The sequence below is a fragment of the Streptomyces sp. NPDC008313 genome (assembly GCF_042956125.1).
Taxonomy (GTDB): domain Bacteria; phylum Actinomycetota; class Actinomycetes; order Streptomycetales; family Streptomycetaceae; genus Streptomyces.
Window position 1 is genome coordinate 1,005 of the sequence record NZ_JBIBFR010000002.1, and the last position, 114,041, is coordinate 115,045.

Sequence of the window (114,041 nt, forward strand, 5' to 3'; positions counted from 1 at the left end):
GGAGTGACCGAGGTGGACGTCCGTCGTTCCCGCGTGACGACCGCTCCGGTGGTCCGCGTCGTGACGATCGCCGGGACGACCGCGGTCGCGGGTTCGGCCGTGACGGAGACCGTCCGCCGTTCCGCCGCGACGACCGTCAGGACACCTACCGTGGCGGCCAGGACCGTCGTGACGACCGGCGCGATGACCGCCGTGACGGCGGCGACCGCGGCGGATTCCGCCATGATGATCGCCGGGACGACCGCCGGGACAGTGGCGATCGTGGCGGCTTCCGCCGTGACGACCGCCGTGACGGCGGCGACCGGGGCGGGTTCCGGCGTGAGGGCGGCGACCGGCCGGCCTTCCGTCGTGACGACCGCTCCGGCGGCCCGCGCCGTGACGACCGCCGTGACGAGCGTCCCGCCGTCCGTCGCGATGATCGCGGTGACGACCGTCCTGCCTTCCGTCGTGACGACCGCGGTGACCGAGGCGGATTCCGGCGGGATGACCGTCCCTCGTTCCGTCGCGACGACCGTCGTGACGAGCGGAGCGATGACCGCCGGGACAGTGGCGACCGAGGTGGCTTCCGCCGCGACGACCGACGGGATGACCGCCGCGACGACCGACGGGATGACCGTCCGTCGTTCCGCCGCGACGACCGTGGCCGTGACGACCGACGCGAGGACACCCGGCGCGATGACAGTCGAGGCGGCGGATTCCGTGGCCGCGACGATCGGGGGCGCGACGATCGGGGGCGCGACGATCGGGGGCGCGACGACCGTGGCCGCGGTCCGCGTCGCGACGACCGAGGTGGCCGCCCGGGCGGCTTCCGCGGCCGGGACGGCCATGACGACCGTCGGGGCGACGACCGCCGTGGCGGAAGCCGTTTCCGTGACGAGCGGGACCGTGACCGCGAGCCGATCAAGAGGCTGCCGATCCCGGACGACGTCACGGGCGAGGAGATCGACGCCGACGTACGGCAGGAGCTGCTGAGCCTGCCCAAGGGACTGGCCGAGGACGTCTCCAGGAACCTGGTGATGGTCGCGCGCCTCATCGACGAGGACCCGGAGGGGGCCTACAACTACTCCCGGGTGGCCCTGCGCCTCGCGTCCCGTGTCGCCGCCGTGCGAGAGGCGGCGGGCTTCGCCGCGTACGCCAACCAGAAGTACAGCGAGGCGCTCGCCGAGTTCCGCGCCGCGCGCCGGATGACCGGCAACGTCGACCTGTGGCCCGTCATGGCGGACTGCGAGCGCGGCCTCGGCCGGCCGGAGAAGGCGCTGGACATGGCCGGTGCGCCCGAGGTGCACAAGCTGGACAAGGCCGGTCAGGTCGAGATGCGGCTCGTCGCGGCGGGCGCCCGGCGTGACATGGACCAGCTCGACGCGGCCATCGTGACCCTGCAGAGCCCGGAGCTGGCATCCCACTCCGTCCAGCCCTGGACGGCGCGACTGCGCTACGCCTACGCCGACGCTCTTCTCGCGGCCGGCCGTGAGGACGAGGCACGCGAGTGGTTCGCGAAGGCCGTCGAGTCCGACAAGGACGGGAGCACGGACGCCTCCGACCGGCTCGCCGAGCTGGACGGCGTCGAGTTCGTCGACGCGCTCGGCGAGGACGAGCCGGAGCACGGGACCACCGAGGCCGGAACCGTACGCGAGCCCGAGGCGCCCCGCGCCGACGCGGGCGACGTGGCCGATGCCGCCGAGGCGACCACGGCCGCCTCCGAGGTGACTGACAAGGACGTCACCGACGACGCCGATGTGACCGACGCGGACGCGGCCGACGCCGACATCACCGACGAGGACGCCGTGACCGACGGGCACGACGGGCACGACGGCCCCGAACACGACGGCCCCGAGGGTGCTGGTGAGGACGAGGGCACGCGTGGCTGACGCCCGGGTGTGAGAGGCCGGCGTCCGTAGGACGCGGGCCGCGAGCGGAGGGCGGGATCCCGGACGGGGTCCCGCCCTCCGGCGTTGCAGGGCCGGAGGCGCCGGCGTCTTCGATCCGCTTTGATGCGCGGACGCCGGTGTCCGCGGGTCAGAGGGCGCGCAGCACCAGGCCGGACGCCGGTTTCGGGCCGAAGGACGTCGACTTGCGGGGCATCGTGACGCCCTGACGGGCGAGGTCGCGAACGACGTCCTCGCGGACCGGGTGCATCAGTACCGCCGTACCGCCGTCGCGTTCCGCCTTCTCGACCGTCGCCGCCGTGTCGTGGATGTAGGCGATCCGGTCCGGGGAGTCCTCCGGGATGCCCCAGACGTGGCCCAGGAGCGCGGCGTGCAGGACGGTCGCGTCCAGGGTGCGCCAGGCCTCGGGGCGGTCGGCGGGGACCGTACGGGCGAGCAGGGCCGGGGACGGGCGGTCGACGAGGTGGAAGGCGCCGTCACCCGCGAGCAGGAAGGCGTTGCCCTCGGCGGCGGCGTCGCCGAGGGCCTCCAGGGCCGCCGGCAGGCCGGTGTCCAGGCGCCGTACCCGGAAGAGGTCCCTGAGCGGGGCCAGCGCGTCGGCCGGTGACAGGCGCGGCAGGTAACGGTGGATGGCGCGGACGCGCAGCGGATGGCGGGCGGTGTCCACCAGGAGGACCAGGCCGTGGTCCCAGGGGCCGGGCGACGGGTGCTCGGCGCGCAGGCGCAGATAGGTCGCCCAGCGGTGGTGGCCGTCCGCGATGAGTGCCTGATGTCGGCCGAGGTCCGTCTGGACGCGGGCGATCTCGGCGGGGTCGGTGACCGCCCACAGGCGGTGGCCGTAGCCGTCCTCCGTGGTCGTCGCGAGCAGCGGGGGATGCCGCACCGTACGGTCGATGACGGCGGCCGTGCCGTCGGCGGCGCCGTCGCGGTACGTCAGCAGCAGTGGCTCCAGATTGGCCGAAGTGGCGCGCATGAGGTCGGCGCGGTCGGCGACGACGTGCGGCATGACGTCCTCATGGGGGAGGACGACTCCCTCCGGGGGTTCCGACAGACGCAGGGCGCCGATGACGCCGCGCTGCAGCAGACCGCCGTCGCGCTGCTCGTACACGTAGAGCGCCGGCTCCGGGTCGGCGGCGAGGACCCCCTCGGCGAGCCAGTGGCGCAGGGTCCGGGCGGCCTGTTCGTTGCGGGCGGCCGGGGTGGTGGCCTGGGGGAGGATCAGCCGGACGATGTTGTGCGGGTCGGCGGACTCCAGGTGGAGCAGTCCGTCGGGGCGGACGACGACGTCGTAGGGAGGGGAGGTGACCGCGGACAGGCTGCCGACCCGGTCGGGGTCGTAGCGCAGGCCACGGAACGGGGTCAGTTCGAGACCGCCGGGTGCCGGCGTCTCGTCCTCGGGACCTGCAGAGTTCATTGAGGCATCGTAAGTGTGCCGGTGCCATGCGCGATGATCGGGGGAAAGGGATCCGATGAGGAGCGATGTGGAATGAGTCAGACCGTCAGGACGCGGCCCGACGACAGCGGCCAGGCCCTGAGCGAGGCCTACGACACGGCGCTGCTCGATCTCGACGGCGTGGTCTACGCGGGAGGTCTCGCGATCGCGCACGCCGTCGAGTCGCTCGGGACCGCCCGTTCCGGTGGGATGCGGCTCGCGTACGTCACGAACAACGCGCTGCGCACGCCCGACGCGGTGGCCGGACACCTCACCGAGCTGGGGATACCGGCCGAGGGCGCGGACGTGATCACCTCGGCGCAGGCCGTGGCCCGGCTGATCGCCGACCAACTGCCCGCCGGGGCCCGTGTGCTGGTGATCGGCGGGGAGGGGCTGCGGGTCGCGCTGCGCGAGCGCGGGCTGGAGCCGGTCGAGTCGGCCGACGACGAGCCGGCCGCGGTCGTCCAGGGGTACGGCGGTCCGGACCTCACCTGGTCGCGGTTCGCCGAGGCGTCGTACGCCGTCGCGCGGGGGCTGCCCTGGTTCGCGTCGAACACGGACCTGACGATCCCCAGCGGGCGCGGGATCGCCCCGGGCAACGGGGCGGCGGTGGAGGTGGTGCGGATCGCCACGGGCGCGGAGCCGCAGGTCGCGGGCAAGCCGCTGCCGCCGATGCACCGGGAGACGATCCTGCGGACCGGAGCCAGGCGTCCGCTCGTCGTGGGGGACCGGCTGGACACCGACATCGAGGGCGCGTTCAACGGGCAGGTCGATTCGCTGCTCGTGCTGACCGGCGTCACCGACGGCGCCCACCTGCTCGCCGCACCGCCGCGGCACCGGCCGACGTACGTGGACGCCGATCTGCGGGGGCTGCTCACCGGGCAGCCCGAGGTCGTCCCGGCGGGCGACGGCTTCCGGTGCGGGGGCTGGACGGCGACGGCCGGGACCGGGGAACTGGAACTCGACGGCGAGGGTGAGGCCCTCGACGGGCTGCGGGCGCTGTGCGCGGCGGCGTGGACGGCCGCCGGCGACGGAACGTGCGGGCTGGACGGGGGGAAGGCGCTGGCGCGGCTCGGGCTGTGACGCGCGGGCTCCGTGACCGGGGCCGGGGCCCGGCCGAGGGACGCGGGATCGTGAGGGGATGGCAGGGTAGGCTAACCTAACCACGTGTTGGTCGACAGTCTCCCCGAACAGCGCGCGGAGACCGCTCCCGCGCCCCCGGCCCGCCGGGCGGTCCGTTCCCTCGGTCTCCTCGCCTCCGTCGCCGTCCTCGCGTGCGTCGCCCTGGCGAGCATCGCGATCGGCGCGAAGGAACTCCCCCTCGGCCAGGTCTGGCACGGGCTCTTCCACGACTCGGGCACCTACGCCGACGTCGTGGTCGGCGAGCGGCTCTCGCGTACCGTGCTCGGGCTGCTCGTCGGCGCCGCCTTCGGGCTCTCCGGTGCCGTCCTCCAGGCGCTCACCCGCAATCCGCTGGCCGACCCCGGCCTCCTCGGCATCAACGCGGGCGCGTCCGCCGCGGTCGTCACCGCCATCACGTACTTCGGTGTCACCACGCTGACCGGCTATGTGTGGTTCGCCTTCTTCGGAGCCGCCGCGGTGGGCGTGCTGGTCTGGTTCCTCGGCGGCAGCCGGGGCGCCACGCCGGTGCGGCTGGCGCTCGCGGGCACCGCGATCAGTGCCGCGCTCTACGGCTATCTGCAGGCCGTGATGATCATGGACAACGCGGCGCTGGGCAAGATGCGCTTCTGGACGGTCGGTTCGCTGGCCTCGGCCACCGACGGGACCATCACCCGGGTACTGCCCTTCCTCGTCGTCGGGACGGTCCTGGCCCTGTCGCTGGCCCGGCCGCTGAACGCGATGGCCATGGGCGACGACACGGCCCGCGCGCTCGGCGCCCACCTGACCCGCACCCGTGCGCTGTCTCTGGCCGCCGCGACCGTGCTGTGCGGCGCCGCGACCGCCGCCTGCGGGCCGATCGTCTTCGTCGGGCTGATGGTGCCGCACGCCGTACGGTCCTTCACCGGACCGGACATGCGCTGGATCCTGCCGTACGCGGCCGTCCTGTCGCCCGTGCTGCTGCTCGGCGCGGACGTCGTCGGGCGTGTCGTCGCGCGGCCCGCGGAGCTGCAGGTAGGCATCGTCACCGCGCTCCTGGGCGGCCCGGTCTTCATCCATCTCGTACGACGGCGGAGGACGGCGCAGCTGTGAGGACCATCCGAAAGCCGGGACCCTCCGCCGAACACGGGCTCCGGGCGGCGCCGTCCGCCAGGACCGTGCGGGTGCCCGGCGGACTCTCGCTCCGGCTCGACGTGCGGGCGTGCGCGGTCGTCGCCCTGCTGCTGGTGCTCACGCTCGCCGCGAGCGTGGTGCTGATCGGCACCGGCGACTACCCGATCCCGGCGGGCGACGTCCTGCGCACCCTGGCCGGCGGCGGGGACGCGGGCCAGGAGTTCGTCGTCGACGAACTGCGGCTGCCCCGCGTCCTGGTCGGCCTGCTGGTGGGCGCCTGTCTCGGGCTCGGCGGCGCGCTCTTCCAGTCCATCTCGCGCAATCCGCTGGGCAGTCCGGACGTGCTGGGCCTCGGCCAGGGGGCGACGGCCGGGGCGCTCGTCGTGATCGTGCTGTTCTCCGGGGACACCGAGCAGGTCGCCCTCGGGGCGCTCGCCGGGGGGCTGGCGACCGGGTTCGCCATCTACCTGCTCGCCTGGAAGCGGGGCGTGCACGGCTACCGGCTCGTGCTCGTCGGCATCGGGATCGCCGCGATGGTCACGGCGGTCAACGGCTATCTGCTGACCAAGGCGGACCTCGTCGACGCCGCCCGCGCCGTCGTCTGGATGACCGGCTCTCTCAACGGGCGTGGCTGGGACCAGGTCCGGCCGCTGGCCGGGCTGTGCGCCGTCGTCGTCCCCGTCGTCCTCGCCAACGGCCGGGGGCTGCGCGCCATGGAGATGGGCGACGACATCTCGTACGCGCTCGGGGTGCGGGTCGAACGGACCCGGCTGCTGCTGTTGGTCTGCGCGGTGCTGCTCACCGCCGGTGCGACGGCCGCCGCCGGCCCGGTCGCGTTCGTGGCGCTCACCGCGCCGCAGCTCGCCCGCCGTCTCACCCGTTCCCCGGGGCCGAACCTGGTCCCCTCGATGTGCATGGGCGCGGCGCTGCTGATCGTCGCGGATCTGGCCTCGCAGCGGGCCTTCGGCGCCGACCAGCTGCCCGTCGGCGTCGTGACCGGCGTCCTGGGCGGGGCGTACCTGCTGTGGCTTCTGGTCACCGAGCGCAGGTCGGGCCGGATATGAGCACCCGAGGTCCCGGACCGGCCCCGGCGGCGCCGCACACGAACACCCGAAGGAGCGACACCACCGTGAACCCCCCGTCCGCGCACCGCGCGTCCGCGAACCGCCTGGCCGCCGAGAACGTGACCCTCGGCTACGACCAGCGCGTCATCGCCGAGCGGCTCTCCGTGGAGATACCCGACAACTCCTTCACGGTGATCGTCGGCCCGAACGCCTGCGGGAAGTCGACACTGCTGCGTGCCCTGTCGCGGATGCTGAAGCCGTCTCAGGGCCGGGTGCTGCTCGACGGGCAGGCGATCCAGTCGATGCCGGCCAAGAAGGTCGCCAGGACGCTCGGACTGCTTCCCCAGTCGTCCATCGCGCCCGACGGCATCACGGTCGGGGACCTGGTGGGCCGCGGCCGCTATCCCCACCAGGGGCTGCTGCGGCAGTGGTCCACGCAGGACGAGCGGGTCGTACGGGAGTCGATGGCCTCGACCGGGGTGAGCGAGCTGGCCGAGCGTTATGTCGACGAGCTCTCCGGCGGCCAGCGGCAGCGCGTCTGGATCGCCATGGCGCTCGCGCAGCAGACGCCGCTGCTGCTGCTCGACGAGCCGACCACGTATCTTGACATCCAGCACCAGATCGACGTGCTGGACCTGTGCGCCGAGCTGCACGAGGAGCAGGGACGCACCCTCGTCGCCGTCCTGCACGACCTCAACCACGCGGCCCGGTACGCGACCCATCTCATCGCGCTGCGCGAGGGAGAGGTCGTCGCCGAGGGGCCGCCCTCCGACGTCGTCACGGCGGAGCTCGTCGAGGAGGTCTTCGGGCTGCGCTGCCAGGTCATCGACGACCCGGAGACGGGGACTCCGCTCGTCGTCCCGGCGGCACGCAGGACACGCGTGGCGGCGGCGACCTAGGCGGCGGCACCGGCACCGGCGGCGTCCTGGTCCGTCCCGCGGTCAGTCGGGGGCCGGTCGCGGGTCAGCCGCGATTCGCGGCGGGCCTCCGGGGCGCGGTGCTCACAGCAGGCTTCTGAGGCGGAACAGGTCGCGCAGGCCCGCCTCCAGCCGGACCCGGCCCGAACCCCAGGCCTTCGCGAAGTTCAGCTCACCGTCCACCAGCGCCACCAGGTCGTCGCCGCTCGTCGCGATCCGGATGTCGGCCCGCACGCGCGGAGGGCCCTGAGCGGTGCCGAGGACCTCGATCCGGCCGTTGTGGAGCCGTCCGGCGAAGGTGGTGTCGAGGTCGGTGACATGGCAGCTCAGCGACCGGTCGAGAGCCGCTGCGCCCCGCACGTCGCCCTCGGCGGCCGCCAGGTTGTCGGAGAGCTTGTCGAGCGCCGCGCGGCACTCCTCGATCGTCGCCATTGTGATCGACGTTACCGCAGGGCTTCGCGGTAGCGTCGGGGCATGAGCGACTCCATGACCGGCCCGGAGCCGGAGCCCGCGGCCGGCACCGGCGCGGACGAGGGCGTGAACCCGGACGCGGCCGCGGGCCCGGACGAGGACACGGACGCCGGGCCCGCCCCCCTCGGCGTCCCCCGGACGCCCACCGGGGACCCCGGGACCGACGCGCTGCTCGAACGGTTGGCCGACGCCGACCACCTCGGCACCGAAGGGCATCTGGCGGTGTACGAGGATGTACACCGGGGGCTGCGCGACGCGCTCACCGCGCTGGACGCCCGGCAAGGATCCCCGGTGCCGTCGGCCCCGACGGCGCCCACCCCTTCGTACGACCGCAGGAGCTGAACGGAACGTGGCAGGAGTGGCACGACGCCGCCTCGACGCCGAGCTGGTGCGCAGGAAGCTCGCCCGCTCGCGCGAGCACGCCAGCCAGCTGATCGCCGCGGGACGGGTCACCGTCGGCAAGACCCCCGCGACCAAGCCCGCCACCCAGGTGGAGACCGCCGCCGCGATCGTGGTCACCCAGGACGACGGCGACCCCGACTACGTCTCGCGCGGCGGGCACAAGCTCGCGGGCGCCCTGGAAGCGTTCACTCCGCGGGGCCTGGAGGTCCGGGGGCGCCGGGCGCTGGACGCCGGCGCGTCCACCGGGGGCTTCACCGACGTACTGCTGCGCGCGGGCGCCGCCCACGTCGTCGCCGTCGACGTCGGATACGGACAACTCGCCTGGTCTCTGCAGAGCGATGAACGCGTCACCGTCAAGGACCGTACGAACGTACGCGAGTTGACGTTGGACGCCATCGATGGAGAGCCCGTGGATCTTGTCGTCGGGGACCTGTCCTTCATCCCGCTCGGTCTGGTGCTGCCCGCTCTGGCGCGCTGCGCGGCCCCGGACGCCGATCTGGTGATGATGGTCAAGCCGCAGTTCGAGGTGGGCAGGGAACGCCTCGGCAGCGGCGGAGTCGTCCGCAGCCCCGAGCTGCGGGCCGAGGCGGTGCGCGGGGTGGCCGAGCGCGCCCGGCAGCTCGGGCTGGGCGTCCGGGGCGTCACCGCCAGTCCGCTGCCCGGACCCTCGGGCAATGTCGAGTACTTTCTGTGGCTGCGAGCCGGGGCACCCGATCTCGACCCGGCCGACGTAGACCGTGCAGTGGCGGAGGGGCCGCGTTGACACAGACCCGAGCTCGTACAGTTTTCCTGCTCGCCCACACCGGGCGGCCCGCTGCCATCCGCAGCGCCGAACTCGTCGTCGAGGGGCTGCTGCGCTCCGGGATCGGCGTGCGGGTCCTGGAGGCGGAGGCGGCCGACCTGCCGCTGCCCGAGACGGTGGAGCTGGTGCGGGAGGCCACGCCGCAGTGCCTCGACGGGTGCGAACTGCTGATCGTGCTCGGCGGCGACGGCACGCTGCTGCGCGGCGCGGAGTTCGCCCGGGCCTCCGGGGTCCCGATGCTCGGCGTCAACCTGGGACGGGTCGGCTTCCTCGCGGAGGCCGAGCGCGACGACCTCGACAAGGTGGTCGACCGGGTCGTGACGAGGGCGTACGAGGTCGAGGAGCGCATGACCGTCGACGTCGTCGTGCACCGCAACGGCGACATCGTGCACACCGACTGGGCGCTGAACGAGGCGGCCGTGCAGAAGGTGTCGGCCGAGAAGCTCCTCGAGGTCGTCCTGGAGATCGACGGCCGGCCGGTGACCGGCTTCGGCTGCGACGGCATCGTCTGCGCGACGCCGACCGGCTCCACGGCGTACGCGTTCTCGGCGGGCGGCCCGGTGGTGTGGCCGGAGGTCGAGGCGCTGCTCATGGTGCCGATCAGCGCACACGCCCTGTTCGCCAAGCCGCTGGTGACCTCGCCGGACTCGGTGCTCGCCGTCGAGGTGCTGCCGCACATCCCTCCCGGGGTGCTGTGGTGCGACGGACGGCGGACCGTGGAGCTGCCGCCGGGCGCGCGCGTCGAGGTGCGCCGGGGAGCGGTGCCCGTACGCCTCGCCCGGCTGCACCACGCGTCGTTCACTGACCGCCTGGTGGCGAAGTTCGCCCTGCCGGTGTCGGGATGGCGCGGCGCGCCCCACTGAGACCGGTACCGCGCCCGGCCGGGACCGACATCGCGCCCGCCCGGGACCGGTACCGCACGCGGCCGGGACCGGCGGCCCCGCCCCGGCGCGCACCCGACAACGAGTGAACCGCCGGTACGTCACGACCCGCCGCGTCCTCGGTCGGGTGGGGGTGGCGTCGCACAGCACGGCCGAAACCTCGTATGGTCGGGGACGTGTTGGAGGAGATGCGGATACGGTCGCTCGGGGTCATCGACGACGCGGTCGTCGAGCTGTCACCAGGCTTCACCGCCGTGACCGGCGAGACCGGCGCGGGCAAGACGATGGTGGTCACCAGCCTCGGGCTGCTGCTCGGCGGGCGCGCGGACCCGGCCCTCGTACGGATCGGCGCGAAGAGCGCCGTCGTCGAGGGGCGGATCGCCCTGCCCGCCGGCGGGACGGCGGTCGTACGGGCCGAGGAGGCGGGCGCCGAGCTCGACGACGGCGCACTGCTGGTCAGCCGTACCGTCTCCGCCGAAGGGCGCTCCCGGGCGCATCTGGGCGGCCGTTCGGTGCCGGTCGGGGTCCTCGCGGAACTCGCCGACGAACTGGTCGCCGTGCACGGCCAGACCGACCAGCAGGGGCTGCTCAAGCTGTCCCGGCAGCGCCAGGCCCTCGACCGGTACGCGGGCGACGCCGTCGCCGGGCCGCTCGACAAGTACGTGGGCGCCTACCGCCGGCTGCGCGCGGTCTCCGCCGAACTGGACGAGATCACCACCCGTGCGCGCGAGCGTGCCCAGGAGGCCGATCTGCTGCGCTTCGGGCTCGACGAGATCGCGGCGGTCGAGCCGCGGGCCGGCGAGGACGCGGAGCTGGCGGCGGAGGCGGAGCGGCTCGGTCACGCGGAGGCGCTCGCGTCGGCCGCCACCGCCGCACACGCCGCCCTGGCGGGCAACCCCGAGGACCCCGAGGGCATCGACGCCACCACGCTCGTCGCGGGCGCCCACCGGGCGCTGGAGGCGGTGCGGTCGCACGACGCGGCGCTCGCCGCCCTGTCCGGCCGGATCGGCGAGATCGGGATCCTGCTGGGTGACGTGGCGGGGGAGCTGGTCGGGTACGCCGACGACCTCGACGCCGACCCGCTGCGGCTCGCCGCGGTGGAGGAGCGGCGCGCCGCGCTCACCCAGCTGACCCGGAAGTACGGCGAGGACATCGGCGCCGTACTGGAGTGGGCCGAGAAGAGTGCCGCGCGCCTCACCGAGCTGGACGGCGACGACGAGCGGATCGGCGAGCTGACGGCCGAGCGGGACGCGCTGCGGACCGAACTGGGTGCCCTCGCGCGGACGCTGACCGACGCCCGTACGGAGGCCGCCGAGCGGTTCGCCGCGGCAGTGACCGCCGAGCTGGCCTCACTGGCCATGCCCCACGCGCGGGTCTCCTTCGACATCCGTCAGACCGACGACCCCGAGGGCGTGGAGCTCGGCGGGCGCACCGTCGCGTACGGCCCCGCGGGCGTCGACGAGGTCGAGCTGCTGCTCGCCCCGCACCCCGGAGCCCCGCCGCGGCCCATCGCCAAGGGCGCGTCGGGCGGTGAGCTGTCACGCGTGATGCTCGCCGTCGAGGTCGTCTTCGCCGGTACGGACCCGGTGCCGACGTATCTCTTCGACGAGGTGGACGCGGGCGTCGGCGGCAAGGCGGCGGTCGAGATCGGCCGCCGGCTCGCCAAACTGGCCAGAACCGCCCAGGTCGTCGTCGTCACCCACCTGCCCCAGGTGGCCGCCTTCGCCGACCGGCAGCTGCTGGTGGAGAAGACCGACGACGGCTCGGTGACCCGCTCCGGCGTCAAGATCCTCGAGGGCGAGGACCGCGTGCGCGAGCTCTCCCGCATGCTCGCGGGCCAGGAGGACTCCGAGACGGCCCGCGCCCACGCGGAGGAACTGCTGGCGACGGCCAGGGGGGACGGCTGAGCGGCGGCGGCCCCCAGGGGGTCCGTGTGATCCCTCGTTCCGCAAGGGCCTCCTCGTTCGCGCTCGCCGCCTCGGTCACCCGCGCCGCGAGCGCCGTGCTGCGGGCCCGTGCGCCGGGCGGGGCCGTCCGCTGGGAGCGGACCAACCACGCGGGCCGGACCGTCGGTCTGTACGCGGGTGCCGCCGCGGCCGCCGGGTCCGCGCTCGCGTCCTTCCGGGTCCACCGCGGCGCCGGGGCCGCCGTGCTGGCGGCCGGACTGTGCGGCGCCTACGACGACGTCGTGGGCGCGGGCGATCCCCGGCGCGGGTTCCGCGCACATCTGGGCGCGCTGCGGCACGGTGAGGTGACCAGCGGGGCCGTGAAGCTCTTCGGGATCACCGCCGCCGGCCTGGCCGCCGGCGCGCTGCTGAAGGAGCGGCCGGTGGACAGGGTGCTCGCCGCGACCGTCGTCGCCGGGACCGCGCACCTCGTCAACCTCGTCGACGTACGCCCCGGGCGGGCCGCCGGTCTGGTGCTCGCGCTCGGCGCCCCCCGCGTGCTGCGGCCGGGAGCCGAGGGGGAGCTGTCCGCCGCCGTGACGGGGGCCGCCGTCACCGTGCTCCCCGGCGACCTGGGGGAGCGGGCCATGCTCGGCGACACCGGCGCCCACGCGCTCGGCGCGGCTCTGGGGGCGGCGGTCGCCGTCGGCAGCGGCCGGGCGGCGCTCGTCCTGCATTCCGCCGGGCTGGTGGCCGCCGCGGTGTACGGGGAGAGGGTGAGCGTGTTCGCCCGTACGTTCGGTGCGGCGGAGCGGTAGGGGCCGGCCAGGGGAACGTTTCGGCGGGGGACGGTGAGGGCCGGGACGGCAGGTGCAGGTGGGGAAAGGGCGTGGCGTGGGGCCGCGGGGGACTACGGTGGGGGTGGGCGCCGCGCGTTGCGCTCGCGCGTGACCGTGCGAGCGGGACCGGGAGGGCGGCGGCCCCCGTGTACGCCCGAGTCTCCGGCCGGTGCCGGGACGACCGGGACCGTCGGCGTCCTCGACGCCGTACGCCGTACAGGCAGCACCCCCGTGCGGTACGGCCTTCCGCCCGGCGACCCCTCTGTACGTTTTCTTGTGACCGTCCCACGCCGAACCCAGGAGCCCCGGCCGCGTGACCCACGTGAGCAGCCACCCACCGCACGGCCGGCCGCCGCTGCGCACCGTGCAGGTGCTCGGCGGCGGCAGCGCGGACAGCAGCGCGCATGTGCGGTCGCTGGCCTCCGGGCTCGTCGCCAGGGGCGTGCGCGTCACGGTGTGCGCCCCCTCGGAGGCCGATCACGCCTACGACTTCACCGGTGCAGGGGCCCAGCACATCCCCGTACCCCGAAGCGGAGATCCCGCTTCCCTCGCGGTGCTGCGGGCCGTGTGCGCCGACGCCGACCTCGTGCACGCGCACGGGCTGCACGCCGCCCTGCGGACCGCCCTCGCGCTCGGCGGCCGGCGCACCCCGCTCGTCGTCACCTGGCACACCCGCGCGGACGCGGAGGGAGCCCGGGCCCGGCTGCAGCGTCTGCTGGAGCGCAGGGTGGCGAAGGCGGCCTCGGTGGTCCTCGGCACCTCGTCCGGCCTCGTGGACCGCGCCCGCGCCAGGGGAGCCCGCGACGCGCGGCTGGCCGCCGTTTCGTTCCCGGCGGCGGCCGGGCCGGCCGAGGACGACGAACCGGACCGGCGGCGCCAGAAGGCCCGGGCCGAACTCGGCGCCACCGACCGGCCGTTGCTCATGGCCGTCGGCTCCCTGGACCGCCACCGCGGCTACGAGACCCTGCTCGACGCCGCCCGGGTCTGGCGCGGCCTCGACCCCGCCCCGCTGGTCGTGATCGCCGGTGAGGGACCGCTGCGGACCGTCCTGAGGCGGCGGATCGAGGACGAGGAACTGCCGGTCCGGCTCGTCGGGCGGCGCGAGGACATCGGAGAACTGCTGACCGCCGCCGACCTCGCGGTGGTGACCAGCACGTGGGAGTCCCGTTCCTTGCTCGCCCAGGAGGCCCTCCACGCGCGCGTGCCACTCGTCGCGACGGCGGTCGGCGGCATCCCCGAGATGGTCGGCGACGCCGCCGAACTCGTCCCGTACGGCGACGCGGACGCCCTCGCCGAGGCCGTCGTCCGGCTCCTCGGCGACGAGGCCCGGTGTGAACTGCTCCGCGACCGGGGCGCCCGGCAGGCCGCCACCTGGCCGACGGAGGACGAGACGGTCGCCCAGGTCCTCAGCGTCTACGACGAGCTGACGGCGCGCCCGGTGCGCTGAACCCCGCAGGCGGAAGATCCTGGACCACGTGCCGGCGGGCCCGCAGGGCCAGGCTCAGGGCCAGGACCGTCTGCGGGTCGTCGAGGTCCGTGCCCAGCAGCTCGCCGATCCGCGCGAGCCGGTTGTAGAGCGTCTGCCGGTTCAGGTGCAGCTCGCGGGCCGTCTCCGCCTTGCGGCCCGCGTGCGCGAGGTACGTCTGCAGGGTGGGCAGCAGCGGCGGCCTGGAACGGCTGTCGTGCTCCAGGAGCGGGCCGATGGCACGGTCCACGAAGGCCGCCAGGTCCGGCTGGTCGCGCAGCCGCCACAGGAGCAGGTCGATGTCCAGGCGCCGGGCGTCGTACCAGGGACGTTCGGGCAGGCCCTGCGCCGCGGTCGCCGCCTCCGCCGCGTGCCGCAGCCCCGCCGACGCGGCCGCCCAGCCCTCCGCCGCCCCGACCACCACCACGGGCGGCCGCGCACCGGGCCGCGGGGTGCCCGCCCGCTCCACACCGGCCCGCAGTGCCGCCGCGACCCGGTCGGCCACGACCGGACGCTCGGACTCCGTGCGCAGCCCCAGCAGCAGCGGCACGCGGCCCTCCACGGGGCGCACGCCGAGCAGGACGGGCGCACCCACCGACGCGAGTTCCTCCGCGACCGCCCGCGCCAGCACCGCCCAGCCGCCCGGGGACAGCCCGTCCGCGAGCCGCATCACCACCGGCAGCAGCGGGCCGTCGCCGGGCTTGAAGCCGAGCACCCGGGCCTGCGCGGGCGCGTCCTCCGCGCCGATCCGCCCCTCGGCCAGATCGGTGAGGAAGTCCCCCCGCCCGCGCGCGGCCAGCTCCTCCTCCTGACGCGCCTGCATCAGGACCACCGCCAGGATGCCCGCGGCCTGTTCCGCCGCGATCCGGTGCACCGGGGCGACGGGCCCGCCGACCGGCAGCAGGACCAGCCGGGCGCGCACCGACCCGGTGGCGGGGCCGCCGCCCGGCACGTCGACGATCGTCGTCCCGGCCAAGGGCTCGTCCCGGTGCTGCCCGCGCAGCCCCTCCCACACCTGGAGCGGATCGGCGGCCGCCGGCCCGGCCCCGGCGGCGTACAGCAGCTGCCCCTGCGCCGTCTCCAGGAAGACGGGGCTGCCGCTGAAGTCGGCCAGGATGGCGAGGACCTGCGGCACCCCGCCCCCGCCGAGCAGCGCCTCCGTACAGCGCCGGTGCACCTCCTCGGCGCGCTGCAGCAGGGCGTAGTGCCCGTTGACGATCTCGGTGTGCACCTCCTCCGTGACCGTCACGAAGGGGACCTCGCGGTGCAGCTGGACCAGGGGGAGTCCCGCCGACCGCGCCGTCTCCACGAGGGCGGCCGGCAACCGGGTGAAGCGCGGCCCGAGTTCCACGACGAGCGCCGCGATCCCGCGCTCCGCCAGGGTGCGGACGAACGCGCGCTGGTCGGCGGGGCGGGTGCCGAGGCCGTAGCCGGTCGTCAGCAGCAGTTCGCCGCCCTTGAGGAGGGAGGCGATGTGGGGCACCTCGCCCGCGTGCACCCAGCGCACGGTGCGGTGCAGCCGGTCGGCGCCCGCGAGGACCTCCGGCAGCCCGCTGCGCAGTCCCGGCAGCTCCAGCGCCCGCTGCACGGTGATCCCGCCCTGAGTGTCCCGGCTGTCCATGACGCGGACGCTACCCGCCGACGGGGCCACGGCGACATTCCGGCCGGGGCCGGAGGCGGTGACGGCACCGCGGCACCGGGATCAGGCCGGGACGATGTTGTGGTTGAAGCGGAAGACGTTGTCAGGGTCGTACCGCGCCTTCACCCTGGCCAGCCGCCGGGTGTTGTCGGCGCCGAGGCCGGCCACCACCCGGTCCGCGCCCTCGTTCCCGATGAAGTTGAGGTAGACCGCACCGGTGCTCCAGGGACGTACGCGGGCGCGTACGTCCCTCACCCACCGCACGCACCGCTCGTCGTCGGCCGGGTCCTCCCAGATCCCGAAGGGGTGCACGGCCCACGGCGCGTCCCGGTAGGGCACCGGGTACGCCGTGGGCCCGGAGGCGATCGCGCCGCCCTGCGGGAACAGCACGTGCTGCGTGCCGGTGGGGACGGGCGTCGCGTCCCCGAGGGCGCAGAAGGTGTCCACGAAATCGTCGGGCGCGTCCGACACGTACTCGGCCGACCAGTGGTTCCGCATCCCGGGCGGGTCGTCGAGCATGCACTGGAAGTCCGCGTACGGGAGGGTGGCGACGACCTCCGACTCGTGCGGCAGCTCCAGCAGCGGCCGGGCGGTCCTGCGGACGTCCTCCTCGCCGCCCGCGTACGTGACGAGCGCGCCGCACAGCAGCGTGCCCACCAGGTGCCCGGGAACGAACGGCTCGGGAGGCCCGGTCAGATAGAGCACGCCGCCGCCCGCCTCGTCGGGCCCGGCCCGGACGATGTCGCGGTAGGCGCGGACGGCGCCGGGCGCGGCGTCCGGCCGGTACAGCACCAGTGCGATGGAGAACGCGGGCAGCTCGTGCACCCGCAGCGTCAGCGAGGTGGCGACGCCGAAGTTCCCGCCGCCGCCGTGCAGCGCCCAGAACAGCTCGGGGTTCTCCTCGGCGCTCGCCCGGACCGCCGTGCCGTCCGCGGTGACCAGGTCGACGGCGAGCAGATTGTCGACGGCGAGACCGAACAGCCGGTCCAGCCAGCCGGTGCCGCCGCCCAGCACGAAACCGCCGACACCGGTGGTCGAGGCCCGGCCGCCGGTGGTGGCCAGGTGGTACGGCTGGGTCGCGCGGTCGAGGTGACTCATCGTCGCCCCGCCCCCGACGCACACCGACCGCGCTCCCGGGTCGACCGTCACCGCGTGCATCCGGCGCAGGTCGACGACGAGACCGCCGTCGCCCAGGGCCATGCCCGCCACGCTGTGGCCGCCGCCGCGCACCGCGACCGGCAGGTCCAGGTCCCGGGCGAAGCGCACCGAGCGGACCACGTCGGCCTCGTCCACACACTGCGCGATCACCGCGGGGCGCCGGTCGATCATCGCGTTGAAGACCGTCCGCGCGTCGTCGTAGCCGGGGTCGCCCGGGGCGAACACGTCGCCGGACAGATCCTCGCGGAGCGCGGCGAGCGCCGCGCCCGCCTTCGAGGAGGGAGCCATGACAGCCGCCCCCTTCCGAGAGGGGACAGGACTACACACCAGCGTAGACGGGGGTGCGGCCACCGTCGCGGCGCCGGGGACGCCCGGACGCCGCGCCTGGCGTGGGCGCCGTGCGGAGCGGCCGCACGGCGCACACGCCGGTGCCTCAGCCCCCGTACGCGCCGGAAGCCGTCAGCCGCAGTGCGGTGTCGATCAGCGGGACGTGGCTGAACGCCTGGGGGAAGTTGCCCACCTGGCGCTGCAGGCGCGGGTCCCATTCCTCGGCGAGCAGTCCGAGGTCGTTGCGCAGGGCGAGCAGCTTCTCGAAGAGCTTGCGGGCCTCGTCGACCCGGCCGATCATCGCGAGGTCGTCCGCCATCCAGAACGAACAGGCCAGGAACGCGCCCTCGTCGCCCGCGAGGCCGTCCACGCCCGCGTCGGCGCCGGCGGTCGGGTAGCGCAGGATGAACCCGTCCGTCGTGGACAGCTCCCGCTGGATCGCCTCGATGGTGCCGATCACGCGCTTGTCGTCCGGCGGCAGGAAACCCATCTGCGGGATCAGCAGCAGCGACGCGTCCAGCTCCTTGGAGCCGTACGACTGCGTGAACGTGTTGCGCTCCTTGTCGTAGCCCTTCTCGCACACGTCCCGGTGGATGGTGTCGCGCAGCTCGCGCCACTTCTCCAGCGGGCCGTCCGCGTCACCGGACTCGATGAGCTTTATGGTGCGGTCGACCGCGACCCAGGCCATCACCTTGGAGTGCACGAAGTGGCGGCGCGGACCGCGCACCTCCCAGATGCCCTCGTCCGGCTGGTCCCAGTGGTCCTCCAGGTAGCGGATCAGCTTCAGCTGGAGCAGCGAGGCGTAGTCGTTGCGGGACAGGCCTGTCATGTGGGCCAGGTGCAGGGCCTCGGTGACCTCGCCGTACACGTCCAGCTGGAGCTGGTGGGCGGCGCCGTTGCCCACACGGACCGGGCCGGAGTTCTCGTACCCGGGCAGCCAGTCGAGCTCGGCCTCGCCGAGCTCCCGCTCGCCCGCGATGCCGTACATGATCTGCAGGTTCTCCGGGTCGCCCGCGACGGCGCGCAGCAGCCACTCGCGCCAGGCGCGCGCCTCCTCGCGGTAGCCGGTGCGCAGCAGCGAGGACAGGGTGATCGCCGCGTCCCGCAGCCAGGTGTAGCGGTAGTCCCAGTTCCGCACGCCGCCGATCTCCTCCGGGAGGGAGGTCGTGGGGGCGGCGACGATGCCGCCGGTCGGCGCGTACGTCAGCGCCTTCAGCGTGATCAGCGAGCGGACGACGGCCTCACGGTAGGGGCCGTGGTACGTACAGTGCTCGACCCACTCGCGCCAGAACTCCCCGGTGGCCTCCAGGGCCTGCTCGGGCTCCGGCAGCGCCGGCGGCTCCTTGTGCGAGGGCTCCCACGAGATGGCGAACGCGATCCGGTCACCCGGGGCGACCGTGAAGTCCGCGTAGGTCGTCAGTCCCTTGCCGTAGGTCTCGCACACCGTGTCGAACCACACGGAGTCGGGGCCCGCGACGGCCACCGTGCGGCCCTCGTGCTTGTGCACCCACGGCACCACGCGTCCGTAGGAGAAACGCATCCGCAGCGCGGAACGCATCGGCACCCGGCCGGACACGCCCTCGACGATCCGGATCAGCTGCGGCGCGCCGTCACGCGGGGGCATGAAATCGGTCACGCGGACCGTGCCGCGCGGCGTGTCCCACTCGGATTCGAGGATCAGCGAGTCGCCGCGGTAGGTGCGCCGGGCCGCGGTCGGCGGTTCGGCGTCGCCCGCGTGGGCGGGACCGAGCCGCCAGAATCCGTGTTCCTCCGTGCCCAGCAGGCCCGCGAAGATCGCGTGGGAGTCGAAGCGGGGCAGGCACAGCCAGTCCACCGTGCCGTCCCGGCAGACCAGCGCGGCTGTCTGCATGTCTCCGATGAGTGCGTAGTCTTCGATGCGCCCGGCCACGTGCAACTCCAGTCGAACGGCCACGTCGCCCCCGCGGGGGCGGTCGCTCTTGCGGTCAAGGGATCGTTGTAAAGCGTCGTTGAACAATGGGGCAAGTCAGTGACGCACACAATCTTTGCTCAACGAACTGACGAGCTCTCGTTGTTCCGGGATGACGGGCGGGGTGGTGCCGTTGTGACCGGTCTGGCTCGGCAGCGAGTGTCCGAGCAGGATACGACGCACGTGGCCGCCGCGGGTGCCGCTCCGGACAACCGGGGTGCGCCGATCGGGTGAGCACCGTGCGGGTCCGTGTCGGCCCGTGCGCGGAGTGTGGCGGCGGGGGCCCCGCACCGCCGCCGGGCGCGGTCCCGTCGCGTCGCTGATACCCTGGTAGCCCGTGGACCGGTGGTCATCCCCGAAGGAAACAGCGACAAAAGGGGACCCCCGAACCGCAGCGACGGCGCAGCACGGAGACCCGGACATCCGGGCCCGGCAGCCGGTACGCACTCCAGACCGCGACCACGGGAGCCCCCTCTTGGCCATGCCGCCCGCTGCTTTCCGAAACAGCACAGCCACGACGACCAAGCACATCTTCGTCACCGGGGGTGTCGCCTCCTCCCTCGGCAAGGGCCTGACCGCCTCCAGCCTGGGCGCGCTGCTCAAGGCGCGGGGTCTGCGGGTCACCATGCAGAAGCTCGACCCCTACCTCAACGTCGACCCGGGCACCATGAACCCGTTCCAGCACGGTGAGGTGTTCGTCACCAACGACGGCGCCGAGACCGACCTGGACATCGGCCACTACGAGCGCTTCCTCGACGTGGACCTGGACGGCTCGGCCAACGTGACCACCGGCCAGGTGTACTCCACGGTCATCGCCAAGGAGCGGCGCGGCGAGTACCTGGGCGACACCGTGCAGGTCATCCCGCACATCACCAACGAGATCAAGCACCGCATCCGCCGGATGGCCACCGACGACGTCGACGTCGTCATCACCGAGGTCGGCGGCACGGTCGGCGACATCGAGTCCCTGCCGTTCCTGGAGACGGTCCGCCAGGTCCGTCACGAGGTGGGCCGCGACAACGTGTTCGTGGTGCACATCTCGCTGCTGCCCTACATCGGCCCGTCCGGTGAGCTGAAGACCAAGCCGACCCAGCACTCGGTGGCCGCGCTGCGCAACATCGGCATCCAGCCCGACGCGATCGTGCTGCGCGCCGACCGCGACGTGCCGACCGCCATCAAGCGCAAGATCTCGCTGATGTGCGACGTCGACGAGGCGGCCGTGGTGGCCTGCGTGGACGCCAAGTCGATCTACGACATCCCGAAGGTCCTGCACACCGAGGGCCTCGACGCGTACGTGGTCCGCAAGCTGGACCTGCCCTTCCGCGACGTGGACTGGACGACCTGGGACGACCTGCTCGACCGGGTCCACAACCCGGAGCACGAGATCAACCTCGCGCTCGTCGGCAAGTACATCGACCTGCCCGACGCCTACCTCTCGGTCACCGAGGCGCTGCGCGCGGGAGGCTTCGCCAACAAGGCCCGCGTCAAGATCAAGTGGGTCACCTCGGACGACTGCAAGACCCCGGCCGGTGCCAAGGAGCAGCTGGGCGACGTCGACGCGATCTGCATCCCGGGCGGCTTCGGCGAGCGCGGTGTGACCGGCAAGGTCGGCGCGATCAAGTACGCCCGCGAGAACAGGATCCCGCTGCTCGGTCTCTGCCTGGGGCTGCAGTGCATCGTGGTCGAGGCCGCGCGCAACCTGGCCGACATCGCGGACGCCAACTCCACCGAGTTCGACCCCGCCACCGCCCACCCGGTCGTCTCCACGATGGCCGAGCAGCTGGACATCGTGGCCGGCGAGGGCGACATGGGCGGCACCATGCGGCTCGGCATGTACCCGGCCAAGCTGGCCGAGGGCTCGATCGTGCGCGAGGTGTACGACGGCAAGGAGTACGTCGAGGAGCGGCACCGCCACCGCTACGAGGTGAACAACGCCTACCGCGCGGAGCTGGAGAAGAAGGCCGGTCTCCTCTTCTCGGGCACCTCCCCGGACGGCAAGCTCGTCGAGTACGTCGAGTACCCGCGCGACGTCCACCCCTACCTGGTCGCCACCCAGGCGCACCCGGAGCTGCGCTCCCGCCCGACCCGCCCCCACCCGCTCTTCGCGGGGCTGGTCAAGGCCGCGGTGGAGCGCAAGACGGGCAAGTAGGACCGGGGTTGTACGGTGGCCGGGGTGCGTGCCTTGCGAGGTACGCACCCCGGTTTCCGTTACCGGCTGCTTGCACCGGCTTCTTCGCTACGGCCGGCTTCTTTCTGTACATGTGGGAGGACAGGGCATGACGATCAAGGACACCGCCGAGGACTGGGAGGTCAGGGCGAGTGAGACCCCCTTCGTCGGCAAGAAGACCTCGGTGCGCACCGACGACGTGGTCATGCCCGACGGTTCGGTCGTCCGACGCGACTACCAGGTCCACCCCGGCTCGGTCGCGGTCCTCGCCCTCGACGACGAGGACCGGGTGCTGGTGCTGCGCCAGTACCGGCATCCGGTGCGCCACCGGCTCTGGGAGATCCCGGCCGGGCTGCTCGACGTGCCGGGGGAGAACCCGCTGCACGCCGCGCAGCGCGAGCTGTACGAGGAGGCGCACGTCAAGGCCGGCGACTGGCGGGTGCTGACCGACGTCTACACGACGCCCGGCGGCTGCGACGAGGCCGTCCGCATCTTCCTCGCCCGCGATCTGTCCGAGGCCGAGGGCCACCGCTTCGAGGTCGAGGACGAGGAGGCCGACATGGAGCTGGCCCGGGTCCCCGCCGACGAGCTGGTCCGTGGTGTCCTCGCCGGTGAGCTGCACAACAACTGCCTGGTGGTGGGCGTCCTCTCCCTGCTCGCGGCCCGCGCCGGCGACGGGTTCGACGCGCTGCGCCCGGCCGGGGCCCCGTGGCCCGCCCGGCCCTTCGAGGCGTGACGAGGCCGCCGGTACCCCCGAAGGGGTGGCCGGTGTGACGATCGCCTGATCCGATCAGGGGATCCGCCCGTCGTGGCCCGCCGTGCTCCGCCCGGTCCGTCGCAGAGCGTGAACTAGGGTCTGTCCGGCGGACCGGGCCGAAGGAGACGAACGGCTCCTTGTGGTCACCAGCGTGCCGGAGCCCGCGTCTCCGGCATGGTCCGCCGGACAGAGCCTAGGCTCGTGGAACGTCCGTCCGGAGTCCCGGCGGGCATGCGCGCGCAGTGGGACGGGAGTGTGGCCCCGTGACGGATCAGGCAGTGGACACCGACGGCACCGGAGTGCCGGCGAACGAGCGGCGTCCGGCCGCCGCGTCCGCTCCTGCGGGGTGTCAGTTCCTGGGCCGCGCACGCGAGTTGAAGGAACTGCGGCTCGACATCGAGCGCGCCGGCCTGGACACCCTCTCCGGCCGGAAGGCGCCACGCGCGCGCGTGCTGCTCATCGCGGGCAAGCCCGGATCGGGCCGCACCGCCCTCGCCGAGGAACTCGCCCGGCAGGTCGCCGAGAGGTACCCCGACGGTCTCCTGCGCGCCCGGCTCACCGAACCCGACGGCACCCCCGTCCCCACCGAGCGCACCGCGTGCGACCTGCTCACCGCGCTGGAGCGGCCGACCCCGCCCGGCGCCTGCGCGGACGACCTCGCCGCGGCGCTGCGCGCGGCCCTCAGCGGCCGGCGCGCCCTGCTCCTGCTCGACGACGCCGCCGACGCCGAGCAGGTCGACGCACTGCTGCCGGACACCCCCGGCTGCCTGGTCGTCGCCGTCTCCCGGGGACCGCTGACCGGGATCGCCGACGTCCGCCCGTGCATCCTGGGCGGTCTGGACACCAAGTCCGCCCTCGACCTGCTCGGCCGCTTCACCGGCTCCGTGCGCATCACCGTCGACCCGCTCGCCGCCGAGGGCCTGGTCGAACTGTGCGAGGGCCAGCCGGCCGCCCTGGTGCTCGCCGGCCGCTGGCTCGCCGCCCGCCCCAAGTCGGCCGTCGCCGACCTCGCCAGACAGCTGCGCACCGACGACGAGGAGGGCTCGGCTCACGTCCGCGTCTTCCGGCTGGTGTACGTCTCGCTGTCCGGCAGCGCCGCGCGGACCCTGCGCCTCCTCTCCCTGGCCCCGGCCGGGTCCGTCGACCCGCAGACGGCCTCCGCGCTCGCGGGCTGCTCGGTCGAGGCCGCCCACCGCGCACTGGACGACTTCGCCGCGCTGGGCCTCGTACGCGCGGTCGGGTCCCCGCTGCCGCAGTACGAGGTGCCCGGCTGGCTGCTGCCGCTGCTGAGCGCGCTCACCGCGTCCCAGGACCGTCCGGCCGAGCTCCAGCTGGCCCGCGCCCGGATGCTGGAGCGGACCGTACGGCTGCTGGTGTCCTGCCGCGCGATCACCGAGACCGACAGCTCACCCGCCCAGGAGAAGCTGGCCGGGATGCCGCGCGCGCTGCGCTTCCCCACCCCCCGGGCCGCCGCCGACTGGCTGCGCGTCCGGCTGCCGGCGCTGCTGGCCGCCGCCCGGCTCGCCGTCGCCGACGGGGAGCTGGACACGCTGGCCCGCCGGCTGATGGCCGCGCTGGCCCGGGCGCTGGCCGCGCACGTCGGGACGCGCGCGGCGGCGCCCGAGCTGTACGGCATCCACCGGCTCGTCCTGGACGTCGCCGAGCGCCGCGGACTGCACCGCGAGAAGGCCGCCGCGCTGCTCAACCTCGCCGACCTGGACGCGCGGACCGGGCGGACGGCCGACGCCCTGGCCCGCTACCGGGCCGCGCTCGACGCCGGACGCGCGGCGAACGACCCGTACGCGACGGGCCGCGCGATGGAATCCGTCGGCGGCGCGTACCAGGAGCTGGAGGACTACGACCGGGCGGCCGACTGGTACGGCAGGGCGCTGGCGCAGCGGCTCGCCCGCGGCGAGCGCGCCGACGCCGCCCGGCTGTACGGCCGCATCGCCACCGCGCACACCTACGCGGGCCGCTACGGGGAGGCGCTGCGCAACTGGAGCTCCGCGGTCACCGGACACCGCAGGAACGGCGACACCGCCGGGCTCGCCCGGGCGCTGAGCGAGCTGGCACGCGTCCAGGAGTACGCCGGGCGGCCCGAGGAGTCCCTGCGCACCTGCCAGGAGGCGGTGGAGTGGGCGCGGCGTGCCGAGGACACGCGGCTGCAGGCCGCGTTGCGGCTCCGGCTGGCCGACACCCTGGAGCGGCTCGGCGACCCGGCCGCCGCCCGGCTGCACCGCGGCACGGCCGAGCGCATGCTGGGAGATGAGGCCGCCGAGGAGGCACCGACCAAGCCATACGACGCGGGAACCTGCGAAATCCGTAGCGTGTCCACGAAAGATTGATGCTTTGAAAGGCTAGACAGAGAGAACCCCTTCATTAAACTGGCTCCGCCGCGTTCTTTCGTGGTGTCTCCGCTATGCACCCGTGCATCCGGATACGACATGCATTGCCCCGGCCCGTGTCGCCCCGGCATGCACAGCCCCAGAACCCTCTGAGTCAAGGACCGTGATCGACGTGAAGGTCGGTATCCCCCGCGAGGTCAAGAACAACGAGTTCCGGGTGGCCATCACCCCCGCCGGCGTGCACGAGCTGGTACGCCACGGCCACCAGGTCTTCGTCGAGCAGAGCGCCGGTGTCGGCTCCTCGATCACGGACGACGAGTTCGTCTCCGCCGGTGCGCGGATCCTGGAGACCGCGGACGAGGTCTGGGCCACCGCCGACCTGCTGCTGAAGGTCAAGGAGCCCGTCGCCGAGGAGTACCACCGCCTCCGCAAGGACCAGACGCTCTTCACCTACCTGCACCTGGCCGCGTCCAAGGAGTGCACCGACGCGCTGATCGAGTCCGGCACCACGGCGATCGCCTACGAGACGGTCGAACTGCCCAGTCGCGCGCTGCCGCTGCTCGCCCCGATGTCCGAGGTCGCGGGCCGGCTGGCCCCCCAGGTGGGCGCCTACCACCTGATGCGCGCCAACGGCGGCCGCGGGGTCCTGCCGGGCGGTGTCCCCGGCGTGCTGGCCGCCAAGGCGGTCGTCATCGGCGGCGGTGTCTCCGGCTGGAACGCCGCGCAGATCGCCATCGGCATGGGCTTCCACGTGACCCTGCTGGACAAGGACATCAACAAGCTCAAGGAAGCCGACAAGATCTTCGGTACGAAGATCCAGACCGTCGTCTCCAACGCCTTCGAACTGGAGAAGGCCTGCCTGGAGGCCGACCTCGTCATCGGCGCCGTCCTCATCCCGGGTGCCAAGGCCCCGAAGCTGGTCACCAACGAGCTGGTGTCCCGGATGAAGCCGGGGAGTGTCCTTGTCGACATCGCCATCGACCAGGGCGGCTGCTTCGAGGACTCCCGTCCCACCACCCACGCCGAACCGACCTTCCCGGTCCACAACTCGGTCTTCTACTGCGTCGCCAACATGCCCGGCGCCGTGCCCAACACCTCGACCTACGCGCTGACCAACGCCACGCTTCCCTACATCGTGGAACTGGCGAACCGCGGCTGGGCCGAGGCGCTGCGCCGCGACGCCGCGCTGGCCAAGGGTCTCAACACCCATGACGGCAAGGTGGTCTACCGCGAGGTCGCCGAGGCGCACGGTCTGGAGCACGCCGACCTGGAGTCGCTGATCGGCTGACCCGCCGAGAAGTCGACTCCCGCCGCGAAAAGGCGATTCGTCAACACGGGTCGTCAACAGCGTTTCCCCGGCCGGGCCTTGTCCGACAAGGCCCGGCCGGTGTGTGTCGGCTCACTTCGCGACACTCGTACAACTCGCCTCGAACGTAACCCTTCAACCGATTCGCACACTGGTGGAACCTGGCGAAGACAGGCCGGAGACCCTTGACAGAGGGGGGTGCGGCCGCCGACACATCGGGCCGGGTCCGGCGGATTGTGTTGCTGCGAACCGGTGACACGCCATAGAGTCGCCAACCGTCGGCATGGTGCCACGCTGACCTATCTAGAAGTTTCCTGGTCACCAAGGAGGTAAGACGACTTGTGAATGAGTCGACATTTACTCCCGGGGGTGGTCAACCAGGAACGCCGACGCGGGGCCACGGCCCCACGGGGCCCGAGGCTGTCGGCTCCGTCGCTGTCCGTACCTTCGCAGCCCACCAGAGTCCCCGGATGACTCAGACAGCACACAAGAGCATGGATGGCCATCACGTGAACGCCATGGCCGGCAACGGAAGTGGCGAGAACCACACCCACTTCGCCGACTACGACGACCTGCCCGAGGGGCACTTCTACGACCCCGACGCCGAGTACGAGCCCGATCCCGAGTACGCGGCCACGCTCGCGCCCGACGCCGCCCGTCAGCGCCGTGAGCGCGTCGGCCCGACCGGCCGCCCGCTGCCGTACTTCCCGATCCCTGGCCCGCTGACCGACCACGGCCCCGCGAAGATCATCGCGATGTGCAACCAGAAGGGCGGCGTCGGCAAGACGACGTCGACCATCAACCTGGGTGCCGCGCTCGCGGAGTACGGACGCCGGGTCCTGCTCGTCGACTTCGACCCGCAGGGCGCGCTGTCCGTGGGTCTCGGCGTCAACCCCATGGAGCTCGACCTCACCGTCTACAACCTGCTCATGGAGCGGGGCATGGCGGCCGACGAGGTCCTCCTGAAGACGGCGGTCCCCAACATGGACCTGCTGCCGAGCAACATCGACCTGTCCGCCGCCGAGGTGCAGCTGGTGAGCGAGGTCGCGCGCGAGTCCACGCTGCAGCGCGCCCTGAAGCCGCTCATGGCCGACTACGACTACATCGTGATCGACTGTCAGCCCTCGCTCGGCCTGCTCACCGTGAACGCCCTCACGGCGGCCCACAAGGTGATCGTGCCGCTCGAGTGCGAGTTCTTCGCGCTGCGCGGTGTCGCGCTGCTCACCGAGACCATCGAGAAGGTCCAGGAGCGGCTCAACCCGGAGCTGGAGCTCGACGGCATCCTCGCCACGATGTACGACTCGCGCACGGTGCACAGCCGTGAGGTGCTCGCGCGCGTGGTCGAGGCCTTCGACGACCACGTCTACCACACGGTCATCGGGCGCACGGTCCGCTTCCCGGAGACCACGGTCGCCGGTGAGCCGATCACCACGTACGCCTCCAACTCCGTCGGTGCCGCCGCCTACCGCCAGCTCGCCAGGGAGGTGCTCGCCCGGTGTCACGCCGAGTGAGTCTGCCGGGGGCCGACGAACTGTTCCGTACGACCGGGGGAATGGCACTCCAGGCGTCCACGCCCTCGCGCCGGGCCAACGGTGAGGCCCGGGTGCCGGCTCCGGCGGGCGAGAGCGACGCCGCCGCCGGCGAGGACGCGCCGCAGTCGGTGCCCGTCCGGGGCGGCGACGGCGAGGGCGACGAGCACGTCGCGACGGAGGCGGAGACGGAGGCGGGCGAGTCCCGTGCCCGCGACGCCGGCCCGGAGAGCGCGGGGCGCCGGCCGCCCGCGCAGGAAGGTTCAGCCGCCGCCCAGCCGCGCAAGCGGGGGCGTGCCTCCGGGCGCCGGCCCAGCGGGCGCGAGCGTCACGACGAGAAGATCACCGTGTACGTGTCCGCCGAGGAACTCATGGACCTCGAACACGCCCGGCTGGTGCTCCGCGGTGAGCACGGGCTCGCGGTGGACCGCGGACGGATCGTCCGGGAGGCGGTAGCCGTGGTGCTCGCCGACCTCGAGTCCCGAGGGGACGCGAGCATTCTCGTACGACGGCTCCGCGGGCGGTAGGCGGTAGCCTGCGAGGGCCATGCCCTCGTACGACTCCTCCGCACCCCCCTCCGGCCCCGGCGGCCGTCGGCGTGCCCTGGGGCGGGGCCCCGGAGCGGGCCCGGCACCGGCGCGGCCCGAGCCCGCCGGACCGCCCGAGCCCGCCGGACCGCCCGAGGCGCCCGCGCCCGTCGAACAGCCCGCCCGGTCCGAGCCCCCGCCGTCCGCAGCGGCGTCCGTGGAGGCCCCCGGTGCCCCCGGGACCTCTGGGCCCCCCGAGCCGTCCGCACCCCCCGCGGAGGCGGCCGAGGAGCCCGGCGACGGGGTCTTCAAGGTGCGGCTGGCGAACTTCGAGGGGCCCTTCGACCTGCTGCTCCAGCTGATCTCCAAGCACAAGCTGGACGTCACCGAGGTCGCCCTGTCGAAGGTGACCGACGAGTTCATGGCGCACATCCGGGCGATGGGCCCGGACTGGGACCTCGACCAGACCACCGAGTTCCTGGTCGTCGCCGCGACGCTGCTCGACCTCAAGGCCGCACGGCTGCTGCCCGCCGCCGAGGTGGAGGACGAGGCCGACCTCGCCCTCCTGGAGGCACGGGACCTGCTCTTCGCCCGGCTGCTGCAGTACCGCGCGTACAAGCGGATCGCGGACATCTTCACCGCCCGGCTCGACGAGGAGGGCCGCCGCCACCCCCGTACCGTGGGCCTCGAACCCCACCACGCCGCGCTGCTGCCCGACGTCGTCATCAGCATCGGTGCGGAGGGCTTCGCCCGGCTCGCCGTCAAGGCGATGCAGCCGAAGCCCAGGCCGCAGGTGTACGTGGACCACATCCACGCCCCGCTGGTGAGCGTGCGGGAGCAGGCGGGGATCGTGGTGGCCCGGCTCAGGGAGGCTGGCGAGGCGACGTTCCAGGCGCTGGTGGCGGACGCGGGGGACACCCTCACCGTCGTCGCCCGGTTCCTCGCCCTGCTGGAGCTGTACCGGGAGAAGGCCGTCGCCCTCGACCAGGAGGACGCCCTGGGCGAGCTGCTGGTCCGCTGGACGGGCGGGGACGGCGCCGGGCAGCCGCGGGTGACCGACGAGTTCGACAGGCCGCCCGAGGAGCCCGCGGAGGCCGGGGCGGAGCGGCCCGGGAAGCCAGACGGTTCCGGCAGGCCCGAGAGGGAGGAGAAGGCGTGAACGACGAGACGACCGGGACACCGGCGGGGACCGGGACGCCGGCGGGGACCGGGACCGTGGCGGACCTCGACCTCGGGCCCGCCCTGGAGGCCGTCCTGATGGTCGTGGACGAGCCCGCGACCGAGGAGCACCTCGCGAAAATCCTGGAGCGGCCCCGCCGGCAGGTCGCGGACGCGCTGCGGGCGCTGGCCGACGAGTACACCGTCCAGGGCCGCGGCTTCGAGCTGCGCCTGATCGCGGGCGGCTGGCGCTTCTACACCCGGCCCGCGTACGCGGCGGCCGTGGAGCGCTTCGTCCTCGACGGCCAGCAGGCCCGGCTGACCCAGGCGGCCCTGGAGACGCTGGCGGTGGTCGCGTACCGTCAGCCGGTCAGCCGTTCACGGGTTTCCGCCGTGCGCGGAGTGAACTGCGACGGTGTGATGCGCACCCTGCTCCAGCGAGGTCTCGTGGAGGAGGCGGGCGCGGAACCCGAAACAGGTGCGATCCTGTACAGGACGACGAACTACTTCCTGGAGCGGATGGGCCTGCGCGGCCTGGACGAGCTCCCGGAGCTCGCGCCCTTCCTCCCCGAGGCGGACGCGATCGAGGCCGAGACGCAGGAAGGTGTCCCGTCGTTCGATCCGGACGCACCGGACACAGATGACCCGACGACGACGGAACTTTGATGCCAAGCAGCGGTAACGGTAGGAACAGCAGCGGACGCGGGAACTACCGGGGGGCGGGAAACAGGCGCGACGACAGCCAGGACAAGCGCGCCGGCAAGCCCCGTCCCGAGGAGCGCCGCTACGACGTGGGCCCCGGCGCGAGCAAGGAGGGCCCCAAGTCCGGACGCGGAAACGCGGCGCGCGGCGGTGCCAAGGGCGGCCCCAAGCAGAGCCGGCAGACCGGCGGCCGTACGGCGCCCGCGCGCTCCCGTGAGTACGAGACGCGGGCCGAGGAGCGCAACCGGGAGCGGTACGCGGGCAAGAAGGACGTCAAGCCGCCGAAGACCTTCCCGGGCGCCGAGCAGGAGGGCGAGCGCCTGCAGAAGGTGCTCGCGCGCGCGGGCTACGGCTCGCGGCGTTCCTGCGAGGAGCTGATCGAGCAGGCCCGCGTCGAGGTCAACGGCGAGATCGTCCTGGAGCAGGGCCTGCGGGTCCAGCCGGAGACGGACGAGATCAAGGTCGACGGACTGACGGTCGCGACCCAGTCGTACCAGTTCTTCTCCCTGAACAAGCCCGCGGGTGTCGTCTCCACCATGGAGGACCCCGAGGGGCGGCAGTGCCTCGGCGACTACGTGACGAACCGCGAGACGCGGCTCTTCCACGTGGGCCGGCTCGACACCGAGACCGAGGGCGTCATCCTGCTCACCAACCACGGCGAGCTGGCGCACCGGCTGACCCACCCCAAGTACGGCGTGAAGAAGACCTACCTGGCGCACATCGTGGGCCCGATCCCGCGTGACCTGGGCAAGCAGCTCAAGGACGGCATCCAGCTGGAGGACGGCTACGCGCGCGCGGACCACTTCCGCGTCGTCGAGCAGACCGGCAAGAACTACCTCGTCGAGGTCACCCTGCACGAGGGCCGCAAGCACATCGTGCGCCGGATGCTCGCCGAGGCGGGCTTCCCCGTGGACAAGCTGGTCCGCGTGGCGTTCGGCCCGATCACCCTCGGTGACCAGAAGTCGGGCTGGCTGCGCCGCCTGTCCAACACCGAGGTCGGCATGCTGATGAACGAGGTCGACCTGTAGGACGTACGGGTGCACGGCACGACGGCCGGTCCAGGACGCTGTCCCGGGCCGGCCGTTCCGTTTGCGCGCGAGGGCTTGCCGCCGCGGACCCCCGCCTTTATAGTCAGAGTGACTATTGGTCGCACTGACTCATAAGCAGTGCCCGTGACCGGACGAGGAGGCGGGCGTGCCCGCACCGCGAGCCCACGACACCGGCGGCACCGCGCCCGAGGGCTACGACAAGTACGCCTTCGAGCCGTTCGCCGTCACCGCCGACCTGGCCGTCCTGACCATCCGGGACGGCGCGCTGCACGTCCTGCTCGTCGAGCGGGGGCAGCAGCCCTACGCGGGCCGCTGGGCGCTGCCGGGCGGGTTCGTCCTGCCCGACGAGTCCGCGGAGGCGGCCGCCCGGCGCGAACTCGCCGAGGAGACCGGCCTGGCCGACGTCTCCGGACTCCACCTGGAACAGCTGCGCACCTACAGCGAGCCGGGCCGCGACCCCCGGATGCGGGTCGTCTCCGTCGCCTTCACCGCACTCCTGCCGAACCCGCCCGAGCCGCGTGGCGGCGGTGACGCGGCCCAGGCCCGCTGGGTGCCGTACGGCGAGACGGGACCGCTCGCCTTCGATCACGACCGCATCCTCGCCGACGCCCACGACCGCGTCGGCGCCCAGCTCGAGTACACCTGTCTCGCCACCGCCTTCTGCCCCGCCGAGTTCACCCTCGGCGAGCTCCGGCAGGTCTACGAGACCGTGTGGGGCACCGCTCCCGACCGGCCCAACTTCCGGCGCAAGGTGCTCGCCACCCCGGGCTTCGTCGAACCGGTGCCCGGCGCCGCACGCCTCACCCGGGGCCGCGGCAAGCCGGCCGCCCTCTACCGCGCGGGCCCCGCCACCGCCCTGCACCCGCCCCTGCTGCGCCCCGCCCCGGAAGGACGGCCCTCATGACCACCACGACCCGCACCAAGCGCGCCGCGACCGGATCCCTGACCGGTCTCGCGCTCGGCGACGCGCTCGGGTTCCCGACCGAGTTCAACGACGTGCCGTCGATCCTCGCCAAATGCGGCCCCTGGCGCGGCATGGAGCTGCCGAGGCCCGCGATCGTCACGGACGACACACAGATGACGCTGGCGCTGGGCCGCGCTCTGCGCACGGCGGCCGACCGCGGCCCCCTCGGACCGGACCGTCTGGAGCGGCCGCTGCGCGAGGAGTTCGTCGCCTGGTACCGCTCGCCCGACAACAACCGGGCCCCCGGCCACACCTGCCTCGTCGCCTGCGGGCTGCTGGCGGACCCGCAGCGGCCCTGGCAGCAGGCCGGCCAGGTGCACTCGAAGGGCTGCGGCGCCAACATGCGGGTGGCGCCGCTCGGGCTCGTCCCCGGGCTGGGCGACGAGCAGCGGGCGGGCGCCGCGCAGATGCAGGCCGCGCTCACCCACGGCCACCCGACGGCGCTCGCCGCCTCCGACCTCACCGCCCACGCCGTCCGGCTCCTCGCGCAGGGCGCCGAACCGACCGGACTGGTCGGCCTGCTGCGCTCCTACGCGTACGACAACCGCCGCCGCTACCACTCCCGCTGGCTCGGCGACCTGTGGACCCTGGCCGGGGACGACACCCCGGAGGACTTCATAGGCCGGGGCTGGGACGAGTGCCTGGACGTCCTGGAGCGCCTGGCCCACGCCGTGCGCACCGTCTCGCCCGAGACGGACCCCTGCCTGGCCACGGGCGGGGGCTGGATCGCCGAGGAGGCGCTCGCCACCGGCCTGCTGTGCTTCCTGCAGTTCGTCGACGAGCCGGTCACGGCGCTGCGCCGGGCCGCCTGCACGTCCGGCGACTCCGACTCCATCGCCTGCCTCGCGGGCGCCTTCGCCGGTGCCCATCACGGAGCGGACGCCTGGCCGGCCGAGTGGGCCGACCGCGTCGAGTACCGGAGCGACCTGCTGGCCCTGGGCACGCTCTGGGACGCCTGACCGGGCCGGGGGCCGTCAGGCGTCCACCGAGGCGCGCCGCACCCGGACGAGGAAGTCCTCCACCCGCGCGCGGTCCGGCTCCGGGGGCAGCGGGCTGCCCGCCACCGCGTCGTCCGCCTCCCGCGCCAGCCGGGTCATCCAGGACTCGACCCGGGGCCAGGACAGCTCCCCGCGCTTCACTGCGAGCAGCGGCTCGCGCTGGTCGCCGACGTCGACGGCCAGGGTCCCGGTGCGCAGCAGGTCGCGGCAGCTCGCCAGGAGGCGGAGCAGGTGCATGGCGTGCTTCCAGCGGGGCGCGCCGTGGGTGCGCACATCGGCGACGAGCTTCCTGCGCTGGCCCATCGCGTAGCGCGTGAACGTCTCGTGGGCCCGGAGGGAGAGGAAGGCGTCACGGAGGCCGAGCAGTTCGCGGCCGGTGGCGTCCACGTGCTCCACCAGGGGGGAGTGCAGGCACTCCAGGACGTTCGGGTTGGCGCGCAGGGCCAGCTCGCAGAAGCGCTCGAGCTCCCAGCTGAACTGCTCCTCGGCCGGTCCCTCGACGTGCGTGGGCGGCTTGTCGAACCGCCAGAAGAGCGGCGCCGGGGCCGCGAAGACTCCGCGCCGGTCGGTGTCGCTGCCCTCCGTGGCCAGGCCGAAGGCGCGCGAACCGATGACGCAGGCGTAGATCGTGTGGTCGCGGACCAGGGCCTCGGGGTGCATGTCCGGGAGCGTACGTCCCCGCTCACGCCAGGCGGATCGAATTTCCGGTGACCGTGATCCTGCGCGGGGGCAGCGGCTTCGTCGCCGGGCCCCGGGCCACCGAGGCGTCCTCGATCCGGTACCTGGAGCCGTGGCAGGGGCAGTCGATCGTGCCGTCCGTGACGCTGCCGACGGTGCAGCCCATGTGGGTGCAGACGGCGGAGAAGGCCTTGAACTCCTTCTCCCGGGGCTGCGTCACCACGACCTTCTCGTCCGGGAAGATCTTTCCGCCGCCCACCGGGATGTCCGCCGTGCTCGCGAGTTCCTTCCCGCCGGCCCCCTTCGACGCCGTGGGTGTGGCCGAGGAGCCCCCGTCGTCCCCGTTCCCGTCACCGGACGAGCCGCAGCCCGCCAGGAGCGTCGCCGCCGAGGTCGCGAGGACGGTGCGCCGTGCCGGGCCGTCGGTCATGTCACCACTCCGTACGTACGGGGATCCGGACGGCGGACTCCGCCCGGCCGCTCCGGGCGGAGCAGGGGGAGTTTGTCACCCGATGTCCCCGGGGCGAAGCACCCCGGCGGTGTGTACGCCGCCGTCCCACCCGTCTCGCCAGTCGGGCGCCGCGCACCACCGGCACCGGGGCTGACTAGGCTGGTGGGTCACGACACGCAGGCAGATCAGCGAGGAGCATCACCGTGGCGGTACGAGCGGTCCGGGGCGCCGTCCAACTGGAGCGGGACGACGCCGGACACATGGACGAGCAGGTCAAGGCACTGCTCACCGCCCTCCTCGAGCGCAACGGCCTCACCGCCGACGACCTGATCAGCGTCTGGTTCACCGCGACGCCCGATCTGCACAGCGACTTCCCGGCGGCCGCCGCCCGCGGCCTCGGCATCGTCGACGTACCGCTGATCTGCGCGCAGGAGCTGGACATCGAGGGCGCGATGCCGCGGGTCGTCCGGATCCTCGCCCACATCGAGTCCGACAAGCCCCGCGCCGACATCGCGCACGTCTACCTGGGCGCCGCGGGCGCGCTGCGCAAGGACATTGCCCAGTGAGAACCGCACTCGTCATCGGGACCGGGCTGATCGGTACGTCCGCGGCCCTGGCGCTGACCCGCCGCGGCGTCGCCGTGCACCTCGCCGACCACGACCCGGAGCAGGCCCGTACGGCCGCCGCCCTCGGGGCCGGCACCGACGCGGCGCCCGAGGGCCCGGTCGACCTGGCGATCGTGGCCGCGCCGCCCGCGCACGTGGCCGCGACCCTCGCGGACGCGATCCGGCGGTCGGCCGCGCGCGGCTACCTCGACGTGGCCAGCGTCAAGGGCGGCCCGCGCCGCGAGCTGGAGGCGCTCGGCCTCGACCTGCGCGCCTACATCGGCTCGCACCCCATGTCGGGCCGCGAGAAATCGGGCCCGCTGGCCGCCACGGCCGACCTCTTCGAGGGCCGTCCCTGGGTGCTCACGCCCACCCGCGACACCGAGACCGAGGTGCTGAACCTCGCACTGGAGCTGGTGTCGCACTGCAGCGCCGTGCCCGTCGTGATGGACGCGGACGCCCACGACCGGGCCGTGGCCCTCGTCTCCCACATGCCGCACCTGGTCTCCAGCATGGTCGCCGCGCGCCTGGAGCACGCGGAGGAGGCGGCCGTACGCCTCTGCGGCCAGGGCATCCGCGATGTGACCAGGATCGCCGCCTCCGACCCCCGGATGTGGATCGACATCCTCTCGGCGAACCCGGGACCGGTGGCCGACCTGCTCGCCGACGTCTCCGCCGACCTCGACGAGACGGTCCGCGCCCTGCGCTCCCTGCAGTCCCGCGACGAGGACGAGCGGCGCGAGGGCGCCACCGGTGTCGAGGCCCTCCTGCGCCGGGGCAACGCCGGCCAGGTCCGCGTCCCCGGCAAGCACGGGGCGGCCCCCGCCGCCTACGAGACCGTGGCCGTCCTCATCGACGACCAGCCGGGCCAGCTGGCCCGCATCTTCGCGGACGCCGGGATGGCCGGCGTCAACATCGAGGACGTACGCATCGAGCACGCCACCGGACAGCAGGCCGGCCTGGTGCAGCTCATGGTCGAACCGAAGGCGGCCCCGGTCCTGAGCGCGGCGCTGCGGGAGCGCGGCTGGGCGCTGCGGCAGTAGGTGCGGCCGCCCGGCCGCTGGGGTCCGGGAAGGGCCCGTCGAACGGGGTCCGGGAAGCCAGTAACCTTGTGCGGGGCGCGTCCGCCGCCCGCACACGCCCAGACCACCCCGTACCAGGAAGGTGTCCGTCACCGTGGAAACCGCCGCCCGGACCGCCCCGGCAGTGATTGTCGCCATCGACGGCCCCTCCGGCACGGGCAAGTCGAGCACCTCGAAGGCCGTCGCCGGACAGCTCGGCCTCAGCTACCTGGACACCGGCGCCCAGTACCGGGCGATCACCTGGTGGATGGTGAACAACGGCATCGACCTCACCGACCCCGGCGCCATCGCCGCCGTGGCCGGGAAGCCGGAGATCCTCTCGGGCACCGACCCGTCCGCGCCGGCGATCACCGTCGACGGGACCGACGTCTCGGGCCCGATCCGCACCCAGGAGGTCACCTCCAAGGTCAGCGCGGTCAGCGCCGTGCCCGAGGTGCGCACCCGCATCACCGAGCTGCAGCGTGCCATCGCCGCGGCCGCCGAGGGCGGCATAGTGGTCGAGGGCCGTGACATCGGCACGACCGTGCTGCCCGACGCCGACCTGAAGATCTTCCTCACCGCCTCCCCGGAGGCCCGCGCGGCCCGCCGCAGCGGTGAGCTGAAGGGCGCCGACGTCCACACGACCCGCGAGGCCCTGCTGAAGCGCGACGCGGCCGACTCCGGCCGCAAGACCTCCCCGCTCGCCAAGGCGGACGACGCCGTCGAGGTGGACACCTCCGACCTCACGCTCCAGCAGGTCATCGAGTGCGTCGTCACCCTGGTCGAGGAGAAGCGGGCGGCCAAGTGACCGACGCGCCTTCCGCACGCGGTGCGGAGATCGGGCGCCGTATCGGCGTCGGCCTGATGTACGGGCTGTTCAAGCCGAGGGTCCTGGGTGCCTGGCGGGTGCCCGCGAGCGGCCCGGTGATCCTCGCGGTGAACCACTCGCACAACATCGACGGCCCGATGGTCATGGGCGTGGCCCCCCGGCCCACCCACTTCCTGATCAAGAAGGAAGCGTTCGTCGGCCCGCTCGACCCCTTCCTGCTGGGCATCGGCCAGGTGAAGGTGGACCGCACGACCGCCGACCGCACGGCGATCACCCAGGCCCTCGCCGTCCTGAAGAACGGCGGCGTGCTCGGCATCTTCCCCGAGGGCACCCGCGGCGAGGGCGACTTCGCCTCGCTGCGCGCGGGACTCGCCTACTTCGCCGTCCGCGGCGGCGCGCCGATCGTCCCGGTCGCCGTGCTGGGAAGCACGGAGCGGCGCGGACGGTTGACCAAGGCGCTGCCTCCGCTGCGCATCCGGGTCGACGTCGTCTTCGGCGACCCGTTCCAGGCGGGCGACGGCAGCGGACGGCGTACGCGCAAGGCGCTCGACGAGGCGACCGTGCGCATCCAGGGCAGGCTCGGCGCCCACCTGGAAAACGCCAGGCGTCTGACCGGACGCTGAGCGACACTCGAGTAGTGGACCGCCCGGTACGGGGGGCCCACCGATCACCACGATGAACGACGAGGTACGGACTTCATGAACGACCACATCCACTCCGAGGGATCGGGCGAGGAGCACGACCACGGGGCGCTCGGCGACGCCGAGTACGCGCAGTTCATGGAGCTGGCCGCCGAAGAGGGCTTCGACATCGAGGACGTCGAGGGCGCGATCGAGGAGGCCGGTCACGGCCCGCTGCCCGTCCTCGCCGTCGTCGGCCGCCCGAATGTCGGCAAGTCGACCCTGGTGAACCGGATCATCGGCCGCCGCGAGGCCGTCGTCGAGGACAAGCCGGGCGTCACCCGTGACCGCGTCACCTACGAGGCCGAGTGGGCGGGCCGCCGCTTCAAGGTCGTCGACACCGGCGGCTGGGAGCAGGACGTCCTCGGGATCGACGCCTCCGTCGCGGCGCAGGCCGAGTACGCGATCGAGGCGGCCGACGCCGTCGTCTTCGTCGTCGACGCCAAGGTGGGCGCCACGGACACCGACGAGGCCGTCGTACGGCTGCTGCGCAAGGCGGGCAAGCCCGTCGTGCTGTGCGCCAACAAGGTCGACGGCCCGAGCGGCGAGGCCGACGCCTCCTACCTGTGGTCCCTGGGCCTCGGCGAGCCGCACCCCGTCTCCGCGCTGCACGGCCGCGGCACCGGCGACATGCTGGACGCCGTCCTGGAGGCGCTGCCCGAGGCTCCCGCGCAGACCTTCGGCGCCGCGGTCGGCGGTCCGCGCCGCATCGCCCTCATCGGCCGTCCGAACGTCGGCAAGTCGTCGCTGCTGAACAAGGTGGCGAACGAGGAGCGCGTCGTCGTCAACGAACTCGCCGGCACCACCCGCGACCCGGTCGACGAGCTCATCGAACTCGGCGGTGTCACCTGGAAGTTCGTCGACACGGCGGGCATCCGCAAGCGCGTCCATCTCCAGCAGGGCGCCGACTACTACGCCTCGCTGCGCACGGCGGCCGCCGTGGAGAAGGCCGAGGTCGCCGTCATCCTGATCGACGCCTCGGAGAGCATCTCCGTGCAGGACCAGCGGATCGTCACCATGGCCGTCGAGGCGGGCCGCGCGATCGTGCTGGCGTTCAACAAGTGGGACACCCTCGACGAGGAGCGCCGCTACTACCTCGAGCGCGAGATCGAGACCGAACTCCTCCAGGTCGCGTGGGCCCCCCGGGTCAACGTCTCGGCGCGCACGGGACGCCACATGGAGAAGCTGGTCCCGGCGATCGAGGCGGCCCTGGCCGGCTGGGAGACCCGCGTCCCGACGGGCCGCCTGAACGCCTTCCTCGGCGAGCTGGTCGCCGCCCACCCGCACCCGATCCGGGGCGGTAAGCAGCCCCGCATCCTCTTCGGCACCCAGGCGGGCACCAAGCCGCCGCGGTTCGTGCTCTTCGCCTCCGGCTTCATCGAGCACGGCTACCGGCGCTTCATCGAGCGCCGGCTGCGCGAGGAGTTCGGCTTCGAGGGCACGCCGCTCCACATCTCCGTACGTGTGCGGGAGAAGCGCGGCGCCAAGAAGAAGTGACAGCGGCGAACGGCCCCTCCGGGACCCCTCACGGGGTTCCTGGAGAGGCCGTTCGCATGAGGTGGCAGCGGGCGTGGGTCACAGACCCCGGCGCGGCCCGGGGGGCAGCGCCGCGGGCACGTGGTGCATCCCGGACGTGTGCAGCCGCGCGATCGGCTGCCAGACGGGGGCCGCCCGGCCGGCGGAGTGGTCCTGCCGCTGTTCGGGGCGGCCGTCCTGGGCGCCCCCGGTCCTGGAGCGGTCGGAGACCGCCGGGAGGGTGGCGAGATGCCCGGTCGCGTGCTGGGGGGCGCCGTGACGGGGCTGATACCCGTCGGAGCCGTACGAGGACGAGCCGTACGAGCCGTACGGGCCGAGCCCGAAGGCCGTGAAGCCGAGGTCCTCCTCGCCGCTGCGGTCTCCCGGGAGGGTCTTGAACCCGCTGCGCCACTCGGAACAGAGGGCGTCGTAGATCGGCGTGGCCGAGCGGCCGCCCGCGGGTTCCGGTGTCAGGGGAGTGTCCCCGGCCCGGCTTCGCTGGAAGGCCGGGGGGCGCATGGCCGGGATCGGCGACGGGTACGGCTGGCGGCGGGGGGCGTCGTATGCGTGCACGTACGTGCCAACGACCCCGCCGCCCATCGGATGCGGTCACGGCGCGCTCTCGGCGGGTCGGCCCGTGACGTCGGGTGTTCCCGCCGGCGGCCGGGCGGCCTCAGGTGCCGGCGAGCGGCAGCGCGGCGGCGACCAGCCGGCCGTTCGCCGCGGCCTTGTCCAGCGCGTCGCGCAGCAGGTCCTCGCGGGGCTGCCGGCCGATCGAGCCGACCGGGGCCGCGAACAGGAGCACCTGCTGGAGCTTGTTGGCCGCGGTCCGCCAGCTCTCGGCGACCTGGAGCGGCTGGTGCGCCTGCCACCAGGCGACGGGGGAGCCGCCGCCGGTGCCGGGCTGCAGCACGGCGTGCAGCTGGCCCATGGCGAGCAGCACGGACCAGCCGGGCAGCACGGACGGCACCGAGGACAGCTGGGTCACGGGCAGGAAGCCCTGCTCGATGAGGAGCGGCAGGAAGTCGTCCCCGGTCCCGGTCGAGCCGGGGCGCGCGATGGGGCCGGTCGGTTCGACGACGAGGGCCGGGTGCAGCTCGCCGTTGATGAGGACGAGCCCGCTGGTGACGCCGAGCACGGCCTGCTCGGGGGCGGCCTGGCCGGGGCCCTCCTCGACGGCGATGGAGCGCACGGCGCCCTGCAACTGCTCCTCGGTGACCTGGACGACCTGGGAGGGCAGGCAGGTGGCGTGGGCGAAGGCGAGGACGGCGGTCTCGTCGCCGATGAACAGGACGGTGCTGGTCCGCTCCTGTTGCGAGTCGCCCGGGGTGCGGCAGGACGTGCAGTCGTAACCGCCCGGGGCGTTGTCTCCGGCGAGCAGCCGGTCGGCTTCTTCGTCGCCGATCTCGGCGCGTACGTCGTCGCTGACGTCGAGCATGCGCGGCACGGGTGGCTCCCTCGGGATGTGGTGCGTGACGATGCCGGGTGGCTCCCGGCCCATGAACGCGGGGGGTCCCCGGCTCATGAAGAAGACAACGGGTGATCTGTGGCCGGAGTCACGCCCGGAAGCGAACGGAATCGAACCATCCGACGCTCCGGGTGAAGCCGCGGGCGGAATGTGCCCTTCCGCGTCAACTCCATCTGACGCGGGAGGAGTTGAGGAGTCGAGGTGTCACAGGAGGTAGCGGACCCTGTGAAGGAGGGGTCGACAAATCAGGAAATCAGGGAATGAAGCGGGTGGCTGGAAATGGTCGTTGCAGGGCGTCCGTGCGGCGGCTTCGCGCCGGACTGCGACGGAGCGCGGCCCCGGCCGGCCGTGAGCCCCCCGCGTCGACCGCGCACCGCTGCGCCGTAGTCGGCGGCCGGGCCAACCCCGGAAGGGCGGCGGGAGTTGTGCCGTGGCGCACACCCTTCGCGGTGAAGCGGCCGTCTCACCTGCCGTGTTGCAGGGCGCGGCGAAATGGTTCCCCGAATCGGCTATCGATGGCGCAACTGTTCGGAAACAGGATGGTGATGACGCCCAACCATTCCCAGGAGTCCCTGGTCTAACCATGCGGTAGGCGGACGAGCCAGGGGATTCGGGGACGCATGCATATTTCTTTCCTCATACACAACGCTTATGGCATCGGGGGGACGATCCGGACGACGTACAACCTGGCCGACACGCTCGCCGAGCAGCACGACGTCGAGATCGTCTCCGTGTACCGGCACCGCGACGAGCCGGTGTTCACGCCGGGGCCGAACGTCCGCGTACGCCACCTCGTCGACCTGCGGGAGAAGAACCCCGGATACGACGGGGACCATCCCGAACACCGGCGCCCGGCCCGGGTCTTCCCGCGCGGCGAGGGCCGCTACGGCCAGTACAGCGCCCTCACCGACCGGCGCATCGCCGAACACCTCGGCTCCGTCGAGGCCGACGTCGTGGTCGGCACCCGGCCGGGACTCAACGTCCATCTGGCCCGCCAGACCCGCCGGGGCCCCCTCCGCGTCGGCCAGGAGCACCTCACGCTCGACAGCCACTCCCCGGCCCTGCGCACCGCGCTGCGCGGCGTCTATCCGAGACTCGACGCGCTCACCACGACCACCGAGGCGGACGCCCGCGCCTACCGCCGCAGGATGCGGCTGCCCGGCGTCCACGTGGAGGCCGTGCCCAACCCCGTGCCGGCACCCGGCATCGAGCCCGCGGACGGCTCCGGCAAATGGGTGGTGGCGGCCGGACGGCTCGCCCCGGTGAAGCGGTACGACCTGCTGATCCGGGCCTTCGACCGGGTGCGCGCCCAGCGGCCGGACTGGCGTCTGCGCATCTACGGCGGCGGCCGGCAGAAGGACAGCCTGCGGGCCCTCATCGACGAACTCGGCCTGTACAACCACGTCTATCTGATGGGCCCCGCCAACCCCATCGAGCCGGAGTGGGCCAAGGGCTCCATCGCCGCCGTCACCTCCAGCCTGGAGTCCTTCGGCATGACCATCGTCGAGGCCATGCGCTGCGGACTGCCCGTGGTCTCCACGGACTGCCCGCACGGACCCGGCGAGATCATCGACAACGGTGTCGACGGCCGCCTCGTCGAGGTCGGCAACGTCGAGGCCATCGCCGCCGGACTCCTGGAACTCATCAACGACGACGCGCTGCGCCTGCGGATGGCGGAGGCCGCCCTCAAGGACTCCGAACGCTTCGACCCGGCCCGCATAGCCGAGCGGTACGAGTCGATCTTCACCGGCCTCGGCGCACACGGCCGTGCCTCGTTCGGCGGCCGGATGCGGGGCTCGCTGCACCGCACCCGTGGAGCGCTGCTCGGCAGCGCGTACGCCGTCAGGGCCGCCGGTCGCACCGCACTCGGAAAGGGGCGCACCGCATGATGACGCTCGCTCCGCAGTCCACGAACGAGCACTCCGGACAGGACACCGCGATGCCGCCTCGCGCCGACTGCGTCGCGGACTCCGCGGGCGGCCTCACCTTCGACGTCACCGAGACGGGCGAGCCCGGATCCGCGACACTGGTCCTGCGCAGCCGGGACGGCCGGGCGGACGTGAACCTGCCGCTGACCCCGGCCGGGGACGGCCGGCTGCGCGCCGCGCTGCCCAGCGGCGTCGCACTGCCCGAGGGCCGCTGGGACGCCTACGCGCGGGTGGCCGACGGCGAGCCGCAGCGCCTGCTGCCGGGCGTCAACGACCTGCGTTCGCTCGTCGACCGCGTGCCCACCGCCTCCCGGGGCCACGTCGCCGTCCGCATCCCGTACGCCACCAAGCACGGGAACCTGTCCGTCCGCAGCTGGCTGCGCGCCCCGCACGCCGAGGCGGGCGAACTGCGCATCTCGGACGGCACCTTGAGTGTGAGCGGACGGGTCTACGGCACCGGGTGCGCCCCCGGCGCCCGCGCCGAGCTCCGCCTCCGGGGCGCCGACGGATCCCGGACCCGGCTGGGCGCCGACGTCACGGCGGACCGGGCGGAGTTCGGGTTCACCGTCGACTACCGGGCCCTGCGGCCCGGCACCTGGGACCTGTGGCTGCACCCGGCCGGCGAGGACGGCCCGGAACTGCGGATCGCGCGGCTGCTCGACGACGTCGCCGACAAGAAACCGATCTTCACGTACCCGAGGACCGCCGTGGATCTCGCGGACGGCGGCCGGGTGGAGGCCGGGCCCTACTACACGAACGACAACGACCTGTCGGTCGCCGTCGCCGCGGCCGAGCGCTCCACCCCGCAGGACACGCAGGCCGCTCAGACGGACTGACGGCCCCGGCGGGGCCGGGCCCCCGCCCCCGCGGAGCACTCCGCCCTCGCGGACCGTGGCTGTCCGCGAGGGCTGGCAGACTCGCGCCCATGATGGAGACCTCGGCACGACTGCTGCGTCTGCTCTCCCTGCTGCAGGCCCACCGCGAATGGTCCGGAGCCGCCCTGGCGGACCGTCTCGGGGTCACACCCCGCACCGTCCGCCGCGACGTCGACCGGCTGCGCGAGCTCGGCTACCCGGTGAACGCCAGCCCCGGCACCGGCGGCGGCTACCACCTCGGCGCGGGCGCCGAACTGCCGCCGCTGCTCCTGGACGACGACGAGGCGGTGGCCGTCGCCGTCGGTCTGCGCACCGCCGCGGGCCAGGGCATCGAAGGCATCGGCGAGAGCTCCGTACGCGCCCTGGCCAAGCTGGAGCAGGTGCTGCCCGGCCGGCTGCGCCGCCGGGTGGGCGCGCTCAACGCCTTCACCGTGCCGATGCTGCGCGGCCCGGGGGCCTCGGCCGTCGACCCGTCCGTGCTCATCGAACTCGCCAACGCCTGCCGGGACTCCGAGCGGCTGCGCTTCGAGTACCGCGCCCACGACGGCTCCCCGGCCCGCCGCACCGTGGAACCGCACCGGCTGGTCTGCACGGAGCGCCGCTGGTACCTGGTCGCCTGGGACGTCGACCGCGACGACTGGCGTACGTTCCGCGTCGACCGGGTCACGCCCAGGCCGCCGCACGGACCGCGCTTCACGCCGCGCACCCCGCCGGCCGACGACCTGGCCGCCTACGTCTCCGAGGGCGTCTCCATACGGGCTTACGCCGAGCACGGCGTGGTCCGGCTTCTGGTGCCCCTGGAGGAGGCCGCCGCGCGGATCTCGCCCTCGGCCGGGACGCTGGAGGCGGAGAGCGAGGACACCTGCCTGCTGCGTACGGGGGCCGCGAGCCTGGACGTGATGGTGATTCACGTGGTGCTGATGGGGTTCGAGTTCGAGGTGCTCGAACCCGCCGGGCTGACCGGGGCGGTCGGGGCCGTGCGGGACCGGCTGTCCCGCGCCCTGGACCGGGGGCATACGGACACCGTGTGCTGAAGATGTGTCTTTCCTGTGCCGTCCCTGCCGCCCGCCTCGAAAGGGGGTCTGCCGGCCGATGCCGGAAGAAAGGTTTTCCCGGACGGTATGCCCGGTCGAATTCACAGGAGTTCCCCCGCCGCGGCGGCGAGTGCCCGCGCATTCCGTCCCGGCTTCGGAAATCCGGGCACAACCGCCCGTTCGTGTGAAGGAGTTCGGCCGTGACGGGTGTCGTGGTGCTGTGACAGAAGCGTGACCGGGCCGGTACGGGTCACGCATCGTGGCGGGCCCCGCCGTCACCGGCCGGGCGTCTTGGCGCGGGAGCCCGGGCCTCCCCGGCCGGATTGGCCGTAGCGTAGGGACATGGCACCGATTCCCTCTTCTCCCGCAGAGCCCCAGGACAGCCCGGACGCCTATGTCGGACTGGACGCGACCAGCGCCGAGCACCGTGCCCGGGAGCGGGGCTGGTCCACCGTGCGCTCGCTCCGGCCGGGCACGGTGATCACCATGGAGTACCGCGTGGGCCGGCTGAACTTCGAGGTCACGGACGGCAGGGTGACCCGCTGCTGGAAGGGCTGACCACGCCCGCCGCCGGAGTCAGGCGTCCGCACGCGGTGAGGGCCCGGCATCCTCGGGATGCCGGGCCCTCACCGCGTCGTCGGCCACGGGGCTGATGTGTGCGTACCGCCCCGCGGTGGAGTGCTCAGCCGCCGGTCAGCGGACGGGCGGCCGAGGTGGTGCCGCGCGGCATCCGGTCGGCGTGCGGCGGCCGGCGGCTGCCCGCCGGTGTCACCGGGGTGCGCTCGCCGCGCGTGGTGTGCGGACCCGGGGCCAGGTAGACGGCCTGACGTGAGGTGCGGGCGGCGACGGTCTCGCGGGCCGGGGCGTCCCCGTCCGGTGACGCGGACCGGTTGAGCAGGACGGGCGCCGTGGCCGGAGAGGCCGCGGGGACGGGCGCGATGACCGCACGGCGGCGGCGCCAGGCGTCGCGCACCGCGAAGATCCCGGCCTCGGCCCGGGCGATCAGCGGCTCGAACCAGGGCAGCGCCAGCAGGATCAGCAGGCCCGCGGCCCAGCCCAGCACCACGTCGCTCAGCCAGTGCGTACCGAGATAGACCGTGGTGAGGCCGACACCGAGCGAGGTGACGGCGGAGAGCGCGGACAGCCAGCGCCGGGCGCGCCCGGTCGAGGCCAGATAGGCCAGGATGCCCCAGGTCACCACGGCGTTCGCGGTGTGCCCCGAGGGAAATATGTCGCCGCCCAGCCACATCTCGTTCGCGCCGATCGTGGTGGCGTAGTGCGGACCGAGGCGGCCCATGCCGATCTTCGCGGCGCCGACCGTGACGTTCAGCAGCAGGAGCGCGGCGCCCAGCGTCAGCAGCGGACGGAGCGTGTGCTGCCGCCAGGAGCGCCAGCCCAGCCAGGCCGCGACCATCACCGCCGTCGGACCGCGCTGGCCGAGCACCACGTAGTAGTCGAGAAAGGCGTGGATCTCGGGCCACTGCTGGTAGGGCCGGAAGAACATGACCTGCCAGTCGAGGCGCACGAGCCACGACGTGATCAGTACGGCCCACACGATCGCCAGGTAGAAGGCCAGGGTCGCGGAGAACAGCACGACCCTGTGCCGGCTCATCTTCGGCACATCGATGTGGGCCGGTCGTTCCGGCTCACGGTCCAGCCGGGCGAAGACCCGGTCCAGACGGATGAGGTTTCGTTCGGTACGCACCCAATCGACGTTACAGCGAGTGAGCTGTGTTCCACGCCGTATCGCTGTCTTTGTGATGACGATGTGATGTGGGATTGCTCTCAGAACGGCGTTTATTTCTGCGGATTACGGAATCGGGGCGCGGCCCCGCCTTCAATTCCATTGATCGTTGTCGGGGGCCGTTTTATCGGCCTTATCAATTCGTTCACCGAATGCCCGGGACGAATTCTCCGCACGCTCACCCTCCGCGATCCCGGGCGGGTCACGGCGGTCCCGAGCCGTTCAGCCAGAACGCCCCGTAGAGCGCCGACGCCACCGCGACGCCCGCCACCACCGCCACCGGCCTGCCCGTGCGCAGCCGGGCCAGGGCCACCGCGAGCGGCAGCAGAAGAGGGAAGGCGGGCAGCAGGAGACGCGGCTTCGAGCCGAAGTATCCCGACGCGCACAGGGCCAGTGCGGTGACGATCCCCGCGTACACGAGCAGCGGGAGGGGCTGGCGCTGCCGTACGCAGACCACGTACAGCCACCCGAGCGACGCGACCCCCACGATCAGCCCGAGGCCGGCCAGAGCGCCGGGCGCCGAGGTGAACCTGGAGCCGACGAAGCGGGCGAAGGCGTACCCGCCGTCGAAGCCGTTGCCCCACCCGGCCTGCACGTCGAGATAGCCCAGCGGGCCCCCGCCCGTGCGGTGGCCGACCCACAGGACGTACCCGGCGGTGCCCAGCGGCGCGAGCGCCATGCCGAGAGCGCGCCGGGCCGCGGAGGCGCCCTCGGCCCGCCGGCCCCTCCGGTCCGCCGCGAACGAGGCGATCGCCGCCACCCAGAGCGCGGCGACCACCGCGGCGCCCACCGGCCGGGTGAGTCCCGCGAGGGAGGCCAGCACGCCGGCCGTCGGCCAGTGTTCGGTCAGCACGGCGTACAGCGACCAGGTGGCGAGCGCCGTGAACAGTGACTCGCTGTACGCCATCGACTGCACGATCCCGACGGGGAGCACCGCCCACAGCAGCGTGGCGCAGACACCGGCCCGGCGGCCGTACAGGTGGTCCGCGACGGCGAAGATCCCCCAGGCCGCGGCCGCCGACGCGACGGTGGCCACCAGCAGTCCGGCATCGGCGGTGGAGAGAGGGAGGACCGTCGGCAGCAGCCGCTCCAGCCAGGGCAGCAGCGGGAAGAAGGCGAGATTCGAGTGCACGTCGCCGTTGGGCAGCCGGACCTCCCAGCCGTAGCCGTGGCCGGCGACGCGGGTGTACCAGAGCGAGTCCCAGCGGGCGGTCAGCAGGGTGTGCGCGCTCTTGCCGTTCGCCGCGCTCCACAGGGCCAGGACGAGGACGCCGAGGGCGCGGACGGCGGCGTAGCCGAGGAGGGCGGGGGCCGCCCGGCGTATCCCCGGGGGAGAGGGGGGCGCGGGGGGCGCGGCAAGATCGGTCACGGGCTCGATTATCCGGGGGCGGCCGGGCAGGTGACCGGCGCGAGGGCGGGTGCGCCGGGCGAACGTGAGGTGCGACACGTGGGTGTGGCCGGAACTCGCGTACGCTGGCGCTCACTCGCCTTTGTTGCGTGGGCGTCGGGAGACACCGCTCCTCCCCGCCACGGCCGCTGGGAGTCCCCACCCCGCGGCTTCGCCGAACGCGAGGGATCTCTGGGAGGTACGTACATGTCCGGGACGACCACGGCCGCCGCGTGTCGCCGTCGGGAGGCCGGGGCCGGTGCCAACCGCTGGGTCGTCCTCGTGGTGCTGTGTGTCAGCCTGCTCCTGGTGGCCCTCGACGCCACCGTGCTGCACGTCGCTGTGCCCGCCGTCACCGAGGACCTCAGGCCCGGCGCGATAGAACTGCTCTGGATCGTCGACGTCTATCCCCTCGTCTGCGCCTCGCTGCTGATCCTCTTCGGCACGCTGGGCGACCGGGTCGGCCGCAGACGCGTCCTGCTCCTCGGCTACGCGCTCTTCGGCGTCGCCTCCGCGATCGCGGCCTTCGCCGGGAGCGCGCAGGTGCTGATCGGGGCGCGTGCGCTGCTCGGTGTCGGCGGCGCGATGATCATGCCCGCGACGCTGTCGATCCTGCGCCAGGTCTTTCCCGACCGGCGTGAGCGCGCGCTCGCCATCGGCATCTGGAGCGCCGTCGCCGCCGTCGGCGCGGCGGTCGGACCACTGCTCGGCGGCTTCCTCCTCGAACACTTCTGGTGGGGATCCGTCTTCCTCGTCAACATCCCGCTGATGCTGGTCAGCCTGCCCGTGGGACGCCGGCTGCTGCCCGAGTCGAAGGGCGAGCGGAACGGCCCCTGGGACGTGGCCGGCGCGCTGATGGCCGCCGCCGGTCTGTTCGGCGTGGTCCTCGGCGTCAAGCGGCTCGGCGGCGGCGAGGCGCCGCTCAGCCCGTTCACCCTGGTACCGCTGCTGGCGGGCGGTGCGCTGCTGGCCGGATTCGTACGGCGGCAGAAGCGGCGCGCACAGCCGCTCGTCGACCTCGGGATGTTCGCCAGGCCGGCGTTCAGCACGGCGGTCGGCTGCATCGTGCTGGCCATGCTCGCCCTGGTCGGACTCGAACTGATCGCCGCCCAGTACCTGCAGCTCGTGCTGGACCTGTCGCCGCTGGAGACGGGACTGCGGCTGCTGCCGCTCACCGTCGCGGCGATGGCGGCGGGCCTCGCCGGGGCGAAGACGCTGCGGCGGTTCGGTCCTCGCGCCATGGTCTGCTCCGGCTTCTGCCTCACCGCGGCGGCCGTCGTCACCCTCACCGCGATGGGCCCGCACGACAACACCGGCCTGCTGCTCCTCGGTTTCGTGCTGCTGGGCTTCGGCCTGGAGACGACGCTGTTCGGCGCGTACGAGTCCATGCTCAGCGAGGCGCCGGCCACCCAGGCGGGCGGGGCCGCGGCGATCGGGGAGACGTCCTACCAGCTCGGCGCCGGTATCGGCATCGCCCTCCTCGGCAGCGTGATGAACGCCGCGTACGCCCCCGGGCTCGCCTCGGTGCCCGGGGTCCCCGCGGCGGACTCCGACGCCGCCGGGCACTCGCTGGGCGAGGCGTACGAGGTCGCCGCGCGGCTCGGCGGCGCGCCGGGCGCCGCGCTGCGGGCCGCAGCGCGGGACTCCTTCGTGCACGGACTGCACGTCACCCTGCTGGTCAGCGCGGGCCTGCTGCTCCTCGGGGCGGTGATGGCGCTGCGGCTGCCGCGGGTCATGGAGTGCGGTGCGTCCGTGCCGGGCCCGGCGGAGATCCCCGCGCCCCGGGAGGCGGCCCCGTCCCGGGTCTCCGCGTAGCGTCCGCTCCCGGGTGCCCGCGCAGCCGCGCGGGGGCCGGGGGCTCTGGACTTGGGGGGAGACCGCGTCGTAACGTCCCTCGAGTCGCCTGTGTGACTAGCGGTGCTAGTTTCACCGTGCTGGTCCCTACCGCCCCGGAGGCTGCCCCATGTCCGCGTCCTCGAAGCTGCCGCCCTTCGACCCCGCCGATCCGCTGGGTCTCGACGACCTGCTGGAGCCCGAGGACCTCGCGATCCGCGACACCGTGCGGTCCTGGGCGGAGGACCGGGTGCTGCCGCACGTCGCCGAGTGGTACGAGAAGGGCGAGCTGCCCGGCATCCGGGAGCTGGCCAGGGAGCTCGGCGGGATCGGCGCGCTCGGGATGTCGCTGTCGGGGTACGGCTGCGCCGGCGCGAGCGCCGTGCAGTACGGGCTCGCCTGCCTGGAGCTGGAGGCCGCCGACTCCGGCATCCGCTCGCTCGTGTCCGTGCAGGGCTCGCTGGCCATGTACGCGATCCACCGGTTCGGCTCCGAGGAGCAGAAGCGGACCTGGCTGCCGCGGATGGCGGCCGGCGAGGTCATCGGATGCTTCGGTCTCACCGAGCCCGACCACGGCTCCGACCCGGCGGCCATGCGCACCTTCGCCAAGCGCGACGGCGGGGACTGGGTGCTCAGCGGACGCAAGATGTGGATCACCAACGGATCGGTCGCCGGCGTCGCCGTGGTGTGGGCGCGGACCGACGACGGCATCCGCGGTTTCGTCGTGCCCACCGACGCCCCCGGGTTCTCCGCACCCGAGATCAAGCACAAGTGGTCGCTGCGGGCCTCCGTCACCAGCGAACTCGTCATGGACGACGTACGGCTGCCCGCCGACGCCGTGCTGCCGGGGGTTACCGGGCTGAAGGGGCCGCTCAGCTGCCTCTCGCACGCCCGCTACGGCATCGTGTGGGGATCGATGGGCGCCGCGCGCGCCAGTTTCGAGGCGGCCGTCGCGTACGCGAAGACGCGCGAGCAGTTCGGCAGGCCGATCGGGGGCTTCCAGCTCACCCAGGCCAAACTCGCCGACATGGCGGTCGAACTGCACAAGGGGATCCTGCTGGCGCACCACCTGGGGCGCCGCATGGACGCGGGACGGCTCCGTCCCGAACAGGTCAGCTTCGGCAAGCTCAACAACGTGCGGGAGGCCATCGACATCTGCCGCACGGCGCGGACGATCCTCGGCGCCAACGGGATCTCGCTCGAGTACCCCGTGATGCGGCACGCCACGAACCTGGAGTCGGTGCTCACCTACGAGGGCACCGTGGAGATGCACCAACTGGTGCTGGGCAAGGCGCTCACCGGTCTCGACGCCTTCCGGTGACCGGGGTCCGTGTGACCGGCGGTGCGGAAGGCATGGCCGGTGAGCGGCCCTGCCTCAGCTCTGGTTGAAGAAGCCGCCCGACTGACGGTCGGCCTCGCCGCTGACGATCTCCGTGTTGGCCGGGGTCAGCAGGAAGACACGGGTCGCGACGCGCTCGATGGTGCCGCGCAGCCCGAAGGTCAGGCCGGCCGCGAAGTCGACGACACGCTTGGCGTCGGCGGGTTCCATGGCCGTGAGGTTCATGATGACCGGGACACCGTCCCGGAAGAGCTCGCCGATGCCGCGCGCGTCCCGGAAGCTGTCCGGGGTGACCGTGCCGATGCGGCGGCCCGTCTCCTGTGCCGCGTCGGACGCGACCTTCACCCGCGGGTCGGTGACCCAGGCATCGCCGGAGTCCTGCCCCTCGGCGTAGTCGTCGTCGTAGTAACGCTCGTCATCGTTGTCGTCGACGAGGCCAAGCCAGGCACTCGCCTTGCGCACCGATCCCATGGACGCCTCCTCTCACAGCGGTCATTCTTGCTTTCCGCATTCCCCATGGTCGTCCATGATGCGGATGTCGCGCCAAGTGGATTGACGCCGCGCGGGGGTTTCGTGACGGTACTGGTGCACAGCGCGTTCGTCGAGGGCCCGCGCTCCCAAGGGTTATGCCGTATACGGGTGCTGACTGTGAGTGAAATATGATTCTTCACGGCGTACGGGTGAGAGACCGTGCGTACGGGTGAAGTCCCGGACCGGTACGATGCCGCGGCTCAGCGTTGTTGACGAGGCACGGGGGAGTGTCGTGTTCGGAATAGTGAGGCCCTGCAGTCACCGGCTCGGTGAAGGACTCAAAAGCCAGTGGATGGCGCACCTGTGCGGACTGTGTCTCGCACTGCGCGGCGACCACGGCCAGTTCGCCCGGGTCGTCACCAACTACGACGGCCTGCTCATCTCCGTCCTGACGGAGGCTCAGGCCGGGGGCGACGCCGCGGGAGGGCGGCGTACGGCCGGGCCGTGTCCGCTGCGCGGGATGCGCACCGCGTCCGTGGCGCAGGGCGAGGGCGCCCGGCTCGCCGCCGCCGTCTCCCTGGTCCTGGCCTCCGCGAAGGTCCGCGACCATGTGGCCGACGGGGACGGTCTGCTGGCGCGCAGGCCGGTGGCGCTCGCCGCCCGCCGGGTCGCCGCGAGCTGGGGCAGGGCCGGCGCCCGCACCGGTCTCGACGTCGGTTTCGACACCGCCGTGCTCGTCGACGCGGTGGACCGGCAGCTCGGCATCGAGACGCTCGCCGGCCTTGGCACCCCACTGCTCACGGTCACCGAACCGACCGAGACGGCGACCGCCGCGGCCTTCGCGCACACCGCGGTCCTCGCCGGCCGCCCCGGCAACGCCGAGCCGCTCGCGGAGGCCGGACGGCTCTTCGGGCGGCTCGCGCATCTGCTGGACGCCGTCGAGGACCGCGAGGCCGACGCCGCCGCGGGCGCCTGGAACCCGCTGACGGCGACCGGTACGTCCCTGGCCGAGGCCCGCCGCCTCGCCGACGACGCGCTGCACGGGATCCGGCTGGCGCTGCGCGAGTGCGCGTTCACCGACGGCAGGCTGGCGCACATGCTGCTCGCGCACGAGCTGAAGCGGTCGGTGGACCGCGCCTTCGGGACGGCTGCCTGCGGCCACGCGCCGGAGGACTCCTTCGGCCCGCCGCAGCAGGGCGGCCCCTACGGCCCGCAGGGTCCGTACAGCCCTCAGGGTCCGGCGGGCGGCGGCAACCCCTTCGGCGGCAACCCCTTCGGCGGCGAGCCGCCGCGGCCCGGCAAGCGCGGCTTCTGGGCCGGGTGCGCGGCCGCGATCGGACTCTGCTGCACCTGCAAGGTGTGCTGCGCCGACGAGTTCGAGGGGCCGTGGTCGCGCAAGAAGCGTGAGGGGGGCTGCGGCAGCTGCGACTGCGGCTGCGACAGTGGCTGCTGCGAGGCCTGTTCCTGCTGCGAGTGCTGTGAGTGCCTTTCCTGCTGCGACTGCTGACGCACGGACCGCGCCCGCCTGGCGCGGACGGTGCCCGCCCCCGGCGGCGCGGCCGGCGGCGGCCCGGAACCGTACGGCCGTCGTCCAGGCGGGTGACGCGTCGGGCCGCCGTGGATCCGCCGCGCCCGCCGAGTCGCCGTCGCGCTCACCGAGGCGGGGGAGCGCGGCGTGCCGCGGCCGTGCCGCCGTTCGGCGTCCGGGCTGGCGGAGGCCGGGGGGACGGGTAAGGGTGGGGCGCATGACGACGGAAGCATCCGAGTGGAAGCTGTGGCACGAGGACCGCACAGCGACGGTCTCCGCGCCCCACGGACCACTCGCCCTCACCGGTACGCACTGGCTCCCCGACTATCCGGAGGGTCGACTTCCGGACATACCCGGCCGCTGGCGCGAGACCCCCGAGGGAGTGGTGCTCACCGCTCACGCCGACGACGGTCTCACCCTCGACGGCGAACCCTTCGCCGGTGAGACACGGCTGGCCGAGGACCCCGGCCCCGCGGCCGAGGCCCGTGTCGGCCACGGTGAGCGGCGGTTCGTCGTCCTCGTCCGCGACCAGGTCCCCGGCGTACGCGACTTCGACCCCGCGGCCCCCGCGCGCAAGGCGTTCAAGGGCATCGAGGCGACGGCGTACGACCCGCGCTGGTCGGTGCCGGGGCACTTCACCCCGTACGGGGAGAGCCGTACCGTCCGCGTCGAGAACGCGGACGGACGGGAGCGCGGCCTCGGGCTCGGCGGCGTACTCGCCTTCGAGCTGGAGGGGCAGGACCTCACCCTCCAGGTGACGGTCCGGGACGACGGTTCGCTCTGGGCCGTCTTCGCCGACGCCACCAGCGGGGACAGCAGTTACCGCTTCCGGTTCCTGCGGCCCGCCGCACCCGACGGCGAGGGGAGCACGACGGTGGACTTCAACCGCACCCTGCTCCCGCCGTGCGCGTTCGCCGACCACTTCGTCTGTCCGCTCCCGCCCCCCGGGAACACGCTGGGCGTGGCCGTCGAGGCGGGAGAACGCGGACTGCTCTGAACCGTACAGAGCGGCCCGTACCCGTACAGAGGAACGCGTACGGACAGAAGTCGTACAGAAGCGCCCGCCCCGAGTGTCCGTACGGAGAAGCGGTACGGCGCTTCAGTACGACGAGTGGCACCACGTATTCGCACGTAATCTGCACATTCGTGCCCAGGGGGACCAACTCCCTGGGCACCTGCGTAAGTTGAATGCTGCACGGCTGAAAGGCGCTCTTGCGTCCGCCGGTCGCGCGGCCGAATACTCCCCCCAGCGCTTGTCAGGGGCACGGCGTGTCCGGAAATCGGACGGAGTCCCCTGGCTGCGCCTCACGGGCCCCGACCCCACGCGGGCCCCCAACTTCCCCTCGGGAGGACGAGAAGTGAGGATCAAGCGCACCACCCTTCGCGGCGGCGTGGCGAGACGGACCCGGCTGATCGCCGTCGGTACCGGACTCGTGGCCGCGGCAGCGTTCGCGGTCCCCAGCGCGAACGCGTCGGACACGGGCACCTTCAGCGCCAACCAGCTCAGCGGCGTCAGCGACTCGGTGCTCAAGGCCGACGTCGCCGGCACCGCCTGGGCCGTCGACGCCAGGACGAACCGTGTCGTCGTCACCGTCGACAGCACCGTCTCCAACGCCGAGATCGCGGAGATCAAGAGGGAGGCGGGCAGCGATGCCGGCGCCCTCACGATCAAGCACACGGCGGGCAGGTTCAGCAAGCTGATCTCCGGCGGCGACGCCATCTATGCGAGTAGCTGGCGCTGTTCGCTGGGCTTCAACGTCCAGGACGGCAGCGGCAACTACTACTTCCTGACCGCCGGGCACTGCACCGACGGCGCGGGTACCTGGTGGTCCAACTCCGGGCACTCGACGACGCTCGGTTCGACCGCCGGATCCAGTTTCCCCGGCAACGACTACGGCATCGTCCGCTACACCAACAGCTCGGTCACCAAGTCGGGCGCCGTGGGCAGTCAGGACATCACCCGGGCGGCCACGCCCTCCGTCGGCACCACCGTCTACCGCCGCGGCTCCACGACCGGTACGCACAGCGGCCGCGTCACCGCGCTCAACGCGACGGTCAACTACGGCGGCGGTGACGTCGTCTCCGGACTCATCCAGACCACGGTCTGTGCCGAGCCCGGCGACTCCGGCGGTCCGCTGTACGGCGGATCCACCGCGTACGGACTGACCTCCGGCGGCAGCGGCAACTGCAGTTCCGGCGGTACGACCTTCTTCCAGCCGGTCACCGAGGCCCTGAGCGCCTACGGAGTCCACGTCTACTGACGGCCGTCACGCGATCCGCACGACCCGTACGGGATGCGCCGGCAGGACACGTACCCCGTACGGCCCGCACCACGTACGACACGCAGAACACGTAGGAGGGCGTCCGGCGCCGGACCCCCTCCCGCGGCCTGACCGCGGCCGGCGGCAGGCGGGCCCCCGTACGGCAACCGCCGTGCGGGGGCCCGCTCATGTCCGCGTCCGGCGGGCGGACCCGAGGGGAAACCGGTCGGCGCGGGGGCGATTTCAGGACAGGACTAGTCCTCACTCGCTGCGCAGGGACCGTGCCCCTGGGGTGTTTGCAGAGGGAACGCGCGGGGTGCGACCACGGGCGGCCAAGGCGTAGGGAGCGCACGTCGGTTGCTGTACGCGCGTCCTGAAGTCGACCTTGTGTGCGCCCTCGTGGCGTCGGAATAGTGGGCCGCACACAGTTGGCATGGACGCGGCTTTTTGTTGTGAGCCGGGTCCGTCGCCGCACGCCTTCCGGTCGGAGGGGTCCCCACAACCTCCCCGGCCGACCCCCCACAGGAGGACGTAACGTGAAGCACCGACGCATACCCCGGCGCCGTGCCGCAGCGGCAGGTGCGGGCATCGCCGCACTGGTGGCCGCGGGTGTCACCTTCCAGACTGCGAACGCGAGCGAGAGCGCGCCGTCCGCGGCGCCCGAGACCCTCTCGGTGACGGCGGCCGGAAAGCTCGCCTCGACGCTCGGCGAGGACCTCGGAGCCGACGCGGCCGGGACGTACTACGACGCGAAGGCGAAGAACCTCGTCGTGAACGTGCTCGACGAGACCGCCGCGAAGACGGTCGAGGAGGCCGGCGCGAAGGCCCGGATCGTCGAGAACTCCCTCGCCGAACTGAAGAGCGCCCGTACGGCGCTCACGAAGGACGCGACCATCCCGGGCACCTCGTGGGCCGTCGACCCGGCGGCCAACAAGGTCGTCGTCACCGCGGACCGCACGGTCTCCAGGGCCGAGTGGGCCCGGCTGGACAAGGTCGTCGACTCGCTGGGTGCCACGGCGGAACTCCAGCGCACGAAGGGGGAGTTCAAGCCCTTCATCGCGGGCGGCGACGCCATCACCGGCTCCGGCGGGCGCTGCTCGCTCGGCTTCAACGTGGTCAAGGGCGGCCAGCCGTACTTCATCACCGCCGGACACTGCACCGAGGCGATCTCCACCTGGTCGGACTCGAACGGCGAGGAGATCGGGACGAACGAGCAGTCCAGCTTCCCGGACAACGACTTCGGTCTGGTCAAGTACACCTCGGAGGTCGACCACCCGAGCGAGGTCGACCTCTACAACGGCTCCACCCAGGCCATCACCAAGGCGGCCGAGGCGACCGTGGGCATGAAGGTGACCCGCAGCGGTTCGACGACCCAGGTGCACGACGGCACGGTCACCGGCCTGGACGCCACCGTGAACTACGGCAACGGCGACATCGTCAACGGGCTCATCCAGACCGACGTCTGCGCCGAGCCCGGTGACAGCGGCGGCTCGCTCTTCTCGGGCGACTCCGCGATCGGTCTCACCTCCGGCGGCAGCGGCGACTGCACCTCGGGGGGCGAAACGTTCTTCCAGCCGGTCACCGAGGCGCTCTCGGTCTTCGGCGCCGAGATCGGCTGACGGCCTCTCCCGGTCCGGCACTAGGGTCTTTCGTTTGGATCAGGCCGGATCAGGGAGCGGGGCTTGGTGCCGTGCATCGCAAGGCGGAGGAGGGCGACATGGCGGAGCCATGGCAACCGACGACAACGCGGCGAGGTGCGGTGCCGGGCCCCGCGAGCCCGGCATGATCCAAACGAAAGACCCTAGGCCCCGTCCCCGCACCCGCGGGGGCGGGGCCTTCGGCGTGGGCGCCGCCCGGTGCCGGGGCGGGCGGCCATCCCCGTCATGTCCCCAACAGTCCGCCCAGGTGGCCGGGTGTTTGCGCAGGTGGGAGGGGTTCGGAGGGTTGTCGCACAGTAGTTCGAAAATTGGTCTATGGTGGGAGCCAGGGGGGAAGGGAACGGATGTTCGAGAGTCACCTGACGGGGCTCATGAGTACGGATGAGCCGCACGGCAGGGGCTCACGAGGCAGGAGGTGCGTGTGTCCGGGTTCACGCATCTGCACACCGTCTCCGGGTTCTCCGTGCGGTACGGCGCCTCGCACCCGGAGCGGCTGGCCGAGCGCGCCTCCGAGCGGGGCATGGACGCCCTCGCGCTCACCGACCGGGACACCCTCGCGGGCGCGGTCCGGTTCGCCAAGGCCTGCGCCACGGCGGGCATCCGCCCCCTGTTCGGAACGGAACTCGCGGTGGAGCCTCCGGCCCCCGCCGGGGACCGGAGGGGCGGAACACCGCCGGAGCGGCGCCGCACCCCGGTGCGCGGCGGCGCCTTCATCGACGAGTCGACACCCCGGGTGACCTTCCTCGGCCGGGACGGCGCGGCCGGCTGGGCCGGCCTGTGCCGGCTGGTCACCGCCGCCCACTCGGGCGAGGGCCCGCCGGTCCTCCCCTGGGACCACAACCACGCCGAGGGCCTGACCGTCCTGCTCGGCCCGTCCTCCGACGTCGGCCGCGCCCTGACCGCCGGACGCCCCGACCGGGCCGCGAGGCTGCTCGCGCCCTGGCGGGAGATCTACGGCGACGCCCTGCGGCTCGAAGCCGTCTGGCACGGCCGCGAGGGCACCGGCCCCGGCTCGCTGCGCCTCGCCGCCCGTACCGTCGGCTTCGCCGCCGAGCAGCGGGTGCGCCCGGTGCTCAGCAACGCCGTCCGGTACGCCGACCCGGGCATGGACCCCGTCGCCGACGTCCTGGACGCCGCCCGCCGGCTCGTCCCCATCGACCCCCGCGGCGAGCTGGACTCCGGCGAGGGCTGGCTCAAGGACGCCGGAGCCATGCTGGGCGCCGCCGAACGGATCGTCGAGGCCGCGGGCTTCCGCCGGGACACCGCGCACCGCCTGCTCGACCAGACCCGGGCCACCGCCGCCGAATGCCTCGTCGACCCGGAGGACGACCTCGGCATCGGGACCGTCCATTTCCCCGAGCCGCGCCTCGTCGGCGCGGAGCGCCGCACCGCCCAGCGGGTGCTGGCCTCCCGCGCGGCGGCCGGCATGGTGCTGCGCGGCTACACCGGCCGGCGGCCCTACTGGGAGCGGATGCACCGGGAGCTGGACATCATCGCCCACCACGGCTTCGCCTCCTACTTCCTCACCGTCGCCCAGGTCGTGGACGACGTGAAGAGGATGGGCATCCGGGTCGCCGCGCGCGGCTCCGGCGCCGGGTCCCTCGTCAACCACCTCCTCGGCATCGCGCAGGCCGACCCCGTCGAGCACGGGCTGCTGATGGAGCGGTTCCTGTCCAAGCGGCGGTCCGTGCTGCCCGACATCGACATCGACGTGGAGTCCGCGCGCCGGCTGGAGGTCTACCGCGCGATCATCGGGCGGTTCGGCACCGAGCGGGTCGCGACCGTCGCGATGCCCGAGACCTACCGGGTCCGCCACGCCGTCCGCGACGTGGGCGCCGCCCTGTCCCTGGACCCCGCCGACATCGACCGGATCGCCAAGTCCTTCCCGCACATCCGTGCCCGTGACGCCCGCGCGGCCATGGAGGAACTGCCCGAACTGCGCGCGCTGGCGGGGGAGAAGGAGAGGTACGGCCGGCTCTGGGAGCTGGTCGAGTCCCTCGACGCCCTCCCGCGCGGCGTCGCCATGCACCCGTGCGGGGTACTGCTCTCCGACGCCTCCCTCCTCGCCCGTACGCCGGTGATGCCGACCAGCGGCGAGGGGCTGCCCATGTCCCAGTTCGACAAGGACGACGTCGAGGACCTCGGGCTGCTCAAGCTCGACGTGCTGGGTGTGCGGATGCAGTCCGCGATGGCGCACGCGGTCGCCGAGGTGGAGCGGGCCACGGGCACCGGTGTCGACCTCGACGCGGTGCCGCCGGGCGACCCGGCGACGTACCGGCTCATCCGGACCGCCGAGACCCTCGGCTGCTTCCAGATCGAGTCCCCGGGCCAGCGGGACCTGGTCGGACGGCTCCAGCCGGCCGGCTTCCACGACCTGGTGGTGGACATCTCGCTGTTCCGGCCCGGACCGGTCGCCGCCGACATGGTGCGGCCGTTCATCGAGGCGCGGCACGGCCGGGCGCCCGTCCGCTACCCCCACCCCGACCTGGAGGGACCGCTGAAGGAGACGTACGGCGTCGTCGTCTTCCACGAGCAGGTCATCCACATCGTCGACACCCTGACCGGCTGCGGCCTCGACGAGGCCGACCGGGTGCGCCGCGGGCTCTCCGACCCCGGCTCGCAGGGGCGCATCCGCTTCTGGTTCGCGCAGCGCGCGGCCGCCCGGGGGTACGACGCGGAGACGATCGCGCGGACCTGGGAGATCGTCGAGGCCTTCGGGTCGTACGGCTTCTGCAAGGCGCACGCGGTCGCGTTCGCCGTGCCCACGTACCAGTCGGCGTGGCTGAAGACCCACCATCCGGCCGCCTTCTACGCGGGGCTGCTCACGCACGACCCCGGCATGTACCCGAAGCGGCTGCTGCTCGCGGACGCGCGGCGGCGGGGGGTGCCGGTCCTGCCTCTCGACGTGAACCGGTCGGCGGTCGCCCACCGTATCGAACTGGTGTCCGATGGGGAGTCGACTGGAGAAGGGACGCGGGGAGCGAAGGGGGCGGACGGCGCGGGGGGCCCCGGGAAACCGGGTGTCTGGGGAGTGCGGCTGGCGCTATCGGACGTGCACGGCATCAGCGAGGCCGAGGCCGCCCGCATCGCGGACGGAGCGCCCTACGCCTCCCTGCTCGACTTCTGGGAGCGGGCCCGGCCCAGCCGCCCCCTCGCGGGACGGCTCGCCCAGGTCGGCGCGCTGGACGCGTTCGGCGCCAACCGCCGCGACCTGCAGCTGCACCTGACCGAACTGCACCGCGGCGCCCGGGGCGGACGCGGCGACCAGCTCCCGCTGTCCGGCGGACGCGGGACGGCGCCGGCCGGCCTGCCCGACCTCACCTCGGCGGAGAGGCTCAGCGCCGAACTGGGCGTGCTCTCCATGGACGCCTCCCGCAACCTGATGGACGACCACCGGGAGTTCCTGAAGGAGCTGGGCGTGGTGACGGCACGCCGGCTGCGGGAGGCGCGGCACGGCGAGACCGTCCTGGTCGCGGGCGCCAAGGCGGCCACCCAGACGCCGCCGGTCCGCTCCGGCAAACGCGTCATCTTCAGCACGCTCGACGACGGCACGGGCCTGGTCGACCTCGCCTTCTTCGACGACTCCCACGACGCCTGCGCGCACACCGTCTTCCACTCCTGGCTGCTGCTCGTCCGCGGTGTCGTCCAGCGCCGCGGCCCCCGCAGTTTCAGCGTGGTGGGAGCGGCGGCCTGGAACCTCGCCGAACTGGCCGAACTGCGGCACGAGGGCGGCCTCGACGTGGTCGCCGCGCGTCTGGCACGGGTGCCGGGCACACCGGATCGGACGGACGGCGGCGGCGGTGACGGCGGGAGCGGCGACGGCGGCGGCGCGCACCGGGCCCGGCTCGCCGGATCGGACGGGCTGCCCCCGCCGGCCGGCTCCGCGGCGCCGGACCCGATGGACACGGCCCGTGCCCGCAGCATCCGGATGCCCACCGGCTACGAGATGCATCCGTGGGCGGATCTGCGGCCCGCGGGCGAGGGGCCCGCGAGCGGAAGGAAGTTGTGGCACCAGAGTCCGGGGAGTGCGGGATGACCATCCTCTGCGTACGTTTCCAGCAGGCTCCGATGCACGAGGCGGCCTTTCCGCGGCTCCTCGGCGTCCTGGAGGAGTTCACCCCCGTCGTCCAGGCGCTGCCCCCCGACCGGGCGCTGGCCGATCTGCGGGGCGCCGAGCGGTACTTCGGGCGCGGCGCGGTCGAACTCGCCCCGCTGATCCGGGTACGGGCCCTCGCCCTGTACGGGATCGACTGCGCGATCGGGGCGGGCCCCGGACCGATGCTCGCCCGGATGGCGCTCGCGCAGGCCGAGCCCGGCGTGACCCGTGTGGTGCCCGACGACCGGGACGGCGTCAGGGAGTTCCTCGCGCCACGGCCCGTCGGGGCGCTGCCCGGAGTCGGCCCCGGCACCGCCCGCACCTTGTGCGAGTACGGGCTCGACACCCTCGGCAGGGTCGCCGCCGCACCCCTGTCGACGCTCCAGCGGCTCGTCGGCGCGCGGACCGGGCGCGAGCTGCGCGAGAGGGCCCAGGGGATCGACCGCGGCCGGGTCGTGCCCAACGGTGTGGCCCACTCCCTCGCCGCCGAGCGCCCCTTCCCCCGGGACGAGCTGGACCCGGTCCGGCACCGGCGCGCGCTGCTCTCCGCCACCGAGGAACTGGGCGCACGGCTGCGCGCCCTGGAGAAGGTCTGCCGCACGCTGACCCTCACCGTGCGCTACGCGGACGGCCCCCCGACCGCCCGCAGCCGCACGCTCAGGGAGCCGACCGCCCACTCCTCGGCGCTCACCGCCACCGCGTACCGCGTGTACGAGGGGCTGGGCCTCCAGCGTGCCCGGGTCCGCGCGGTCGCCCTGCGCGCCGAGGGGCTGACCTCCGCCGAGGACGCCTCCTACCAGCTCACCTTCGACCCGGTGGACGAGAAGGCCCGGAGGCTGGAGGAGGTCGCCGACCGGGCCAGGGCCCGGTTCGGCCCGGGCGCGGTGACACGGGGGACGCTGGCCGCGTAGGGGGGTCAGACACCCCCTGGACACCGGCGTGTGCGCGGGGCGCCCCGGCCGGGCCCGGATCGTCTCCCGGGCCCGGCCCGGAGTTGCCGGGGGTCAGCCCGCCCACGGGGGAGTGATGCGGGTGCCGTCGGCGAGGCGCGCCTCCAGGCCGATGGAGGTGGTGACCCACATGGTCGCGGTCTCCCCGGTCGGGTTCTCGATGCGGAGCGTCGTGCCGGGGTTGACGATCAGCGTGTCGCCCGCGGTGGCGCGATGGGTGTGTCCGTCGAGGGTGACCAGCAGTTCACCCCCGAGCAGGTGCAGGATCTCCTCCCGGCTGACGGTGTGCGCGGGCGCCTTCGTCCCTCCGGGCACCTCGCCGCGCCAGGCGCACAGCTCCTTGCTGCCGGTGGCGGGCGAGGCGTACGAGACGAAACGGGCTCCGTGCATCTCGTGGACGACGGCTTCGGACGGGCGGACGATGGGCATGGCGGACCTCCTGGGCCGGTGGGGCCTGTAGGGAAAGTGGTCAAGCTACTTGTCTATATGGTCAAGCAGCTTGACCATTTCGTCAAGGGTGTTTCAATGCTCCCGTGCGAAATTCCGAGGCCCTGGCCCTGACCGCAGCCCTGCTCGCCGCCGCCGGTGAGCTCACGCAGCGCATCCACGACGGCGTGGTCGCCCGCGGCTTCGAGGGGATCCGGCCCGCGCACGGCTTCGCCTTCACGCGTCTCGCGCCGGACGGTGCCACCGCGACGGAGCTGGCGGCCCATCTGGGGGTCACCAAGCAGGCCGCGAGCCAGCTCGTGGACGACCTCGTACGCAGGGGCTACGCCGAGCGGTGCCCGCATCCGGACGACGCCCGGGCCCGGTTGGTCGTCATGACCGAGCTCGGCTGGGCGTGCACACGCGCCGCCGAGGAGGCCGCCGCGGACGCGGTGCGGCCGTGGGTCGAACTGCTCGGTGAGCGCGAGGCCCTCGCGCTCCGCGAGAGGCTGCTGGCCATCGCGCCGGGCGGCCCGGTGAGGCCCACCTGGTGACGGCCGGCCCGGAGTCCGGGCCGCGCGCGTCCGGCGCCGTCGGTCTCGTACGGGCGCCGTCGGTCTCGTCGGGCGGCGACGGAAGTCACCACCGGTGGTCACGCCGGAAGTCAACACCGGAAGTTTTTACTGACGCGTAACTTCCCGCGTGGGCTACTCATCCGTAACTTGATGAATGAACAGCATCCCGTGATCCGGATCACAGGGCGTCGTGCCATCCCCTTCCCCCCATGTGCGAGGAGATCACCCGATGCTGCCCTGGAAACGCGCGCTCAGACCCCTCACCGCGCTGCTGCTGGCCGCCGCGGTCGCCGTCGTGCCGGCCGCCACCGCCAGCGCCGACGCGCCGAGCAGCGGCTGGAACGACTACACGTGCCGGCCGTCCACCGCCCACCCCCGGCCCATCGTCCTCGTCCACGGAACCTTCGGCAACTCCGTCGACAACTGGCTGGCCCTCGCCCCGTACCTGGTGCACCGCGGCTACTGCGTCTACTCCCTGGACTACGGGCAGTTGTCCGGCGTCCCGCTCTTCCACGGCCTCGGTCCCATCGACGAGTCGGCCGGACAGCTGAAGGTGTTCGTCGACAAGGTGCTCGCGGCCACCGGAGCCGCCGAGACCGACATCGTGGGCCACTCGCAGGGCGGCATGATGCCCCGCTACTACCTCAAGTTCCTCGGCGGGGCGGCCAAGGTGAACGCCCTCGTCGGCCTCGCGCCCGACAACCACGGAACCACCCTGAACGGTCTCGCGAACCTCCTGCCCTACTTCCCGGGCGCCTCCGACCTGCTCTCCTCCGCCACCCCCGGCCTCGCCGACCAGGTGGCCGGCTCCGCGTTCCTGACCAAGCTGAACGCGGGCGGCGACACCGTCCCCGGCGTCCACTACACCGTCGTCGCCACCAAGTACGACGAGGTCGTCACCCCTTACCGCTCGCAGTTCCTCACCGGGCCGGACGTCCGCAACGTGCTGCTGCAGGACCTGTGCGCGGTGGACCTCTCCGAGCACGTGACGATCGGAGTCCTCGACCGCATCGCCTACCACGAGGTGGCGAACGCCCTCGATCCCGCGCACGCCACCCCCACGAACTGCGCGAGCGTGTTCCAGTAGGGCACGCGCCCGGACCTGTACCCGGGCCCGAACCCGGGTCCTGTCCGGCCTGAGCCGCCGGACAGGACCCGGTACCCGTGTACCGCCGCGCGTCAGTGACCGTGCCGCCCGCCGCCCGCCGCGCGGCGGCGGACCGAGGCGAACAGCGCCGCTGCGCCGAGGGCCAGGGCGGCCGCCCCGCCGATCGCGATGTACGACGTCGAGCCGGAGCCGCCCGTCTCCGCGAGGGCGTGGCCGGCGGACGCGGGCTCCGCCCGGTTCGCGGTGCCGCCGCCGGTGCCGTCGGAGTCGTCCCCGGTGGCCGCGCGGGGCTCGGCCGACGTGGAGGCGTCGGCGTCGCCGTGGCCGTGGTGCTCGACGGTCGACCTGCCGGCCCCGTCCTCGATCTGCCGCTCGGACGGGGCGGAGGCGGCGGGCGCGGGCTCCGCCCCGTCCGCTCCGCCGGTGGTGCCCTTCCCGCTACCGCTGTCGCCGCTCCCGGCCTCACCGGCGCCGTTCGCGCCGCCGTAACTGATGTCGGAGCAGGAGTAGAAGGCCTCCGGGCTGTCCGAGCGCTGCCAGACCGCGTAGAGCAGGTGCTTGCCCGAGCGCTCGGGCAGGGTGCCGGAGAACGTGTAGAAGCCGCCCGCGGCGACCGGGTCGGTCTTCGTGGCGACCGGCGCGGACAGATCCAGGTCGCCCCAGGCCAGCGGCTTGGACGGGTCGTAGCCCGGCTTCGTGATGTACACCTTGAACGTGCCCTTGTGGGGCGCGGTCACCCGGTATTTGAAGGTGTACGCACCGCTGCTCACGCTCGTCGCGGGCCAGTCGGAGCGGGCCAGGTCGAGCCCCTTGAACTCGTCGTTGCCCGCGCTGCACAGCTTTCCGTCCGGGATCAGCTCCTGGTGCCGGCCGTTCGCGTCGCCGATGCGGATGCCGTTCCAGTCGTACAGCGCCTGTGTCCCGCCCGCCGCCACGGCCGCCGCGCAGGCGGCCGACCGGGGGCTCTCGGGGCCCTCCGCGTAGCACTGCGAGACCCGGCTGACCGGGTCCCCCATCGAGCCGTGCGCGGCGGCGGGCGTCGCGGCGAACGCGGCGAGGGCGAGCGGAAGGACACCGACGGCGGCCACGGCGGCCTTGCGGCGAGCAGACATGGGGGTACTCCAGAAGACGGTCGGACGGTGTGGGGGCGATCAGCAAACTAGCCCCACCGAACCGCCCGGTCGCCTGCCCGGGGCCGATGCCGGAGATCCTTATGGTCGCTTTAAGGACCTGCTGAGGCTCCGCTCAGACAGGTGCCGTCGCCGCCCTGCGAACGGCTGGTCCGACGCCGCTCGCGGCAGGTCTCGTGGGCCCGTGGCCGGGCCGGCTCACCCTTCCGGCCACCAGGTGCGGTGGATGTCCTCGCGGACCTCGGGGCGCTCGGCCGGGCGCTCGTCGGCCTCCTCCCGCGTCCGGCGGCGGAGGACCGGCTTCCTCAGGGGCTTCTGCACGGTGACGCGGCGCATGGCTGCCTCCTTCAGTGCCTACCGGGTTCCCGCTCGCACGGGGGTAGACCCTTTCGGTGAGCGTTCCTCATCGGCCGCGGTCTGTCAGTGGCGGGTGTCACGTCGGGCCGTGGACCGGGCTGCCGGTCCCCACTGCCGGGCCGGGCTGCCGGGCCGGAATGCCGGGCCGGATTGTCAGTGGCGGGTGCCAGTCTGGACGCATGACCAGCGACAGGGGAACGAACTTTGTGGCGGCCGGCGTGGACTGGGACGCGATGGCCGCCGTCTTCGACGACGAGCCGGACCACGGGCTGCGGGACGCCACGGTGCGCGCGGCCTGGGCGGACCGGCTCGGGGACTGGCTGCCGAGAGCGCCCGGCGACGTGCTCGACCTCGGCTGCGGCACGGGCAGCCTGTCGCTGCTCGCCGCCGAGCAGGGACACCGCGTCACCGGTGTCGACCTCTCCCCGGACATGATCGGTCTCGCCCGCGCCAAGCTCGCCGGACGTGACGCCGTGTTCCTGACCGGTGACGCCGCGGCGCCGCCCGTCGGCGAGCAGCGCTTCGACGCCGTGCTGGTACGGCACGTGCTGTGGACGCTGCCCGGCCCCGGGCGCGTGCTGCGGCACTGGTGCGATCTGCTGCGGCCGGGCGGACGGCTGGTGCTGGTCGAGGGGCGGTGGGGGACCGTCAGCCCGGTCGGCATAGCCGCGGACCGGCTGACCGCCCTGCTCGCGCCCCTCGCCCGCGACACGCGTGTGGAGCGGCTGTCGGACGACGCGCGGCTGTGGGGCAAGGAGGTGACCGACGAGCGGTACGCGGTGGTGTCCGTCAGTCCAGCAGCGCCGTGAACCCGCCGTCCCGGGCCAGCCGTTCCAGCTCGTCGAGGGCGCTTCGCGCGGCCCCGGCGGCCGGCGGGTCCGTGCGCTGAAGGCCGCTCGCCGCGAACTCGTCCTCGTCCAGGCGGAGTACGGCCGTGCCGTCCGCGGAGCGCCACAGGTCCAGGTCGAGATCCTCGACGACCAGCCCGCCGTCGTGGACCGCGGCGGGCCGGGTGATGTCGCAGTACCAGCCCTTCAGCGCGCCCCGGGCGTCGCGGACCTCCTTCACCGCGTACCAGCGGTCCCGCCAGTAGTACTCGGTGAAGACGTCGCCCGGCTCGAAGCGCACGAAGCCGAAGTCGCGCACCCCGTCACCCGCCCACGGCGCCCGGACGGTGACGCGGGTGCCGTCGTCCGCCAGCAGCTCGGCGGGATATCTGATCTTGGTGCGGCCCGCTTCGACCAGCACGATCTCCATCCGGCGGGCGGGCTCAGCCGAGGTCGCGGACATACTGCACCTCCGTCGCGCACACCTCGTAGCCGAACCACTGGTTGACCGCGAGCATCGGGCCGTTGCCCGTGTCGTTGCCCGTGAACGCCTCGGTCAGTCCGGCGGCGCGGGCCCGGTGCAGGGAGTCGTTCTTGACGAGCTTGGCGAGGCCCCTGCCGCGGTGGCCGCGGGCGGTGCCGGTCATCACCGTGCCGTAGCGGGTGGAGCCGTCCGTCCGGGCCGCGCTGAACGCGACGGGGCGGCCGCCGGACACCGCGACCGAGGTCAGTTCGTGGCTGAGCAGCGGGTGGTGCCAGGTCTCCGCCAGCCACGCCTCGTAGTCCGTGAACTCGCGGTCGACGTCGCCCGGTTCGTCCAGCAGCGTGTGGGCGTCCAGCTCGAACAGCGGACGCGGATCGTCCGCGAAGTCCGCGGCCGTGCGCAGTTCGACACCTGCGGGCGGGTCCTGGAGCGGAGGCAGGCCGCCGTTCGCCAGGCCGAGGCGGAGGAAGTGCGCGGAGCGGCTCGCGCGGTAGCCGTGCCGCTCCGCGAAGGCGCGGTTGCCGGGCGCGTCGAGCACCCAGGAGTGGAGCCTCGTCGCGCCGAGGGCCCGCAGATGCTCCTCGGCGGTGCGCACCAGCAGGGAGCCGGCGCCCCGGCCCGTCCGGCCGGGATCCACGTACACGTGGAGATACGCCTGGCCGGGCTCCGGACTGTCGTACACGATGCCCGCCTGGGCCGTGCCGACCGCCTCCCCGTCCTCCTCGGCGAGCAGCGGCCGGTAGTGGGCGTCCGGGTGGGTGTGTTCGAGGTCGTAGGCGAGCGACTCCGGGGTGGACAGCATGAAGGGGAGCGCCAGCCGGCGGACACGGACGTAGTCCTCGGCGTCCGCCCGGTCCCCGCGGCGCAGTGCGCGCACGATCACGGTCATGGGGCCGCACGCTACGTGCGGGGCGCGTCCCCGTGCCTCTCGATTTCCGCCCGGCGGCCTCCGCGCCCGGCGGACGCGGAGGGAGTCCGCCGGGCGCCGAGTCCGCCGGGTGCGGGACAATCGCCGCGTGACTCTGAAGATCCACATCGATGAGGGGGCGGCGGCCTACGAGCAGGTGCGCGCCCAGATCTCCGAGCAGGCGAGGTCCGGCGCGCTGCCCGTCGGGTACCGGCTGCCCACCGTGCGCGGTCTCGCCGAGCAACTCGGCCTCGCCCCGAACACGGTGGCCAAGGCCTACCGGGCGCTGGAGGCGGACGGGGTGATCGAGACCCGCGGCCGCAACGGCACGCTGGTGGCCGCCGCCGGTTCGGCCGCCGAGCGCGAGGCCGCGGCGGCGGCCCTGGCCTACGCCGAGCGCGCCCGCCGCCTGGGCCTGACGGAGTCCGCCGCCCTCGCGGCGGTCCGCGACGCCCTCCGGGCGGCGTACGAGGGGTGAGGCCGGCGGGGCCGCCACCGGCCGCCCCGCCCTACAGGTACAGCCCCGCGTCCGCGCCCTCGCGCTGGTCCGGGACCGACGTGGGCGACGTCCCCCGGCGCAGCGCGTACAGCTCGGCCAGCGTGGCGCCCTCCCGGGGGACGCCCTCCTCCGTGCCGAGCCAGTCGACGGACTCGCGGCGGGTGAGCGGGCCGACCTCGATCCGGGCGAGGCAGCGGCCGGGACGGACCACGGCCGGGTGCAGGCGCTCCAGGTCCTCGTTGGTGGTGACGCCGACCAGGACGTTGCGTCCCTGGCCGAGCAGACCGTCGGTCAGGTTCAGCAGGCGTGACAGCGCCTGCCCCGCCGTGTGCTTGGCCTCGCCGCGGATCAGCTCGTCGCAGTCCTCCAGCAGGAGCAGCCGCCAGCGGCCCTTGCCCGTGCCGTCCTCCTCGCCGATCGCGATGTCCATCAGATAGCCGACGTCGGAGAAGAGCCGCTCGGGGTCCAGTACGCAGTCGACCTGGCACCAGTCCCGCCAGGACCGGGCGAGGGTGCGCAGCGCCGAGGTCTTCCCGGTCCCGGGCGGTCCGTGCAGCAGGAGCAGCCGTCCCGCGATGTCCTCCGGTGTGGTCTTCATCAGGCCGTCCATCGCGTCCGCCACCGGCGCGGTGTAGTTGGGCCGCACCTCGTCCCACGTGCCCGCCGAGATCTGGCGGGTCGTGCGGTGCGGGCCGCGTCTGGGGGAGACGTACCAGAAGCCCATCGTCACGTTCTCCGGCTGCGGCTCGGGCTCGTCCGCCGCGCCGTCCGTGGCCTGGCCGACGACCTTCTCGGCCAGCTCGGCGCTGGTCGCGGTGACCGTGACGTCCGCACCCCGGTTCCACCGGGAGACCAGCAGCGTCCAGCCGTCGCCCTCGGCGAGCGTCGCGCTGCGGTCGTCGTCGCGGGCCGAGCGCAGCACACGCGCGCCCGGCGGCAGGAGCGTCGCCCCGGACCGCAGGCGGTCGATGTTCACCGCGTGCGAGTGCGGCTGCTCGCCCGTCGCGAAGCGGCCGAGGAACAGCGCGTCGACGACGTCCGACGGGGAGTCGTTGTCGTCGACGTTGAGCCGGATCGGCAGAGCGTCGTGTGGGTTGCCAGACATGCCGCCATGATCCGGCACGGGCGCGCCCGGTGCACCCGGTTTCCGTACACCCTCCGTGCGACGGCGCCGGACAACCGTACGACGCCTCCGCACGGGTGATGCTCCGTCAGCGTCCGGTGCGCGAACGCCGGGTGAACGCGCCGGTACGCGCCCCCGACACGCACGGACGCGCACGGGCGCGCACCCCCTAATTTTTGGCATGGACACTTCCTGTCAACGCGCGTAGGTGGTACGAAAGTTGAAGCAGAAACCCTGCTATAGGGAGGTTCCATGAGACGTTCCCGAATTACGGCATACGTGACCTCACTCCTCTTCGCCGTCGGCCTGACCCTCACCGGGGCGGCATCGGCGCAGGCGTCCTCGTCCGCGGCCACCGGCTACGTGGCGCTCGGCGACTCCTACTCCTCGGGCGTAGGCTCCGGGAGTTACATCAGCTCCAGCGGCGACTGCAAGCGCAGCACCAAGGCCTACCCGTATCTCTGGGCGGCCGCCCATTCACCCTCGTCGTTCAGCTTCACCGCCTGCTCGGGCGCTCGTACGGGTGATGTCCTCGCCAACCAGATGGGCCCGCTCAGCTCCTCCACGGGCCTGGTCTCCCTCTCCGTCGGCGGCAACGACGCGGGCTTCTCCGACGTCATGACGACCTGTGTGCTCCAGTCCGAGAGCTCGTGCCTGTCCCGCGTCGCCACGGCCAAGGCGTACGTCGACTCGACGCTCCCCGGCAAGCTCGACTCCGTCTACTCGGCGATCAGCGCGAAGGCCCCGTCGGCCCACGTGGTCGTGCTGGGCTACCCCCGCTTCTACCAGCTCGACGGCAGCTGCCTGGCCGGACTCTCGGAGAACGAGCGGTCCGCCATCAACAGCGCCGCCGACTACCTGGACAGCGCGACCGCCCGGCGTGCGGCCGCCCACGGCTTCACCTTCGGGGATGTCAGGGGCACCTTCAGCGGCCACGAGATCTGCTCCGGCAGCGCCTGGCTGCACAGCCTCAACTGGCTGAACATCGGCGAGTCGTACCACCCGACCGCGTCCGGCCAGTCGGGCGGCTACCTGCCCGTCCTCAACGCCTCGGACTGACGGCACCGTCCGGCGCGAGCCCGTACGAGGAAGCCGAAGCGGAGGCCCCGTCCGTCGGGGTCTCCGTTTCGCACGTCACGGTGAACGCGACCGCGTTCGACGTGGCGTGCACCGGGGAGCGCACCTCGACGCCGATCGAGTCGTGATACGTCCCCGCCGTGTCGTACGCCGTCACCGCGACCGTCCTTAGCCGGGTCCGTCCGCCGTCGGCGGGGAAGGACAGCGTCTTCCAGCCCGCGTCCGACACCTCGCCCTCCCGGACCACCCAGCGGTAGCCGACCTCCGCCGGCAGCCGGCCGACCGTGAAGGTCGCCGTGAACGAGGGCGCCCGCGTCCCGGGCGGCGGACAGGACCCGGAGTACTCGGTGTGCGAGCCGGTGACCGAGACCCGGACGGTCTGCACCGGCGGAGTGGCCGCGTGCCCGCCGCCGCCCACGCCGTCGGAAGAGGCGCCCGCGGCCGTACCGTCCCCGCCGGCCTTCCCGCCCCCGCCGTCTCCCTTGTCCCCGCCTCGCGGACTGCCGCGGTCCGCGCTCGCGCCGGTGCCGCCGCTGCCCGCGGAGGGGTCCTCGCCGCCCCCGCCGCCGCGGTCCACCAGGGCGTACGTCAGCCCGGCCAGTGCCAGGGCAAGCGCGGCGAGACCGGCGACCACCGCGAGGACCGCGCGGCGGTCACGTCGTCCGGGCTCCCGCGCGGTCGTGGTGGACCCGGAGGGCAGGGGCGCGCCGACGGGCGAGGGGCGGGCCGGGGTGCCCGGCCGACGCGGCGTCTGCGGCGTCTGCGGCGTCTGCGGCGTCTGCGGGAAGGCCCCGACCGTCGGCGTGTACGAGCCGCCCGGCGGCGCGTCCGCGCGCGGCGCGCCGCCCGCGCCGACGATCCGCAGCTCCTCCTCCGCGCGCTCCGCGCCCGTCCGCTCGGCAGGGTCCTTGCGCAGCAGCCCCTCGACGACCGGTCCGAGCGGGCCCGCCCGGCGCGGCGGCGGAAGCTCCTCGTCCACGACGGCCCGCAGGGTGCTCAGCGGAGTGTCCTGCCGGAACGGCGAGTTGCCCTCCACCGCCGCGTACAGCAGCACGCCCAGTGACCACAGGTCGGACTCGGGGCCCGGCGTGCGGCCCAGCGCCCGCTCCGGAGCGAGGAACTCGGGGGAGCCGATCACCTCGCCGGTCATGGTCAGTGCCGAACTGCCCTCGACCGTGGCGATCCCGAAGTCGGTGAGGACGACCCGCCCGTCGTCGGCGATCAGGACGTTGCCCGGTTTGACGTCCCGGTGCAGCACGCCCGCCCCGTGCGCGGCGCGCAGGGCCGCCAGCACCTCGGCACCGATGTGCGCGGCGCGCCGCGGCGGCATCGGGCCCTCGGCGTCCAGCAGGTCGGAGAGGGTGAGCCCGCGGACCAGCTCCATCACGATCCACGGACGGCCCTCCTCGGTGGCGACGTCGTAGACCGTCACCACGTTCCGGTGGGAGATCCGCGCGGCGGCCCACGCCTCGCGCTCCAGCCGGGCGTACAGCCGCTCCACCTCGTACGAGGCGAGGCCGGCCGGCGCGCGTACCTCCTTCACGGCGACCTCGCGGTGCAGCACCTCGTCGCGAGCCCGCCAGACCGTGCCCATGCCGCCCTCGCCGAGCGGCGACAGCAGGCGGTAGCGCCCCGCGACCAGACGATCGGCGCCCGGGTTTCCGGACATGTGCGTCCCCCCTTCGCATCCACGCGAATTCCTCCCAAATTAGCTCAACCGAGCGCGGTTGCCGCCCCCCTGAACAGCAATCCGGCACCCAGCGCCACGACGACGCACGCCGACCCCATCGGAGCGGCCCTGCGCATCAGGGCCGCCACCGGTCCGCCCGTCCACCGCGGGCGCCCGTCGAGCAGCCGCCTCAGCCCGCCTCCCGCCTTGACCACGGCGAACCCCGCCGCCGTCAGGGTGAGCGCGAGCCCGGCGCCGTAGGCGAGCACCAGCAGGAACCCGAACCACGCCTGCCCCAGCGCCGCGGCGCCGACGAGCACGACCACCGCGGAGGGGCTGGGGACGAGTCCGCCGGCGAAACCGAGCAGGATCGTGCCGCGCAGGGTGGGAGCGATGGGATGCGTGTGCGTGTGTCCGCCGTGGGTGTGCGCGTGGCCGTGTTCGCTGCCGTGTTCGTGGCCGTGCTGGTGCTGGTGTTCGTGCTGGTGCGCGTGGCCGTGCCCGTGGGTCCGGTTCCGCCAGGCGCGGCGGACGAGCGTGGCGCCCGCCACCGTCACCAGGACGCCGCTGCCGACGCCCAGCCAGGCGATCACGGAGGGCGCCGCGGACGAACCCGCCGCGACGAGCAGACCGAGGGCCACCACGCCAAGGGTGTGAGTGACCGTCACCGAGGCCGCCAGCGGCAGCACGTCGCGCAGTGTCGCGCCCCCGCGCGCCGCCGCTGTCGCCGCCATCAGCGTCTTGCCGTGCCCCGGTGCGAGGGCGTGCGCCGCGCCCAGGACGAGGGCCGCGCCGAACGCGAGGGCGGCGAAGGCGGGTGTCAGGTCGTGGCGGGCGACGAGGCGGTCCAGGGCGCGGGTCCAGCGGTCCGCGCCGCGCGGCAGCACGGAGGCGGCCGGCGCGTCCCTTCGGTCCGCGGCCGGCGCGGGGCCGCCCGCGTGCACCCGCAGGGCGGCGGAGGCGGTGTCGGCCGGCGAGGACAGCAGGTCCTTCGGGTACGAGGTGAGCCGCCGGGACACCGACGCCGCGGGCACGTCCGACGCGGCGAGCGTCATCCGGTCGCCGCGTGCGGTGATCTCCCGCCAGCCGGGCCCCCGCTGGGCGCCCGCGCCGCGGAACCGGACCGAGAACGCGTCCTTCCCCGGCAGCGGCGCGGTCAGCCGGCACTCCACCCGCAGCGTGTCCAGGCCCGCCTGGCCGGGCCGCACGCGCGCGTGGCTCGCGTCCACCGTGAGCCGGACCGCGCGGCCCCCGACGGTGACCTCGCTGCCGTGCGCGGCGCTCGCGCAGCGCTCCCGCGCCCAGCCGGTCAGGCCGAGTTCCCCGATCCGCGGCCCGGCCTGGGTCGCCGGGATCTCCGCCAGGTCCTCGACGTGGTCGACGCGCAGCCGTCCCGGGGCCACCTCCAGTCCGTCGTAGCGGTTGACGGTGAAGTTGCCCAGCGGATGCGCGCCCGCCGTCCCGGCGGGGACGAGCAGCAGCGCGCAGGCCGTCGTGAACACGGCCAGACAGGAGCCGAGCAGGCGGCGTGACGTCCGGCTCACTTCATCGCCTCCAGCGCGTCACGGGCCGCGCGGGCGCCGAGCGGTGAGAATCCGGGGTTGAGCTTCAAGGCCGCCTTCAGGGAGGACCGGGCGGCGCCGGTGCGGCCGGTGGCACGCTCGATGACGCCCCGGTGGTAGAGGAAGGCCGCGTCCCGGTAGCCGGTCGCCGCCGCCCGGCGTGCGTACGGGAGCGCCTTCTCGTCCTCGCCGTTCACATGGAGTGCCCAGGCGAGGGCGTCCGCCGTGTGCACGGTGTGCCGGCGGGCCCATTCGGCGCGGGCCGCGCGCAGGGCGGCCGCGCGGTCCCCGTGGTCGGCGGCGGCCATCGCCGTGTCGAGGTCGGCGTTCACGCCGTTCGCGCGGGCGAGCGCGGTCCAGGCGTCGACCAGCGCGTACTGCTCCCGGGCCTTCGCGCGGTCGCCGGACGCCTCGTACAGCTCGCCGAGTTGCACCAGGGGCTGGGGGAGCGGGTAGCGGTCGACGATCTGTTCGAGCCCGTGGACCGCCTGGGCGCGGTCGCCCCGCGCCGCCTGGGCGAGGGCCCGGCCCTGGAGCGCCGGAAGGTAGGTGTCGTCGGCGGCCAGGGCGCGCGCGTACATGCCGAGCGCGGTGGCGTGGTCGCCCTGGCGCCAGGCGAGCTGTCCGAGAGCCGTCGCCACGTACGCCACGTCGCCGGGCGCCGTCGCGGTGGACAGGGCCTGCTCCAGCACGCGGCGGGCGGTCCTCACATCGCCGCGCAGCTCGTGCACGTACGCGTACCGGGTGAAGACGGGGACGCCGGGACGCCGGCGGTCCGCCACGTCCGCGGCCTTCGACGCCTCGTCGTACCGGCCGAGTTCGACCAGCGCGTCGATGCGCGAGGACAGGGCGCGCTCGCTGTACGGGTTCTGCCGCAGCGCGCGCTCCGCGTACGCCAGTGCCTCCGGGAACCGGTGCCGGGCGGCGGCCAGGGCCGCACGTCCCGCCAGCGCCGGGTCGTTGTCCGGCCGCAGCGCGAGCGACCGCTTCAGCGCCCGTTCGGCCTGCGGATAGCGCGACGGGTCGCCGTGGGTGCGGGCCTGCTCGACGTAGGCCAGGCCGAGCGTCGCCCACGAGCCGTAGTCCTTCGGCTGGGCCTTCAGATGGGCCTGCAGGGAGCGGATGCCCGCGTCGAGGTCACCGCCGGCGAGCAGCCGCGGCGCGACGCCGGGCGCCGAGGCCGCCGGTGCCGTGCCGTCGTCACGGGCGCCCAGCGCGAACGAGCCGGCGGTGAGCGCGACGGCGAGCGCGGCCGCGCACCCGGCCAGCCGCACCGCCCTCCACCGGGCCGCCCGCCACCGGCCCGCCCCCCACCGCGCGCCCCGCCGTGCGTCCGTGGGAGCCCCGCGGTCCGCGGGGCCCGGCTGCTCCGCGGCAGCCGTGACGTCTTCGGCGTCCGCGGCGGCTGCGGTGTCCGTGTCGTCCGTGTCGTCCGTACGCGGGGACATGCCCTCTCCTCGGTCTTCCTGGTGACGGCGGTCGGTCGTCGGTGGGGTGAGGCGCGGCCCGCGCCTGTGGGGGTCGGTCGACACGGGCCGCGCCGGTTCGTGGGCCGGGGTCAGTACGCCCGGTTCATGCGCCGGCGCCACCACAGCGCCCCGCTGCCGATGAGCAGGAACCCGGCCGCGCCCGCCGCGGCGGAGGCCGCGATCAGTGTGGTGTCCGAGCCGCCGCCGGCCGCGGTCAGTCCGCCGCCCAGCTGGTTGCGCACGTCGTTGCCTGTGCCCTCGGCGACCTTGCCGCGCGAGCCGGCGGTGGGCTGCGCCAGATAGGGGAACGTGTGGCCGAACTTCTTGTCGTTCTTGTCGACCGCGTCGCCCAGGTCGTTCTTGGAGCCGACCAGTTCGCCCTCGACGACCTGGAGCGAGGCGTCGATCACGTCGTCGGTGAGGCGGCGCCCGTTCGGGAAGCCCGCGTTGTCACCGTCGAGCACGCCGAGCCGCTTGGGGTGGGCGGCGGGCTTGATCGACGTGTTGAGCCGCAGCTCCTCCGCCGGGCGGACGTGCGGCGGCCGGTTGAGGCCCTCCACGCCCTTGAGGAACACGTCGACCAGGTCGTTGCGGGGCTCGGCGGGTGCCTCGATCTTGTAGATCCCCTCGATGAGCTTCGGCAGCTCGGGGTTGGTGACGTTCTTCAGGAAGTCCGCGTCGTTCCACGGCGCGGAGGCGTTGAACCTGTCCTTGTCCTTCTGCGGGTTGACGACCTCGTTGACCAGCGGCATCCCGAGCCGCGACACCTGTGTCCAGTCGCCGTGCGCGTCCGCGCGCTGGGTGGTGGACCAGATCCCGACGACCGGCTGGTCGGCCGACTCGCGGATCATGTCGTTCGGCACCTGCAGGGCGATCGAGTTGACGTTGTAGCCCTTGAGCGTGTCCCGCCCGACCTCCGAGAGGTTCCCGCCGTACAGCAGGTCGAAGACGCGCAGGTCCAGGAAGAACGGGTCGTCGGCCTGCCCGGCGAACGTGGTGGCACCGCCCGCGAGTTCGTGGACGGCCTCGTCGCGCAGCTTCCCGTAACCGGGCATCGACGCCTTGCCGACGTTCGACGGCGCGACCGGCACGTCGTCGGCGACCTTCGTCCGCGACACCAGCTTCTGGTCGCGCAACCGCAGCAGGTCGATGTCGTACGTCTGCGTGATGTTCAGGTCCGGGTCGTCCAGAGCGGTGACCGGGCCGGTGTTGTACAGGAAGGTGTCACCGTTCTTGCGGTGCGTCCTGAACGTGTACCGGTAGATCAACTCGCCCTGCGCGTCACCGTCGTTGTCGATGTGCAGGTCGTACTGGGCGTCGTCCGCGAAGGTGAAGAAGTTCGGGCCGCCCGCGGGTTCCTCGAACGGTATCCAGTTCGCCACGATGGTCGTGGTGTCCGGCTTGTCGGGGCTCACGAACGCGTACACGTCCGTGTTGTCGTACTGGGGCTGACCCGAGATCAGCGGGGCCTCCCGGTGGCTGGAGGCGGCCGCCGCCCCCGGTTCCAGCGCGGTCACGCCGGCGGCGGCGAGCCCCCCGGCGGCCAGCGCACCACGGATGAGGGCCGCGAGATTCCCGCGTCCCGCGCCGCTCCTGGAGAAAGGTGTCATGCCGTCCGTCCTCACATCCCGATTGACTGACGAACGCCATTCGGAGCGGCCGCCGGGGTGGATTGGTCGCATCCCCCACGTTCTTACGGCGGCCCCCGGTCTTTGTTTCATCGCCCCGCGGCCCGCGTTTTCGGCCCGCTGATCCGTAACACCGTTCGACGGCGCGCGCGCCGCGAGGAGAAGAGAGCGACACAGGACGAGACGAGGCCCCGCGGCCGGAGGAGGGGGACGGGTGGAGGCGGAGGAACTCCTGGTGCTCGTGGCCGGAGGCGACCACAAGGCGTTCGAGGAGCTGTACGGACTGGTCTCCGGACCGGTGTTCGGACTGGTGCGCCGCGTCGTGCGGGACCTCGCCCAGTCCGAGGAGGTGGCCCAGGAGGTCCTGCTCGAACTGTGGCGCTGCGCCGGGCGCTTCGACCCCGGCCGGGGCAGCGCGCTGTCGTGGATCCTCACGCTCGCCCACCGCCGGGCCGTGGACCGGGTGCGCAGCGCCCGCGCGGCCGGCGAACGGGAGCAGCGCGAGGCCCGGCGCGCCCACCGCCCCGCCTTCGACCAGGTCGCCGAGGAGGTCGAGGCGGGACTCGAACGCGAATGGCTGCGCCGCTGTCTCGGCCGGCTCACCTCGCTGCAGCGGCAGTCGGTCACCCTCGCCTACTACGACGGCTACACCTACCGTGAGGTCGCCGAACGGCTCTCCCTGCCGCTCGGCACGGTGAAGACCCGGATGCGCGACGGCCTCACGCGGCTGCGCAACTGCCTGGGAGGGGCCGCATGAGCATCCTGGACCGGCTGCCGCGACGCGCGCTGCACTCGCTGGCCGCGCCGTACGCCCTCGACGCCCTCGAACCGGCCGAACGCCACCGCTTCGAGCGCCATCTGGCCGGCTGCGAGCGCTGCGCCGCCGAGGTGCGCGACCTGGCGGAGGACGCCGTGCGGCTGGCCTGGTCGCAGGCCGAACCCGCCCCGGCGTCGCTGCGCGACCGGGTGCTGACCGCCGTACGGACCACTCCGCAGGAGCCGCCCCCCGCCCGGGCGTCGCGCGCGCACGGCGGCCGGCCCGCCGCGCGCGCGGACGGGGCGGGAGTGGCGGCACGCGCGCGTGCGCCCCGCCTGCGCGTCCTGCTCACCCCGCTGGCCACCACCACGGCCGCCGCCGCCCTGGTCGTCGCCTCGCTCTTCGCCGTGCAGGCCGGCCGGACACAGGACACGCTGGACCAGGAGCGCGACCGGGCACGTGAGATCGCCCACGTTCTCGCGGCGCCCGACGCGCGGGCGTCCTCCGACCGGGACGCCAGGGGGCGCGGGATGGGGGTGATCTACTCCGCGTCCCAGGGGCGCGCGGTCGTCACCGTGAGCGGGCTCGGTGCACCACCGCGCGGGCACGTGCACCAACTCTGGCTCATGCGCCCCGCCGGGACACCACGCTCCCTGGGGCTCCTCGACGGCGACACGCCGCTGGTCGCCGGCGGTCTGCGGACCAGCGTGACGTCACTCGCCGTGACCGTGGAACCTGAGGGGGGCTCAGAGCGCCCCACCACCGCACCGGTTGTCCAACTCGCCCTGGAATCGGCAGGATTCGGAGAGTAATGGTCAACACCCTTGCGGGGAAGGTGAATCCTGTGACCGCGATACACGCGTGCCCCGGGGGGGCGATAGGGTTAGCCTGCCCGGGCCGGGTGGACTCGTACGGGTGGGGAGTGACATGGAACAGATAACAGTGCGCAGCAGGGCACGTGTCCCTGCGATCACGTGCGGGAGCAGTGCGACCAGCTCGCGCCTCGACCGCCATCTCTCGGTGCTGGGCGGTCCCGCCATACCGCAGCGTGAGACGGTCGAGGCGACATCGCTGATGCGCGAGCTCACCGCCCGTGACACCGCGCACGACCGCAGTGGCAGGGGTGCGCGGGTGCGGCGGGTGTCGCTCTTCGCGCCGCTCAGGCGCCTGCGCCGTTCGCTGTTCGGCAGCCACTGAGCAGCGCGGCCGGGCAGCCCCCGGTCCGCGCTCGGCCCACCACACCGTCCCGGTGCGGCGCTGCGATCCCCACGTCCGTCCTTCCCGCGACCCTCGCAGCGTCGCCCGGCACCGGCCCCCGCCCCGGCGGCGCTCGGCGCACCACCCTGTCCGCCGACGGCCGGGGCTCTCTCGCTCCCGCCTTCTCAGGCCACCACACCGTCCCGGCGCAGCCCGGCCAGCTCCTGTGCCGTCAGGCCCACGGACAGCAGCACCGGTTCGGTGTGCTCGCCCAGCCGGGGAACCGCCCCCATCCGGGCCTCGTCGCCGCCCGGCAGGGTGATCGGCGGCAGCAGCGCCCGCAGCGGACCCACCGGTGAACCCACCTCGCGCCACCGGTCCCTGGCCGCCAGTTGCGGGTGCTCCGCGACCTCCCGTACGTCCCTCAGGCGCGCGCAGGCGATCCCCGCGCCCTCCAGCCGGGCCACCGCCTCGTCGGCGTCCAGCGCGCCGAGCGCCTCCGCCACCAGCGCGTCGGTCCGCTCCCGGTTCGCGACCCGCGCCGCGTTCGTCGCACACGCCGGGTCGGATGCCAACTCCGGTTCCCCTATGACCTGTTCGGCCAGCCGTGCCCATTCCCGGTCGTTCTGCACGGAGAGCAGTACCCGTCCGCCGTCCGCCGTCGGATAGGCGTCGTACGGCGCGATGACGGCGTGCGCGAGGCCCGTGCGCACCGGTGGGGTCCCGCCGTGCATCGTGTGGTGCAGCGGGTGCCCCATCCTCCCCCAAGTTCTCGACTTCGCTCGAACAAGGGGGTACCCCCATGGCCGGCGCGTCCGGCATCGACACCTCCACGGGCCCGCCGCGTCCCGTGGTGCCCCGCCGCACCAGGGCCGCGAGGACACCGGAGAACGCGTACATGGCCGCCGCGATGTCGGCCGCCGGGATCCCCGCCTTCACCGGCTGCCCGGGCGTCCCCGTCACGGACACCAGCCCCGCCTCGCACTGCACGAGCATGTCGTACGCCCGCTTGTCCGCGTACGGACCCGAAGCCCCGTAGCCGGAGATGTCCACGGCGATCAGCCGGGGGTGCGTGGCGCACAGCGTGGCGGCGTCCAGGCCCAGCCGGGCCGCCGCGCCCCGGGCGAGGTTCTGCACGAAGACGTCGGCACCGGCGGCCAGGCGGTGGACGACGTCGAGGCCGCGCGGGTCCTTGAGGTCGAGGGCGACCGACTCCTTGCCCCGGTTGCACCACACGAAGTGGGAGGCGAGACCGCCCGCCGCCGTGTCGTAGCCCCGCGCGAAGTCCCCTCCGTCGACCCGCTCGATCTTGACCACCCGGGCGCCGAGATCGGCGAGCATGGGGGTCCCCCCTGTTCGAGCGAAGCCGAGAACGTGGGGGAGGGTGGCGAAGGGGGCCGAGACGGCCTGCTCGACGGCGACGACGGTGACGCCCTCCAACGGCGGCGGCTGGAGCGGCGGGAGCGGGGGCCGGGCGTGTGGCTGCATGCCGTGGATCATGTCCTCCGCCCGGCCCTTTGTCACCCGCCCGAGGTACCCGCCCCGGCTCCCGGCCTGGGCTCACCGCCCGCCGTGCGTGAACCGGCGTACGGCGAGCGGCAGGAACACCGCGATCAGGACCGCGCACCACGCGAGCGAACCGGCGACGGGGTGCGTCACGGGCCAGGCGCCCTCCGTGGGCACCGGGGCGTTCCCGAAGAGGTCGCGCAGGGCCGTGGAGACCGCGCTGATCGGGTTCCACTCGGCCAGGGTGCGCAGCCGGCCGGGGAGGTTGTCGGTGGGGATGTACGCGCTGGACAGCAGCGGCAGGAGGAACGTGGCGCCGCCGAGCTGGCCGGCCGCCTCCTCGTTGCGCGAGGCGAGCCCGAGCACGATGCCGATCCACGTGGTCGCGAACCGGAAGAGCAGCAGCAGCCCCACCGCGCCCAGCGCTCCGAGCGCGGACCCCTCGATCCGCCAGCCCACCGCGAGCCCGACCAGCATCAGCGGGACCGTCCCCGCGGCCGTGACGGCCAGGTCCGCGGCCGCCTGCCCCAGCGGCACCGCGACGCGGCTCACCGGCAGGGTGCGCAGGCGGTCCGTCACCCCGCGGTGGGAGTCCTGGGCCGCCTGGAACATCCCGGTCATGATCCCGTTCGCGGCGGTCGCCACCAGCAGCCCCGGCACCAGGAAGGTGCGGTACTCCTGCCCCGGCACGGCCAGGGCGCTGCCGAAGACGTAGCCGAAGAAGAGCAGCATGGTGACCGGCATGCTCTGGGTGAGGATCACCAGCCCGGGATTGTGCCGCAGGCGCCGGAGGTGGCGGCCCAGTATCGCGGCCCCGTCGTACGCGGGCGTGCTCATGCGGCACGCTCCCCGGAGCCCGTGGCGGCGCGGACGCGGAATCCCGGTCCGGTGGGTTCCCGCCCGGCCTCAGGCCGGTCGGTCAGCCGCAGGAAGACGTCGTCGAGCGTCGGCGGACGCAGACTCGCGTCCAGCAGCGGCACCCCCGCGGAGTCGAGGGCGCGCACGAGACGGGGGAGGGTCAGCGTCGGGTCGGTGGTGCTCGCGCCGACCGCGCACCGCTCCCGGTCGAGCACCGGCTCGGTGCCGGTGAGCCGGTCGAGGACGGCCGCCGCCCCCGGCATGGCGTCCGCGTCGGCGACGACGACCTCGACGTGCGAACCGACGAGCGCCTTCAGCGCGGCGGGCGAGCCGGTGTGGGCGATGCGGCCGCGGTCCAGCAGCGCGATGTCGTCGGCCAGCTGATCGGCCTCCTCCAGATACTGCGTGGTGAGCAGCACGGTCGTGCCCTCGTCCCTGAGGTCCCGCACGCGCTCCCAGATGTGCCGTCGGCTGTGCGGGTCGAGGCCGGTCGTCGGCTCGTCGAGGAAGAGGACCGCGGGCCGGGTGATCAGGCTCGCCGCGAGGTCCAGGCGGCGCAGCATGCCGCCCGAGTATCCGGAGGCGGGGCGGTCCGCCGCCTCGCCGAGGCCGAACAGGCCGAGCAGTTCGTCGGCGCGCCGGCGGCCGGCCGCGCCGCGCAGCCCGCGCAGCCGCGCGAACAGCCGCAGGTTCTCCCGCCCGGTGAGGTCGCCGTCGACCGAGGTCCGCTGCCCGGTGACGCCGATCGACCGGCGCACCGCGGCCGCCTCCCGTACGAGGTCGTGCCCGGCGACGCGCGCCGAGCCGGCGTCGGGACGCAGCAGGGTGGTGAGCAGTCCGACGGCGGTGCTCTTCCCGGCGCCGTTCGGCCCGAGCACCCCGCAGACCGTGCCCTCGGCGACCGCCAGGTCGAGGCCGCGCACGGCGGCCACCTCTCCGAAGCGCTTCTCCAGACCTTCACTAAGTACGGCGTACGTAGTTTCCATGCCCCGACCATAGCGCACTACGTACGGTGTACGTAACTACCATGGTCGAGAGGTGATCGACTCATGGCAGGGCGCAGCGCCGTACCCGAAGTGATCTGGGCCCGACCCGAGCGTGCGGGCCGTGGTCCGCGGCCCGCGTACAGCCGGGCGGACATCGCCGCCGCGGCGGTGCGGATCGCGGACGAGAAGGGACTCGACGCGGTCTCCATGCGGCACGTCGCGGCCGAACTCGGCTGCGGCACGATGTCGCTCTACAACTACGTGCCGCGCAAGGAGGACCTCCACGAGCTGATGGTCGACGCCGTCAGCGCCGAGCACGAGCTGTGGGAGCCGTCGGGCGACTGGCGTGCGGACATGCTGCGGGTGGCCGGCCAGACCCGGGCCCTGATGCACCGCCACACCTGGCTGCCGGGTCTGATGTCGGGGCTCTACGGCTTCAGCCCCAACGCCCTGCGCTACCTGGAGCACTGCCTCGCCTGCCTGGAACCCCTCGACACCACGTACGGCACGCGCATGGAACTGGTGGCCATGCTCAACGGCATGGTGACGGTCTTCGTCTCGAACGAACTGGCCACCGCCGAGCGCGCCCGCTCGCTGCCGTGGTCGGCGGAGCAGGAGAACGCGGTCCGCATCGCCTACCTGGGCGGCCAGGTGGCGAGCGGCGCCTATCCGCGGCTCGCGGCGGCCTTCACGGAGGATCCCGGGCCCATCGACATGGAGGCCGTCTTCCAGCGCGCGCTGGGCCGGGTGCTCGACGCGTTCGACCCCGCGGGATAGGACCCCGGCCTCAGGGCGCGGGGCGAGGGCGCACCTGTCTCAGAGCAGGGCGAACTGCCCGCCGGGGCCCTCCTCGCGGTGGTCGAGGACGGAGGCGGGCCTGCGCGCGGAGTCCGGTACCGGCAGAACGCCCGCCTCGCGCAGCGCGCTCGCCGTCACCGGCGTCCCGACGGTCAGCCCGGCCTGACGGGGCCGGAGTTCGGCGAGCAGCGCCAGCACCGTGACCAGCTCCAGGAGCTGCGAGGTCCACTCCTGCGGCCAGGCGGCGGGCCGCACGGCCTCCAGGGTGCCCGGCTGTGGCGTGACGGTCCTCGCCGCCAGCCACCGCTCCAGGACACGCACCCCGCCGGCCTCGAAGTCCCAGGCCGCGGAGGGGACCGGCGAGACGCGGCCGTCGTCGAGGTGGAGGGTCTCCTCGTCCGGGTCGTAGCGCACGGCGAGCGGCCGCGCCGGGAGCGGGGCGCGGACGTACGGGCGGCGGCCGCCGGGGAGTTTGGGGCGCTCGCCGTCGCGCCGCATCAGCCACAGCATCCGCCGGCCGAGTTCCACGCCGGACGACCAGACGTCCGGGTCGGCGGTGAGCGGCACCGCGCAGCCCGCGGGACCGGCGGTGGCGGCCGCCACGATCCATGCGAGCACGTCCCCGGCCGCGGGCCGGTGGCCGAGGAGGGTGCCGAGATGGGTGCGCAGGCCGGGGGCCAGATTGGGTTCGCTTCCGCCGGGGCGCCGGTACAGGGGGCGTACCCGGCCGGGCCGTACGGCGGAGGCGCGGCGCGGCCCCGGCACCGGCCGCGGGGGACCGACCGGCAGCACCGGCGTGACGAGCAGCGCGGGCCCCGGCGTCCCCGCGGCGGCCGGCTGCTCGACGGCGAACACCTGCCGTCCGTCCGCCACCCGCCACAGCTCCGGACGCGCGGCGTCGATCAGCCGGTGGTCGGGGATCAGCCACTGCTCGTCGAACGGTACGTGCGCCACCCGTACGGGCTCGGGGCAGGGTCCCGAGGCGTGCGCCAGCTTTCCCGTCCCGCCGCTGCGGCCCGGCAGCCGGGCGGGCGACGAGTGCAGGGTGCGCGCACGGGTCGGACCGAACAGCGCCTCCCGCTCGGCTCCCTCGGTCTTCACGAACGCGTCCCAGCGCGCCCGCAGGGACGCCGCGTCCGGACCCGTCGGCCACGCCCGCCCCAACCGGGGCGGTGCGACCGACCACGGCATGAGATCCGCCAGCAGCGGAGCGTCGTCGTGCGTCACGCCCGGCATCGTACGACGCCGCCCCGGCCGGTGCGCCGGGGTCAGTGGGCGTCCAGGGTGACCGTGAAGGAGAAGCGGTCGCCGCGGTAGTGGATGCGGGCCACGTCCAGGGCGCGGCCGTCCTCGCCGTGGACGATGCCCGTGTAGTGCAGGATCGGGCTCAGCAGCGGTACTTGGAGCAGCCGGGCCGTCTCCGGGTCGGCGAGCCGCGCCTCGACCGTGTCCGTGATCCGGCTGATCCGCACCCCCACCACGTCGCGCAGCACCTTGGTCATCGGCCGCCGCAGCAGGTCCTCCGGGTCGATCAGCGCCGCCAGTTCGGGCCGGACGTAGTTGCGCGCGTGGTTGGTCGGCTCGCCGGTCTTCTCGTCGCTGCGCAGCCGGTGGTACGCCCCCACCTCGGTCAGGTCCGGGAAGTACTCGGTGAGTTCGCCCGGCACCGGCACGGTGCCGTGGTCCAGCAGCTCGGTCGTCATCCCCGACTGCTGGGCCACGATCGTGTCCACCGAGCCGAGCAGCCGCACCGGCGCGCCCCGCTGGGCGCTCGGCTCGATGAACGTGCCGCGCCGGCGGTGGCGCGTGATGAGCCCCTCGTCCTCCAGCTCCTTGAGCGCCTGCCGCATGGTCAGCACGCTCACCCCGTAGTGCCCCGCCAACTGCTCCTCGGTGGGCAGCCGCAGCGGGTCCGACGGCGCCCGCCCGAGTATCGAGGCGCGCAGGGACTGCGACACCTGGTACCAGAGCGGCAGTTTGCGGTTCAGGACGATCGAGTCCGGGGCGAATGAGGTCACGAGGGTAATCCGTACCGGTCGCGGGCGTTCAGTGCAACGGCCGGAAGTGCCGCTGCAGGCCCTGCCACACGTCGTCGTAGGCGGGCTGGAGGTGCCCGGCGCCCGCCGCCTGCGCCGTCGCGGTCACCGGCCAGCGGGTCTCGAACATGAAGGCAAGGCCGTCGTCCACCTTCTGCGGCCGCAGCTCCGCCGCGCTCGCCCGGTCGAAGGTCTCACGGTCCGGACCGTGCGCCGACATCATGTTGTGCAGCGACCCGCCGCCCGGCACGAAGCCGCCCTCCCCGGCCGTCTTCGCGTCGTACGCCCCCTCGATCAGCCCCATGTACTCGCTCATCACGTTCCGGTGGAAGTACGGCGGCCGGAACGTGTCCTCGCCCACCAGCCAGCGCGGCGCGAAGACCACGAAGTCGACGCCGGCGAGGCCCGGGGTGTCCGACGGGGAGGTCAGCACCGTGAAGATCGACGGGTCCGGGTGGTCGTAGCTGATGCTGCCGAGCACATTGAAGCGCCGCAGGTCGTAGACGTACGGAACGTGGTTGCCGTGCCAGGCGACCACGTCCAGCGGCGAGTGGTCGTACCGCGCGGTCCAGAGGTTGCCGCAGAACTTGTTGACCACCTCGACGCCGCCCGCCTCCGCGTCGTCCTCGCAGGCGGCGACCGGGGCCATGAAGTCCCGGGCGTTCGCCAGGCCGTTGGCGCCGATCGGGCCGAGGTCGGGCAGCTGGAACGGCGCCCCGTAGTTCTCGCACACGTAACCGCGGGCCGTGGAGTCCAGCAGCTCCACCCGGAAGCGGACCCCGCGCGGGATCAGGGCGACATGGCCGGGCTCCGCCCGCAGCATCCCGAACTCCGTGCGCAGCAGCAGTCCGCCGCGCTCCGGGACGATCAGCAGTTCGCCGTCCGCGTCGCTGAACACCCGGTCCATCGAGGAGTCGGCGTGGTACAGGTGCACGGCCATGCCGACGCGCTGGGCGGCGTCGCCGTTGCCGCCGAGCGTCCACAGGCCCGCCAGGAAGTCGGTGCCGGGCGCGGGCACGGGCAGCGGATTCCAGCGCAGCCGGTTGGGGTCGGGCACCGACTCCGTGAAGGGAGCCGTGCGGATCGCCCCGTTGTCCACGCGGGTGAACGCGGGATGCGCGGCCGACGGGCGGATCCGGTACAGCCAGGAACGCCGGTTGTGGGCCCTCGGCTCGGTGAAGGCCGAACCGCTCAACTGCTCCGCGTACAGCCCGAGAGGGGCGCGCTGCGGCGAGTTGCGGCCGTGCGGCAACGCGCCGGGGACCGCCTCCGAACTGTGCTCGTTGCCGAATCCGGAGAGATAGGCCAGCCCTTCGGCCGTCTTCCGCGCGTCCCCGCTCATGATCGCTCCCTTGCGCCCGATTCCTATGCATCACCGTAGGATTCGGTTCCGTCCCGCGCAAGGGGGAGGAGCCGGAACCAGACCTGAGGGGGATCCGCGCGGCCCGGGCGGTGCTCTAGGGTCCGGATCATGTCGTGGACGCGGGGAGTACGTGCCGCGCTCGCGGTCTGCGTACTGCTCAGCGGTTCGGCGGGCTGCGACAGCGGTGACACGCGGGGGGACGGGGAAGAGGTGTCGGCCTCGCCGGTGGGCAAGGTGCTGGACGCCACGGACGAGAAGGGGCGGCACTACCGTGAGGTGGACGGGAAGGGCGCGCCACGGGTGGCCGTCGAGGTGCAGCCGGACGCCCGGGGCGACGGCTGGGACGTACGGCTGACCGTCCACGGCTTCCGCTTCTCGCCCGCCGGTACGAGCCGGGTGGCCGTACCGGGCCGGGGCCTGGCCCTCCTCTACCTCGACGGCCGGCCGATCGCCCTGCTGCGCGGCGGCGGCCACCACCTCTCCGACGACCTCGTCCCGCGCGGCACCCACCACGTCACCGCGCGCCTGTACGCGGACGACGGCACGGTCTGGGCCGTCGGCGGCAGGCCCGTGGAGAGCACGGCCGACATCACGGAGTCGGACGCCTCCGGGATCCCCACGCCCGCGGTGAGCGCGACAGGCACCGGGGCCCGTACCGAGGGGGGAGGTTCACCGGACTCCGGCGGAAAGGCATCATGAGGCCCGTGCCCCACACGACTTCGTTGCGCCGCCCGCCCGTGCAGCGGCGCAGTGCCGAACGGCTGACCAGGATCCTCGACGCGTGCGCCGGCCTCCTCGACGAGGTCGGCTACGAGGAGCTGAGCACCCGGGCGGTGGCCCAGCGGGCCGGTGTGCCCATCGGCTCCGTGTACCGCTTCTTCGGCAACAAGCGCGCGATGGTCGGCGCGCTCGCCCAGCGCAACCTGGAGCGCTTCAGCGAGAGGATCGTCCGCAGGCTGGCGGAGACGGACGGCGACGGCGAACCCCTGATCCGGCGGGACGGGAACCCGGGCGGAGGCTGGCGGGCCGCCGTGGACGCGGTGCTCGACGAGTACCTCGTCATGAAGCGGACGGCGCCCGGCTTCTCCCTGGTCGACTTCGGCAACCAGATCCCGGTCGGCGCCCGTGACACCGAGCCCAACCACCGCGTCGCCGGCCGCCTCGCCGACCTGCTCGCCGAGTTCGTCGGCCGGGCGCCCGACGACGGCCTGCGGCGCACCGTCCTGGTCGCCGTGGAGACCGCCGACACCCTGGTCCACCTGGCCTTCCGGGTGGACCCCGCCGGGGACGAGGGGGTCATCGAGGAGACCCGTGTCCTGCTCAGGGCGTACCTGTCCCGGACCCTCGACGATCCGGGAACGCCCGACGCCGGCGACTGACCCGGCCCCGCCCGGCTCGCCCGCCGGTCCGTCGCCGGTCGCCCGCCCGGACCGGCGAGGGCCCGTACGGGTTCCGGACCGGCCCCGCCCGTACCGGACCACCCGCCTGCACCCGGCCGTCCGGCCGCCCCGCGCGAATTGCTCCCGCGAGCACCCTCCCCACCATGCATACCGGTCGGTATGCTCACCCCCGTCCGCGCGCCACCGCCGTCGCCCACCGGGAGGACCCCGTGTCCCGCACCACCGGCCCCACCGCCGACACCCGTACCGCCCCGCGGATCTGCCCCCTGTGCGAGGCCACCTGCGGGCTGACCCTCACCATCGAGGGCACCCGGGTGACCGGGGCCCGGGGGGATGCGGACGACGTGTTCAGCCGCGGCTTCGTCTGCCCGAAGGGCGCCGCGTTCGGTGCCGTCGACGGGGACCCGGACCGGCTGCGCACGCCCCTCGTCCGGGTGGACGGCGAGCTGCGCGAGGCGACCTGGGACGAGGCGTTCGACGCGGTCGCCGCGGGCCTGCGCCCCGTGGCCGAGCGGTACGGACCGCACGCCGTCGCCGTCGTCCTCGGCAACCCGAACGTGCACACCATGGCCGGCGCCCTCTACCCGCCCCTCCTGATCGCCGGGCTCGGCACCCGCAGCCTGTTCACGGCCTCCACCGTCGACCAGATGCCCAAACACGTCTCCAGCGGGCTCCTCTTCGGCGACCCGTTCGCCATCCCCGTGCCCGACCTGGACCGCACCGACCACCTGCTGCTCATCGGCGCCAACCCGCTGGAGTCCAACGGCAGTCTGTGCACCGCCCCCGACTTCCCCGGGAAGCTGCGGGCGCTGCGGGCCCGCGGCGGCACGCTGACCGTGATCGATCCCCGGCGCACCCGCACCGCCCGCCTCGCCGACCGGCACGTGCCGATCCGCCCCGGAACCGACGCGCTGCTCCTCGCCGCGATGGCGCACGTCCTGTACGAGGAGCACCTCGTCGCCCTCGGCGACCTCGCTCCGCACGTCCAGGACGTGGAGGAACTGGCCGCCGCCGTACGGGACTTCACCCCTGAGGCGGTCAGCGGTGCGTGTGACGTGCCGGCGGAGACGATCCGCGTCCTCGCCCGGGAACTCGCCGCCGCGCCCACCGCCGCCGTCTACGCCCGGATCGGCAGCTGCACCGTCCCGCACGGCACCCTGGCGAGCTGGCTCGTCGACGTCCTCAACACCCTCACCGGCAATCTCGACCGCCCCGGCGGGGCCCTCTTCCCGCTGGCCGCCACCGACCGCACACCCCGGCCCGCCGGCCCCGGCCGCGGATTCGCGCTCGGACGCTGGCGCAGCAGGGTGAGCGGGCACCCCGAGGCCAAGGGGGAGCTGCCGCTGTCGGCGCTGGCCGAGGAGATCGACACCGCCACGGACGAGGGGACCCCGGTCCGCGCGGTCGTCACCGTCGCCGCCAACCCCGTCCTCTCCGCCCCGGACGGCGACCGGCTCGACAAGGCCCTCGGCTCACTGGACTTCATGGTCAGCGTCGACCCGTACCTGGGCGAGACGTCGCGCCACGCGGACGTCGTGCTGCCCCCGCCGCCGCCCTCGCAGGCCCCGCACCACGACTTCGCCTTCAACGCCCTCGCCGTGCGCAACCAGGTCCGCCACACCCGCGCTGCCGTCCCGCTGGAGCCGGGCCGGATGGCCGAGACGGAGATCCTCGCCCGGCTCGTCCTCGCCGCCACCGGACGCCACGGAGCCGATCCCGCCGCCGTCGACGCGATGGTCGTCGACTCCACCCTCGGCAGGGCCGTCACCGAACCGCACTCCCCGGTGCACGGCCGCGACCCGCGCGAGCTCGCCGCCGCCCTCACCGGCGACGACGGCCCCGAGCGGCGGCTCGACATGATGCTGCGCCTCGGTCCGTACGGGGACGGTTTCGGCGCCCGGCCCGACGGGCTGAGCCTGGCGAAGCTGCTCGACCATCCGCACGGGATCGACCTCGGCCCTCTCGGCCCCCGCCTGCCGCAGCCCCTGAGGACCCGCAGCGGCCGCGTCGAACTGCTGCCCGAGCCGATCGCCGCCGACCTGCCGAGGCTGCGCGCCGCGCTCCACGAGCGGCCCGAGGGCCTGGTCCTGATCGGCCGGCGCCATCTGCGGTCCAACAACAGCTGGCTGCACAACGTGCCCTCCCTCACCGGCGGCAGCAACCGCTGCACCCTGCACGTCCACCCCGAGGACGCCGGGCCTCTCGGGATCGCCGACGGGGCGCCGGTGCGGGTCAGGGGCGCCGGGGGAGCGGTGACCGCCACCGCCGAGGTGACGGACGCCGTGCGGCGCGGAGTGGTGAGCCTGCCGCACGGCTGGGGCCACGACCGGCCCGGCACCCGCACGGGCCACGCCGCCCTGGACCCCGGCGTCAACGTCAACCAGCTCCTCGACGGCAGCCTCCTCGACCCGCTCTCGGGCAACGCCGTCCTCAACGGCGTACCGGTGGAACTGGAGCCGGTCCCGGCGACCTGAGACCCGGCGACCTGAGACCCGGCTCGCCCGAGCGCACGGCTGTGACCTGGACTTTTGCGCTTATTGCTCACGTGTCAACGTCTTGTTAACGCTCGCGGCGCCGCCCTAACGTCGCCCGCAACCGCCGTCCCCGGTGGCTGTTCAAGGGCGAACGTTAGGTACCCATCCATGCTGACCATCCTCGGCTTCGCCATGATCGCGACCTTCCTGGTCCTGATCATGCTGAAGAAGATGTCGCCGATCGCGGCACTCGTGCTGATCCCCGCGCTCTTCTGCGTGTTCGTCGGAAAGGGCGCCCGGCTCGGCGACTACGTCATCGACGGCGTCACCGACCTCGCGCCCACAGCGGCGATGCTGATGTTCGCGATCGTCTACTTCGGCGTGATGATCGACGTCGGTCTGTTCGACCCGATCGTCCGGGCCATCCTGCGCTTCTGCAAGGCCGACCCGCTGCGCGTCGTCGTCGGCACGGCGCTGCTCGCGGCGATCGTCTCCCTCGACGGCGACGGCTCGACCACCTTCATGATCACCGTCTCGGCGATGTATCCGCTGTACAAGCGCCTGAGGATGAGCCTCGTCGTGATGACGGGCGTCGCCGCGATGGCCAACGGCGTGATGAACACCCTGCCGTGGGGCGGCCCGACCGCCCGCGCCGCGACCGCGCTGAAGCTGGACGCGAGCGACATCTTCGTTCCGATGGTCCCCGCACTCGCCGTCGGCCTGCTCGGCGTCCTCGTCCTCGCCTACGTCCTCGGCCGCCGGGAGCGCAAGCGGCTCGGCACGCTGACGCTGGACGAGGCGCTGCGGCCGGAGGAGACCGGGACGGTCCTCGTCGGCGCGGGCGAGAGCGCCTCCGCCGCGGGCGCGGGAGTCATGGGCACGGGAGCCGCGGGCAAGGGCGCAGCCGGCAAGGTCCCGGCGGGCACGGGCGGTCCGGGCACCGGCGCGGCCGCGGGCTCCGGTCCGGGCCCGGACGCCGGCCCGGAGGCGGGCGACGACGAGGCCGACGGCGGCTTCCAGGGCCTCGACCCGCACCGCGCCACCCTGCGCCCCCGGCTGTACTGGTTCAACGCGGCCCTCACCGTGGCCCTGCTCACCGCCATGATCATGGAGTGGCTGCCGATCCCGGTGCTGTTCCTGCTCAGCGCCGCCCTCGCGCTCACCGTCAACTTCCCCCACATGCCCGACCAGAAGGCCCGCATCGGCGCCCACGCCGAGAACGTCCTCAACGTCTCCGGCATGGTCTTCGCCGCCGCCGTCTTCACCGGAGTCCTCCAGGGCACCGGCATGGTCGACCACATGGCCGAGTGGCTGGTCGCCGACATCCCCGACGGCCTGGGCCCGCACATGGCCTTCGTCACCGGCGTCCTGAGCATCCCGCTCACGTACTTCATGTCCAACGACGGTTTCTACTTCGGCATCCTCCCGGTCCTCGCCGAGGCCGGCCACGCCCACGGCGTCTCCTCGCTGGAGATCGCCCGCGCCTCGCTCGTCGGCCAGCCCCTGCACATGTCCAGCCCGCTGGTCCCCGCCGTGTACGTGCTGGTCGGCATGGCCAAGGTCGAGTTCGGCGACCACACCAGGTTCGTCGTCAAGTGGGCGGCGCTGGTCTCGCTGGTGGTGCTCGGGGCCGGGATCCTCTTCGGCACCATCTGATGTCCGGCGCCACCCATGACGAACGGCCCGGCAGGAGCTGGCTGCTGCGCCTCGTCATCGCCTTCGCCCTCGCTCAGGGGGCGGTGTCGATGGCGCGGCCCGCCGTCTCCTACCGGGCCCTCGCGCTGGGCGCGGACGAGCGGGCGGTCGGCGTCGTCGCCGGTGTCTACGCCCTGCTCCCGCTGCTGGCCGCCGTGCCGCTCGGCCGCAGGACCGACCGCGGCCGCTGTGTCCCGCTGCTGTACGCCGGCGTCGTCCTCATCGCCGGCGGCTGCGCCCTGAGCGGCGTCGCCGGCTCCCTGCCCGCGATGGCGGCCTGGAGCGGGGTGATGGGCCTCGGGCACCTGTGCTTCGTCATCGGCGCGCAGTCGATCGTCGCCCGCCGGTCCGACCCGCGCGAACAGGACCGCGACTTCGGCCACTTCACCATCGGCGCCTCCCTCGGCCAGCTCGTCGGGCCGATCGCCGCGGGAGCCCTCGTCGGGGGCCCCGGCACGGCCCGCGCCGGCGCGCCGGCCCTGCTCGTCGCGGGCGTCCTCGCGGCGGCCTCCGCCGGCTCGCTGTGGCGGATCGAACGCCCGCTCCCGTCCACGTCCCGCGCCGTGCGCGGCGGCCGTGTCCCGGCCCACCGCATCCTGCGCACCCGTGGCGTGCCCGCGGGCATCTTCATCAGCCTCGCCGTGCTGTCGGCGACGGACGTCCTCACGGCGTACCTGCCCGTCGTCGGCGAGCACCGGGGTATCGCGCCCATCGTGATCGGGCTGCTGCTGAGCCTGCGGGCCGCGCCGACCATCGCCTGCCGGCTGGTGATGGCGCCGATGCTGCGGCGGCTCGGGCGGGCCGGGCTGCTCACCGCGACCTGTCTGCCGGCCGCGCTGCTGTGCGCCTGGATCGCGCTGCCCGTCCCCGTCGGGGCCTTCGCCGTGATGCTCGCCGCACTCGGTTTCTGTCTCGGCGTCGGCCAGCCGCTGTCCATGACGACCGTCGTCCAGGCCGCGCCCGACGACGCCCGCTCCACCGCGCTCGCCCTGCGGCTGACCGGCAACCGGGTGGGCCAGGTGGCCGCTCCGGCCGGCGCCGGCCTGGTCGCCGGGGTGGCCGGGGTGGCGGCGCCCTTCGTCATGCTCGGCGCGCTGCTGCTGGTCGCCGCGGGGGTGGCGCTGCGCTCCCCGGCGCCGGCCGGACGGGTCCCGGAGGGCCGGGAGGGTGTGCGTCCGGCGCCGTGACGGGGCTCCGCGCCGGGCGGGTCGCCGCACGCACCCCGATCCGGTTGGGCCGGAGGGGCGATATCCGACGACCCGTCCGGCGAGGCGCGCGTGGCGGGCGAGGAGACGTGAAAGAGAGTCAGGTGAAAGAGCGATTTGTATGAAAATCGTCTGACTCGGAGGACATGCACATGCCTACCACGCCACTCTCCCGCCCTGTCGGAGCGCGCGTCGGCGCGGCCGCCGTCCTGGCGGGGCTCACGGTCGCCGGCACCGCCTGGATCGGCGCGCCGGCGGCCTTCGCCGCCCCCGGGGACGGAGGCGACCTCAGGATCCACCGCGTGGGCACCCCGGTCGGCGTGCCCAGGGACGACGCCAGGGTCTGCCGGTTCTACCTCGACGCGACCAACTTCGACGGGGCGGGGAGCACCACGTACACGATCGTGGCCCAGCCTCCGCTGCCCAACACCCCGACGCTCTCCGGGACCCTCACCCTCGCGGCGGGCGTCGGCCACACCGAACCGCTCGCCCTGGCCGAGGGTCAGTACAAGCTCACCTGGACCGTCGCGGGCGTCGGCATCCCCCAGACGGAGAAGATCTTCCGGGTCGAGTGCCGCGAGGGCGAGCGCGAGGGCGGGCACGGCGAGCGGGACGGCAACGACCCGCAGGGCGGCGACCGGGGCAACGACTCGCAGGGCGGCGGCCGGTCCGAGCAGGGCGGCGGCGAGGAGGGCCCCCGGGGCGGCGTCCACGCCGGCGGCGGCGGACTCGCCCACATGACGGGAGGGTTCTCACCGCTCGCCGCGACGGCGACCGTCGGGCTGGTCGTGGGCGGCGGCGTCGCGTACCTCCGGCTGATCCGCCGCCGGCCCGATGGCGCCGCGTAGACGCCGCCGCAGGCCCTGGCGCCGCACCCGCGCCTACCGCCTCGCCAGGACGTTCGTGCTCGCGATCGTCCTGGTGGCGGTCGGCGTCCGGATCGCCCACAACGACGCGCCGGTCCACCCGGCCGTCGCCGGCCACGGCGCCCCCGCGCCGGACCGGCCCGGGGCCGACGCGCGGGGCGGCGCGCCCGCCCCGGCGCACGGCGCCGCGCCCGCCCGCCCCGCTCCCGGACCGCCGCCCCGGCCGCTGCCGCGGTCCCGGGCCACCGTCCTGCGTATCCCACACCTGGGCATCAAGGCACCGGTGGTCGTGATCGGGCTCGGCCGTGACCGGCAACTGGCCACCCCGCCGGTCGACAAGCCCCGGCTCGTCGGCTGGTACAAGGACGGTCCGGCACCCGGTGAGAAGGGCACGGCGATCGTCGTCGGCCACCGCGACACCAGAACGGGGCCCGCCGTCTTCGCGGCCCTCGGCCAGCTTCCGCCCGGCCGCCCGGTCGAGGTCCGGCGCGCCGACGGGCGGACCGCCGTCTACACCGTCGACGCCGTCCGGACGTACGACAAGGCCCACTTCCCCGACAAGGAGGTGTACGGGCCCAGCGACCGCCCGGAGTTGCGCCTGATCACCTGCGGCGGCGCCTACGACCGGAAGACGGGCTACGCGAGCAATGTCGTGGTCTTCGCCCATCTGACGGCGACGCGGGAGCCGGGCCGTCCGGCACACGGTGGCTGATGAACCTCCGGAACGGAAAGGGCGTGAAGTGGGCTTGCGTACGGGCGTGATGTGACGGTGTCCGCGCGGGGGATCGGCCCTGACGTGCCCGAACGGCGCTGAACGCATGCGTCCGCTTTTCCGGTGGAGAGACGTCCGCTTCCCCTCGCGGCGAACCGGACCGTCCGGATCACGCCGCGCGTCTTCCCCCGGGCATGCGCGGTCCGTTAACTTCCGTGACTCTACGGCCCGTACGACCCGTGCGGGACATCCGACCGCGGAGCGCCAGCGCCCTGTGAGCCCTCGGGGGGCACCCCTCATGACACGCGCCATCTCCCTGCACCACGTCAGCAAGGCCTACACGCGAGGCCACCGCGTGATCGAGCGCCTGTCGCTCGACGTGAGGCCCGGCGAGTTCCTGGTCCTGCTCGGACCGTCCGGCTGCGGCAAGTCCACCGTGCTCCGCATGATCGCGGGACTGGAGGAGATCAGCGAGGGCGAGCTGCGGCTGGACGGCGAGTACGCCAACGACCTGCCGCCCTCCGCCCGCGACATGGCGATGGTCTTCCAGAACTTCGCCCTCTACCCGAGCATGACCAGCCGCGACAACATCGGCTTCCCGCTGCGCATCGAGGCGCCCGGCGCGGACCCCCGCCCCCGGGTGGACGCCACCGCCCGGATGCTCGGCATCGAGGATCTGCTGGACCGCTTCCCCAGCCAGCTCTCCGGCGGCGAACGCCAGCGCGTCGCCATGGGCCGCGCGATAGCCCGCCATCCGTCGGCCTTCCTGATGGACGAGCCGCTGTCCAATCTCGACGCCAAGCTCCGCAACCACCTGCGGGCCGAGATCGCCAAGCTCACCCGGGACCTCGGCGTCACCACCGTGTACGTCACCCACGACCAGGCCGAGGCGATGTCGCTGGGCGACCGGGTCGCCGTGCTGCGCGGCGGCGTGCTGCAGCAGCTCGCCACCCCGCGCACCGTCTACGCGCTGCCCGCGAACGTCTTCGTCGCCGCCTTCATCGGCACCCCGCGGATCAACCTGCTGCGCGGGCTCGTCCGCGCGCCGCTCGACGGGGCGATGACCATCAGCCTCGGCAAGCAGTTCCTCCGGCTGCCCGAACCCCTGTCCCTGGACCACCAGTTGCTGCGCGTGCAGCAGGGCCGCGAGGTCATCGTGGGGCTGCGCTCCGAGGCCGTCAGGATCGCCAAGCCCTCCTCCGCCCGGCCCGGCGAGGTGGCCATCAGCGGCCTGGTCGAGCACGTCGAGTTCCAGGGGCACGAGGTCCTCGTCCATTTCAACACGGGCTCCCAGCCCGCCGTCGTACCCGACCTGGAGGCGCCGCGCCCGGCCGCGCCGGTGCGGCGCAGGCGCCGTGAGGGCACCGTCCTGAACCGGCTGAAGGAGCGGGCCGGCGCACTGCGCGCCGGAGCCGTGGGCGGTCATGGAGCACCCCGCCGACGAAAGGGCCGAGGTCATGGGCCGGGCGCCCGCCGAGGCCATCCTGCCCGGCGACCTCGTGGTGCGCACCACGCCCGACATCATGCTGCGCGAGGGCATGCAGGTCCCGCTGCTCGTCGACATCGCCCATCTCTTCGTCTTCGACCAGCACGGCGAGCGGATCTGCCCGGCGCCGGACCACCTGCCGGAACTGGAGGAGTGAAGAGGGCGCACCGGGAGCGGGGCGCGGGACGCGTGGGCGGGCGGCCGGTGGACGTGGGGGAGCGGGGGTGTCCTCTGGCGCCGCAAAACTATCATCGCTAGTTTAGGGTGCGGACCACGCGGCCCCCAGGAGGAGCACCATGAAGGCACATGACGCCCTGTACATCGACGGGGCCTGGCGCCCCGCCGCCGGCCACGACACGATCGAGGTCGTGAACCCGGCGGACGAGCAGGTGGTGGGCCGGGTCCCGGCGGGCACCGTCGAGGACGTCGACGCCGCCGTGCGCGCCGCCCGCGCCGCCCTCCCGGCCTGGGCCGCCACCCCGCCCGCCGGACGGGCCGCGCTGATCGGCGCCCTCCGCGACGTCCTGGTGGCCCGCAAGGACGAGATCGCCGAGACCGTCACGGCCGAGCTGGGCTCACCGCTGCCGCTGTCCCAGGCGGTGCACGCCGGTGTCCCCGTCATGGTGGCCGGTTCGTACGCGGAGCTGGCGGCCACGTACGCCTTCGAGGAGAAGGTCGGGAACTCGACCGTCCACCACGAGCCGGTCGGCGTCGTCGGCGCGATCACGCCCTGGAACTACCCGCTGCACCAGATCGTCGCCAAGGTCGCCCCCGCGCTGGCCGCGGGCTGCACCGTGGTCCTCAAGCCCGCCGAGGACACCCCACTGACCGCCCAGCTCTTCGCCGAGGCCGTGGCCGAGGCGGGCATTCCGGCCGGGGTCTTCAACCTCGTCACCGGACTCGGCCCGGTCGCGGGCCAGGCGCTCGCCGAGCACGCCGGCGTCGACCTGGTCTCCTTCACCGGTTCCACGGCCGTCGGCCGGAAGATCGGCGCGATCGCCGGCGCCGCCGTCAAGCGGGTCGCCCTCGAACTCGGCGGCAAGTCCGCCAACGTCATCCTGCCGGGCGCCGACCTCGCCCGGGCCGTCGGCGTCGGCGTCGCCAACGTCATGACCAACTCCGGTCAGACGTGCAGCGCGTGGACCCGGATGCTCGTCCACACCTCCCGGTACGAGGAGGCGGTCGAGCTGGCGGCGGCGGCCGCCGCCAAGTACGCGGACCGCATCGGTCCCGTCGTCAACGCCAAGCAGCAGCGGCGCGTCCTCGGATACATCGAGAAGGGCGTCGCGGAGGGCGCCCGGCTCGTCGCGGGCGGTCCCGAGGCCCCGCGCGCCCAGGGCTACTACGTCGCGCCGACCGTCTTCGCCGACGTCACGCCCGAGATGACCGTCGCCCAGGAGGAGATCTTCGGACCGGTCCTCACGATCATCCGGTACGAGGACGAGGACGACGCCCTGCGCATCGCCAACGGCACGGTCTACGGCCTCGCCGGGGCCGTCTGGGCGGCCGACGACGCCGAGGCCGTCGCGTTCGCCCGCAGCCTCGACACCGGGCAGGTCGACATCAACGGAGGCCGGTTCAACCCCCTCGCCCCGTTCGGCGGGTACAAGCAGTCGGGCGTCGGACGCGAACTGGGCGCCCACGGCCTGTCCGAATACCTCCAGACCAAGTCCCTCCAGTTCTAGGCCGCTTCGTTTCCCGGGCACTTCGCCCCGGTCCGCCCGCCGTCCCCGTTTCCTGGATTCCGAGGAGTTCCGCGCACCATGGTCCGCGCCGTCGTACTGCCCGCCGTAGGTGCTCCGCTGGAGATCACCGAGATCGATCTGCCGGAGCCGGGACCCGGGCAGGTGCGCGTCAAGCTCGCCGCCGCCGGGGTCTGCCACTCCGACCTCTCCCTGTCCGACGGCACCATGAGGGTGCCGGTCCCCGCGGTCCTCGGCCACGAGGGCGCCGGCACCGTCGTCTCCGTCGGCGAGGGGGTCACCCACGTCGCCCCCGGCGACGGCGTCTGCCTCAACTGGGCGCCGTCCTGCGGGGTGTGCCACGCCTGCTCGCTCGGCGAGGTCTGGCTGTGCGCCGACGCGCTCACCGGCGCCGGGAACGTGTACGCGCGCCGGGCCGACGGGACGGACCTGCACCCCGGCCTGAACGTCGCGGCGTTCGCCGAGGAGACCGTCGTGGCCGCCGCCTGCGTCCTGCCCGTACCGGACGGGGTGCCGCTCACCGACGCGGCCCTCCTGGGCTGCGCGGTGCTCACCGGGTACGGGGCCGTCCACCACTCCGCCCGTGTCCGGGAGGGCGAGACCGTCGCAGTCTTCGGGGTCGGCGGGGTCGGCCTCGCGACCCTGCAGGCCGCCCGGATCGCGGGCGCCTCGAAGATCGTCGCCGTGGACGTCTCCCCGGAGAAGGAGTCCCTCGCCCGTGACGCCGGGGCCACCGACTACGTGACGGCCTCCGACACCACCGCCCGGGACATCCGTGCCCTCACCGGCAGGCAGGGCGTCGACGTGGCCGTGGAGTGCGTGGGCCGCGCCGTGACCATCCGCACCGCCTGGGAGTCCACCCGGCGCGGCGGGCGCACCACGGTCGTCGGCATCGGCGGCAAGGACCAGCAGGTCACCTTCAACGCGCTGGAGATCTTCCACTGGGGAAGGACCCTCTCGGGCTGCGTCTACGGCAACTCGGACCCGGCGAGGGACCTGCCGGTGCTCGCCGGTCACGTCCGGGCCGGCCGCCTCGACCTCGGCGCCCTGGTCACCGAGCGGATCGGCCTCGACGGCATCCCGGCCGCGTTCGACAACATGATCGCGGGCAAGGGCGGACGGGCGCTGGTGGTCTTCTAGGGTCTTCCGTCCGGATCAGGCCGGATCAGGCGGCGCCGCTCCTTGGTCCGGCCTGATCAGGGAGCGGCGCCGGGCTCTCGCGCGCCCGGCCCGTTGCGGGCCCGTTCCGGCCCGGCCTGTACGCCCGCCCGCTCAGGCCCGCTCAGGCCCGCTCAGGCCCGCTCAGGCCCGCTCGTGCCCGGCCTCCGGCCGGGGTTCCGTGGCCACCGTGGGCCCGGTGGCCACCGTGGGCCCGGTGACCGGCGCCGACCCGGTGACCCGCGCCGGTCCCGCGACCGGCGCGGGGGCCGCCGCCGAGCGGGCGCGCGGCCGGGAGCGGGACACCGCCACGCCCGCCAGGCACAGCGCTCCGCCCGCCAGGGTCAGCGGCCCCGGCACCTCGTCGAGGGCCAGCCAGGACATCAGGACGACCAGCGCGGGCACGGCGTACGTCGTCGCGCCCATCCGGCTCGCCGTCGTCCGCGCGAGGGCGTACGCCCAGGTCGTGAACGCCAGGGCGGTCGGGAAGATCCCCAGGTAGACCATGTTCAGGGTGGCCCGGACGGGCGCCGCGGCGGCGTCGTGCACGAGCTGCCCCGCGAACGGCAGACAGGCCAGGGCACCGATCAGGCAGCCGAACGTGGTCACCTGCAACGGGGTCGCCCGGCCCAGCGCGGGCTTCTGCGCGACCACACCGGCGGCGTAGGCGGCGGCGGCGAGCAGGCACAGGACGACTCCGAGCACCGACGAGCCGCCCCCGCCGGACATGGACAGGCCCACCGCGACCGCGCCGGCGAAGGAGACCCCCATGCCCGCCAGCAGCCGGGGCGGCATCGCGTCACCGAGCAGCCGGGAGCCGAGCAGGGCGATCAGGATCGGGCCGATGTTCACGACGAGCGCCGCCGTTCCGGCGTCCACCTGCTGCTCCCCCCAGTTGAGCGCCACCATGTAGAAGCCGAACCAGAGGACCCCGGATATCGCGATCCCGCGCCACGCCGGGCGCGGCGGCAGGCCCTCCCGGCGCACGAGGCACAGGACGGCCAGCGCGAGGGCTCCGGCGAGCAGCCGCCCGAGGGCCAGCGCGCCGGGCGCGTACGCGGCCCCCGCGCTGCGGATCGAGACGAAGGCCGAGGCCCACAGGACGACGGTGACCGTGGCCGCCGCGGCGGCCAGCAGTTCCGTACGGCGGGCGGACGCGGACGCGGACGCGGGCGAGGGGGACGACATCTTGCTCCAGACGCTGGGTGGGGCGGGGTGGACGGGGGTGGACGGGTGGAGGCCGGTCAGCGCAGTGCCGCCGGGGCGATACCCAGGAGTTCCAGGAGCGCGCTCTCGCCCTCGGGGGTGACCTTCACGGCCCGCTCCGAGCCGACGCGCACGCACCAGCGCGCGTCCAGGGCGTGCCGGCACAGGGCCGCCCCGGCGACGCCCGCGAGGTGGGGCCGGCGCTCGGTCCAGTCGAGGCAGGCGCGGGTCAGCGGGCGCCGCCCGGAGCGTTCCAGGCCGATGCCCACGGCGCCGAACCAGCGCAGGCCGTCGTCGGTGAGCGCGAAGCCGGTGTCCTGGCGCAGCAGCCCCCGGGCGGTCAGGGCGTCGGTGACCGCGATGCCGAGGCGTCCCGCGAGGTGGTCGTAGCAGGTGCGGCCGCGCGCCATGGCGGAGCGGGCGCCCGACTCCCGCAGGGTGCGGGGGCGATCCGCCTCGCCGGCCGGGCCGGCCCCCGTGACGTGGGCGGACAGGTCCTCCACGAGCTGCGCGGCCCGGGGACCGGCGAGGCGCACGTACCGGTGGCGCCCCTGCCGTTCCTCCGTGAGGAGACCGCCGGCGACGAGTCTGCCGAGGTGCTCGCTGGCGGTGGAGGCGGCGACCCCCGCGTGCCGGGCCAGCTCGCCCGCCGTCCACGCCCGCCCGTCGAGCAGCGCGAGCAGGAACGCGGCGCGCGTCTCGTCGGCGATCAGCGCGGCGAGCCCGGCCAGCCGCGCGGCCGGTCCGCTCACCGCCGGGCGCCGGGTGGGTCGTGTGGTCATGCCCCCAGCATGGGACACGGACGGTTCGGCCGGGACCGAAGGGTCGCCTCCGGGCCCGCTGCCGGACCCCCGCCGCCCCGAAGGCGGCGTGGCCGGGCGCCCGTCGCGCCTCACGGCAGCCGGGACACCTGCTCGTACTGCTGGGTCAGTCCGTCCAGAAGCGCCCGCAGTCCCGTCTCGAAGGCGCGCTCGTCGATCTTCTCCTGCTGTTCGGCGAGGCGGTGCGCCTGCCCGAGGTGCGGGTAGTCGGCCGGGTCGTACGCGTCCACGTCGTCCACGAAGCCCCCGGCGAACGAGCCGAGCGCGGAGCCCATGATGAAGTACCGCATCAGCGCCCCGATGGAGGTCGCCTGCGCCGGCGGCCACCCCGCGTCGACCATCGCGCCGAACACCGCGTCGGCGAGCCGCAGTCCGGCCGGCCGGCGGCCGGGCCCGCGGGCGAGGACCGGCACGATGTTGGGGTGGTCGCGCAGCGCCGCCCGGTAGGAGACGGCCCAGTCGTGCAGGGCCGTACGCCACGCGCGGCCGTCCTCGAACATCGACAGGTCGACCTGCGCGCTGACCGAGTCCGCCACGGCCTCCAGGATCTGGTCCTTGGTGCGGAAGTGGTTGTAGAGGGAGGGCCCGCTGACCCCCAGCTCGGCCGCGAGCCGGCGCGTCGAGACGGCCGCGAGTCCCTCGGCGTCCACCAGGGCCCGGGCCGTCTCGACGATGCGGTCGGTGCTCAGGAGGGGCTTGCGCGGTCGGGCCATGGCGCACATAGTAGGGCTGCCCACTGAAACTAGCAGTGCTAATTTAAATGTGCGGTTTTCCCTCCGCGCAGCGAATGGGGTGACTCGTCATGAACCTGGAGCTCAGCGAGGAGCAGACGGCCGTCCGCCGGCTCGCCAAGGACTTCGTGGACCGCGAGATAACCCCGCACGCCGTCGCATGGGACCGCGCCGAGGCCGTCGACCGTTCGATCGTGAAGAAGCTCGGCGAGGTCGGCTTCCTCGGGCTCACCGTCGACGAGGAGTACGGCGGCAGCGGCGGCGACCACCTCGCGTACTGCCTGGTCACCGAGGAGCTGGGGCGGGGTGACTCCTCCGTGCGCGGCATCGTCTCCGTCTCCCTCGGCCTCGTCGCCAAGACCGTCGCGTCCTGGGGGAGCGAGGAGCAGAAGCGGCGCTGGCTGCCGGGGCTCACCTCGGGCGAGTACGTGGGCTGCTTCGGCCTCACCGAGCCCGGCACGGGGTCGGACGCGGGCAGTCTCGCCACCCGCGCGGTCCGCGACGGCGGGGACTACGTCATCAACGGCACGAAGATGTTCATCACCAACGGCACGTGGGCCGACGTCGTGCTGCTCTTCGCCCGGTCCACCGACGCCCCCGGACACAAGGGCGTCTCGGCGTTCCTGGTGCCCGCCGACAGCCCCGGACTGACCCGCCGCACCGTCCACGGCAAGCTCGGGCTGCGCGGGCAGGCCACCGCCGAGCTGGTCCTCGAGGACGTGCGCGTGCCCGCGAGCGCCATGCTCGCCCCCGAGGGCAAGGGGTTCTCCGTCGCCATGTCCGCGCTCGCCAAGGGCCGGATGTCGGTGGCGGCGGGCTGCGTCGGCATCGCCCAGGCCGCGCTGGACGCCGCCGTGCGGTACGCGACCGAGCGGGAGCAGTTCGGCAAGGTCATCGCCCGCCACCAGCTCGTCCAGGAGCTGATCAGCGACATCGCGGTCGACGTGGACGCGGCCCGGCTGCTCACCTGGCGCGTCGCCGACCTCGTCGACCGCCAGGAGCCCTTCGCGACCGAGTCCTCCACGGCCAAGCTGTTCGCCTCGGAGGCGGCCGTGCGCGCCGCGAACAACGCCCTCCAGGTCTTCGGGGGTTACGGCTACATCGACGAGTACCCGGTCGGCAAACTGCTGCGCGACGCCCGCGTGATGACCCTCTACGAAGGCACCAGCCAGATCCAGAAGCTGGTCATCGGGCGCGCGCTGACCGGGGTGTCGGCGTTCTGAACGACGCCGCCCGGCGCCGCGCGGGCACGCGCCCGCGCGGGGAACGGCGGGCATCTGAGTACCGGACTGAGTAGCGCGGCGGATGTGCCCGCGCCCGCGCCGGCCGATGCTGGCGGCATGAGTGACACACCGGTCAAGCAGCAGTCCACGACGGCCTTCTACGGCCAGGCGGTCGCGTCCTTCGGCGTGGCGATGGCGGCCACCTCGCTCGGCATCTACAACCTGCACACGGACGCCTGGGTCCGCGCCTTCCTCGCGATCGCCGTGCTGTACCTGGTCACGTCCGCCTTCACCCTCGCCAAGGTCATCCGCGACCGACAGGAGGTCGGGCAGATCGTCAGCCGGGTGGATCAGGCGAGACTCGACAAGATGCTCGCCGAGTACGACCCCTACAAGACGCCCTGACCTGTGCCTCCCGGCTACGCCCCGGGCCGGACGGGCCCTAAGCGCCTGCTCATGCGCAGGGGTATGGTGTGCGTCCTGGCACGGGAAGGGGCGAGTGATGGGTACGGCGGAGGAGACGGCGGGCGGCGACGCGCAGCCGTGGGGCGAGGTCACCCCGGACGCGGCGCGGCGCTTGCTGATCGCCGCCGTGGAGGCCTTCGCCGAGCGCGGCTACCACGCGACGACGACGCGGGACATCGCGGGCCGCGCGGGCATGAGCCCGGCGGCGCTCTACATCCACTACAAGACCAAGGAAGAGCTGCTCCACCGGATCAGCAGGATCGGCCACGAGAAGGCCGTCGAGATCCTGCGGACGGCGGCGGGCCGTGAGGGCACCGCCGCCGAGCGCCTCGCCGACGCGGTGAGCTCCTTCGTCCGCTGGCACGCCGGCGGCCGGACCACCGCCCGGGTCGTCCAGTACGAGCTGGACTCGCTCGGCCCGGACGCCCGCGCCGAGATCCTCGCGCTGCGCCGCCAGGTCGACGCCGAGGTGCGCGGCATCATCCAGGACGGGGTCGCCGCCGGTGACTTCGACGTGCCCGACGTACCGGGCACCACGCTCGCCGTGCTCTCGCTCTGCATCGACGTGGCGCGCTGGTTCAACGTGAACGGCCCCCGCACGCCCGACGAGGTCGGCGAACTCTACGCCGACCTCGTCCTGCGGATGGTGGGGGCGAGGTAGTACCGCCGGGTCGGCCCACCGGCTCAGAAGTAGTACCGGGAGACCGACTCCGCCACGCACACGGGCTTGTCGCCGCCCTCCCGCTCGACCGTCACCGCCGCCGTGACCTGGACGCCGCCGCCCGCCTCGGTGACGTCCGTGAGCACGGCGGTGGCGCGCAGCCGCGAGCCCACCGGCACCGGCGCGGGGAAGCGCACCTTGTTGCTGCCGTAGTTGACGCCCATCTTCATGCCCTCGACCCGCAGCACCTGGGGGACGAGCGCCGGCAGCAGAGACAGGGTCAGATAGCCGTGGGCGATGGTCGTGCCGAAGGGCCCCGCGGCGGCCTTCTCCGGGTCCACGTGGATCCACTGGTGGTCGCCCGTGGCGTCCGCGAAGAGGTCGATCCGCTTCTGGTCGATCTCCAGCCAGTCGCTGTGGCCCAACTGCTCGCCCACCGCCGCCACGAGCTCCTCGGCGGACGTGAAGATCCTCGGCTCTGCCATGTTCCCGGCCTCCCGCGTGTCAATGTCTAAGCGACTGCTTAGCATGGTCGGGGTCGCGGCTCATGTCAACGGCCGGGCGGGTGACGGCGGTGGGTAGGGTTCGAGGGGTGCCCCAGATCCCCGAGAAGATCCATGAACTCACGGTCGGCCAGCTGTCCGCCCGTAGCGGCGCGGCGGTCTCCGCCCTCCACTTCTACGAGTCCAAGGGCCTGATCAGCAGCCGCCGCACCGCGGGCAACCAGCGCCGCTACCACCGCGACACGCTGCGCCGCGTCGCGTTCGTGCGGGCCGCCCAGCGGGTCGGCATCCCGCTCGCCACGATCCGCGAGGCGCTCGCCGAACTCCCCGAGGAACGGACGCCCACCCGGGAGGACTGGGCCCGGCTCTCGGAGGCGTGGCGGTCCGAGCTCGACGAGCGCATCACCCGGCTGGGCCGCCTGCGCGACCACCTGACGGACTGCATCGGCTGCGGCTGCCTCTCCCTGGAGACCTGTGTGCTGTCCAACCCCGACGACGTCTTCGGCGGCCGTCTGACCGGCTCGCGGCTCCTGGTCGAGCGCGGGAACACGGGCCGTGGCGACCGCGCGGGTGCGGGACGGGGTGACGGCGCGGGTGCGGGCCGTGGCGACGGCGCGGGTGCGGGCCGGGGCGGTGGCGAAGAGCCCGGTGCCTGCCGCTGAGCGGCGGCGGCCGGGCTCCGGGTCACTCGTACTCCGTGCCACCCTTGCGTGTCAGGTAGGCGGGGCTGACCGCCTTCGCGATGGCTCGGCCGCCCGTCACCGGGCTGTACCGCTCGACGGCCGGCCTGATGACCACGCCCTCGCGCAGATGCAGGGCGCGCCCGGACACCGTCTCCCCGCCCGAGGCGGTCTCCAGGACCCGCTCGACGTCGTACGGGCCCTCGTACAGCCGTGGTACCAGCGGCAGTTCGCCGTCCAGCAGGAGGTGGGCGTCGAGCCAGCGGACCGTGCCGTCGATCTCCGCGCAGACGTCGAAGGCCGCGTACCCGAGCGTCTCGCGCCGGGCGTCGGCGCCGTAGGAGAGGTCCTGGACGCCCGCGCCGTACACCTCGCCGAAGATCCCGACCCGGCGCGCGCCGAGCCGTCCGGCGAGCCGCTCCGCCGCCCCGGCGACATCGTGGCCGCGCACGGCCCGCCAGTACAGGTTGCGCGGATTTTCTTTCAGGGCGAGCGACTTGGCGCCGAAACCCTTCGACGAGACATGGACCCGGTCCTCGTCGGCGAGGTAGGTCAGCAGACAGGCCGAACCGTGCAGCTTCTCGGTGAGGACGACCGGTTCGCCCGGCGCGAAGACGTCCGGATACCGCTGGATGTTCTCGATGTCGACCCAGGACAGCAGCCCGGGCGCCGACTCCACCTCGCCGTCCATCGTCGGCGGGACGGGCGGGACCCACTTGGTGATCCCGAGCCGCTCGGCGAAGTCGGTGCCCTCCGCCGCCGCCCGCGTCAGGTCGGTGTCCGCGAGGGCCTCCGGCCGGCAGACGATCCCCTGGGACAGCTCGCCGCGCAGCCGTACCGCCTTGACCCGGTCCGACCGGCTCCCCGCGAGACGCCCGGTCAGCCCCAGCTCCTCGATCAGCCCGGCCGGGAGCACGGACTGCTCCGGGATGTACACGGCGCACTCGCCGGTACGGTAGGCGCCCTTGGCCACGACGGCCCGGTACAGGCCCACCTGGGCCAGTTCGAGCGCGTCGGCGTTCGGGTGCTCGTGCACGGTCAGTACCTCGGCGGTGACCCGCAGGGTCGACATCGGTGACTCCTCGGTGTTCAGCTCTGTTTCATCGCCTCCAACTCTCCGTGGTGGAAAGGGCTTGAGCGAACCGATTTACGACTGCTAGGCCGAGCCGCGGAGCGCGCCCCTCCGGGTCCGTCCGTACACGTGCGGCTCACGCCGACACGAGCAGCCGGCCGCGCTTGGACTCCGCGAGTGCCTGGGACGTCAGCACCGGCCGCGGCACCACGATGCCGCAGGCCGCGCAGACCGGGCCCGACGACGGCTCGTGGGCCAGGTCGTACTTCCAGGCGAGACGGTCCCCGGCACAGACCGGGCAGACGGCACCAGGCTCGCGCTCCAGGGCGGCGATCAGCCGGCGCAGCACCTCCGCGAGCGGCTCGCCGGGGTGGACCCGCGGGTTGTCGCACCAGGCGACCCCGAACCCGCCCCACGTCAGCCGGTGCCAGTCGTCGACGCTGCCGGGGCTGCGCAGCCCGTCGTGCTTCTCCTTGCGGCGGCGCTCGGCGAACTCGACCTCGTAGGCGAGCCAGACCGACCGCGCCTCCTCCAGCTCCTCCAGCGCGGCCACCAGCCGCGCCGGGTCGGGTGAGCGGTCCTCGGGGCCGAATCCGGCCCGTGAGCACAGATGGTCCCAGGTCGCCCGATGCCCGTAAGGGGCGAACCGCTCAAGGCACTTGCGCAACGAGTAGCGCCGCAGTGCCAGATCGCTCCTCGGATCGCGCACCTGTCTCGCCAGACTCCGGAAACCGGCCATCGCCCTGCACCTCCGTCACACCTGCACCTGAACTTCGGTCACTTCGGCGTCGTCGTACGGACTCCGCCGAATAGACGTGCCGACCAGCGATTCGGCTCCATCCGATTTCGGATGACAGCCATCAGCGGACGCCGGTCCGCGTACGCCGCCCGGACGGCAGCCGCACGCCGTCCGGCCGCGCGCCGGTCACCGGCCGCCCGGTCGCTCGCCCTCCGCCAGTACGGACGGTCCTCCCGCGCTCGTTCATCGCTCGTCCACCACGTTCCGTCGTCTCGACGCCGTCTGCCCCGTGTGGCGACGCGGAAAATGTGACGCATGTTCATCTTCAACAGCGGCACTACCGGCAGTAACCTCCGCGTCACCTTCGTCGGTGAGGAGCAGAAATGCGACGGCGCATCCCACGCACCACCCTCGACGCAATGAGAACTCCCCGCGGGTTCGCGGGGTTCCTGAAGGCCGCATCGGTGTTCGTCCTCACGGCCGGTCTGCTGGTACCACTGCACCAGCAGGCCGCGGCCCAGCCGCTCACCGGGCAGTCGGCCACCGCCGCCGACTACTGCCAAGGCCAGTGCTCGGACATCCTTCCGCCCGGCGCCAACGGCAGCGCCACGCTCGCCGAGATCCTCGCCAACAAGGTCTTCGGCTCCCAGCCCGCACACGCCGACGACCAGCTCGCCCCCTACGACGCGCTGTCCTCCGGGTACCCCGCTCTCACGAACGACACCCTCGGCCAGTACTTCGCCGACTCGTCCTTCGGCGTCCCCTCCGGCCAGGTCGCCTCGGTCACCCGGCCGCGCGCCGACGTGACGATCACCCGCGACAAGAAGTACGGCGTCCCGCACATCGAGGGCAGCACGCGCTACGGGACCGAGTTCGGCGCCGGGTACGCGGCCGGCCAGGACCGGATGTGGCTCATCGACCTCTTCCGGCACATCGGCCGCGGCGAGCTGACCTCCTTCGCGGGCGGCGCCCTGGCCAACCAGGGGCTCGAGCAGGAGTTCTGGCCGCAGGCCCCGTACACCGAGGAGGACCTCCAGAAGCAGGTCGACTATCTGACGAACCAGGCGGACGAGCGCGGCAAGCAGGCCATGCGGGACGCCCAGGCGTACATCGACGGCCTCAACGCCTACCGCGTGGCCTCCAAGAACGGCCGCTACTTCCCCGGTGAGTACGTCCTCACCGGCAAGATCGACGCGATCACCAACGCCGGTGAGATCGAGCCCTTCAAGGTGACCGACATGATCGCGCTCGCCTCGGTCGTCGGCGGACTCTTCGGCAACGGCGGCGGGGGAGAGGTCGACTCCGCGCTCTCCCTGCTCGCCGCACAGCAGAAGTACGGCGTCCAGCAGGGCACCGAGGTCTGGGAGTCCTTCCGGCAGCGCAACGACCCCGAGACCGTCCTCACGCTCCACGACGGCAGCAGCTTCCCGTACGCCGGCAGGCCCGCCGACGCCAAGGGCACCGCCCTGCCGGACGCCGGCTCCGTCGAGCGCGAACAGCTCGTCTACGACCGCACGGGCTCGGCCGTGACCGGGGCACGCGCCCCGGTGAAGGCGAGCGGGGCCCTGAAGAAGCTCCGGGGCATCCACGACGACGGCGTGCTCCCCGAGCACCTGTTCAGCGGGGGCGCGAGCAGGAGGGGCATGTCCAACGCGCTGCTGGTCTCCGGCAAGCACACGGCGAGCGGCCACCCGGTGGCCGTCTTCGGCCCGCAGACCGGCTATTTCGCGCCACAGCTGCTGATGATGCAGGAACTCCAGGGGCCCGGCATCAGCGCGCGGGGCGTCTCCTTCGCGGGCGTCGGCATGTACGTGCAGCTCGGCCGGGGCCAGGACTACGCCTGGTCGGCCACGTCGGCGACACAGGACATCACCGACACCTACGCCCTGCGACTGTGCGAGCCGGACGGCTCCGCGCCCACCAAGCGGTCCGGCCACTACCTCTACCACGGCACCTGCACCGCCATGGAGAAGATGGAGCGGACCAACTCCTGGAAGCCGACCACCGCCGACTCCACCGCGGCCGGCTCCTACCGGATGCAGGTCTTCCGCACCCACTACGGCATCGTCACCCACCGCGCGACCGTCGACGGCAAGCCCGTCGCGTACGCGTCACTGCGCTCCACCTACCGGCACGAGGCGGACTCGATCGTCGGCTTCCAGATGCTCAACGACCCGTCGTACGTCACCGGTGCCGCGACGTTCCAGCAGGCCGCGCAGCACATCAGCTACGCCTTCAACTGGTTCTACGCGGACTCGAAGGACATCGCCTACTACAACAGCGGCGACAACCCCGTACGGGCGGCGGGCGTCGACCCCACCTTCCCGGTGCGCGCCGAGAAGGCGTACGAGTGGAAGGACTTCGATCCGGCGGACAACACCATGGCGCTGACCCCGCCCGCCGAGCACCCGCAGTCCGTCAACCAGGACTACTACGTCTCCTGGAACAACAAACAGGCCAAGGACTACAGCGCCGCCAACCTCAGCATGGGCGCCGTGCACCGCGGCGACCTCCTGGACGGCAGGGTGAAGGCCCTGGTCGCGAAGGGAGGCGTCACCCGGGCGTCGCTCACGCAGGCCATGGAGGACGCCGCGGTCACCGATCTGCGCGGTGAACAGGTGCTGCCCGAGCTGCTGCGGGTGCTGCGCTCCCGGCCGGTCACGGACCCGGCCGCGGCCAAGGCCGTCGACCAGCTGGACGCCTGGCTGAAGGCGGGCGCCGAACGCAACCAGAAGTCGGCGGGGTCGAAGACGTACACGCACGCCGACGCCGTCCGGATCATGGACGCCTGGTGGCCGGCGCTGGTCGAGGCGGAGTTCAGGCCCGGCCTCGGCGACGGGCTCTGGTCGTCGCTGACCGGCCAGCTCTCCGTCGACGAGTCGCCGTCCTCGGGCCACGGCCCGACCGGCGCGCACGCGGGCTCCTCCTTCCAGTACGGCTGGTGGGGCTACGTCGACAAGGACCTGCGCTCGGTGCTCGGCGATCCGGTGCGCGGCAAGCTCGGCCGCACGTACTGCGGAGGCGGCTCGCTCGACGCCTGCCGTGACGTGCTGCTGGACACGCTCGCCACCGCCGCGGGCAGGTCCGCCGCCGAGGTCTACCCCGGCGACGACCTCTGCGCGGCCGGCGACCAGTGGTGCGCGGACGCGATCAACCAGCGGGCCCTCGGCGGCATCACCCACCGGCTGGTCCAGTGGCAGAACCGGCCGACGTACCAGCAGGTCGTGGAGTTCCCGGCACACCGGTGACGGGACGCGGCCCGCCGGTCCCCGTACCCGGGGGCCGGCGGGCCGCCGCGCGCTCAGCGGTAGAGCAGATACCGGGTCCGCGTCCGGCGGAAGGCCGTCAGCTCCTTCTGCCAGGCGGCGGCGACCTCGTCGGCCGTCGCCCCCGCGTCGATCATCGTGCGCACCAGGGTGGAGCCCGTCAGCTTGTCGATCCAGTGGTCGGAGCGCCAGGCGAAGCCGCTCCAGACCTTCCGGGCGGTCACGAGGAGGGCGACACCCGTGTGCACCGGATCGAACGCGGCCCGGTCGTGGACGTGGAGCTGCACGCCGCCGACCGTCCTGCCCTGGAACTTGGAGAAGACCGGCGCGAAGTACGCCTCCCGGAAGCGCACGCCGGGCAGCTCCAGCCGGTTCGCCGCGTCGGCCCACGCGTGGTCGACGCCCTCGGCGCCGAGCAGTTCGAACGGCCGGGTGGTCCCGCGCCCCTCCGACAGGTTCGTCCCCTCGAACAGACAGGTGCCCGCGTAGACCAGGGCGGTGTCCGGGGTCGGCATGTTCGGGCTCGGCGGTACCCAGGGCAGCCCCGAGGCGTCGTAGAAGTCCGTGCGCCGCCATCCCGTCATCGTCACCGTGTCCAGCGGCACCGGCGACGGCAGGAACTCGCCGTTGAACAGCCGTGCCAGCTCGGCGACCGTCATCCCGTGCGCCTGCGAGACGGGCTGCCGCCCCACGAACGTGGCGAACTCCTTGTGCAGGACGGGCCCCAGCGCCGCCCGCCCGGTGACCGGGTTCGGCCGGTCCAGGACGACGAACCGCTTGCCCGCGAGCCGCGCCCGCCTCCATGCAGTCGTACAGCGTCCAGATGTACGTGTAGAAGCGCGCGCCGACGTCCTGGATGTCGAACACCACCGTGTCGACCCCGGAGGCGGTGAAGACGTCGGCCAGCGGCTGCCCGCTCTTCAGGTACGTGTCGTAGACGGGCAGGCCGGTCGCCGGGTCGTCGTAGCGGCCCTCGGAGCCGCCCGCCTGCGCCGTGCCGCGGAAACCGTGCTCGGGCCCGAAGACCGCGACCAGGTCCACCCTCTCGTCGGCGTGCATGACGTCGACGATGTGCCGGGCGTCCCGGGTGATGCCCGTCGGGTTCGTCACGACGCCGACGCGCTCCTTGTCGAGCAGCGCGTAGCCGTCGTCGGCGAGCCGCTCGAAGCCGGTGCGCAGCCGGCCGCCGTGCCGCCCGCGGCCGTGCCCCTCGGCCGCGGCGGCCGGGCCCGCCGTGAGCGCGGCGGCGGTGGCCCCGGCGGTGGCGCCGAGCAGTCCCCGTCTGGACAGCGGGGTGGCCCCTGGCCGCGCGGAGCCGAGAACGTGCCGGACCATGGTGGTACCTCCGTGATCGCCGGAAGCTGGCATGACCACGCACGCTAACGCGCGGACCGCGCGGGGGGAACGGAGCCGACGCGTCCGGCCGCACCGTCACCCGGCCGGCCCGCTCAGGCGGCGCGGCCGCCCCGGCCTCCCTCGCGGTCGCCGTCGCCGCGGCCGCCCCGGCCGCTCGCGGTGCCGCCGTCATCCGGCCGCTCGCCCGCCCGGCGGCACCGGCGCCGTGCCGCGTCGTCCGCCGCCCCTTCCGCGACGACATACCGACTGGTTAGTCTGGCGTGGCAGCAGAGCCGATTCGGGGTCGCGTCGAAGGAGACCGATGGTGGAAGCCGTGCAGGACGCCGGGGTGGTCGTCACCGGAGCGGGAGGCGGCATCGGAGCCGCGCTGGCCCGCCGCTTCGCCGCCGGCGGAGCCAGAGTCGTCGTCAACGACCTGGACGCAGCCAAGGCGAAGGCCGTCGCCGACGAGATCGGGGGCACCGCCGTCCCCGGCGACGCCTCCGTGATCGTCGCCGAGGCCCGCGAGGCGCTGGGGGGCACCGTCGACGTCTACTGCGCCAACGCGGGCGTCGGCTCCGGCGGCACCGAGGCCGCCGACCCGGCGGTCTGGGAACTGGCCTGGGACGTCAACGTGATGGCGCACGTCCGCGCGGCTCGGGAACTGATCCCCGGCTGGCTGGAGCGGGGCGCCGGACGCTTCGTCTCCACCGTCTCCGCCGCCGGACTGCTCACCATGGTCGGCGCCGCCCCCTACAGCGTCACCAAGCACGGCGCCTACGCCTTCGCCGAGTGGCTCTCCCTCACCTACCGGCACCGCGGGATCAAGGTCCACGCGATCTGCCCGCAGGGGGTGCGCACCGACATGCTGGCCGCCACCGGCAGCGCGGGCGACCTCGTCCTCCAGCCGACCGCCATCGAACCCGAGGCCGTCGCCGACGCCCTGTTCCGGGGCATCGAGGAGGACCGCTTCCTGATCCTGCCGCACCCCGAGGTCGCCGGCTACTACCAGCTGCGGGCCGCCGACCCCGACCGCTGGCTGACGAACATGAACCACCTCCAGCAGAAGTGGGAGGCGGGTGGCCGGTGACCAGCTCCCCGTACGCGGCCAAGCCCTGGCTGGCCCGCCTGAACGAAGCCCAGCGCGCCCCCGTCGACCCGGCGCCCTCCCTCGTGCACGCCCTGCGCAGGGCCGCCGCCGCGACCCCGGACCGCACGTTCCTCGCCTACTTCGACGCGCGGCTGAGCTACCGCGAGACCGACGAGCTGAGCGACTCCGTGGCCGGGCACCTCGCCTCCCGCGGCGTCGCCCCCGGCGACCGGGTCGCGATCGCGCTGCAGAACAGCCCGCACTTCGTGCTCGCGCTGCTCGGCGCCTGGAAGGCCGGCGCGACCGTCGTACCCGTCAACCCCATGTACAAGTCCGCGGAGGTCGCCCACGTCCTGCGGGACGCCGAGGCCGCCGCGCTCGTCTGCTCCGACCGCGCCTGGGAGACGTATCTGCGGGCCACGGCCGCCGGCTCGCCGGTACGCGTCGTCCTCACCGGATGCGAGCTGGACCTGCAGACCCGGGGCGACACCCGCGTGCTGAACTTCGAGCGGCTGCCCCCGGCCGGCGACGCCGACGACCTGATCGCCGTCGCCCGGCAGGGCGCGAAGGCACCCCAGGGCCGCGGCCCGGGGCCCTCGGACATCGCGCTGATCAGCTACACCTCGGGCACCAGCGGAACCCCCAAGGGCGCCACCAACACGCACGGCAACATCATGCACAACGCCGAGCGGCAGCGGACGGGGCTGGAGTTGCCCGACTCCCCCGTCTACTTCGCGCTCGCCCCGCTCTTCCACATCACCGGGATGGTCGCCCAGCTCGCCGGCTGCCTCAACAGCGCGGGAACGCTCGTCCTCGCCTACCGCTTCGAGGCGGGCGTCGTCCTCGACGCGTTCGCCGAGCACCGGCCGCACTACACGGTCGGCCCCTCGACGGCCTTCATGGCGCTCGCCGCCCACCCGGCCGTCACCCGCGACCACTTCTCGTCGTTCCGGATGATCTCCTCGGGCGGAGCCCCGCTGCCGCCCGCACTGGTGGAGAAGTTCCGGGAGGGCTTCGGCCCCTACATCCACAACGGCTACGGGCTCACCGAGTGCACCGCGCCCTGCGCGTCCGTGCCGCCGGGGCAGGAGGCACCCGTCGACCCGGTCTCCGGGACCCTCGCCGTCGGCGTGCCGGGCCCCGACACCGTCGTCCGCATCGTCGACGAGCAGGGCCGGGAGGTGCCCTTCGGCGAACAGGGCGAGATCCTCGTCCGCGGCCCGCAGGTCGTCCCCGGCTACTGGCGGCGCCCCGAGGCCACCGCCGAGGCCTTCCCCGACGGCGAACTGCGCACCGGCGACATCGGCTTCATGGACCCCGCCGGCTGGCTGTACGTCGTCGACCGCAAGAAGGACATGATCAACGCCTCCGGCTTCAAGGTGTGGCCGCGCGAGGTCGAGGACGTCCTGTACACGCACCCCGCCGTCCGTGAGGCGGCCGTCGTCGGCGTCCCCGACGGCTACCGCGGGGAGACCGTCAAGGCCTACATCAGCCTGCGCCCCGGCAGCGATACGGGCCCCGACGCCCTGGCCGCGTACTGCAAGGAGAGACTGGCCGCCTACAAGTACCCGCGGAAGGTGGAGATCCTGCCGGATCTGCCGAAGACGGCAAGTGGGAAGATCCTCCGGCGGGAACTGCGTTCCCGCCATGACGGCCACGACGGCTGAAACCCGATCCGGCGAGCGCCGGTGACTCTCGAAAGGCAGGTGGCGGCAGTGCCCAGGACGACGGACGGAGACGGTACGCCCGTCCCGCAGCGGCTGCTGGCCGCCGCCACCAGGCTCTTCGCCGAGCAGGGGTACGACCGCACCTCGGTCCAGGAGATCGTCGAGGCGGCCGGTGTCACCAAGGGCGCGCTCTACCACTACTTCGGCTCCAAGGACGACCTGCTGCACGAGGTGTACGCGCGCGTGCTCCGCGTCCAGCAGGAACGCCTGGACGCCTTCGTGGAGGCCGACGCGCCCGT

At 73.6% G+C, this 114,041-nt stretch carries 97 protein-coding genes and 5 pseudogenes (1 of these 102 only partly in view); 67 read left to right on the plus strand and 35 right to left on the minus strand.

Annotated features, from left to right (window positions below; all coding sequences use genetic code 11):
• Nucleotides 1-737: pseudogene (locus ACFY93_RS02800) on the plus strand (hypothetical protein); the annotation flags it as partial.
• A gap of 162 nt (nt 738-899) precedes the next feature.
• Nucleotides 900-1,868, plus strand: a complete 969-nt coding sequence (locus tag ACFY93_RS02805) for a hypothetical protein (RefSeq protein WP_391353565.1) — start codon at nt 900-902, stop codon at nt 1,866-1,868.
• A gap of 148 nt (nt 1,869-2,016) precedes the next feature.
• On the opposite strand, the gene ACFY93_RS02810 is transcribed toward ACFY93_RS02805, so the two are convergent.
• Nucleotides 2,017-3,300: a DUF1015 family protein gene (locus tag ACFY93_RS02810; RefSeq protein WP_391352988.1), complete on the minus strand. Its 1,284-nt coding sequence runs from the start codon at nt 3,298-3,300 to the stop codon at nt 2,017-2,019.
• A gap of 72 nt (nt 3,301-3,372) precedes the next feature.
• Here ACFY93_RS02810 and ACFY93_RS02815 point away from each other — a divergent pair, with 72 nt between their 5' ends.
• From ACFY93_RS02815 to ACFY93_RS02830, 4 genes are all read left to right on the plus strand, one after another.
• Nucleotides 3,373-4,401, plus strand: coding sequence for an HAD hydrolase-like protein (locus tag ACFY93_RS02815; protein ID WP_391352990.1), 1,029 nt, complete (start codon nt 3,373-3,375; stop codon nt 4,399-4,401).
• Between the two features lie 84 nt (nt 4,402-4,485).
• Nucleotides 4,486-5,529, plus strand: a complete 1,044-nt coding sequence (locus tag ACFY93_RS02820) for an iron chelate uptake ABC transporter family permease subunit (RefSeq protein ID WP_391352991.1) — start codon at nt 4,486-4,488, stop codon at nt 5,527-5,529.
• A 5-nt stretch (nt 5,530-5,534) separates the two neighbouring features.
• Complete coding sequence (locus ACFY93_RS02825; protein WP_391353567.1) at nt 5,535-6,614, plus strand: iron chelate uptake ABC transporter family permease subunit; 1,080 nt, start codon at nt 5,535-5,537, stop codon at nt 6,612-6,614.
• The gene (locus ACFY93_RS02830) at nt 6,611-7,513 is read left to right on the plus strand and encodes an ATP-binding cassette domain-containing protein (protein WP_391352992.1); all 903 of its coding nucleotides are present in this window, start codon (nt 6,611-6,613) and stop codon (nt 7,511-7,513) included. Before ACFY93_RS02825 ends, ACFY93_RS02830 begins: the two co-directional genes overlap by 4 nt.
• A gap of 102 nt (nt 7,514-7,615) precedes the next feature.
• Here ACFY93_RS02830 and ACFY93_RS02835 read toward each other — a convergent pair whose 3' ends face one another.
• Nucleotides 7,616-7,963 (minus strand): SCP2 sterol-binding domain-containing protein, encoded by a 348-nt coding sequence (locus ACFY93_RS02835; protein WP_391352994.1) that lies wholly within the window; start codon nt 7,961-7,963, stop codon nt 7,616-7,618.
• 42 nt (nt 7,964-8,005) lie between these two features.
• Here ACFY93_RS02835 and ACFY93_RS02840 point away from each other — a divergent pair, with 42 nt between their 5' ends.
• The 6 genes from ACFY93_RS02840 (at nt 8,006) to ACFY93_RS02865 (ending at nt 14,259) form a co-directional block, all read left to right on the plus strand.
• On the plus strand, nt 8,006-8,344 hold the full coding sequence (locus tag ACFY93_RS02840) for a hypothetical protein (RefSeq protein WP_391352996.1): 339 nt from the start codon (nt 8,006-8,008) through the stop codon (nt 8,342-8,344).
• Nucleotides 8,345-8,351: 7 nt separating this feature from the next.
• Nucleotides 8,352-9,167 (plus strand): TlyA family rRNA (cytidine-2'-O)-methyltransferase, encoded by an 816-nt coding sequence (locus ACFY93_RS02845; RefSeq protein WP_391352998.1) that lies wholly within the window; start codon nt 8,352-8,354, stop codon nt 9,165-9,167.
• Entirely contained in the window at nt 9,164-10,069 is a 906-nt protein-coding gene (locus ACFY93_RS02850; RefSeq protein WP_391353000.1) for an NAD kinase, read from the plus strand. Before ACFY93_RS02845 ends, ACFY93_RS02850 begins: the two co-directional genes overlap by 4 nt.
• 182 nt (nt 10,070-10,251) lie before the next feature.
• Nucleotides 10,252-11,994 carry a DNA repair protein RecN gene (recN, locus tag ACFY93_RS02855; protein WP_391353001.1) on the plus strand — a complete coding sequence of 581 codons (1,743 nt, stop codon included), beginning with the start codon at nt 10,252-10,254 and terminating at the stop codon, nt 11,992-11,994.
• 26 nt (nt 11,995-12,020) lie between these two features.
• A complete protein-coding gene (locus ACFY93_RS02860) occupies nt 12,021-12,791 on the plus strand; it encodes a hypothetical protein (RefSeq protein WP_391353003.1) in 771 nt (256 codons plus the stop codon).
• A gap of 334 nt (nt 12,792-13,125) precedes the next feature.
• Complete coding sequence (locus ACFY93_RS02865; RefSeq protein ID WP_391353005.1) at nt 13,126-14,259, plus strand: glycosyltransferase; 1,134 nt, start codon at nt 13,126-13,128, stop codon at nt 14,257-14,259.
• Here ACFY93_RS02865 and ACFY93_RS02870 read toward each other — a convergent pair.
• The 3 genes from ACFY93_RS02870 to ACFY93_RS02880 form a co-directional block, all read right to left on the minus strand.
• Entirely contained in the window at nt 14,219-15,898 is a 1,680-nt protein-coding gene (locus ACFY93_RS02870; protein WP_391353007.1) for a PucR family transcriptional regulator ligand-binding domain-containing protein, read from the minus strand. The genes ACFY93_RS02865 and ACFY93_RS02870 overlap by 41 nt on opposite strands.
• Nucleotides 15,899-15,979: 81 nt before the next feature.
• Entirely contained in the window at nt 15,980-17,362 is a 1,383-nt protein-coding gene (locus ACFY93_RS02875) for an FAD-binding protein (RefSeq protein WP_391353009.1), read from the minus strand.
• Nucleotides 17,363-17,507: 145 nt separating this feature from the next.
• Nucleotides 17,508-19,310: a glycoside hydrolase family 15 protein gene (locus tag ACFY93_RS02880; protein WP_391353569.1), complete on the minus strand. Its 1,803-nt coding sequence runs from the start codon at nt 19,308-19,310 to the stop codon at nt 17,508-17,510.
• A gap of 520 nt (nt 19,311-19,830) precedes the next feature.
• On the opposite strand from ACFY93_RS02880, the gene ACFY93_RS02885 reads away from it, so the two are divergent.
• The 11 genes from ACFY93_RS02885 to ACFY93_RS02935 all read left to right on the plus strand — a co-directional run bounded on the left by ACFY93_RS02885 (nt 19,831) and on the right by ACFY93_RS02935 (nt 32,812).
• A complete protein-coding gene (locus tag ACFY93_RS02885; RefSeq protein WP_391353570.1) occupies nt 19,831-21,498 on the plus strand; it encodes a CTP synthase in 1,668 nt (555 codons plus the stop codon).
• A 127-nt stretch (nt 21,499-21,625) separates the two neighbouring features.
• Nucleotides 21,626-22,252: an NUDIX domain-containing protein gene (locus tag ACFY93_RS02890; RefSeq protein ID WP_391353011.1), complete on the plus strand. Its 627-nt coding sequence runs from the start codon at nt 21,626-21,628 to the stop codon at nt 22,250-22,252.
• Nucleotides 22,253-22,536: 284 nt separating this feature from the next.
• Entirely contained in the window at nt 22,537-24,618 is a 2,082-nt protein-coding gene (locus tag ACFY93_RS02895; protein WP_391353012.1) for a tetratricopeptide repeat protein, read from the plus strand.
• Nucleotides 24,619-24,781: 163 nt separating this feature from the next.
• Nucleotides 24,782-25,906: an alanine dehydrogenase gene (gene ald / locus ACFY93_RS02900; protein ID WP_391353013.1), complete on the plus strand. Its 1,125-nt coding sequence runs from the start codon at nt 24,782-24,784 to the stop codon at nt 25,904-25,906.
• Between the two features lie 359 nt (nt 25,907-26,265).
• Nucleotides 26,266-27,435: an AAA family ATPase gene (locus tag ACFY93_RS02905; protein WP_391353014.1), complete on the plus strand. Its 1,170-nt coding sequence runs from the start codon at nt 26,266-26,268 to the stop codon at nt 27,433-27,435.
• Nucleotides 27,420-27,980 carry a hypothetical protein gene (locus tag ACFY93_RS02910; protein WP_391353015.1) on the plus strand — a complete coding sequence of 187 codons (561 nt, stop codon included), beginning with the start codon at nt 27,420-27,422 and terminating at the stop codon, nt 27,978-27,980. The genes ACFY93_RS02905 and ACFY93_RS02910 overlap by 16 nt, the downstream gene beginning before the upstream one ends.
• Nucleotides 27,981-27,999: 19 nt before the next feature.
• Nucleotides 28,000-29,139, plus strand: a complete 1,140-nt coding sequence (locus ACFY93_RS02915; RefSeq protein ID WP_391353016.1) for a segregation/condensation protein A — start codon at nt 28,000-28,002, stop codon at nt 29,137-29,139.
• Nucleotides 29,136-29,804, plus strand: coding sequence for an SMC-Scp complex subunit ScpB (gene scpB, locus ACFY93_RS02920; protein ID WP_391353017.1), 669 nt, complete (start codon nt 29,136-29,138; stop codon nt 29,802-29,804). The genes ACFY93_RS02915 and scpB overlap by 4 nt, the downstream gene beginning before the upstream one ends.
• Nucleotides 29,804-30,868 carry a pseudouridine synthase gene (locus ACFY93_RS02925; protein ID WP_391353019.1) on the plus strand — a complete coding sequence of 355 codons (1,065 nt, stop codon included), beginning with the start codon at nt 29,804-29,806 and terminating at the stop codon, nt 30,866-30,868. Before scpB ends, ACFY93_RS02925 begins: the two co-directional genes overlap by 1 nt.
• 166 nt (nt 30,869-31,034) lie before the next feature.
• Entirely contained in the window at nt 31,035-31,793 is a 759-nt protein-coding gene (locus ACFY93_RS02930) for an NUDIX domain-containing protein (protein ID WP_391353020.1), read from the plus strand.
• Nucleotides 31,790-32,812 carry an ADP-ribosylglycohydrolase family protein gene (locus tag ACFY93_RS02935; protein ID WP_391353021.1) on the plus strand — a complete coding sequence of 341 codons (1,023 nt, stop codon included), beginning with the start codon at nt 31,790-31,792 and terminating at the stop codon, nt 32,810-32,812. Before ACFY93_RS02930 ends, ACFY93_RS02935 begins: the two co-directional genes overlap by 4 nt.
• A gap of 15 nt (nt 32,813-32,827) precedes the next feature.
• On the opposite strand, the gene ACFY93_RS02940 is transcribed toward ACFY93_RS02935, so the two are convergent.
• Nucleotides 32,828-33,511: a DNA polymerase beta superfamily protein gene (locus ACFY93_RS02940; RefSeq protein WP_391353023.1), complete on the minus strand. Its 684-nt coding sequence runs from the start codon at nt 33,509-33,511 to the stop codon at nt 32,828-32,830.
• A 22-nt stretch (nt 33,512-33,533) separates the two neighbouring features.
• A complete protein-coding gene (locus ACFY93_RS02945) occupies nt 33,534-33,959 on the minus strand; it encodes a Rieske 2Fe-2S domain-containing protein (protein WP_391353024.1) in 426 nt (141 codons plus the stop codon).
• A gap of 224 nt (nt 33,960-34,183) precedes the next feature.
• On the opposite strand from ACFY93_RS02945, the gene aroH reads away from it, so the two are divergent.
• The 5 genes from aroH to der all read left to right on the plus strand — a co-directional run bounded on the left by aroH (nt 34,184) and on the right by der (nt 38,652).
• Nucleotides 34,184-34,546 carry a chorismate mutase gene (gene aroH, locus ACFY93_RS02950; protein WP_391353025.1) on the plus strand — a complete coding sequence of 121 codons (363 nt, stop codon included), beginning with the start codon at nt 34,184-34,186 and terminating at the stop codon, nt 34,544-34,546.
• Nucleotides 34,543-35,628, plus strand: coding sequence for a prephenate dehydrogenase (locus ACFY93_RS02955; RefSeq protein WP_391353027.1), 1,086 nt, complete (start codon nt 34,543-34,545; stop codon nt 35,626-35,628). The genes aroH and ACFY93_RS02955 overlap by 4 nt, the downstream gene beginning before the upstream one ends.
• 133 nt (nt 35,629-35,761) lie before the next feature.
• A complete protein-coding gene (cmk, locus tag ACFY93_RS02960) occupies nt 35,762-36,454 on the plus strand; it encodes a (d)CMP kinase (RefSeq protein WP_391353029.1) in 693 nt (230 codons plus the stop codon).
• On the plus strand, nt 36,451-37,098 hold the full coding sequence (locus ACFY93_RS02965; protein WP_391353030.1) for a 1-acyl-sn-glycerol-3-phosphate acyltransferase: 648 nt from the start codon (nt 36,451-36,453) through the stop codon (nt 37,096-37,098). The genes cmk and ACFY93_RS02965 overlap by 4 nt, the downstream gene beginning before the upstream one ends.
• A 75-nt stretch (nt 37,099-37,173) precedes the next feature.
• A complete protein-coding gene (gene der / locus ACFY93_RS02970; protein WP_391353032.1) occupies nt 37,174-38,652 on the plus strand; it encodes a ribosome biogenesis GTPase Der in 1,479 nt (492 codons plus the stop codon).
• A 78-nt stretch (nt 38,653-38,730) separates the two neighbouring features.
• Here the strand turns inward: der and ACFY93_RS02975 are convergent, their stop codons facing one another.
• The gene (locus ACFY93_RS02975) at nt 38,731-39,189 is read right to left on the minus strand and encodes a hypothetical protein (RefSeq protein ID WP_391353033.1); all 459 of its coding nucleotides are present in this window, start codon (nt 39,187-39,189) and stop codon (nt 38,731-38,733) included.
• 154 nt (nt 39,190-39,343) lie between these two features.
• Nucleotides 39,344-40,117, minus strand: a complete 774-nt coding sequence (locus tag ACFY93_RS02980; RefSeq protein ID WP_391353035.1) for a hypothetical protein — start codon at nt 40,115-40,117, stop codon at nt 39,344-39,346.
• 641 nt (nt 40,118-40,758) lie between these two features.
• Between ACFY93_RS02980 and ACFY93_RS02985 the strand changes: the two genes are divergently transcribed.
• The 4 genes and pseudogenes from ACFY93_RS02985 (at nt 40,759) to ACFY93_RS03000 (ending at nt 44,533) form a co-directional block, all read left to right on the plus strand.
• The gene (locus ACFY93_RS02985) at nt 40,759-42,027 is read left to right on the plus strand and encodes a glycosyltransferase (RefSeq protein WP_391353036.1); all 1,269 of its coding nucleotides are present in this window, start codon (nt 40,759-40,761) and stop codon (nt 42,025-42,027) included.
• Nucleotides 42,024-42,902, plus strand: coding sequence for a hypothetical protein (locus tag ACFY93_RS02990; protein ID WP_391353037.1), 879 nt, complete (start codon nt 42,024-42,026; stop codon nt 42,900-42,902). Before ACFY93_RS02985 ends, ACFY93_RS02990 begins: the two co-directional genes overlap by 4 nt.
• An 89-nt stretch (nt 42,903-42,991) precedes the next feature.
• Nucleotides 42,992-43,951, plus strand: a pseudogene (locus ACFY93_RS02995) (helix-turn-helix transcriptional regulator); the annotation flags it as partial.
• 366 nt (nt 43,952-44,317) lie between these two features.
• A complete protein-coding gene (locus tag ACFY93_RS03000) occupies nt 44,318-44,533 on the plus strand; it encodes an I78 family peptidase inhibitor (protein WP_391353038.1) in 216 nt (71 codons plus the stop codon).
• Between the two features lie 124 nt (nt 44,534-44,657).
• Here the strand turns inward: ACFY93_RS03000 and ACFY93_RS03005 are convergent, their stop codons facing one another.
• Together ACFY93_RS03005 and ACFY93_RS03010 are read right to left on the minus strand one after the other, a co-directional pair.
• Nucleotides 44,658-45,680, minus strand: coding sequence for a phosphatase PAP2 family protein (locus ACFY93_RS03005; protein ID WP_391353039.1), 1,023 nt, complete (start codon nt 45,678-45,680; stop codon nt 44,658-44,660).
• 241 nt (nt 45,681-45,921) lie between these two features.
• On the minus strand, nt 45,922-47,088 hold the full coding sequence (locus ACFY93_RS03010; RefSeq protein ID WP_391353040.1) for a glycosyltransferase family 39 protein: 1,167 nt from the start codon (nt 47,086-47,088) through the stop codon (nt 45,922-45,924).
• A gap of 225 nt (nt 47,089-47,313) precedes the next feature.
• On the opposite strand from ACFY93_RS03010, the gene ACFY93_RS03015 reads away from it, so the two are divergent.
• Entirely contained in the window at nt 47,314-48,921 is a 1,608-nt protein-coding gene (locus tag ACFY93_RS03015; protein ID WP_391353042.1) for an MFS transporter, read from the plus strand.
• A gap of 148 nt (nt 48,922-49,069) precedes the next feature.
• Nucleotides 49,070-50,260: an acyl-CoA dehydrogenase family protein gene (locus tag ACFY93_RS03020; protein WP_391353044.1), complete on the plus strand. Its 1,191-nt coding sequence runs from the start codon at nt 49,070-49,072 to the stop codon at nt 50,258-50,260.
• A 54-nt stretch (nt 50,261-50,314) separates the two neighbouring features.
• Here the strand turns inward: ACFY93_RS03020 and ACFY93_RS03025 are convergent, their stop codons facing one another.
• Nucleotides 50,315-50,749 (minus strand): cell division protein SepF, encoded by a 435-nt coding sequence (locus ACFY93_RS03025; protein WP_391353046.1) that lies wholly within the window; start codon nt 50,747-50,749, stop codon nt 50,315-50,317.
• A 292-nt stretch (nt 50,750-51,041) separates the two neighbouring features.
• Here ACFY93_RS03025 and ACFY93_RS03030 point away from each other — a divergent pair, with 292 nt between their 5' ends.
• The 6 genes from ACFY93_RS03030 to ACFY93_RS03055 all read left to right on the plus strand — a co-directional run bounded on the left by ACFY93_RS03030 (nt 51,042) and on the right by ACFY93_RS03055 (nt 61,203).
• Complete coding sequence (locus ACFY93_RS03030) at nt 51,042-52,256, plus strand: DUF5685 family protein (RefSeq protein WP_391353048.1); 1,215 nt, start codon at nt 51,042-51,044, stop codon at nt 52,254-52,256.
• A 238-nt stretch (nt 52,257-52,494) separates the two neighbouring features.
• A complete protein-coding gene (locus ACFY93_RS03035) occupies nt 52,495-53,274 on the plus strand; it encodes a DUF1684 domain-containing protein (RefSeq protein ID WP_391353050.1) in 780 nt (259 codons plus the stop codon).
• A 361-nt stretch (nt 53,275-53,635) separates the two neighbouring features.
• The gene (locus ACFY93_RS03040) at nt 53,636-54,538 is read left to right on the plus strand and encodes an alpha-lytic protease prodomain-containing protein (protein WP_391353052.1); all 903 of its coding nucleotides are present in this window, start codon (nt 53,636-53,638) and stop codon (nt 54,536-54,538) included.
• A gap of 536 nt (nt 54,539-55,074) precedes the next feature.
• The gene (locus tag ACFY93_RS03045) at nt 55,075-56,157 is read left to right on the plus strand and encodes an alpha-lytic protease prodomain-containing protein (RefSeq protein WP_391353054.1); all 1,083 of its coding nucleotides are present in this window, start codon (nt 55,075-55,077) and stop codon (nt 56,155-56,157) included.
• 460 nt (nt 56,158-56,617) lie between these two features.
• Nucleotides 56,618-60,232: a DNA polymerase III subunit alpha gene (locus tag ACFY93_RS03050; RefSeq protein WP_391353055.1), complete on the plus strand. Its 3,615-nt coding sequence runs from the start codon at nt 56,618-56,620 to the stop codon at nt 60,230-60,232.
• Nucleotides 60,229-61,203: a hypothetical protein gene (locus ACFY93_RS03055; protein WP_391353056.1), complete on the plus strand. Its 975-nt coding sequence runs from the start codon at nt 60,229-60,231 to the stop codon at nt 61,201-61,203. Before ACFY93_RS03050 ends, ACFY93_RS03055 begins: the two co-directional genes overlap by 4 nt.
• Before the next feature lie 93 nt (nt 61,204-61,296).
• Here the strand turns inward: ACFY93_RS03055 and ACFY93_RS03060 are convergent, their stop codons facing one another.
• On the minus strand, nt 61,297-61,671 hold the full coding sequence (locus ACFY93_RS03060; protein ID WP_391353058.1) for a cupin domain-containing protein: 375 nt from the start codon (nt 61,669-61,671) through the stop codon (nt 61,297-61,299).
• A gap of 104 nt (nt 61,672-61,775) precedes the next feature.
• On the opposite strand from ACFY93_RS03060, the gene ACFY93_RS03065 reads away from it, so the two are divergent.
• Nucleotides 61,776-62,222 carry a MarR family transcriptional regulator gene (locus ACFY93_RS03065; RefSeq protein WP_391353059.1) on the plus strand — a complete coding sequence of 149 codons (447 nt, stop codon included), beginning with the start codon at nt 61,776-61,778 and terminating at the stop codon, nt 62,220-62,222.
• Nucleotides 62,223-62,472: 250 nt separating this feature from the next.
• Nucleotides 62,473-63,330 (plus strand): alpha/beta fold hydrolase, encoded by an 858-nt coding sequence (locus tag ACFY93_RS03070; protein WP_391353061.1) that lies wholly within the window; start codon nt 62,473-62,475, stop codon nt 63,328-63,330.
• A 92-nt stretch (nt 63,331-63,422) separates the two neighbouring features.
• Here ACFY93_RS03070 and ACFY93_RS03075 read toward each other — a convergent pair whose 3' ends face one another.
• Both ACFY93_RS03075 and ACFY93_RS03080 read right to left on the minus strand, forming a co-directional pair.
• Entirely contained in the window at nt 63,423-64,463 is a 1,041-nt protein-coding gene (locus tag ACFY93_RS03075) for a lytic polysaccharide monooxygenase (protein ID WP_391353062.1), read from the minus strand.
• 216 nt (nt 64,464-64,679) lie between these two features.
• Complete coding sequence (locus ACFY93_RS03080) at nt 64,680-64,817, minus strand: hypothetical protein (protein ID WP_391353063.1); 138 nt, start codon at nt 64,815-64,817, stop codon at nt 64,680-64,682.
• Between the two features lie 200 nt (nt 64,818-65,017).
• On the opposite strand from ACFY93_RS03080, the gene ACFY93_RS03085 reads away from it, so the two are divergent.
• Nucleotides 65,018-65,647, plus strand: a complete 630-nt coding sequence (locus tag ACFY93_RS03085) for a methyltransferase domain-containing protein (RefSeq protein ID WP_391353064.1) — start codon at nt 65,018-65,020, stop codon at nt 65,645-65,647.
• Here the strand turns inward: ACFY93_RS03085 and ACFY93_RS03090 are convergent.
• Together ACFY93_RS03090 and ACFY93_RS03095 are read right to left on the minus strand one after the other, a co-directional pair.
• Entirely contained in the window at nt 65,628-66,128 is a 501-nt protein-coding gene (locus ACFY93_RS03090; RefSeq protein ID WP_391353065.1) for a DUF402 domain-containing protein, read from the minus strand. The two genes, ACFY93_RS03085 and ACFY93_RS03090, sit on opposite strands and share 20 nt — an antisense overlap.
• The gene (locus tag ACFY93_RS03095; RefSeq protein ID WP_391353066.1) at nt 66,109-67,038 is read right to left on the minus strand and encodes a GNAT family N-acetyltransferase; all 930 of its coding nucleotides are present in this window, start codon (nt 67,036-67,038) and stop codon (nt 66,109-66,111) included. Before ACFY93_RS03095 ends, ACFY93_RS03090 begins: the two co-directional genes overlap by 20 nt.
• Before the next feature lie 127 nt (nt 67,039-67,165).
• Between ACFY93_RS03095 and ACFY93_RS03100 the strand changes: the two genes are divergently transcribed.
• Nucleotides 67,166-67,534, plus strand: a complete 369-nt coding sequence (locus tag ACFY93_RS03100; protein WP_391353067.1) for a GntR family transcriptional regulator — start codon at nt 67,166-67,168, stop codon at nt 67,532-67,534.
• Nucleotides 67,535-67,565: 31 nt separating this feature from the next.
• Here the strand turns inward: ACFY93_RS03100 and ACFY93_RS03105 are convergent, their stop codons facing one another.
• Entirely contained in the window at nt 67,566-68,660 is a 1,095-nt protein-coding gene (locus tag ACFY93_RS03105; protein ID WP_391353068.1) for a DUF5925 domain-containing protein, read from the minus strand.
• 270 nt (nt 68,661-68,930) lie between these two features.
• Here ACFY93_RS03105 and ACFY93_RS03110 point away from each other — a divergent pair, with 270 nt between their 5' ends.
• A complete protein-coding gene (locus ACFY93_RS03110; RefSeq protein WP_391353070.1) occupies nt 68,931-69,737 on the plus strand; it encodes a GDSL-type esterase/lipase family protein in 807 nt (268 codons plus the stop codon).
• On the opposite strand, the gene ACFY93_RS03115 is transcribed toward ACFY93_RS03110, so the two are convergent.
• The 4 genes from ACFY93_RS03115 to ACFY93_RS03130 form a co-directional block, all read right to left on the minus strand.
• Complete coding sequence (locus ACFY93_RS03115; RefSeq protein ID WP_391353071.1) at nt 69,721-71,424, minus strand: protein kinase; 1,704 nt, start codon at nt 71,422-71,424, stop codon at nt 69,721-69,723. The genes ACFY93_RS03110 and ACFY93_RS03115 overlap by 17 nt on opposite strands.
• 44 nt (nt 71,425-71,468) lie before the next feature.
• A complete protein-coding gene (locus ACFY93_RS03120) occupies nt 71,469-72,968 on the minus strand; it encodes a nickel transporter (RefSeq protein WP_391353073.1) in 1,500 nt (499 codons plus the stop codon).
• Entirely contained in the window at nt 72,965-74,434 is a 1,470-nt protein-coding gene (locus tag ACFY93_RS03125) for a tetratricopeptide repeat protein (protein ID WP_391353074.1), read from the minus strand. Before ACFY93_RS03125 ends, ACFY93_RS03120 begins: the two co-directional genes overlap by 4 nt.
• 110 nt (nt 74,435-74,544) lie before the next feature.
• On the minus strand, nt 74,545-76,065 hold the full coding sequence (locus tag ACFY93_RS03130) for a DUF4331 family protein (protein ID WP_391353076.1): 1,521 nt from the start codon (nt 76,063-76,065) through the stop codon (nt 74,545-74,547).
• A 232-nt stretch (nt 76,066-76,297) separates the two neighbouring features.
• Here ACFY93_RS03130 and ACFY93_RS03135 point away from each other — a divergent pair, with 232 nt between their 5' ends.
• From ACFY93_RS03135 to ACFY93_RS03145, 3 genes are all read left to right on the plus strand, one after another.
• Nucleotides 76,298-76,840 (plus strand): ECF RNA polymerase sigma factor SigK, encoded by a 543-nt coding sequence (locus ACFY93_RS03135; RefSeq protein WP_391353078.1) that lies wholly within the window; start codon nt 76,298-76,300, stop codon nt 76,838-76,840.
• Nucleotides 76,837-77,652 carry an anti-sigma factor domain-containing protein gene (locus ACFY93_RS03140; RefSeq protein WP_391353080.1) on the plus strand — a complete coding sequence of 272 codons (816 nt, stop codon included), beginning with the start codon at nt 76,837-76,839 and terminating at the stop codon, nt 77,650-77,652. Before ACFY93_RS03135 ends, ACFY93_RS03140 begins: the two co-directional genes overlap by 4 nt.
• A 115-nt stretch (nt 77,653-77,767) precedes the next feature.
• Complete coding sequence (locus ACFY93_RS03145) at nt 77,768-78,037, plus strand: hypothetical protein (RefSeq protein ID WP_391353082.1); 270 nt, start codon at nt 77,768-77,770, stop codon at nt 78,035-78,037.
• A gap of 185 nt (nt 78,038-78,222) precedes the next feature.
• Here ACFY93_RS03145 and ACFY93_RS03150 read toward each other — a convergent pair.
• From ACFY93_RS03150 to ACFY93_RS03160, 3 genes and pseudogenes are all read right to left on the minus strand, one after another.
• A pseudogene (locus ACFY93_RS03150) lies at nt 78,223-79,537 on the minus strand (CaiB/BaiF CoA transferase family protein).
• 60 nt (nt 79,538-79,597) lie between these two features.
• Nucleotides 79,598-80,380 (minus strand): ABC transporter permease, encoded by a 783-nt coding sequence (locus ACFY93_RS03155; RefSeq protein WP_391353084.1) that lies wholly within the window; start codon nt 80,378-80,380, stop codon nt 79,598-79,600.
• Nucleotides 80,377-81,387: an ATP-binding cassette domain-containing protein gene (locus ACFY93_RS03160; protein ID WP_391353086.1), complete on the minus strand. Its 1,011-nt coding sequence runs from the start codon at nt 81,385-81,387 to the stop codon at nt 80,377-80,379. Before ACFY93_RS03160 ends, ACFY93_RS03155 begins: the two co-directional genes overlap by 4 nt.
• Nucleotides 81,388-81,450: 63 nt before the next feature.
• Here ACFY93_RS03160 and ACFY93_RS03165 point away from each other — a divergent pair, with 63 nt between their 5' ends.
• Nucleotides 81,451-82,164, plus strand: a complete 714-nt coding sequence (locus ACFY93_RS03165; protein WP_391353088.1) for a TetR/AcrR family transcriptional regulator C-terminal domain-containing protein — start codon at nt 81,451-81,453, stop codon at nt 82,162-82,164.
• A 39-nt stretch (nt 82,165-82,203) separates the two neighbouring features.
• Here the strand turns inward: ACFY93_RS03165 and ACFY93_RS03170 are convergent, their stop codons facing one another.
• From ACFY93_RS03170 to hmgA, 3 genes are read right to left on the minus strand one after another with little or no spacing between them, the layout of a single operon-like run.
• Nucleotides 82,204-83,421, minus strand: a complete 1,218-nt coding sequence (locus ACFY93_RS03170) for a type ISP restriction/modification enzyme (protein ID WP_391353090.1) — start codon at nt 83,419-83,421, stop codon at nt 82,204-82,206.
• Between the two features lie 32 nt (nt 83,422-83,453).
• Nucleotides 83,454-84,203 carry a UTRA domain-containing protein gene (locus tag ACFY93_RS03175; RefSeq protein WP_391353092.1) on the minus strand — a complete coding sequence of 250 codons (750 nt, stop codon included), beginning with the start codon at nt 84,201-84,203 and terminating at the stop codon, nt 83,454-83,456.
• 28 nt (nt 84,204-84,231) lie between these two features.
• Nucleotides 84,232-85,563, minus strand: a complete 1,332-nt coding sequence (hmgA, locus tag ACFY93_RS03180) for a homogentisate 1,2-dioxygenase (RefSeq protein WP_391353095.1) — start codon at nt 85,561-85,563, stop codon at nt 84,232-84,234.
• A 129-nt stretch (nt 85,564-85,692) separates the two neighbouring features.
• Between hmgA and ACFY93_RS03185 the strand changes: the two genes are divergently transcribed.
• The 10 genes and pseudogenes from ACFY93_RS03185 (at nt 85,693) to ACFY93_RS03230 (ending at nt 98,265) form a co-directional block, all read left to right on the plus strand.
• Nucleotides 85,693-86,283, plus strand: a complete 591-nt coding sequence (locus ACFY93_RS03185) for a hypothetical protein (RefSeq protein ID WP_391353097.1) — start codon at nt 85,693-85,695, stop codon at nt 86,281-86,283.
• Nucleotides 86,280-86,963: a TetR family transcriptional regulator gene (locus tag ACFY93_RS03190; protein ID WP_391353099.1), complete on the plus strand. Its 684-nt coding sequence runs from the start codon at nt 86,280-86,282 to the stop codon at nt 86,961-86,963. Before ACFY93_RS03185 ends, ACFY93_RS03190 begins: the two co-directional genes overlap by 4 nt.
• A gap of 164 nt (nt 86,964-87,127) precedes the next feature.
• The gene (locus ACFY93_RS03195; protein WP_391353101.1) at nt 87,128-89,458 is read left to right on the plus strand and encodes a molybdopterin-dependent oxidoreductase; all 2,331 of its coding nucleotides are present in this window, start codon (nt 87,128-87,130) and stop codon (nt 89,456-89,458) included.
• A 168-nt stretch (nt 89,459-89,626) separates the two neighbouring features.
• On the plus strand, nt 89,627-91,114 hold the full coding sequence (locus ACFY93_RS03200) for a citrate:proton symporter (protein ID WP_391353103.1): 1,488 nt from the start codon (nt 89,627-89,629) through the stop codon (nt 91,112-91,114).
• Complete coding sequence (locus ACFY93_RS03205; RefSeq protein ID WP_391353105.1) at nt 91,114-92,340, plus strand: MFS transporter; 1,227 nt, start codon at nt 91,114-91,116, stop codon at nt 92,338-92,340. The genes ACFY93_RS03200 and ACFY93_RS03205 overlap by 1 nt, the downstream gene beginning before the upstream one ends.
• Nucleotides 92,341-92,510: 170 nt before the next feature.
• Nucleotides 92,511-93,206, plus strand: a complete 696-nt coding sequence (locus ACFY93_RS03210; RefSeq protein ID WP_391353107.1) for a hypothetical protein — start codon at nt 92,511-92,513, stop codon at nt 93,204-93,206.
• Nucleotides 93,193-93,936 (plus strand): class F sortase, encoded by a 744-nt coding sequence (locus tag ACFY93_RS03215; protein ID WP_391353109.1) that lies wholly within the window; start codon nt 93,193-93,195, stop codon nt 93,934-93,936. The genes ACFY93_RS03210 and ACFY93_RS03215 overlap by 14 nt, the downstream gene beginning before the upstream one ends.
• A gap of 298 nt (nt 93,937-94,234) precedes the next feature.
• Nucleotides 94,235-95,579, plus strand: a pseudogene (locus ACFY93_RS03220) (ABC transporter ATP-binding protein).
• Nucleotides 95,580-95,718: 139 nt separating this feature from the next.
• Entirely contained in the window at nt 95,719-97,107 is a 1,389-nt protein-coding gene (locus tag ACFY93_RS03225; RefSeq protein WP_391353111.1) for an aldehyde dehydrogenase family protein, read from the plus strand.
• A 78-nt stretch (nt 97,108-97,185) separates the two neighbouring features.
• Nucleotides 97,186-98,265, plus strand: a complete 1,080-nt coding sequence (locus tag ACFY93_RS03230) for a zinc-binding dehydrogenase (protein ID WP_391353113.1) — start codon at nt 97,186-97,188, stop codon at nt 98,263-98,265.
• 162 nt (nt 98,266-98,427) lie between these two features.
• On the opposite strand, the gene ACFY93_RS03235 is transcribed toward ACFY93_RS03230, so the two are convergent.
• The 3 genes from ACFY93_RS03235 to ACFY93_RS03245 form a co-directional block, all read right to left on the minus strand.
• The gene (locus ACFY93_RS03235) at nt 98,428-99,471 is read right to left on the minus strand and encodes an EamA family transporter (protein WP_391353114.1); all 1,044 of its coding nucleotides are present in this window, start codon (nt 99,469-99,471) and stop codon (nt 98,428-98,430) included.
• A 56-nt stretch (nt 99,472-99,527) separates the two neighbouring features.
• Nucleotides 99,528-100,271, minus strand: a complete 744-nt coding sequence (locus ACFY93_RS03240) for a helix-turn-helix domain-containing protein (protein WP_391353116.1) — start codon at nt 100,269-100,271, stop codon at nt 99,528-99,530.
• 110 nt (nt 100,272-100,381) lie between these two features.
• Nucleotides 100,382-101,023, minus strand: a complete 642-nt coding sequence (locus ACFY93_RS03245; protein WP_391353118.1) for a TetR/AcrR family transcriptional regulator C-terminal domain-containing protein — start codon at nt 101,021-101,023, stop codon at nt 100,382-100,384.
• Nucleotides 101,024-101,112: 89 nt separating this feature from the next.
• On the opposite strand from ACFY93_RS03245, the gene ACFY93_RS03250 reads away from it, so the two are divergent.
• The 3 genes from ACFY93_RS03250 to ACFY93_RS03260 all read left to right on the plus strand — a co-directional run bounded on the left by ACFY93_RS03250 (nt 101,113) and on the right by ACFY93_RS03260 (nt 103,390).
• On the plus strand, nt 101,113-102,264 hold the full coding sequence (locus ACFY93_RS03250; RefSeq protein WP_391353120.1) for an acyl-CoA dehydrogenase family protein: 1,152 nt from the start codon (nt 101,113-101,115) through the stop codon (nt 102,262-102,264).
• 117 nt (nt 102,265-102,381) lie between these two features.
• Nucleotides 102,382-102,669, plus strand: coding sequence for a YiaA/YiaB family inner membrane protein (locus ACFY93_RS03255; RefSeq protein ID WP_391353122.1), 288 nt, complete (start codon nt 102,382-102,384; stop codon nt 102,667-102,669).
• 97 nt (nt 102,670-102,766) lie between these two features.
• Nucleotides 102,767-103,390: a TetR family transcriptional regulator gene (locus tag ACFY93_RS03260; protein ID WP_391353124.1), complete on the plus strand. Its 624-nt coding sequence runs from the start codon at nt 102,767-102,769 to the stop codon at nt 103,388-103,390.
• Nucleotides 103,391-103,413: 23 nt separating this feature from the next.
• Here ACFY93_RS03260 and ACFY93_RS03265 read toward each other — a convergent pair whose 3' ends face one another.
• The gene (locus tag ACFY93_RS03265; RefSeq protein ID WP_391353126.1) at nt 103,414-103,875 is read right to left on the minus strand and encodes a MaoC/PaaZ C-terminal domain-containing protein; all 462 of its coding nucleotides are present in this window, start codon (nt 103,873-103,875) and stop codon (nt 103,414-103,416) included.
• 107 nt (nt 103,876-103,982) lie between these two features.
• Between ACFY93_RS03265 and soxR the strand changes: the two genes are divergently transcribed.
• Nucleotides 103,983-104,555 carry a redox-sensitive transcriptional activator SoxR gene (gene soxR / locus ACFY93_RS03270; protein ID WP_391353128.1) on the plus strand — a complete coding sequence of 191 codons (573 nt, stop codon included), beginning with the start codon at nt 103,983-103,985 and terminating at the stop codon, nt 104,553-104,555.
• Between the two features lie 22 nt (nt 104,556-104,577).
• Here the strand turns inward: soxR and ACFY93_RS03275 are convergent, their stop codons facing one another.
• Both ACFY93_RS03275 and ACFY93_RS03280 read right to left on the minus strand, forming a co-directional pair.
• The gene (locus tag ACFY93_RS03275; RefSeq protein WP_391353130.1) at nt 104,578-105,645 is read right to left on the minus strand and encodes an RNA ligase (ATP); all 1,068 of its coding nucleotides are present in this window, start codon (nt 105,643-105,645) and stop codon (nt 104,578-104,580) included.
• A gap of 136 nt (nt 105,646-105,781) precedes the next feature.
• On the minus strand, nt 105,782-106,384 hold the full coding sequence (locus tag ACFY93_RS03280; RefSeq protein ID WP_391353132.1) for a hypothetical protein: 603 nt from the start codon (nt 106,382-106,384) through the stop codon (nt 105,782-105,784).
• Between the two features lie 419 nt (nt 106,385-106,803).
• Between ACFY93_RS03280 and ACFY93_RS03285 the strand changes: the two genes are divergently transcribed.
• Nucleotides 106,804-109,632, plus strand: coding sequence for a penicillin acylase family protein (locus tag ACFY93_RS03285; RefSeq protein ID WP_391353133.1), 2,829 nt, complete (start codon nt 106,804-106,806; stop codon nt 109,630-109,632).
• A 53-nt stretch (nt 109,633-109,685) separates the two neighbouring features.
• Here the strand turns inward: ACFY93_RS03285 and ACFY93_RS03290 are convergent.
• Nucleotides 109,686-110,985, minus strand: a pseudogene (locus ACFY93_RS03290) (exo-beta-N-acetylmuramidase NamZ domain-containing protein).
• Nucleotides 110,986-111,307: 322 nt separating this feature from the next.
• Here ACFY93_RS03290 and ACFY93_RS03295 point away from each other — a divergent pair.
• The 3 genes in view from ACFY93_RS03295 to ACFY93_RS03305 are tightly spaced (at most 48 nt apart) and all read left to right on the plus strand, a layout consistent with a single transcriptional unit that may run on beyond the window.
• Nucleotides 111,308-112,075: an SDR family NAD(P)-dependent oxidoreductase gene (locus ACFY93_RS03295; RefSeq protein ID WP_391353135.1), complete on the plus strand. Its 768-nt coding sequence runs from the start codon at nt 111,308-111,310 to the stop codon at nt 112,073-112,075.
• Nucleotides 112,072-113,742 carry an AMP-binding protein gene (locus ACFY93_RS03300; RefSeq protein WP_391353137.1) on the plus strand — a complete coding sequence of 557 codons (1,671 nt, stop codon included), beginning with the start codon at nt 112,072-112,074 and terminating at the stop codon, nt 113,740-113,742. Before ACFY93_RS03295 ends, ACFY93_RS03300 begins: the two co-directional genes overlap by 4 nt.
• A 48-nt stretch (nt 113,743-113,790) precedes the next feature.
• Nucleotides 113,791-114,041, plus strand: the beginning of a protein-coding gene (locus ACFY93_RS03305; RefSeq protein WP_391353139.1) for a TetR family transcriptional regulator. 343 nt of this gene lie beyond the right edge of the window; the window shows 251 of its 594 coding nt (coding positions 1-251); it begins with the start codon at nt 113,791-113,793; its stop codon lies beyond the right edge, outside the window.

Excerpts from the sequence above, each read along its gene's own strand:
- ACFY93_RS02810 (WP_391352988.1), bottom strand. The coding sequence starts at position 3,300 with ATGAACTCTGCAGGTCCCGAGGACGAGACGCCGGCACCCGGCGGTCTC.
- ACFY93_RS02815 (WP_391352990.1), top strand. The coding sequence starts at position 3,373 with ATGAGTCAGACCGTCAGGACGCGGCCCGACGACAGCGGCCAGGCCCTG.
- ACFY93_RS02830 (WP_391352992.1), top strand. The coding sequence starts at position 6,611 with ATGAGCACCCGAGGTCCCGGACCGGCCCCGGCGGCGCCGCACACGAAC.
- ACFY93_RS02835 (WP_391352994.1), bottom strand. The coding sequence starts at position 7,963 with ATGGCGACGATCGAGGAGTGCCGCGCGGCGCTCGACAAGCTCTCCGAC.
- ACFY93_RS02840 (WP_391352996.1), top strand. The coding sequence starts at position 8,006 with ATGAGCGACTCCATGACCGGCCCGGAGCCGGAGCCCGCGGCCGGCACC.
- recN (WP_391353001.1), top strand. The coding sequence starts at position 10,252 with ATGGTCGGGGACGTGTTGGAGGAGATGCGGATACGGTCGCTCGGGGTC.
- ACFY93_RS02870 (WP_391353007.1), bottom strand. The coding sequence starts at position 15,898 with ATGGACAGCCGGGACACTCAGGGCGGGATCACCGTGCAGCGGGCGCTG.
- ACFY93_RS02875 (WP_391353009.1), bottom strand. The coding sequence starts at position 17,362 with ATGGCTCCCTCCTCGAAGGCGGGCGCGGCGCTCGCCGCGCTCCGCGAG.
- ACFY93_RS02885 (WP_391353570.1), top strand. The coding sequence starts at position 19,831 with ATGCCGCCCGCTGCTTTCCGAAACAGCACAGCCACGACGACCAAGCAC.
- ACFY93_RS02890 (WP_391353011.1), top strand. The coding sequence starts at position 21,626 with ATGACGATCAAGGACACCGCCGAGGACTGGGAGGTCAGGGCGAGTGAG.
- ACFY93_RS02915 (WP_391353016.1), top strand. The coding sequence starts at position 28,000 with ATGCCCTCGTACGACTCCTCCGCACCCCCCTCCGGCCCCGGCGGCCGT.
- ACFY93_RS02925 (WP_391353019.1), top strand. The coding sequence starts at position 29,804 with ATGCCAAGCAGCGGTAACGGTAGGAACAGCAGCGGACGCGGGAACTAC.
- ACFY93_RS02935 (WP_391353021.1), top strand. The coding sequence starts at position 31,790 with ATGACCACCACGACCCGCACCAAGCGCGCCGCGACCGGATCCCTGACC.
- ACFY93_RS02940 (WP_391353023.1), bottom strand. The coding sequence starts at position 33,511 with ATGCACCCCGAGGCCCTGGTCCGCGACCACACGATCTACGCCTGCGTC.
- ACFY93_RS02945 (WP_391353024.1), bottom strand. The coding sequence starts at position 33,959 with ATGACCGACGGCCCGGCACGGCGCACCGTCCTCGCGACCTCGGCGGCG.
- der (WP_391353032.1), top strand. The coding sequence starts at position 37,174 with ATGAACGACCACATCCACTCCGAGGGATCGGGCGAGGAGCACGACCAC.
- ACFY93_RS02975 (WP_391353033.1), bottom strand. The coding sequence starts at position 39,189 with ATGCGCCCCCCGGCCTTCCAGCGAAGCCGGGCCGGGGACACTCCCCTG.
- ACFY93_RS02985 (WP_391353036.1), top strand. The coding sequence starts at position 40,759 with ATGCATATTTCTTTCCTCATACACAACGCTTATGGCATCGGGGGGACG.
- ACFY93_RS02990 (WP_391353037.1), top strand. The coding sequence starts at position 42,024 with ATGATGACGCTCGCTCCGCAGTCCACGAACGAGCACTCCGGACAGGAC.
- ACFY93_RS03000 (WP_391353038.1), top strand. The coding sequence starts at position 44,318 with ATGGCACCGATTCCCTCTTCTCCCGCAGAGCCCCAGGACAGCCCGGAC.
- ACFY93_RS03015 (WP_391353042.1), top strand. The coding sequence starts at position 47,314 with ATGTCCGGGACGACCACGGCCGCCGCGTGTCGCCGTCGGGAGGCCGGG.
- ACFY93_RS03020 (WP_391353044.1), top strand. The coding sequence starts at position 49,070 with ATGTCCGCGTCCTCGAAGCTGCCGCCCTTCGACCCCGCCGATCCGCTG.
- ACFY93_RS03025 (WP_391353046.1), bottom strand. The coding sequence starts at position 50,749 with ATGGGATCGGTGCGCAAGGCGAGTGCCTGGCTTGGCCTCGTCGACGAC.
- ACFY93_RS03035 (WP_391353050.1), top strand. The coding sequence starts at position 52,495 with ATGACGACGGAAGCATCCGAGTGGAAGCTGTGGCACGAGGACCGCACA.
- ACFY93_RS03055 (WP_391353056.1), top strand. The coding sequence starts at position 60,229 with ATGACCATCCTCTGCGTACGTTTCCAGCAGGCTCCGATGCACGAGGCG.
- ACFY93_RS03060 (WP_391353058.1), bottom strand. The coding sequence starts at position 61,671 with ATGCCCATCGTCCGCCCGTCCGAAGCCGTCGTCCACGAGATGCACGGA.
- ACFY93_RS03070 (WP_391353061.1), top strand. The coding sequence starts at position 62,473 with ATGCTGCCCTGGAAACGCGCGCTCAGACCCCTCACCGCGCTGCTGCTG.
- ACFY93_RS03075 (WP_391353062.1), bottom strand. The coding sequence starts at position 64,463 with ATGTCTGCTCGCCGCAAGGCCGCCGTGGCCGCCGTCGGTGTCCTTCCG.
- ACFY93_RS03080 (WP_391353063.1), bottom strand. The coding sequence starts at position 64,817 with ATGCGCCGCGTCACCGTGCAGAAGCCCCTGAGGAAGCCGGTCCTCCGC.
- ACFY93_RS03085 (WP_391353064.1), top strand. The coding sequence starts at position 65,018 with ATGACCAGCGACAGGGGAACGAACTTTGTGGCGGCCGGCGTGGACTGG.
- ACFY93_RS03090 (WP_391353065.1), bottom strand. The coding sequence starts at position 66,128 with ATGTCCGCGACCTCGGCTGAGCCCGCCCGCCGGATGGAGATCGTGCTG.
- ACFY93_RS03095 (WP_391353066.1), bottom strand. The coding sequence starts at position 67,038 with ATGACCGTGATCGTGCGCGCACTGCGCCGCGGGGACCGGGCGGACGCC.
- ACFY93_RS03105 (WP_391353068.1), bottom strand. The coding sequence starts at position 68,660 with ATGTCTGGCAACCCACACGACGCTCTGCCGATCCGGCTCAACGTCGAC.
- ACFY93_RS03110 (WP_391353070.1), top strand. The coding sequence starts at position 68,931 with ATGAGACGTTCCCGAATTACGGCATACGTGACCTCACTCCTCTTCGCC.
- ACFY93_RS03115 (WP_391353071.1), bottom strand. The coding sequence starts at position 71,424 with ATGTCCGGAAACCCGGGCGCCGATCGTCTGGTCGCGGGGCGCTACCGC.
- ACFY93_RS03125 (WP_391353074.1), bottom strand. The coding sequence starts at position 74,434 with ATGTCCCCGCGTACGGACGACACGGACGACACGGACACCGCAGCCGCC.
- ACFY93_RS03130 (WP_391353076.1), bottom strand. The coding sequence starts at position 76,065 with ATGACACCTTTCTCCAGGAGCGGCGCGGGACGCGGGAATCTCGCGGCC.
- ACFY93_RS03140 (WP_391353080.1), top strand. The coding sequence starts at position 76,837 with ATGAGCATCCTGGACCGGCTGCCGCGACGCGCGCTGCACTCGCTGGCC.
- ACFY93_RS03145 (WP_391353082.1), top strand. The coding sequence starts at position 77,768 with ATGGAACAGATAACAGTGCGCAGCAGGGCACGTGTCCCTGCGATCACG.
- ACFY93_RS03155 (WP_391353084.1), bottom strand. The coding sequence starts at position 80,380 with ATGAGCACGCCCGCGTACGACGGGGCCGCGATACTGGGCCGCCACCTC.
- ACFY93_RS03160 (WP_391353086.1), bottom strand. The coding sequence starts at position 81,387 with ATGGAAACTACGTACGCCGTACTTAGTGAAGGTCTGGAGAAGCGCTTC.
- ACFY93_RS03165 (WP_391353088.1), top strand. The coding sequence starts at position 81,451 with ATGGCAGGGCGCAGCGCCGTACCCGAAGTGATCTGGGCCCGACCCGAG.
- ACFY93_RS03170 (WP_391353090.1), bottom strand. The coding sequence starts at position 83,421 with ATGCCGGGCGTGACGCACGACGACGCTCCGCTGCTGGCGGATCTCATG.
- hmgA (WP_391353095.1), bottom strand. The coding sequence starts at position 85,563 with ATGAGCGGGGACGCGCGGAAGACGGCCGAAGGGCTGGCCTATCTCTCC.
- ACFY93_RS03185 (WP_391353097.1), top strand. The coding sequence starts at position 85,693 with ATGTCGTGGACGCGGGGAGTACGTGCCGCGCTCGCGGTCTGCGTACTG.
- ACFY93_RS03190 (WP_391353099.1), top strand. The coding sequence starts at position 86,280 with ATGAGGCCCGTGCCCCACACGACTTCGTTGCGCCGCCCGCCCGTGCAG.
- ACFY93_RS03195 (WP_391353101.1), top strand. The coding sequence starts at position 87,128 with ATGCATACCGGTCGGTATGCTCACCCCCGTCCGCGCGCCACCGCCGTC.
- ACFY93_RS03200 (WP_391353103.1), top strand. The coding sequence starts at position 89,627 with ATGCTGACCATCCTCGGCTTCGCCATGATCGCGACCTTCCTGGTCCTG.
- ACFY93_RS03205 (WP_391353105.1), top strand. The coding sequence starts at position 91,114 with ATGTCCGGCGCCACCCATGACGAACGGCCCGGCAGGAGCTGGCTGCTG.
- ACFY93_RS03210 (WP_391353107.1), top strand. The coding sequence starts at position 92,511 with ATGCCTACCACGCCACTCTCCCGCCCTGTCGGAGCGCGCGTCGGCGCG.
- ACFY93_RS03215 (WP_391353109.1), top strand. The coding sequence starts at position 93,193 with ATGGCGCCGCGTAGACGCCGCCGCAGGCCCTGGCGCCGCACCCGCGCC.
- ACFY93_RS03225 (WP_391353111.1), top strand. The coding sequence starts at position 95,719 with ATGAAGGCACATGACGCCCTGTACATCGACGGGGCCTGGCGCCCCGCC.
- ACFY93_RS03230 (WP_391353113.1), top strand. The coding sequence starts at position 97,186 with ATGGTCCGCGCCGTCGTACTGCCCGCCGTAGGTGCTCCGCTGGAGATC.
- ACFY93_RS03235 (WP_391353114.1), bottom strand. The coding sequence starts at position 99,471 with ATGTCGTCCCCCTCGCCCGCGTCCGCGTCCGCGTCCGCCCGCCGTACG.
- ACFY93_RS03240 (WP_391353116.1), bottom strand. The coding sequence starts at position 100,271 with ATGACCACACGACCCACCCGGCGCCCGGCGGTGAGCGGACCGGCCGCG.
- ACFY93_RS03245 (WP_391353118.1), bottom strand. The coding sequence starts at position 101,023 with ATGGCCCGACCGCGCAAGCCCCTCCTGAGCACCGACCGCATCGTCGAG.
- ACFY93_RS03250 (WP_391353120.1), top strand. The coding sequence starts at position 101,113 with ATGAACCTGGAGCTCAGCGAGGAGCAGACGGCCGTCCGCCGGCTCGCC.
- ACFY93_RS03255 (WP_391353122.1), top strand. The coding sequence starts at position 102,382 with ATGAGTGACACACCGGTCAAGCAGCAGTCCACGACGGCCTTCTACGGC.
- ACFY93_RS03260 (WP_391353124.1), top strand. The coding sequence starts at position 102,767 with ATGGGTACGGCGGAGGAGACGGCGGGCGGCGACGCGCAGCCGTGGGGC.
- ACFY93_RS03265 (WP_391353126.1), bottom strand. The coding sequence starts at position 103,875 with ATGGCAGAGCCGAGGATCTTCACGTCCGCCGAGGAGCTCGTGGCGGCG.
- ACFY93_RS03275 (WP_391353130.1), bottom strand. The coding sequence starts at position 105,645 with ATGTCGACCCTGCGGGTCACCGCCGAGGTACTGACCGTGCACGAGCAC.
- ACFY93_RS03280 (WP_391353132.1), bottom strand. The coding sequence starts at position 106,384 with ATGGCCGGTTTCCGGAGTCTGGCGAGACAGGTGCGCGATCCGAGGAGC.
- ACFY93_RS03285 (WP_391353133.1), top strand. The coding sequence starts at position 106,804 with ATGAGAACTCCCCGCGGGTTCGCGGGGTTCCTGAAGGCCGCATCGGTG.
- ACFY93_RS03295 (WP_391353135.1), top strand. The coding sequence starts at position 111,308 with ATGGTGGAAGCCGTGCAGGACGCCGGGGTGGTCGTCACCGGAGCGGGA.